99 protein-coding genes and 1 pseudogene (1 of these 100 cut by a window edge) are annotated in these 114,367 nt (G+C 62.1%); 62 read left to right on the top strand and 38 right to left on the bottom strand.

All coding sequences use genetic code 11. The features are described from left to right. The first annotated feature begins 107 nt into the window (after nucleotides 1-107). The 3 genes from ACIP21_RS14380 to ACIP21_RS14370 are packed head-to-tail and all read left to right on the top strand — an operon-like array spanning nucleotide 108 to nucleotide 5,800. Complete coding sequence (locus tag ACIP21_RS14380; RefSeq protein ID WP_400688466.1) at nucleotides 108-1,235, top strand: efflux RND transporter periplasmic adaptor subunit; 1,128 nt, start codon at nucleotides 108-110, stop codon at nucleotides 1,233-1,235. Between the two features lie 39 nt (nucleotides 1,236-1,274). Beyond that, nucleotides 1,275-4,415 carry an efflux RND transporter permease subunit gene (locus ACIP21_RS14375; protein ID WP_400688464.1) on the top strand — a complete coding sequence of 1,047 codons (3,141 nt, stop codon included), beginning with the start codon at nucleotides 1,275-1,277 and terminating at the stop codon, nucleotides 4,413-4,415. Next, nucleotides 4,412-5,800, top strand: coding sequence for an efflux transporter outer membrane subunit (locus ACIP21_RS14370; RefSeq protein ID WP_400688462.1), 1,389 nt, complete (start codon nucleotides 4,412-4,414; stop codon nucleotides 5,798-5,800). The genes ACIP21_RS14375 and ACIP21_RS14370 overlap by 4 nt, the downstream gene beginning before the upstream one ends. A gap of 73 nt (nucleotides 5,801-5,873) precedes the next feature. Here ACIP21_RS14370 and ACIP21_RS14365 read toward each other — a convergent pair whose 3' ends face one another. Continuing rightward, complete coding sequence (locus ACIP21_RS14365; protein ID WP_400688460.1) at nucleotides 5,874-6,578, bottom strand: GntR family transcriptional regulator; 705 nt, start codon at nucleotides 6,576-6,578, stop codon at nucleotides 5,874-5,876. 171 nt (nucleotides 6,579-6,749) lie between these two features. Here ACIP21_RS14365 and ACIP21_RS14360 point away from each other — a divergent pair, with 171 nt between their 5' ends. The 3 genes from ACIP21_RS14360 (at nucleotide 6,750) to ACIP21_RS14350 (ending at nucleotide 10,311) form a co-directional block, all read left to right on the top strand. Then, nucleotides 6,750-7,583, top strand: coding sequence for a fumarylacetoacetate hydrolase family protein (locus ACIP21_RS14360; protein WP_400688458.1), 834 nt, complete (start codon nucleotides 6,750-6,752; stop codon nucleotides 7,581-7,583). A 78-nt stretch (nucleotides 7,584-7,661) separates the two neighbouring features. Continuing rightward, on the top strand, nucleotides 7,662-8,582 hold the full coding sequence (locus ACIP21_RS14355; protein WP_400688456.1) for a VOC family protein: 921 nt from the start codon (nucleotides 7,662-7,664) through the stop codon (nucleotides 8,580-8,582). Between the two features lie 100 nt (nucleotides 8,583-8,682). Then, a complete protein-coding gene (locus tag ACIP21_RS14350; RefSeq protein WP_400688455.1) occupies nucleotides 8,683-10,311 on the top strand; it encodes a bifunctional 3-(3-hydroxy-phenyl)propionate/3-hydroxycinnamic acid hydroxylase in 1,629 nt (542 codons plus the stop codon). 117 nt (nucleotides 10,312-10,428) lie between these two features. On the opposite strand, the gene ACIP21_RS14345 is transcribed toward ACIP21_RS14350, so the two are convergent. Continuing rightward, entirely contained in the window at nucleotides 10,429-11,349 is a 921-nt protein-coding gene (locus ACIP21_RS14345; protein ID WP_400688453.1) for a LysR family transcriptional regulator, read from the bottom strand. 106 nt (nucleotides 11,350-11,455) lie between these two features. Between ACIP21_RS14345 and ACIP21_RS14340 the strand changes: the two genes are divergently transcribed. From ACIP21_RS14340 to ACIP21_RS14310, 7 genes are all read left to right on the top strand, one after another. After that, nucleotides 11,456-12,853 (top strand): MFS transporter, encoded by a 1,398-nt coding sequence (locus ACIP21_RS14340; RefSeq protein WP_400688451.1) that lies wholly within the window; start codon nucleotides 11,456-11,458, stop codon nucleotides 12,851-12,853. Next, nucleotides 12,850-14,124, top strand: a complete 1,275-nt coding sequence (locus tag ACIP21_RS14335) for a glucarate dehydratase family protein (RefSeq protein ID WP_400688450.1) — start codon at nucleotides 12,850-12,852, stop codon at nucleotides 14,122-14,124. The genes ACIP21_RS14340 and ACIP21_RS14335 overlap by 4 nt, the downstream gene beginning before the upstream one ends. Before the next feature lie 89 nt (nucleotides 14,125-14,213). Continuing rightward, nucleotides 14,214-15,566 (top strand): MFS transporter, encoded by a 1,353-nt coding sequence (locus ACIP21_RS14330; protein WP_400688448.1) that lies wholly within the window; start codon nucleotides 14,214-14,216, stop codon nucleotides 15,564-15,566. 27 nt (nucleotides 15,567-15,593) lie between these two features. Further along, nucleotides 15,594-16,553, top strand: a complete 960-nt coding sequence (locus tag ACIP21_RS14325) for a 2-hydroxyacid dehydrogenase (RefSeq protein ID WP_400688446.1) — start codon at nucleotides 15,594-15,596, stop codon at nucleotides 16,551-16,553. Nucleotides 16,554-16,729: 176 nt separating this feature from the next. After that, complete coding sequence (locus ACIP21_RS14320) at nucleotides 16,730-18,001, top strand: TolC family protein (protein WP_400688444.1); 1,272 nt, start codon at nucleotides 16,730-16,732, stop codon at nucleotides 17,999-18,001. 68 nt (nucleotides 18,002-18,069) lie between these two features. Further along, entirely contained in the window at nucleotides 18,070-19,335 is a 1,266-nt protein-coding gene (locus ACIP21_RS14315; RefSeq protein WP_400688442.1) for an efflux RND transporter periplasmic adaptor subunit, read from the top strand. A gap of 24 nt (nucleotides 19,336-19,359) precedes the next feature. Beyond that, nucleotides 19,360-22,521: a CusA/CzcA family heavy metal efflux RND transporter gene (locus ACIP21_RS14310; protein ID WP_400688440.1), complete on the top strand. Its 3,162-nt coding sequence runs from the start codon at nucleotides 19,360-19,362 to the stop codon at nucleotides 22,519-22,521. 114 nt (nucleotides 22,522-22,635) lie between these two features. Here the strand turns inward: ACIP21_RS14310 and ACIP21_RS14305 are convergent. From ACIP21_RS14305 to ACIP21_RS14295, 3 genes and pseudogenes are all read right to left on the bottom strand, one after another. Continuing rightward, nucleotides 22,636-23,097 (bottom strand): annotated as a pseudogene (locus ACIP21_RS14305) (type II toxin-antitoxin system YhaV family toxin). Beyond that, nucleotides 23,097-23,414 (bottom strand): type II toxin-antitoxin system PrlF family antitoxin, encoded by a 318-nt coding sequence (locus ACIP21_RS14300; RefSeq protein ID WP_400688438.1) that lies wholly within the window; start codon nucleotides 23,412-23,414, stop codon nucleotides 23,097-23,099. Before ACIP21_RS14300 ends, ACIP21_RS14305 begins: the two are co-directional and overlap by 1 nt. A gap of 640 nt (nucleotides 23,415-24,054) precedes the next feature. After that, on the bottom strand, nucleotides 24,055-24,975 hold the full coding sequence (locus ACIP21_RS14295) for a hypothetical protein (protein WP_400688436.1): 921 nt from the start codon (nucleotides 24,973-24,975) through the stop codon (nucleotides 24,055-24,057). Nucleotides 24,976-25,013: 38 nt separating this feature from the next. On the opposite strand from ACIP21_RS14295, the gene ACIP21_RS14290 reads away from it, so the two are divergent. From ACIP21_RS14290 to ACIP21_RS14275, 4 genes are all read left to right on the top strand, one after another. After that, a complete protein-coding gene (locus tag ACIP21_RS14290; protein ID WP_400688716.1) occupies nucleotides 25,014-26,009 on the top strand; it encodes a M20 aminoacylase family protein in 996 nt (331 codons plus the stop codon). Between the two features lie 156 nt (nucleotides 26,010-26,165). Next, nucleotides 26,166-27,305, top strand: coding sequence for an MFS transporter (locus ACIP21_RS14285; RefSeq protein ID WP_400688713.1), 1,140 nt, complete (start codon nucleotides 26,166-26,168; stop codon nucleotides 27,303-27,305). 34 nt (nucleotides 27,306-27,339) lie between these two features. Next, a complete protein-coding gene (locus ACIP21_RS14280; RefSeq protein ID WP_400688434.1) occupies nucleotides 27,340-27,993 on the top strand; it encodes an alpha/beta hydrolase in 654 nt (217 codons plus the stop codon). A 117-nt stretch (nucleotides 27,994-28,110) separates the two neighbouring features. After that, a complete protein-coding gene (locus ACIP21_RS14275) occupies nucleotides 28,111-29,478 on the top strand; it encodes an MFS family transporter (protein ID WP_400688433.1) in 1,368 nt (455 codons plus the stop codon). Nucleotides 29,479-29,492: 14 nt separating this feature from the next. Here the strand turns inward: ACIP21_RS14275 and ACIP21_RS14270 are convergent, their stop codons facing one another. From ACIP21_RS14270 to ACIP21_RS14225, 10 genes are all read right to left on the bottom strand, one after another. Next, on the bottom strand, nucleotides 29,493-30,599 hold the full coding sequence (locus ACIP21_RS14270) for an FUSC family protein (RefSeq protein WP_400688431.1): 1,107 nt from the start codon (nucleotides 30,597-30,599) through the stop codon (nucleotides 29,493-29,495). 108 nt (nucleotides 30,600-30,707) lie between these two features. Then, the gene (locus tag ACIP21_RS14265) at nucleotides 30,708-31,361 is read right to left on the bottom strand and encodes a TetR/AcrR family transcriptional regulator (protein ID WP_400688429.1); all 654 of its coding nucleotides are present in this window, start codon (nucleotides 31,359-31,361) and stop codon (nucleotides 30,708-30,710) included. An 84-nt stretch (nucleotides 31,362-31,445) separates the two neighbouring features. After that, nucleotides 31,446-32,270 (bottom strand): HpcH/HpaI aldolase/citrate lyase family protein, encoded by an 825-nt coding sequence (locus ACIP21_RS14260; RefSeq protein ID WP_400688428.1) that lies wholly within the window; start codon nucleotides 32,268-32,270, stop codon nucleotides 31,446-31,448. Next, nucleotides 32,267-33,109, bottom strand: coding sequence for a MaoC family dehydratase N-terminal domain-containing protein (locus ACIP21_RS14255; RefSeq protein WP_400688426.1), 843 nt, complete (start codon nucleotides 33,107-33,109; stop codon nucleotides 32,267-32,269). The genes ACIP21_RS14260 and ACIP21_RS14255 overlap by 4 nt, the downstream gene beginning before the upstream one ends. A gap of 18 nt (nucleotides 33,110-33,127) precedes the next feature. Continuing rightward, on the bottom strand, nucleotides 33,128-34,057 hold the full coding sequence (locus tag ACIP21_RS14250) for an electron transfer flavoprotein subunit alpha/FixB family protein (RefSeq protein ID WP_400688425.1): 930 nt from the start codon (nucleotides 34,055-34,057) through the stop codon (nucleotides 33,128-33,130). After that, the gene (locus ACIP21_RS14245) at nucleotides 34,057-34,806 is read right to left on the bottom strand and encodes an electron transfer flavoprotein subunit beta/FixA family protein (protein ID WP_400688423.1); all 750 of its coding nucleotides are present in this window, start codon (nucleotides 34,804-34,806) and stop codon (nucleotides 34,057-34,059) included. The genes ACIP21_RS14250 and ACIP21_RS14245 overlap by 1 nt, the downstream gene beginning before the upstream one ends. 53 nt (nucleotides 34,807-34,859) lie before the next feature. Then, on the bottom strand, nucleotides 34,860-36,062 hold the full coding sequence (locus tag ACIP21_RS14240; protein WP_400688421.1) for a CaiB/BaiF CoA transferase family protein: 1,203 nt from the start codon (nucleotides 36,060-36,062) through the stop codon (nucleotides 34,860-34,862). A 56-nt stretch (nucleotides 36,063-36,118) separates the two neighbouring features. Further along, a complete protein-coding gene (locus tag ACIP21_RS14235; RefSeq protein ID WP_400688419.1) occupies nucleotides 36,119-37,282 on the bottom strand; it encodes an acyl-CoA dehydrogenase family protein in 1,164 nt (387 codons plus the stop codon). Between the two features lie 71 nt (nucleotides 37,283-37,353). After that, nucleotides 37,354-37,950: a thiamine pyrophosphate-dependent enzyme gene (locus tag ACIP21_RS14230; RefSeq protein WP_400688417.1), complete on the bottom strand. Its 597-nt coding sequence runs from the start codon at nucleotides 37,948-37,950 to the stop codon at nucleotides 37,354-37,356. Next, the gene (locus tag ACIP21_RS14225) at nucleotides 37,938-38,468 is read right to left on the bottom strand and encodes a thiamine pyrophosphate-binding protein (RefSeq protein ID WP_400688415.1); all 531 of its coding nucleotides are present in this window, start codon (nucleotides 38,466-38,468) and stop codon (nucleotides 37,938-37,940) included. The genes ACIP21_RS14230 and ACIP21_RS14225 overlap by 13 nt, the downstream gene beginning before the upstream one ends. Nucleotides 38,469-38,959: 491 nt before the next feature. Here ACIP21_RS14225 and ACIP21_RS14220 point away from each other — a divergent pair, with 491 nt between their 5' ends. The 4 genes from ACIP21_RS14220 to ACIP21_RS14205 all read left to right on the top strand — a co-directional run bounded on the left by ACIP21_RS14220 (nucleotide 38,960) and on the right by ACIP21_RS14205 (nucleotide 43,852). Further along, nucleotides 38,960-40,270 carry a dicarboxylate/amino acid:cation symporter gene (locus ACIP21_RS14220; protein WP_400688413.1) on the top strand — a complete coding sequence of 437 codons (1,311 nt, stop codon included), beginning with the start codon at nucleotides 38,960-38,962 and terminating at the stop codon, nucleotides 40,268-40,270. 173 nt (nucleotides 40,271-40,443) lie between these two features. Continuing rightward, nucleotides 40,444-41,367 carry a LysR family transcriptional regulator gene (locus ACIP21_RS14215; protein ID WP_400688411.1) on the top strand — a complete coding sequence of 308 codons (924 nt, stop codon included), beginning with the start codon at nucleotides 40,444-40,446 and terminating at the stop codon, nucleotides 41,365-41,367. Nucleotides 41,368-41,639: 272 nt separating this feature from the next. After that, nucleotides 41,640-43,010 (top strand): MFS family transporter, encoded by a 1,371-nt coding sequence (locus ACIP21_RS14210; RefSeq protein ID WP_400688409.1) that lies wholly within the window; start codon nucleotides 41,640-41,642, stop codon nucleotides 43,008-43,010. Between the two features lie 161 nt (nucleotides 43,011-43,171). Beyond that, entirely contained in the window at nucleotides 43,172-43,852 is a 681-nt protein-coding gene (locus ACIP21_RS14205) for a nitroreductase (RefSeq protein ID WP_400688407.1), read from the top strand. Between the two features lie 79 nt (nucleotides 43,853-43,931). Here the strand turns inward: ACIP21_RS14205 and ACIP21_RS14200 are convergent, their stop codons facing one another. Together ACIP21_RS14200 and ACIP21_RS14195 are read right to left on the bottom strand one after the other, a co-directional pair. Continuing rightward, nucleotides 43,932-44,741: an alpha/beta fold hydrolase gene (locus ACIP21_RS14200; protein WP_400688405.1), complete on the bottom strand. Its 810-nt coding sequence runs from the start codon at nucleotides 44,739-44,741 to the stop codon at nucleotides 43,932-43,934. 88 nt (nucleotides 44,742-44,829) lie between these two features. Further along, on the bottom strand, nucleotides 44,830-45,729 hold the full coding sequence (locus tag ACIP21_RS14195) for a LysR family transcriptional regulator (protein ID WP_400688404.1): 900 nt from the start codon (nucleotides 45,727-45,729) through the stop codon (nucleotides 44,830-44,832). Nucleotides 45,730-45,836: 107 nt separating this feature from the next. On the opposite strand from ACIP21_RS14195, the gene ACIP21_RS14190 reads away from it, so the two are divergent. The 5 genes from ACIP21_RS14190 (at nucleotide 45,837) to ACIP21_RS14170 (ending at nucleotide 49,988) form a co-directional block, all read left to right on the top strand. Then, complete coding sequence (locus ACIP21_RS14190; protein ID WP_400688402.1) at nucleotides 45,837-46,499, top strand: RraA family protein; 663 nt, start codon at nucleotides 45,837-45,839, stop codon at nucleotides 46,497-46,499. Between the two features lies 1 nt (nucleotide 46,500). Continuing rightward, nucleotides 46,501-47,166, top strand: a complete 666-nt coding sequence (locus ACIP21_RS14185; RefSeq protein WP_400688400.1) for an RraA family protein — start codon at nucleotides 46,501-46,503, stop codon at nucleotides 47,164-47,166. Continuing rightward, nucleotides 47,163-47,792, top strand: a complete 630-nt coding sequence (locus tag ACIP21_RS14180; RefSeq protein ID WP_400688398.1) for an RraA family protein — start codon at nucleotides 47,163-47,165, stop codon at nucleotides 47,790-47,792. Before ACIP21_RS14185 ends, ACIP21_RS14180 begins: the two co-directional genes overlap by 4 nt. Next, on the top strand, nucleotides 47,789-48,997 hold the full coding sequence (locus ACIP21_RS14175; RefSeq protein ID WP_400688396.1) for a pyridoxal phosphate-dependent aminotransferase: 1,209 nt from the start codon (nucleotides 47,789-47,791) through the stop codon (nucleotides 48,995-48,997). Before ACIP21_RS14180 ends, ACIP21_RS14175 begins: the two co-directional genes overlap by 4 nt. A gap of 76 nt (nucleotides 48,998-49,073) precedes the next feature. After that, nucleotides 49,074-49,988: a LysR substrate-binding domain-containing protein gene (locus ACIP21_RS14170; protein ID WP_400688395.1), complete on the top strand. Its 915-nt coding sequence runs from the start codon at nucleotides 49,074-49,076 to the stop codon at nucleotides 49,986-49,988. Between the two features lie 38 nt (nucleotides 49,989-50,026). Here ACIP21_RS14170 and ACIP21_RS14165 read toward each other — a convergent pair whose 3' ends face one another. Genes ACIP21_RS14165 through ACIP21_RS14145 form a run of 5 tightly spaced genes read right to left on the bottom strand, consistent with a single transcriptional unit; the run spans nucleotide 50,027 to nucleotide 54,868 of the window. Further along, on the bottom strand, nucleotides 50,027-51,316 hold the full coding sequence (locus tag ACIP21_RS14165; RefSeq protein WP_400688393.1) for a dicarboxylate/amino acid:cation symporter: 1,290 nt from the start codon (nucleotides 51,314-51,316) through the stop codon (nucleotides 50,027-50,029). Between the two features lie 37 nt (nucleotides 51,317-51,353). Next, nucleotides 51,354-52,295 carry a D-2-hydroxyacid dehydrogenase gene (locus ACIP21_RS14160; protein WP_400688391.1) on the bottom strand — a complete coding sequence of 314 codons (942 nt, stop codon included), beginning with the start codon at nucleotides 52,293-52,295 and terminating at the stop codon, nucleotides 51,354-51,356. Between the two features lie 20 nt (nucleotides 52,296-52,315). After that, complete coding sequence (locus tag ACIP21_RS14155) at nucleotides 52,316-52,699, bottom strand: VOC family protein (protein WP_400688389.1); 384 nt, start codon at nucleotides 52,697-52,699, stop codon at nucleotides 52,316-52,318. After that, nucleotides 52,696-53,661 carry a hydroxymethylglutaryl-CoA lyase gene (locus tag ACIP21_RS14150; RefSeq protein WP_400688387.1) on the bottom strand — a complete coding sequence of 322 codons (966 nt, stop codon included), beginning with the start codon at nucleotides 53,659-53,661 and terminating at the stop codon, nucleotides 52,696-52,698. Before ACIP21_RS14150 ends, ACIP21_RS14155 begins: the two co-directional genes overlap by 4 nt. Nucleotides 53,662-53,677: 16 nt before the next feature. Then, nucleotides 53,678-54,868, bottom strand: a complete 1,191-nt coding sequence (locus ACIP21_RS14145) for a CaiB/BaiF CoA transferase family protein (protein ID WP_400688385.1) — start codon at nucleotides 54,866-54,868, stop codon at nucleotides 53,678-53,680. A 129-nt stretch (nucleotides 54,869-54,997) separates the two neighbouring features. Between ACIP21_RS14145 and ACIP21_RS14140 the strand changes: the two genes are divergently transcribed. Then, the gene (locus ACIP21_RS14140; protein WP_400688711.1) at nucleotides 54,998-55,894 is read left to right on the top strand and encodes a LysR family transcriptional regulator; all 897 of its coding nucleotides are present in this window, start codon (nucleotides 54,998-55,000) and stop codon (nucleotides 55,892-55,894) included. Nucleotides 55,895-55,952: 58 nt separating this feature from the next. Here the strand turns inward: ACIP21_RS14140 and ACIP21_RS14135 are convergent, their stop codons facing one another. Then, on the bottom strand, nucleotides 55,953-57,518 hold the full coding sequence (locus ACIP21_RS14135) for an IclR family transcriptional regulator C-terminal domain-containing protein (RefSeq protein WP_400688383.1): 1,566 nt from the start codon (nucleotides 57,516-57,518) through the stop codon (nucleotides 55,953-55,955). Nucleotides 57,519-57,693: 175 nt separating this feature from the next. On the opposite strand from ACIP21_RS14135, the gene ACIP21_RS14130 reads away from it, so the two are divergent. The 10 genes from ACIP21_RS14130 (at nucleotide 57,694) to ACIP21_RS14085 (ending at nucleotide 67,318) form a co-directional block, all read left to right on the top strand. Further along, nucleotides 57,694-58,503, top strand: coding sequence for a ribonuclease activity regulator RraA (locus ACIP21_RS14130; RefSeq protein WP_103469154.1), 810 nt, complete (start codon nucleotides 57,694-57,696; stop codon nucleotides 58,501-58,503). Between the two features lie 3 nt (nucleotides 58,504-58,506). Beyond that, nucleotides 58,507-58,953, top strand: a complete 447-nt coding sequence (locus ACIP21_RS14125) for a nuclear transport factor 2 family protein (protein WP_400688381.1) — start codon at nucleotides 58,507-58,509, stop codon at nucleotides 58,951-58,953. A gap of 127 nt (nucleotides 58,954-59,080) precedes the next feature. After that, entirely contained in the window at nucleotides 59,081-60,487 is a 1,407-nt protein-coding gene (locus ACIP21_RS14120; protein WP_400688379.1) for an aldehyde dehydrogenase (NADP(+)), read from the top strand. 13 nt (nucleotides 60,488-60,500) lie between these two features. Continuing rightward, a complete protein-coding gene (locus ACIP21_RS14115; protein WP_027608972.1) occupies nucleotides 60,501-60,794 on the top strand; it encodes a Dabb family protein in 294 nt (97 codons plus the stop codon). An 88-nt stretch (nucleotides 60,795-60,882) separates the two neighbouring features. Continuing rightward, the gene (locus tag ACIP21_RS14110; protein ID WP_400688377.1) at nucleotides 60,883-62,172 is read left to right on the top strand and encodes an MFS transporter; all 1,290 of its coding nucleotides are present in this window, start codon (nucleotides 60,883-60,885) and stop codon (nucleotides 62,170-62,172) included. A gap of 34 nt (nucleotides 62,173-62,206) precedes the next feature. Beyond that, nucleotides 62,207-63,016: an NAD-dependent epimerase/dehydratase family protein gene (locus ACIP21_RS14105; RefSeq protein WP_400688376.1), complete on the top strand. Its 810-nt coding sequence runs from the start codon at nucleotides 62,207-62,209 to the stop codon at nucleotides 63,014-63,016. Then, nucleotides 63,013-64,101 (top strand): mandelate racemase/muconate lactonizing enzyme family protein, encoded by a 1,089-nt coding sequence (locus ACIP21_RS14100; protein WP_400688374.1) that lies wholly within the window; start codon nucleotides 63,013-63,015, stop codon nucleotides 64,099-64,101. Before ACIP21_RS14105 ends, ACIP21_RS14100 begins: the two co-directional genes overlap by 4 nt. 82 nt (nucleotides 64,102-64,183) lie before the next feature. Further along, entirely contained in the window at nucleotides 64,184-65,053 is an 870-nt protein-coding gene (locus ACIP21_RS14095; RefSeq protein WP_400688372.1) for an aldose 1-epimerase, read from the top strand. A gap of 39 nt (nucleotides 65,054-65,092) precedes the next feature. Further along, nucleotides 65,093-66,373 carry an OprD family porin gene (locus ACIP21_RS14090; RefSeq protein WP_400688370.1) on the top strand — a complete coding sequence of 427 codons (1,281 nt, stop codon included), beginning with the start codon at nucleotides 65,093-65,095 and terminating at the stop codon, nucleotides 66,371-66,373. Between the two features lie 15 nt (nucleotides 66,374-66,388). Next, nucleotides 66,389-67,318, top strand: coding sequence for an alpha/beta hydrolase (locus tag ACIP21_RS14085; protein ID WP_400688368.1), 930 nt, complete (start codon nucleotides 66,389-66,391; stop codon nucleotides 67,316-67,318). A 12-nt stretch (nucleotides 67,319-67,330) separates the two neighbouring features. Here ACIP21_RS14085 and ACIP21_RS14080 read toward each other — a convergent pair whose 3' ends face one another. Then, complete coding sequence (locus ACIP21_RS14080) at nucleotides 67,331-68,359, bottom strand: LacI family DNA-binding transcriptional regulator (protein ID WP_400688366.1); 1,029 nt, start codon at nucleotides 68,357-68,359, stop codon at nucleotides 67,331-67,333. Between the two features lie 282 nt (nucleotides 68,360-68,641). Here ACIP21_RS14080 and ACIP21_RS14075 point away from each other — a divergent pair, with 282 nt between their 5' ends. From ACIP21_RS14075 to ACIP21_RS14060, 4 genes are all read left to right on the top strand, one after another. Continuing rightward, nucleotides 68,642-70,027: an MFS transporter gene (locus ACIP21_RS14075; RefSeq protein WP_400688364.1), complete on the top strand. Its 1,386-nt coding sequence runs from the start codon at nucleotides 68,642-68,644 to the stop codon at nucleotides 70,025-70,027. A gap of 16 nt (nucleotides 70,028-70,043) precedes the next feature. Further along, nucleotides 70,044-71,231, top strand: a complete 1,188-nt coding sequence (locus tag ACIP21_RS14070) for a mandelate racemase/muconate lactonizing enzyme family protein (protein WP_400688362.1) — start codon at nucleotides 70,044-70,046, stop codon at nucleotides 71,229-71,231. A 65-nt stretch (nucleotides 71,232-71,296) separates the two neighbouring features. Next, nucleotides 71,297-72,829 (top strand): UxaA family hydrolase, encoded by a 1,533-nt coding sequence (locus tag ACIP21_RS14065; protein ID WP_400688360.1) that lies wholly within the window; start codon nucleotides 71,297-71,299, stop codon nucleotides 72,827-72,829. A 153-nt stretch (nucleotides 72,830-72,982) separates the two neighbouring features. Next, complete coding sequence (locus tag ACIP21_RS14060) at nucleotides 72,983-74,227, top strand: OprD family porin (protein ID WP_400688358.1); 1,245 nt, start codon at nucleotides 72,983-72,985, stop codon at nucleotides 74,225-74,227. Between the two features lie 88 nt (nucleotides 74,228-74,315). Here ACIP21_RS14060 and ACIP21_RS14055 read toward each other — a convergent pair whose 3' ends face one another. The 3 genes from ACIP21_RS14055 to ACIP21_RS14045 all read right to left on the bottom strand — a co-directional run bounded on the left by ACIP21_RS14055 (nucleotide 74,316) and on the right by ACIP21_RS14045 (nucleotide 78,200). After that, nucleotides 74,316-75,623, bottom strand: a complete 1,308-nt coding sequence (locus tag ACIP21_RS14055) for a c-type cytochrome (protein ID WP_400688356.1) — start codon at nucleotides 75,621-75,623, stop codon at nucleotides 74,316-74,318. An 11-nt stretch (nucleotides 75,624-75,634) separates the two neighbouring features. Continuing rightward, nucleotides 75,635-77,410, bottom strand: a complete 1,776-nt coding sequence (locus ACIP21_RS14050; RefSeq protein ID WP_400688355.1) for a GMC family oxidoreductase — start codon at nucleotides 77,408-77,410, stop codon at nucleotides 75,635-75,637. An 85-nt stretch (nucleotides 77,411-77,495) separates the two neighbouring features. Continuing rightward, nucleotides 77,496-78,200, bottom strand: a complete 705-nt coding sequence (locus ACIP21_RS14045; RefSeq protein ID WP_400688353.1) for a gluconate 2-dehydrogenase subunit 3 family protein — start codon at nucleotides 78,198-78,200, stop codon at nucleotides 77,496-77,498. A gap of 206 nt (nucleotides 78,201-78,406) precedes the next feature. On the opposite strand from ACIP21_RS14045, the gene ACIP21_RS14040 reads away from it, so the two are divergent. From ACIP21_RS14040 to ACIP21_RS13985, 12 genes are all read left to right on the top strand, one after another. Beyond that, nucleotides 78,407-79,450 carry a LacI family DNA-binding transcriptional regulator gene (locus tag ACIP21_RS14040; protein ID WP_400688351.1) on the top strand — a complete coding sequence of 348 codons (1,044 nt, stop codon included), beginning with the start codon at nucleotides 78,407-78,409 and terminating at the stop codon, nucleotides 79,448-79,450. A 129-nt stretch (nucleotides 79,451-79,579) separates the two neighbouring features. Beyond that, on the top strand, nucleotides 79,580-80,782 hold the full coding sequence (locus ACIP21_RS14035; protein ID WP_400688349.1) for a mandelate racemase/muconate lactonizing enzyme family protein: 1,203 nt from the start codon (nucleotides 79,580-79,582) through the stop codon (nucleotides 80,780-80,782). 61 nt (nucleotides 80,783-80,843) lie between these two features. Then, entirely contained in the window at nucleotides 80,844-82,232 is a 1,389-nt protein-coding gene (locus tag ACIP21_RS14030) for an MFS transporter (RefSeq protein WP_400688347.1), read from the top strand. Nucleotides 82,233-82,258: 26 nt separating this feature from the next. Further along, on the top strand, nucleotides 82,259-83,446 hold the full coding sequence (locus tag ACIP21_RS14025) for an L-dopachrome tautomerase-related protein (protein ID WP_400688345.1): 1,188 nt from the start codon (nucleotides 82,259-82,261) through the stop codon (nucleotides 83,444-83,446). A gap of 130 nt (nucleotides 83,447-83,576) precedes the next feature. Further along, entirely contained in the window at nucleotides 83,577-84,062 is a 486-nt protein-coding gene (locus tag ACIP21_RS14020) for a heme-binding protein (RefSeq protein ID WP_236548359.1), read from the top strand. Nucleotides 84,063-84,126: 64 nt separating this feature from the next. Beyond that, nucleotides 84,127-84,639 carry a heme-binding protein gene (locus ACIP21_RS14015; protein WP_400688343.1) on the top strand — a complete coding sequence of 171 codons (513 nt, stop codon included), beginning with the start codon at nucleotides 84,127-84,129 and terminating at the stop codon, nucleotides 84,637-84,639. 12 nt (nucleotides 84,640-84,651) lie between these two features. After that, on the top strand, nucleotides 84,652-85,554 hold the full coding sequence (locus ACIP21_RS14010) for a DoxX family protein (RefSeq protein ID WP_400688341.1): 903 nt from the start codon (nucleotides 84,652-84,654) through the stop codon (nucleotides 85,552-85,554). A 74-nt stretch (nucleotides 85,555-85,628) separates the two neighbouring features. Next, nucleotides 85,629-86,657, top strand: coding sequence for a LacI family DNA-binding transcriptional regulator (locus tag ACIP21_RS14005; protein ID WP_400688339.1), 1,029 nt, complete (start codon nucleotides 85,629-85,631; stop codon nucleotides 86,655-86,657). Nucleotides 86,658-86,899: 242 nt separating this feature from the next. Continuing rightward, complete coding sequence (locus ACIP21_RS14000; protein WP_400688338.1) at nucleotides 86,900-87,622, top strand: gluconate 2-dehydrogenase subunit 3 family protein; 723 nt, start codon at nucleotides 86,900-86,902, stop codon at nucleotides 87,620-87,622. Between the two features lie 17 nt (nucleotides 87,623-87,639). After that, entirely contained in the window at nucleotides 87,640-89,406 is a 1,767-nt protein-coding gene (locus ACIP21_RS13995; protein WP_400688336.1) for a GMC family oxidoreductase, read from the top strand. Between the two features lie 8 nt (nucleotides 89,407-89,414). Beyond that, nucleotides 89,415-90,734 carry a c-type cytochrome gene (locus ACIP21_RS13990; RefSeq protein ID WP_400688334.1) on the top strand — a complete coding sequence of 440 codons (1,320 nt, stop codon included), beginning with the start codon at nucleotides 89,415-89,417 and terminating at the stop codon, nucleotides 90,732-90,734. A 141-nt stretch (nucleotides 90,735-90,875) separates the two neighbouring features. Then, the gene (locus ACIP21_RS13985) at nucleotides 90,876-92,201 is read left to right on the top strand and encodes a carbohydrate porin (RefSeq protein WP_400688332.1); all 1,326 of its coding nucleotides are present in this window, start codon (nucleotides 90,876-90,878) and stop codon (nucleotides 92,199-92,201) included. Nucleotides 92,202-92,207: 6 nt separating this feature from the next. Here ACIP21_RS13985 and ACIP21_RS13980 read toward each other — a convergent pair whose 3' ends face one another. The 5 genes from ACIP21_RS13980 to ACIP21_RS13960 form a co-directional block, all read right to left on the bottom strand. Continuing rightward, the gene (locus ACIP21_RS13980) at nucleotides 92,208-93,590 is read right to left on the bottom strand and encodes an amidohydrolase family protein (RefSeq protein WP_400688330.1); all 1,383 of its coding nucleotides are present in this window, start codon (nucleotides 93,588-93,590) and stop codon (nucleotides 92,208-92,210) included. 512 nt (nucleotides 93,591-94,102) lie between these two features. Further along, nucleotides 94,103-94,297, bottom strand: coding sequence for a hypothetical protein (locus ACIP21_RS13975; protein WP_400688328.1), 195 nt, complete (start codon nucleotides 94,295-94,297; stop codon nucleotides 94,103-94,105). Nucleotides 94,298-94,753: 456 nt separating this feature from the next. Beyond that, nucleotides 94,754-95,610, bottom strand: a protein-coding gene (locus ACIP21_RS13970; protein WP_400688327.1) for an IS5 family transposase whose coding sequence is annotated in 2 segments (ribosomal slippage) — nucleotides 94,754-95,256 and nucleotides 95,256-95,610 — 858 coding nt in all. Because the reading frame shifts where the segments join, the coding sequence is not laid out codon by codon here. Between the two features lie 130 nt (nucleotides 95,611-95,740). Beyond that, complete coding sequence (locus tag ACIP21_RS13965) at nucleotides 95,741-96,094, bottom strand: RidA family protein (protein WP_400688325.1); 354 nt, start codon at nucleotides 96,092-96,094, stop codon at nucleotides 95,741-95,743. A 305-nt stretch (nucleotides 96,095-96,399) separates the two neighbouring features. Continuing rightward, nucleotides 96,400-97,020, bottom strand: a complete 621-nt coding sequence (locus tag ACIP21_RS13960; RefSeq protein WP_400688323.1) for an EamA family transporter — start codon at nucleotides 97,018-97,020, stop codon at nucleotides 96,400-96,402. A 334-nt stretch (nucleotides 97,021-97,354) separates the two neighbouring features. Here ACIP21_RS13960 and ACIP21_RS13955 point away from each other — a divergent pair, with 334 nt between their 5' ends. Continuing rightward, nucleotides 97,355-97,834: an Lrp/AsnC family transcriptional regulator gene (locus ACIP21_RS13955; protein WP_400688321.1), complete on the top strand. Its 480-nt coding sequence runs from the start codon at nucleotides 97,355-97,357 to the stop codon at nucleotides 97,832-97,834. A gap of 62 nt (nucleotides 97,835-97,896) precedes the next feature. Here ACIP21_RS13955 and ACIP21_RS13950 read toward each other — a convergent pair whose 3' ends face one another. The 5 genes from ACIP21_RS13950 to ehuB form a co-directional block, all read right to left on the bottom strand. Next, entirely contained in the window at nucleotides 97,897-99,204 is a 1,308-nt protein-coding gene (locus ACIP21_RS13950; RefSeq protein ID WP_400688319.1) for a D-amino acid dehydrogenase, read from the bottom strand. 79 nt (nucleotides 99,205-99,283) lie between these two features. Continuing rightward, entirely contained in the window at nucleotides 99,284-100,042 is a 759-nt protein-coding gene (gene ehuA / locus ACIP21_RS13945; RefSeq protein WP_400688708.1) for an ectoine/hydroxyectoine ABC transporter ATP-binding protein EhuA, read from the bottom strand. A 131-nt stretch (nucleotides 100,043-100,173) separates the two neighbouring features. Further along, nucleotides 100,174-100,833 carry an ectoine/hydroxyectoine ABC transporter permease subunit EhuD gene (gene ehuD, locus ACIP21_RS13940; protein WP_400688317.1) on the bottom strand — a complete coding sequence of 220 codons (660 nt, stop codon included), beginning with the start codon at nucleotides 100,831-100,833 and terminating at the stop codon, nucleotides 100,174-100,176. Continuing rightward, complete coding sequence (ehuC, locus tag ACIP21_RS13935; protein WP_400688315.1) at nucleotides 100,830-101,489, bottom strand: ectoine/hydroxyectoine ABC transporter permease subunit EhuC; 660 nt, start codon at nucleotides 101,487-101,489, stop codon at nucleotides 100,830-100,832. The genes ehuD and ehuC overlap by 4 nt, the downstream gene beginning before the upstream one ends. A gap of 62 nt (nucleotides 101,490-101,551) precedes the next feature. Then, nucleotides 101,552-102,409 (bottom strand): ectoine/hydroxyectoine ABC transporter substrate-binding protein EhuB, encoded by an 858-nt coding sequence (gene ehuB / locus ACIP21_RS13930; RefSeq protein ID WP_400688313.1) that lies wholly within the window; start codon nucleotides 102,407-102,409, stop codon nucleotides 101,552-101,554. Nucleotides 102,410-102,636: 227 nt separating this feature from the next. On the opposite strand from ehuB, the gene ACIP21_RS13925 reads away from it, so the two are divergent. The 4 genes from ACIP21_RS13925 to ACIP21_RS13910 all read left to right on the top strand — a co-directional run bounded on the left by ACIP21_RS13925 (nucleotide 102,637) and on the right by ACIP21_RS13910 (nucleotide 108,553). Then, nucleotides 102,637-104,019, top strand: coding sequence for a PLP-dependent aminotransferase family protein (locus ACIP21_RS13925; protein WP_400688311.1), 1,383 nt, complete (start codon nucleotides 102,637-102,639; stop codon nucleotides 104,017-104,019). A gap of 340 nt (nucleotides 104,020-104,359) precedes the next feature. Next, nucleotides 104,360-105,550: an ectoine hydrolase DoeA gene (gene doeA, locus ACIP21_RS13920; protein ID WP_400688310.1), complete on the top strand. Its 1,191-nt coding sequence runs from the start codon at nucleotides 104,360-104,362 to the stop codon at nucleotides 105,548-105,550. Between the two features lie 102 nt (nucleotides 105,551-105,652). Continuing rightward, the gene (argE, locus tag ACIP21_RS13915) at nucleotides 105,653-106,831 is read left to right on the top strand and encodes an acetylornithine deacetylase (RefSeq protein ID WP_400688308.1); all 1,179 of its coding nucleotides are present in this window, start codon (nucleotides 105,653-105,655) and stop codon (nucleotides 106,829-106,831) included. 318 nt (nucleotides 106,832-107,149) lie between these two features. Beyond that, entirely contained in the window at nucleotides 107,150-108,553 is a 1,404-nt protein-coding gene (locus tag ACIP21_RS13910) for an aminotransferase (RefSeq protein ID WP_400688306.1), read from the top strand. Nucleotides 108,554-108,625: 72 nt separating this feature from the next. On the opposite strand, the gene ACIP21_RS13905 is transcribed toward ACIP21_RS13910, so the two are convergent. After that, nucleotides 108,626-109,183 carry an Lrp/AsnC family transcriptional regulator gene (locus ACIP21_RS13905; RefSeq protein ID WP_400688304.1) on the bottom strand — a complete coding sequence of 186 codons (558 nt, stop codon included), beginning with the start codon at nucleotides 109,181-109,183 and terminating at the stop codon, nucleotides 108,626-108,628. Nucleotides 109,184-109,483: 300 nt separating this feature from the next. On the opposite strand from ACIP21_RS13905, the gene argE (ACIP21_RS13900) reads away from it, so the two are divergent. The 4 genes from argE (ACIP21_RS13900) to ACIP21_RS13885 form a co-directional block, all read left to right on the top strand. Then, nucleotides 109,484-110,698 (top strand): acetylornithine deacetylase, encoded by a 1,215-nt coding sequence (gene argE / locus ACIP21_RS13900; protein WP_400688302.1) that lies wholly within the window; start codon nucleotides 109,484-109,486, stop codon nucleotides 110,696-110,698. 113 nt (nucleotides 110,699-110,811) lie between these two features. Next, a complete protein-coding gene (locus ACIP21_RS13895) occupies nucleotides 110,812-112,293 on the top strand; it encodes an amino acid permease (protein ID WP_400688300.1) in 1,482 nt (493 codons plus the stop codon). 37 nt (nucleotides 112,294-112,330) lie between these two features. Beyond that, nucleotides 112,331-113,533 carry an ectoine hydrolase DoeA gene (gene doeA / locus ACIP21_RS13890; protein ID WP_400688298.1) on the top strand — a complete coding sequence of 401 codons (1,203 nt, stop codon included), beginning with the start codon at nucleotides 112,331-112,333 and terminating at the stop codon, nucleotides 113,531-113,533. A gap of 215 nt (nucleotides 113,534-113,748) precedes the next feature. Next, nucleotides 113,749-114,367, top strand: the 5' portion of a protein-coding gene (locus tag ACIP21_RS13885; protein ID WP_400688296.1) for a LysR substrate-binding domain-containing protein. Its footprint extends 299 nt past the window's final position; the window shows 619 of its 918 coding nt (coding positions 1-619); the start codon lies at nucleotides 113,749-113,751; the stop codon falls past the right edge of the window.

The following is a 114,367-nucleotide window of genomic DNA, read 5'->3' as shown; positions in this document are numbered from 1 at the left end:
TGCGTGTATCATAATGCGATACAAAGTACTGCATTGTGGTTAAGTATCGCTTGCCGAGGTTGGCCTCTGGCAAGTGGCCGCCCCGGTGCCATACCCAAGGAGAAATGATGAACGTCAGAATCATGCAGAACCTCGGCGCGTTGCTTTCGATGACACTCGTGCTGTCGGCCTGCGAAAAGGCGCAGCAGACGATGGATACCCCGGCCCCCGAGGTGGGCGTGGTCGAACTCAAGGAACAGGATGTGCTGCTCAGCAGCGACCTGCCTGGGCGAACCTCGGCCTACCGGGTGGCTGAAGTGCGTCCGCAGGTCAGCGGTATCGTGCACAGGCGCCTGTTCACCGAAGGCGCCGTGGTACGCAAAGGGCAGCAGCTGTATCAGATCGAACCGGCGTTGTATCAGGCGGCGTTCGACAAGGCCGAGGCCAGCCGCGATACCGCGCGCAACCTGGCCCAACGCTACCAGCGCCTGCTCGAGACCAAGGCCATCAGCCGCCAGCAGTTCGACGATGCCCAGGCCAACTGGAAACAGGCCGAGGCCGAATTGAAGACCGCGGGCATCAACCTGGAGTACACCCGTGTGCTGTCGCCGATCGACGGCCGCATCAGCCGTTCCAACGTCACCGAAGGCGCCCTGGTCAGCGCCCAGCAGAGTCAGGAACTGGCCACCATCAACCAGCTGGACCCGATCTACGTGGACGTCACCCAGGCCTCCACTGACCTGTTGCGGCTGCGCCGCGAGCTGGACGCCGGGCATCTGGCCTTGGTGGGGCCTGGCGAGGTGAAGGTCGACCTGACGCTGGAGGACGGTACGCCCTACGCCCACCCCGGGGCACTGAAGTTCTCCGAGGTGACGGTTGACCCGAGTACGGGCGCGGTGACGCTACGTGCGCAGTTTCCCAACCCGGACGGCATCCTGATGCCCGGGATGTTCGTCCATGGCGCGCTGGCCGAAGGGGTGCGCCACAAGGCGGTCCTGGTGCCGCAACAAGGCGTGACCCGTGATCTCAAAGGCGAGGCTACCGCCTGGGTCGTAGGCGAGGGCGACAAGGCCGAGCTTCGGCACATTCGCACCACGCGCACGGTCGGCAACCAATGGCTCGTGGAGTCTGGCCTGAGTGCCGGCGAGCGGGTCGTCACCGAAGGCGTCCAGCGTGTGCGCCCAGGCATCGTGCTCGAGCCTGTCGCCGCCAGCAACGTCGCGCCGCTGCAAACAATCGCAAGCTCGCAGCAATAGAACTGCCCCGGCATAGCCGTCACTTTCCGGTACATACAAATGGCATCGTTTTTCATCAACCGGCCGATCTTCGCCTGGGTGATCGCTATCGTGATCATGCTCGCGGGCTGTTTCAGCATCCTCAAGCTGCCGGTCAACCAATATCCCAACATCGCCGCCCCGGCGGTGAGCATCACCGTCACCTATCCAGGCGCTTCGGCGCAGACCGTTCAGGACACGGTGGTACAGGTGATCGAGCAACAGCTGAACAACCTCGACGGCCTGCGCTATATCTCGTCGGAGAGCAACAGCGATGGCAGCATGACCATCATCGTCACCTTCGACCAGGGCACCGACCCGGACATCGCCCAGGTGCAGGTGCAGAACAAGCTGCAGCTGGCGACCCCTTTGCTGCCTGAAGAAGTGCAGCGCCAAGGGCTGCGGGTCGCCAAGTACCAGATCAACTTCATGCTGATCGTCGGGCTGTACTCCGAAGACGGCAAGATGGATGATTTCGACATCGGCAACTACATCGCGTCCAACCTCAAGGACCCGATTACCCGGGTGAAAGGCGTGGGCGATTTCCAGATGCTGGCGGCGCAGTATGCGATGCGTATCTGGATGGACCCGCAGAAACTGCTCGGTTACCAACTGACGCCTCAGGATGTCATCGAGGCGGTGAAGTCGGAGAACGTCCAGGTCTCCTCGGGTGCTCTCGGTGGTTTGCCGACGCATAAAGGTGTGCAGCTCAACGCCACGGTGCTGGGCATGACGCGCATGACCAGTGCCAATCAGTTCCTCGAGATCCTGCTCAAGGTCAATCCGGACGGCTCCCAGGTACGTCTCAAGGATGTCGCCACGGTGGCACTGGGGGCAGAAGACTTTTCCATTTCCGGCACCTACAACGGCAAGCCTGCGGCTGCCATCGCGCTGCGCCTGGCCACCGGTGCCAACCTGCTGGACACGGTGCAACGGGTACGCGACACGGTGGGTGAGCTGGAACCCTTCCTGCCAGCGGGCCTGAAAGTGGTCTATCCCTACGACACCTCGCCAGCAGTCGGTGCGTCGATCCACGAAGTGGTGAAGACCCTGTTCGAAGGCATCGTGCTGGTGTTTCTGGTGATGTACCTGTTCATGCAGAACCTGCGTGCGACGCTGATCCCCACGTTGGCCGTGCCGGTGGTGTTGCTGGGCACTTTCGGGGTACTGGCGGCGTTCGGCTTCACCATCAACATCCTGACGATGTTCGGCATGGTGCTGGCTATCGGCCTGTTGGTGGATGACGCCATCGTGGTGGTGGAGAACGTCGAACGGGTGATGGTGGAAGACAAGCTTTCGCCCAAGCAGGCGACACGCAAATCGATGGGGCAGATCCAGGGCGCGCTGGTAGGTATCGCCATGGTGCTGTCGGCGGTGTTCGTGCCGATGGCGTTCTTTGGTGGCGCCACCGGCATCATCTACCGCCAGTTCTCCATCACCATCGTTTCGGCCATGGCGTTGTCGGTGGTGGTGGCAATGATCTTCACCCCGGCGCTGTGCGCGACACTGCTCAAGCCCGTCGGCCATGACCATCATGAGAAGAAGGGGTTCTTCGGCTGGTTCAACCGAACCTTCGATCGCAGTGCCGATCGCTACAAGGCCGGCGTGCTGGGCATTGCCAAGCGCAAGGCGTTGTTCCTGGGGGTCTACGCCGTGATCGTGGTAGCGCTCGGCTGGTTGTTCCCCAAGATCCCGACGGCATTTTTGCCCGGTGAGGACCAGGGCACGATGTTCGTTCAGGTCCAGATGCCGACCAACACCAGCGCTGCACGCACGCAAGTGGTGCTCAACGAGGTCCGTGACTACCTGCTTCAGGAAGAAGGCGGGCTGATTGACTCCGCGTACACGGTGAACGGCTTCAACTTCGCCGGCCGGGGCCAAAGTTCGGGGATGCTGTTCATCGGGCTCAAGCCGTGGGAGGAGCGCGCGGGCACCGATGATACGACCATTTTCGCGTTGGCCCAGCGCCTGCAGGCGCGAGCCTCGCAGATCAAGGATGGCACCGTGATCGCCATCGTGCCGCCAGCGATCCTGGAACTGGGCAATGCCATGGGCTTCGATTTCTATCTGCAGGACCGTGTGGGTCTGGGGCATGAGAAGTTGATCGCTGCCCGCGACCAGTTCCTGCAGATGGCTGCTGCCGACCCGGTGCTGGCCAACGTTCGCCCCAATGGCATGAACGATGAGCCGCAGTATCAAATCGTCATCGATAAAGAAAAGGCCCGTGCGCTGCAGGTGAGCATCAGCGACATCAACAACACGATGAGCAGCGCATGGGGAGCGTCGTATATCAACGACTTCATCGATCGCGGGCGGGTCAAGAAGGTGTACGTGCAGGGCGAAATCAGTTCGCGGATATCGCCTGAAGATTTCAGCAAGTGGTACGTGCGCAACGCGAAGGGAGAAATGGTCAAGTTCTCCTCCTTTGCCCATGGTTACTGGACCTACGGTTCGCCAAAGCTTGAGCGCTTCAATGGTGTGCCGGCGGTGGAGATTCAGGGTGAGCCTGCGCCGGGCTACAGCTCGGGGGATGCGATGCAGGCAGTTGCGCGCATCATCGCCAAGCTGCCCGAGGGGGTTGGCCTGCAGTACACCGGTATTTCCTATGAGGAACGCCTGTCGGGCTCGCAAGCGCCGGCGCTTTATGCGATCTCGGTGCTGATCGTGTTCCTGTGCCTGGCCGCCCTCTACGAGAGCTGGTCGGTGCCACTGGCCGTCATCCTGGTGGTGCCGCTGGGGGTGATCGGTGCGGTGCTGGCCACCCTTGGGCGTGGCTTGGCCAACGACGTGTTCTTCCAGGTCGGCTTGCTGACCACGGTGGGCCTGTCGGCGAAGAACGCCATCCTGATCGTCGAGTTCGCCAAGGCGCTGCACGAGCAGGGCATGCCACTGATGCAGGCGGCCGCAGAGGCGGCACGCCAGCGGCTGCGCCCGATCATCATGACGTCCCTGGCCTTTGTCCTCGGGGTGCTGCCGCTGGCTATCTCCAGCGGGCCTGGGTCGGGCAGCCAGCACTCCATCGGTACCGGTGTGGTAGGTGGCATGTTCACCGCTACCTTCCTGGCGGTGTTCTTCGTGCCGTTGTTCTTCCTGGTCATCACCCGCCTGTTCAGCCGCAAGGCGCAGCAGGCCAATACCGAGGCTCAAGGAGAGCGCGCATGAAACACGGCAAACTGAAAACCGCCTTGGCACTGGCCGTGAGCCTGGTCAGCGGTTGCTCGCTGATCCCGCAATACCACCGGCCAGTGGCGCCGGTGGCCAATGACTGGGTAGATGCGCAGGCTGGTGCGCATCCGCTTCTGCCGTGGAGGACGTTCTTCGAGGACCCACAGCTCAAGGCTCTGATCGCAGAAGCGCTGGAGCACAACCGAGACCTGCGCGTGTCGTTGCTCAATATCGAGAAGGCCCAGGCGCAGTACCGTATACGGCGTGCCGACTTGTTGCCGTCGATCGATGCCACGGTGTCCGGCAGCAGCCAGCGCACGCCAGCGGATGTGTCCAGCGACGGCCGCACGGGCACCAGCCATCGGTATGACGCAGGTGTCGGCTTCGCTTCCTACGAGCTGGATTTCTTCGGCCGTGTGCGCAGCCTCGATGAGCAGGCGCTGCAGCTTTACTTGCAGACCGTCGAGGCGCAGCGCAGTGCCCAGATTGCACTGGTCGCGGAGGTTGCAAACGCGTACTACCAGCTGCAGGCGGACATGCAATTGCTGGCGTTGGGCAAGCAGACCCTGGAGAGCCAGCAACAAAGCTACCTCACCACACGTAGCAGCTACCAGGAGGACATTGCCACGGAGCTGGACCTGAGCCAGGCGGAAAGCACCGTGCGCTCGGCCCAGGCCAGCCAGGCCAAGTACCAGCGGCTGGTGGAGCAGGATCGCAATGCGCTGGTGATGCTGGTGGGCAAGCCGCAGGCCCCTGAGCGAGTGGCCCAAGTCAGGCCTGAGGTGTTTGAGCTGCCTGAGGCCCTGCCAGCAGGGCTACCCTCGCAGATACTGACCCAGCGCCCGGACATACTCGCTGCCGAACACGCGCTCAAGGCCGCCAATGCAAACATCGGCGCCGCCCGTGCAGCATTCTTCCCAAGCATCAGCCTGACCGCTTCGGCGGGATCGGCCAGCAGGCAGCTGGGCGATCTGTTTTCGGGCGGGCAGGGGGCCTGGAGTTTCGTGCCGTCGATCAATGTGCCGATCTTCAACTGGGGCCGCAATCAGGCCAATCTCGACGTAGCCAAGGTGCAGACCTCGATCGAGGTGGCCAACTACCAGAAGGCCATCCAGGTGGCATTCCAGGAGGTGTCCGATGGCCTGGTCGCGCGCGACGAACTGGGCAAGCAGGCCACGGCCCAGGAGCTGCTGGTGAAGGCCAATAGCCGCAGCTACGCACTGGCCGTGCAGCGATTCCAGACCGGCGTGGACACTTACCTCAACAGCTTGGATGCCCAGCGCAACCTCTTCGCTGCGCAGCAAGAGCTGGTGAGCACCTACTTGGCGCGTAGCCAGAACCTGATCGCGCTATACAAGGCGCTGGGTGGCGGGCGCGAGTGATGGGCACTGGTCTCGGCGCACGGACGCGCAGGGCAAGCGATGAGGCGATGCAAGGCTGAGGCCGAGCGCGTGTTCAGCGCTTGAGTGCCTGATGAGCCAGCACGTTGTGCGTAGTGGTCTGGTAGTGCTTGGCCAGCAAGGCGCAGGCCTTGTCGACATCCCGTGCCAGAGCGACCTCGAGCAAAGCCCGGTGTTCCTGGGGCACATCCCGCTCGGTGTCGCCCTGGTAATGCACGGACAGCATGCGGTAGCGCGCCGTCTGGTCACGTAGCAGGTGCGACAGGCGCAACAGCCAGGGCGAGCGGCAGTTGGCGATCAAGGCCTGGTGAAAGGTTTCGTGGGCGCTCTCCCACTCGGGCTTGATGAGCCGCTCGGGGCCTTCGGTAACCGGCAGGCGATCGAGACGGTGGTGGGCAGCGATCAGCTGGCTTTCCCATTCCAGGTCGCCCTGGCGAATGGACTCGGCCAACGCCTGGCATTCGATGAGCAGGCGCGTGCGGGTGATATCGAGCAACTCATCGGCCGAGATGCGCCCGACACTGAAGCCTTTCTGGTCTTCGGAGGCGACGAAGCCGCTGGTGGCCAGCCGTGACAGGGCCTCGCGCAACGGGATGACCCCGGCGTCGTAATGCTCGGCGAGCTCCTTCAGGCGCAGGCGGCTGCCCGGCGCAAGGCGGCCGTTGATGATGTCTTCACGCACGCGGGCCTCCAGTTGCGAGGCCATGGTGCGTTTTTCCGAGGCTACGGGCTGGGCGGCCCAGCGTTCGGTTTGATTCATGGGCGATACCACGGATGAGGGCTGGTGAGTCCGATCATACACAGATGGCTTGTTTATCGATAATTCCTGAAAAATATATTTTCCAATTGACTGCATATTTTCTTGGGATTAGCTTAGAACCACGTCGCAGTGTCTGGCGGCGTTCACGAATCACAACAAGAGGTGTGTTCCATGCGTTATGTCCGCTTCTCCCATCAGGGCCGCCCGGTGTTGGGCGTCCGCACTGCCGAAGGTGTCCGGATTCTTGGCGAGGAATCGCTGGAATCGTTGCTTGCACGCGGTGTCGACCTCACTGCATACGGTGCCCAGGCGCAGGGTGCGCTGGTCGAGATTGGCGAACAGGACTACCTGCCGCTGATGAGCCGGCCGAGCAAGATCATCTGCGTGGGCTTGAACTACGCCGACCACACCAAGGAATCGCCTTACGCCCAGCCGGATTACCCAACGCTGTTCCCGCGCTTCAACAGCAGCCTCACGGCCCACAACCAACCGCTGATCCGCCCGCGCATTTCCGACACCCTGGACTACGAGGGCGAAATGGCGGTAGTGCTCAAGAGCGGCGGGCGGCACATCAGCAAGGAACAGGCGTTGCAGCACGTTGCCGGTTACGCGCTGTTCAACGAAGGCTCGGTGCGCGAGTACCAGTTCAAGTCACCGCAATGGACCGTGGGCAAGAACTTCGACGACACCGGCGCGTTCGGCCCGGACCTGGTGACGGCGGATGAGCTGCCGGCTGGCGGCAAGGGCCTGCTGCTGCAGACCAAGGTCAATGGCAAGGTAGTGCAGTCGGCCAACACCGATGACATGCTGTTCGACGTGGCCACCATCATCTCCACCTTGAGTGAGGCGGTAACCCTGGAAGCAGGTGACGTGATCGTCAGTGGCACCCCGGCAGGCGTTGGCTTCGGGATGGACCCAAAGGTCTACCTGAAAGCAGGCGACGTGGTTGAAGTGTCCATCGAAGGCATCGGTACCCTGGTCAACCCAGTCGTCGACGAAGCCTGATTGATTCCGGGCATTCCCGGCCTGATCGAAGCCTCCCGCTCCGAGGCTTCGACGAAAGAACAAGAATTGGAGGCGATCATGACTATCACGACCCGTGGTGTGCATTCGATCGATCATTACGCGTTGTCTGTGCCTTCGCTGGCCGACGCGCAGGCATTTTTCGCCAGCTTCGGCCTGAACGTCGACGCAACCCCGGACAGCCTGAACCTCACTGCAGCCGATGGCCATCGCTGGGCCAGGGTTTTGCCAGGGCGCAGCAAGAGCCTGGCTTATCTGAGCTTGAGCTGCTTCGCCGGGGACTACGCCGCCTTGCGCGAGCAGGCCGAGGCCGCTGGCGCCAGGTTCGAGGAAGGCGACGGTGAAGGTTTCTGGTTCCGCGACCCTGACGGCAATCTGCTGCAGGTGAAAGTGGGCGCCAAGCACATGCCCGACAACAAGCATGCGCTCGCCGTGCGACCACCTGCCGTGCGAGGTGCCAGCACGCGCGATGCCGTGGCGCAGGTACGCCCGCGTCGCTTGTCCCATGTGCTGTTGTTCAGCCCTGACGTGGCCCGTGCCGTCGACTTCTATGGCCGCGTACTGGGGCTGCGTCTTTCCGACCATTCCCAGGACATCATTGCATTCACCCACGCCCCTCACGGCTGCGACCATCATCTGCTGGCCTTCTGCAAGAGCAGCGCCAAAGGTTTCCACCACGCCGCCTGGGAAGTCGACAGTGTCGACGAAGTGGGCAACGGTGCCGAGCAGATGGCCAATGCCGGCTACCGCGAAGGCTGGGGTACGGGGCGGCATTGCCTGGGTTCCAACTACTTCCACTACATCCGTGATCCCTGGGGATCGTTCTGCGAATACTCGGCCGACATGGACTTCATCGACGCTGGCAGCCAATGGTCGGCGGGTGACTTCCCGCCAGAGAATTCGCTGTACCTGTGGGGGCCGCACGTCCCCGAGTACTTCGTCCTCAACACCGAGACGGACACCCCAGCCGTCGAGGGCTAACGCCCCAGCGATGCAGGCCGCAGATGGCCCGGTATCTTCCTGGTCCCCAGGGAGACAGGGAGCGGCTTGCCCAAACCCACCCGGTTTCAGGTCAACACAGATGAACGAAAACAAGATTCATGACGTAGCCATCGTCGGTTACGGCCCTGTCGGGCAGACCCTCGCCATTCTCCTGGGGCGCATGGGCTATGACGTTGCCGTGTACGAACGCTGGCAATCCCTTTATCCACTGCCGCGCGCGGTGTTCCACGACCACGAGATCCGTCGTGTCTTTCGCATGATGGGGCTGGAAGAAGAACTGCAGAAGATCTCCCAGCCATCGGCCTGCTACCAGTGGTTCAATGCCGACTGGAAGGTGCTGGTGGAAATCGACTGGTCCGCCGAGTCGATCAGCGACGGTCCCTTCGGCTACCTGTTCAATCAGCCCGGCCTGGAGGCCATTCTCGACCGCACCGCCAAGGCAAGTGGCAACGTCGAGGTGCACCAGGGCTGGGAAGTACTGGCGCTGGATCACGACAGCCACGGCTGCGAGCTGCGCATGCAGCGCACCCTGCGCGATGGCCAGGCGCAAGCCAGCGAGGAGCGTCAGGTCAAGGCGCGCTATGTGATCGGTGCCGATGGCGCCAACAGCCTGATCCGCCGCCAATGCGGCATCGACTGGCAGGATCTGGGCTTTCAGGAAGACTGGCTGGTGGTCGACCTGCAACCCAAGCCAGGCGTGCAACTGGATGTGCCGGACATCGGCCAGTGGTGCAACCCGGCGCGTCCGACTACCATGGTGCCTGGCGGGCCAGGCTATCGCCGCTGGGAGTTCATGCGCCTGCCGCAGGAAACGTTGCAAGACCTGCAGAACGAGGACAAGGTCTGGGAATTGCTCGCGCCCTGGGTCAATCCGGACACCGCCACCCTGGTGCGTCATGCCGTGTACCAGTTCCGCTCGCGCATCGCCCAGACCTGGCGCCATGGCCGAGTGCTGCTGGCCGGTGACGCCGCGCACCTGATGCCGCCTTTCATGGGGCAGGGGATGTGCTCGGGGATTCGCGATGCCTGGAACCTGTCCTGGCGCCTGGACCTGATTCTCAAAGGCCTGTGCGGCGACAGCTTGCTCGACAGCTACACCCTGGAGCGCAAGCCGCAGATCCGTGCCGTGATCGATGCCTCGGTGGAAATGGGCAAGGTGGTCTGCGTGCCCGACCCGCAAAAGGCTGCCGAGCGCGATGCTGCGTTTCTTGCCGGAGAAGTGCCGCCATTGCCGCCGTTCCCCGGCCTGGACGGTGGCGCGGTATTCAAGGACCCGCTCAGCGGTAGCGCAATCGGATCTGCCGGCTGCCTGGGGGTGCATGGTGAAATCGAGCACGATGGCCGCAACCAGCGCTACGACGATGTATTCGGTCGCGGCTTCCACCTGCTGAGCATCGGCGACGATCCATTGCCCGGCTTGAGCCCTTCACACAAAGCCGTGCTCGAACACCTGCAGGTGAAAAACGTGCGCCTGAGCCGTGACGGTGCGCCGGGCACTTGCCGCGACCTTTCCGGCAAGTATCACCGCTTCCTCGATGAGGTCGGGTTGCAGGTGGTACTGGTACGTCCGGACTTCTACCTCTACGGCGGGGTCAGCGACCTGGGCGAACTGCCGCAGCTGTTGGACGCGCTGGGTCGCGACCTTTGCATACAACAGGCCCGAGGCGGGGTGCTACAGCAGAAGCAACCATTCGCTGCACAGGTTTAAGCCGCCGATGCCGCAGGCCCCCCCTGCGGTAGCGTTCAGAAAATAACGACAAGAGTCAGGTCGATGCGAACATCAAGGTAACAACGGCCAGGGCGAACCGCAGGCGCTCGGCGGCATCTACCCGGCGGATTCAATCGTCGCTGGCCAACCTTCCCGCGCGGCGCTACGGATGCCTTCGAGCAACATGGCAAAGGCCGGGTTGTCATTGTCCTGGTGCCATACCAGGTGCAGTTCGCTCAGCATGCCTTCACCCAGGTCGATTTCGCGGAACACCACGTTTCTGAACACCACGCTGGTGGCGCAGCGCGGCACCAGTGCCAGGCCCATCCCGGCATTGACCAGCGCCAGGATGGTCAGCGACGAACCGAGCCATTGCACGAACTGCGGCGCGACCCGCGCCGAGCGCAGCCGGCCGGTGAGCAGTTCGTTGAAAGGCGGGTAGGCCGAGTGGGCATACATCAGAAACGGTTGCGCATCCAGGTCGTGGATCGACACTGAATCGGCATTGGCCAGCCGGTGACTGCGGTGTACCGCCAGCACGAACGGCTCGCGCACCAGGCATTCGTTGGCATATCCCGACTCCAGCAACGGAGCACGCACGATCCCAAGGTCGACGCGGCGGGCGCGCAGGGCCTCGTGCTGCTGGTAAGTGTTCATTTCCGACAGCTCGATCTTCACCTGCGGCTGCTTGAGCCGGGCCTCGGCGATGACTTTTGGCAAAAATTCGTACACCGCGCTGCCGACAAAGCTGACGTTTACCGTGCCGATATCGCCCTCGGCAAAGCGCCTGGCGCTAGCCGCTGCCTGTTGTGCGCGCTCCAGCAGGTTCTGCGCTTCGACGAAGAACGCACGGCCGGCGGCGGTGAGAGCCACCGTGCGCGTCGTGCGCGTGAACAGCTCGACCCCCAGCGCATGTTCAAGCAGTTGAATCTGCCGGCTGAGGGGTGGTTGGGTCATGTTGAGCCGTTGCGCAGCGCGGCGGAAGTTCAGCTCCGTGGCGACGGTAGTGAAACAGCGAAGTTGCGAGAGTTCGAACATTGATCCAATCCGAGTATCAATCAAGTGCCAGGTTAGATTAGACAGTAACAATACCTGGCGTCCATCATCGACTCGTCCCCAAAAAAATAATCACCGGGAGCCACCCTTGAAGACCTTTGCCAATACGCCAGACCCGGCAGTGCTCGCCCGCGCGGCTGCCAAGGTCAAACGCCATGTACTGCCGCTGTTCGTCATCATGTTCATCGTCAACTACATCGATCGGGTCAACATCGGGTTCGTGCGCAGCCACATGGAAACCGACCTCGGTATCGGTGCGGCCGCCTACGGCCTGGGGGCCGGCCTGTTCTTCATCGGCTACGCAATCTTCGAGGTGCCATCGAACATGCTGCTGCAACGCTACGGCGCCCGCGCCTGGCTGACCCGCATCATGTTCACCTGGGGCGCGGCCGCCATGGCCATGGCCTTCGTGCGCGGCGAAACCAGCTTCTATGTGCTGCGCTTCATCCTTGGCGCCGCCGAAGCCGGGTTCTTTCCAGGCATCATCTACTACTTCACCCAATGGTTGCCGGCTGCCGAGCGGGGCAAGGCGATGGCGATCTTCCTCAGCGGCTCGGCCATTGCCTCGGTGATTTCCGGGCCGGTATCGGGCGCCTTGCTGCACATCGACGGCCTGAGCCTGCATGGCTGGCAATGGATGTTCCTGATCGAAGGTTTTGCCTCGATCGTGTTGTGCGGGTTCGTCTGGTTCTGGCTACAGTCGCACCCACGCCAGGCCCGCTGGCTCAGCAAGGAAGAACAAGCGGCGCTGGTCGCAGCCATCGAGCTGGAGCAGCAAGCCCGCGAGGCCAACCAGGTCAGCCGTCCCTCTGTGTTCAGATTGCTGGCCGACCGGCAGATCGCGCTGTTCTGTTTCATCTATTTCGCCATTGCCCTGACCATCTATGGCGCGACCTTCTGGCTGCCAAGCATGATCAAGCAGATGGGCAGCCTCAGCGACTTCGAGGTCGGGCTGTTCAACTCGATTCCGTGGCTGATCTCGATCGTCGCGATGTACGGGTTCGCCGCCATGGCCAGCAAGTGGAAACACCAACAGGCCTGGGTCGCGCTGATGCTGGTGATCGCCGCGTTCGGCATGTTCATGTCGACCACCGGCGGGGCGGTGTTCGCCTTCGTCGCCATCTGCTTCGCCGCGATTGGCTTCAAGGCTGCGTCGGCCTTGTTCTGGCCCATCCCTCAGGGCTACCTCGATGCGCGCATCGCCGCGGCGGTGATTGCCCTGATCAACTCGATCGGCAACCTGGGCGGCTTCGTGGCGCCAACGGCCTTCGGCTTCCTCGAACAGACCACCGGCTCCATCGAGGGCGGGCTTTACGGCCTCGCGGTTACTTCGCTACTGGCCGCAGCAGCGGTGTTTCTCGCCCGCACCGCGCCGCGCAATGGCGCCTCCAGCCAGCTCACGCCTAAGCAGGTCACCCAGATCACCACTCAAACGCCAACCCATCATCACGCCATGCGTTGCGGTCCACAGGGAGCAGCCTCTTGAAAATCGTCCGCGTCACCGTCACCCCGATCGCCTTTCGCGACCCACCGCTGCTCAACGCCAGCGGCATCCATGAACCCTACGCCTTGCGTTCGATCATCGAGATTGAAAGCGACAACGGCTACATCGGCCTGGGCGAAAGCTATGGCGATGCCCCGGCGCTGGCCATCCAGCAGGCGCTGCAGCAGCAACTGATCGGGCTCGACCCATTCAACCTCAACCAGCTGCGGGCCATCGTCAAATCCACCGTGGCCGCCCACCGTCCGGCTTCCGTGGCCGGCGCCGAACTGGCGCCGGGCTCCCATGCCAGCAAGGCGGTGAGCAATGCCTACTCGGCCTTTGAAGTGGCCTTTCTCGACCTGCAGGCGCATTCATTGAACGTGCCGCTGGTGGACCTGCTCGGTGGCGCGGTCCGCGAGCGCATTCCATTCAGTGCCTACCTGTTCTTCAAGTACGCCGAGCACATCGACTCGCCCTACAAACCGGACAGCTGGGGCGAAGCGATCAGTGAAGAGCAGATCGTCGCCCAGGCCCGGCGCATGATCGAGGCCTACGGTTTCCAGAGCATCAAGCTCAAGGCTGGCGCTCTGGCGCCGGAGCACGAGGTGTCGTGCATCAAAGCCTTGAAAAAAGCCTTCCCAGGCCTGCCGCTGCGTATCGACCCCAACGGTAACTGGTCGCTGCAAACCGCCATCCGCATGGCCGAGCTGCTGGGTGATGACCTGCAGTACTACGAGGACCCGACGCCGAACCTGGAAGGCATGGCCGAGCTGCACCGGCGCACCGGCCTGGCGCTGGCGACCAACATGGTGGTCACCGATTTCGACGAGTTCCGCCGCAGCGTTGCCCAGGACAGCGTGCAGATCGTGCTCGCCGACCACCATTACTGGGGCGGTCTGCGCGACACCCAGACCCTGGCGAAGATGTGCGACACCTTTGGCCTGGGCGTGTCGATGCACTCCAACTCGCACCTGGGCATCAGCCTGATGGCCATGGCCCATGTGGCTGCCGCGGTGCCCAACCTCGACTATGCCTGCGACACCCATTACCCGTGGCAGGAGCCGGACGAAGAAGTGATCAAGGGCGGCAAGCTGCCGATCGTCGATGGCTGCGTGCAGATCACCCGCGCGCCGGGCCTGGGCGTGGCACTCGACCACGACCAGTTGGGCAAACTGCATGACCAGTACCTGAGCTGTGGTATCCGCCAGCGTGACGACGTCAAGCAGATGCAGCGTTACCGAGCGGACTGGAAAGCCGTCAAACCGCGCTTCTGAAGCGCGTCTACTCCCGCTGCAATGCCAGCGGGAGTTCATCCTGGCTCGTCAGCTTTTCCGTTCACGCCAAAAACAACAAGGTGATCGTGATGCAGACCGAACAGAGGACTCACGTCCGTTTCCAGGTGCTGGCCATGCTGTTCGTGGTCTCGTCAATCAACTACGCCGACCGTGCCGCACTGTCGATCGCAGGCTCGGCGCTGTCGGCCGACCTCGACCTGCAACCCATTGCCCTGGGCTATGTATTCTCGGCCTTCGGCTGGGCCTACGTGCTGGGGCAGATCCCCGGCGGTTGGCTGCTGGATCGTTATGGTTCGAAAACCATTTATGGCCTGAGCCTGGTGCTGTGGTCGGCGATGACCTTCCTGCAGGCCTTCGTCGAAGGTTTCGAGGCCACGACAGCAGTGATGATGTTGTTCTTCCTGCGGTTGATGCTGGGTCTGGTCGAAGCTCCGGCGTTCCCTGCCAATGGCCGGCTTGCGGCGTCGTGGTTCCCTGCCTCGGAGCGCGGCATGGCCACCTCGATCTTCGCTTCGGCACAGTATTTTGCAGTGGTGTTGTTCTCGCCGATCATGGGCTACATCGTGCATGCCTTCGGCTGGCAGTACGTGTTCCTGTTCATGGGCGGGGTGGGCTTCGTGCTGGCGCTGGGCTGGGTGAAGACCATCCATACACCCAAGGACCACCCGCGCATCAACCAGGCCGAGTTCGATTACATCGAGCAGGGTGGGGGGCTGGTGAACATGGACGAGGAGGGGCGCAACGATCGTGCGCCCAAGCTGAAGTACCTCAAGGACCTGGTGCGCAACCGCATGCTCATGGGTATTTATCTTGGCCAGTACTGCATCGTGTCGATGTCGTACTTCTTCATCACCTGGTTTCCGCTGTACCTGGTCCAGGCGCGCCACCTGGACATCCTCCAGGTCGGTTTCATCTCCGTGCTGCCAGCGGTATGCGGCTTCCTCGGCGGGTTGCTGTCGGGCATCAGCTCGGACCGGCTGCTCAAGCGCGGCATTTCCCTGACGTGGGCGCGCAAGATCCCGGCCATCGTCGGCTTCGTGTTGGCGAGTACCCTGGTGCTTTGCAACTTCGTCGATTCACTGTGGCTGATGGTACCGCTGATGGCCGTGGCCTTCTTCGGCAAGGGATACGCCGCCATCGGCTGGGCATGCATCGCCGATGCCTCGCCCAAGCGCCTGACCGGGCTCAGCGGTGCGGTGTTCAACACCGTTGGCAACGTGGGCAGCATCGTCACGCCGATCGCCATTGGCTATATCGTCGGCATCACTGGCGGTTACGAAGCCGCGCTGGTGTATGTCGCCGCACACTGCATCCTCGGTGTAGTCACCTATGTCTTCATCATTCCCGACATCAAGCGCGTCGAGCTTTCGGACGACGCCGAATTTGCCGCAAGCGCGCAGCTTTCGCCAGTGCGGAACTGACGCTGCTACACACTTCAAGGAGCTTTCATGCCATCTGCAAACACCCAGGACATTTCGGTACTGATCGTCGGCGCGCTGCTGCCCAGCCTGCAGCAGGCCATCGAGGCGTCCTACGACGCCACCCGCTACTGGGAGCTGGATGAGCCGCAAGCCTGGCTCGCGGCCAACGGCAACCGGGTTCGGGCCATCATCACCAGTGGCGGCTGGGGGGCAAGTGCCGACCTGATCGGCCAATTGCCCAACCTCGAGGGCATTTTCAGCTTCGGCGTCGGCTATGACTCCATCGCCGTGGATGTGGCCCGGGCGCGCGGGGTGGTGGTGACCAACACCCCCAATGTGCTCGATGAGTGCGTGGCCGATACCGCCATGGCGCTGATTCTCGATAGCTTGCGCCGCCTCAGCGAGGCAGAGCGCTATGTCCGTGCCGGCAAATGGGCCGCCGCGCGCTTCCCGCTGGCCACCAAGGTCGGGGGCAAGCGCCTGGGTGTGGTCGGGCTAGGCAATATCGGCCGGGCCATCGCCATCCGCGCCCAGGCCTTCGGAATGCAGATCGCTTATCACAATCGCAACCCCAGGGCGGGGATCGACTACCTCTACTTCGCCGACCTCGATGCGCTGATCGAGCACAGCGACGTGCTGGTACTGGCAGTGCCCGGTGGCAAGGCAACCGACAAGCTGATCGATGCCCGGCGCCTGGCGTTACTGGGTGGCAAAGGGTACCTGGTCAACATTGCACGCGGATCGGTGGTGGACCAGCCGGCATTGATTCATGCACTGGAAAACGGTGTGATCGCCGGTGCCGGGCTGGATGTGCTCGATGGCGAGCCGCAGGTCCCTGATCGCCTGCTGGCGCTGGAGAACCTGGTGCTGCTGCCGCATCTGGCGAGCGGCACCGTTGAAACACGCGAAGCCATGGGCGCGTTGGTATGGGACAACTTGCAAGGCTGGTTCACAGGCAACAAACGCGTGCTGACTCCTGTTGAATGATAGGGGGTGAAGTTATTACTGTCTTTTTTAGCTTTTCTTACGAAATTGTAATTTTCCAGCCACCCCTCTGATAGGTAGCGCTTTTTAGAGTGCCATCACCTAATCCAGTGGGGCTTGGCAGCTGTTTCGGCGTTCTCGCCAAGCTTTTACGAAGTTTGTGCACGAGGACCAAGAAAGTGCTCCGGTATAACCGCAATGTCTTATCCAGGACCTACGTTTCACCGTGGAAGATCGCCGCGCTCTGTGCGGTGATTTCCGGGTTGCTGGCACACTCTGCATTCGCCCAGAGCATCAGCTTGGCCCAAGCGCTGTCGACGGCAATGGATGCCAACCCAGACCTCGCGGCGGCACGTCAGGAAATCGGCATCGCGGACGGTGCACGCAAGCAAGCCGGGCTGATTCCCAACCCCGAAATCTCGTATGAAATGGAGGACACACGGCGCAATACCAGCACAACGACCGTTACGCTCAGTCAGACCCTGGAGCTCGGTGGTAAGCGGGGAGCCCGCGTAGATGTCGCCACATACGGCCAGAGTGTTGCACAACTGGAGTTGGACCGACGCCTGAATGGTCTGCGTGCAGACGTCGTGCAGGCGTTTTACGCCGCATTACGAGCCCAGGCCGGACTCGACCTGGCCAAACAATCCCTTGAACTGACCGAGCGCGGCCTTCGCATTGTCGAGGGTCGTGTTCGCGCAGGTAAATCTTCACCCGTGGAGGCTACCCGCGCCCAGGTTCAACTGGCTGAAGCCCGGTTGCAGGTTCGTCGCGCCGAAACGGAAAAAGCGACCGCCTACCAGCAACTCGCCCAGGTCACGGGGAGTTCTGTGACGGTATTCGATCGCCTTGAATCACCAACGCTGTCTCCTGGCTTGCCGCCGCGTACTGAAGCGTTGCTGGCAAAGCTCGATCAGACTCCGGAAATGCGCCAGTCAGTGGTGCAGATTGACAAGAGCGATGCCTCGCTTGGCGCAGAGAAAGCTCAGCGCATTCCAAACCTCACGGTAAGCATGGGTAGCCAGTACGACCGCTCGGTGCGCGAGCGAGTCAATGTCGTTGGTCTGTCCATGCCTTTGCCGCTGTTCGATCGTAACCAAGGCAACATTCTTTCCGCTTCCCGACGTGCCGATCAGGCCCGCGACCTGCGTAACGCTGTCGAGCTGAGACTGCGCGCCGAAACCCAGACCGCGCTGAACCAGTGGGCCACCGCCATGCAAGAAGTCGAGTCCTACGACAAGACCATTCTGCCCTCAGCCCAGCAGGCTGTGGACACCGCAACCCGCGGATTCGAAATGGGGAAATTCGGCTTTATCGAAGTGCTGGACGCCCAGCGCACCTTGATCGCCGCCCGTGGCCAGTACCTCGACTCGCTGGCAGCGGCGACCAATGCGCGTGCGCAAGTGGAAAGGGTTTATGGCGAAGTCGGTTCGACTGCCGGCGCACGTTGAACGGGCCATACATTCTCTTCGGCACTCGGCGTCAAGCACGCCGGTGTCTACGATCAGCAGGAGTAGCAATGGATAACAAACGCAAGATCGCCCTCGCGGTTGCCGCTGTGACAGCCCTTGGATTTGGCAGCCTCGCCTGGAACAACAGTTCCGGACAGCAAGCGGCAACGAACACCGAACACGGTACTGACGATGGTCATGGCCATGAAAAGAAGGCCGGATCAGCCAGTAAAGAGAAGGGCGAAGCGGGCCATGGTGAAGACGGTCATGGCGAAGAGGGCCACAGTGAAGAGGGCGGTGAGGAAGAGGGCAAGCTGACCCTCAGCGCTGAACAGATCAAAGCAGCGGGCGTTTCTCTGGAATCTGCAGCGCCTCGTGACCTGGGAACTGTCGTCAGCTTCCCGGGCGAGATTCGTTTCGACGAAGACCGCACTGCACACGTCGTTCCTCGTGTCCCTGGCGTCGTCGAAACTGTTCAGGCCAACCTTGGCGAGACCGTCAAGAAGGGCCAGGTCCTGGCAGTGATTGCCAGCCAACAGATCTCCGACCTACGTAGCGAGCAACAGGCTGCACAGCGTCGTGTCGAACTGGCGCGAGTGACCTTCGATCGAGAGAAGCAGTTGTGGCAAGACAAGATTTCGGCTGAGCAGGACTACCTCCAAGCGCGCCAGGCGCTGCAGGAAGCAGAGATCTCTTTGGCCAACGCCAAACAGAAGGTCGGAGCGATCGGCGCCTCGGTGAACTCTGTCGGGGGTAACCGTTACGAGCTTCGGGCACCCTTCGATGCCGTGGTGGTGGAGAAGCACCTGACCGTCGGTGAAGTCGTCAGTGAGGCGACTAACGCCTTCATCCTGTCCGACCTCAACCAGGTCTGGGCCACTTTCGCCGTTCCGCCTACTGACTTGGGCAAGGTCACGACCGGTCGTGCCGTGAAGGTTTCTTCGCCTGACATGAACGTCGAGGTCGAAGGCAAGGTCGGTTATGTCGGCAGCCTGTTGGGCGAGCAGAATCGTGCAGCAACCGTCCGTGTCACCCTGACCAATCCCAGCGGGGCTTGGCGCCCTGGCCTTTTCGTCAACATCGCGGTGACTTCCCAGACTGATCGCGTGGCGGTGGCCGTCCCTGAACATGCCGTGCAGACCGTTGAGGACAAACCCTCGGTATTCGTCCGCACCGCTGAAGGCTTCGACACCCGCCCAGTGAAACTCGGCCGTCGTGACAATGGGTACGTGGAAATTACCGACGGCATCGAAGCGGGCGTCCAAGTGGCTGCCAATGGCAGCTTCACACTCAAGTCCGAGCTCGGCAAAGCATCTGCCGAGCACAGCCACTGATGCGAACTGACAGGATGATTTCTCATGTTTGAACGCATCATCAGATTTGCCATCGAGCAGCGCATCGTTGTCATGATCGCTGTCCTGATCATGGCCGGCATCGGCATCTACAGCTACCAAAAGCTGCCCATCGATGCAGTACCCGACATCACCAACGTCCAGGTGCAGATCAACGCTGCCGCGCCTGGGTATTCACCATTGGAAACCGAGCAGCGGATCACATTTCCCGTCGAAACGGCCATGGCCGGTCTCCCAGGCCTGCAGCAGACCCGTTCCCTGTCTCGCTCTGGCCTGTCTCAGGTCACCGTGATCTTCAAGGATGGCACCGACATCTTCTTTGCCCGCCAGCTGATCAACGAGCGGCTACAGGTTGCGAAGGAACAGCTGCCAGAGGGCGTAGAAGCTGTCATGGGGCCGGTATCCACCGGGCTCGGGGAGATTTTCCTGTGGACCGTGGAAGCCGAAGATGGCGCGGTCAAAGAAGACGGCACGCCCTATACGCCCACCGACTTGCGGGTGATCCAGGACTGGATCATCAAGCCTCAGTTGCGCAACGTGCCCGGCGTGGCCGAGATCAACACCATCGGTGGCTTTGCCAAGCAGTTCCTCGTTGCGCCGGATCCGAAGCGCCTGGCTACCTACAAGCTGACCCTGAATGATGTGGTCGCAGCGTTGGAAAGCAACAACGCCAACGTCGGTGCCGGTTACATCGAGCGTAATGGCGAGCAGTTGCTCATCCGTGCGCCTGGCCAAGTCGGCAATATCGAAGACATCGCCAACATCGTGATCACCAGTGTGGACGGTGCACCGATTCGCATCAGCAACGTTGCTGACGTCAGCATCGGTAAAGAGCTGCGTACGGGTGCTGCTACCGAGAATGGCCGCGAGGTCGTGCTCGGTACCGTGTTCATGCTGATCGGTGAAAACAGCCGTAGCGTGTCCCAGGCTGTCTCTGCCAAGCTGGCTGACATCAACCGCACCCTGCCAAAGGGCGTGGTCGCCGTCACCGTTTACGACCGTACCAACCTGGTTGAAAAAGCCATTGCGACGGTGAAGAAGAACCTGGTGGAAGGCGCGATCCTGGTTATCGCCATCCTCTTCCTGTTCCTCGGCAACATCCGTGCTGCGCTGATCACGGCGATGGTCATCCCACTCTCCATGCTGTTCACCTTCACTGGCATGTTCAACAACAAGGTCAGTGCCAACCTGATGAGTCTGGGCGCCCTCGACTTCGGCATCATCGTCGACGGTGCCGTGGTTATCGTGGAGAACGCGATCCGTCGATTGGCCCATGCGCAGCACAAGCATGGCCGCATGCTTACCAAGAGCGAACGCTTCCATGAAGTCTTTGCTGCTGCCCGTGAAGCGCGTCGGCCGCTGATCTTCGGACAACTGATCATCATGGTGGTGTACCTGCCGATCTTCGCCCTAACCGGCGTCGAGGGCAAAATGTTCCACCCCATGGCCTTCACCGTCGTGATGGCGCTACTGGGCGCAATGATCCTCTCCGTCACCTTCGTGCCTGCGGCAATTGCCATGTTCGTCACGGGCAAGGTCAAGGAGGAGGAGGGCGTGGTCATGCGCACCGCGCGGCTGCGTTACGAGCCGATTTTGCAATGGGTGCTTGGACACCGCAATATCGCTTTCTCGGCCGTAGTCGCCCTGGTCGTGCTCAGCGGTGTACTTGCCAGCCGTATGGGCAGTGAGTTCATCCCGAGCTTGAGCGAAGGTGACTTCGCTCTTCAAGCACTTCGTGTACCGGGTACCAGCCTGAGTCAGTCGGTGGACATGCAGCAGCGCTTGGAAAAGGCCGTGGTCGAACAGGTACCGGAAGTCGAGCGGATGTTCGCCCGTACCGGTACTGCTGAAATCGCCTCTGACCCAATGCCGCCGAATATCTCCGACGCCTACGTCATGCTCAAGCCAAAGGACCAATGGGCCGATCCCGGCAAGTCGCGAGACGCGCTCATCGCCGATGTACAGAAGGCAGCTGCGAGTGTGCCGGGCAGCAACTATGAGATGTCCCAGCCGATCCAGCTGCGTTTCAACGAACTGATCTCCGGGGTGCGCAGCGACGTTGCCGTCAAGGTCTACGGTGATGACATGGACGTGCTCAACAACACGGCCAACAGAATCGCTGCAGCGCTCAAAGCGGTGCCAGGCTCCTCAGAGGTCAAGGTTGAGCAGACCACCGGCCTGCCGGTGCTGACCATCAATATTGATCGGGAGAAAGCAGCACGCTACGGCCTGAACATTGCGGATGTGCAGAATTCGATCGCGATTGCTGTAGGGGGGCGCACGGCCGGAACCTTGTACGAAGGTGATCGTCGATTCGACATGGTGGTTCGCCTGCCTGAGGCCGTACGTACAGACGTAGCGGGTATGTCTGGCCTGTTGATCCCTGTTCCTGCCAATGCGGCTCAGGGCTCCAATCAAATTGGCTTCATTGCGCTGTCGCAGGTCGCCAACCTGGACTTGCAGTTGGGCCCGAACCAGATCAGCCGCGAGAATGGCAAACGTCTGATCATCGTTAGCGCCAACGTTCGAGGGCGCGACCTTGGGTCATTCGTTGATGAGGCTGCAACCACACTGGCAACGGAGGTCGAAATCCCTGCCGGTTACTGGACCAGCTGGGGCGGTCAGTTCGAGCAGCTGCAATCGGCAGCCAAGCGCCTGCAGATCGTTGTACCGGTCGCCTTGCTGCTGGTCATGACCTTGCTGTTCCTGATGTTCAACAACCTGAAGGACGGCATGCTGGTCTTCACCGGTATTCCATTCGCACTGACCGGTGGCGTCGTGGCGTTGTGGCTGCGGGATATCCCGCTGTCGATCTCGGCAGGGGTCGGCTTCATTGCACTGTCCGGTGTCGCGGTATTGAACGGCCTGGTGATGATTGCCTTCATCCGCGGGTTGCGGGAGGAGGGGCGAACGCTCAGGCAGGCCGTTGACGAAGGCGCTCTGACCCGACTGCGACCTGTGCTGATGACAGCGCTGGTGGCTTCCCTGGGCTTCATCCCGATGGCATTGGCCACCGGTACCGGCGCCGAGGTCCAACGGCCGCTGGCAACGGTGGTGATTGGCGGGATTCTGTCCTCCACCGCGCTGACCTTGCTGGTACTGCCTGCTCTGTATCACTGGGCACACCGAAAAGATGAAGATGGCGATGAGGTCGAAGTGGTCAGCTGATAGCCACTGAAAGACAAGCCCACAACCCCTGTTGTGGGCTTTTTTGATTTATATGAAGAGTGGACGCACTGAGGGGCGGTGTTGAACGTGTTATCACTCGCCAAAGCGTGCCGCTTACGCTTTGGGCTTGTTCCAGTCGCTACGCGTCGCAGCAGTCAGCGCATCCCAGTCATCAGGAGGATTGCCGCGGCCCAGCATTTACTCGAATACGGCGTAGGGGTCGGATTTGCTGCCTGCGGACCGTAGGGTATTTTCGTCGTTGACCCATGCATAGACGATGACTTTGGACCTTGAGTCGTAGCGAAAGAACAGCCGAAAGCGCCTACCGATTTTTGCCCGCCGCCAATGTCGGTAGGCGGTGCCCAGCGTGTTGCCTTGGCGAAATTCATCACGGCCCGGGTCGGCTGGTACAGCCTCCATGATCAGATGGCTCAATGCCCGAAACAGCTTCACGTTGGCGTTGCTTTCAAAACCTTGTGGGTCGTTCTGCTCGGCCCGGGCGGCGGCTTCTTGCAATTTGCGTAGCTGTAAAGTCACACCTTCATGGAACAACAGTGTCCAGCCATGTCGCACCATCAGATCGCGACCTCACCATCGATATCTTCGTCCAGGTTTACGGAGTGCTTTGCGTTGGCGAGCATAGTTTGCGCCAAGTCTTCCGGCAGGGTGGTGAGGTTGCGTCCGCTTCGGATATCAGCCTCCAGCAAACCCAGGAATGCACCGATGGCAGGGTCTTCGTGGGTGGTTTCTACGCGGCTTACCACGATTTCACCCCCGCGTACGTCGAATGCGATCTTGTCACCGGTATCAATGCCCAGTAGCTGGCGAACGGATTTGGGCAGGGTGACCTGCCCCTTCGAGGTCAGTGTGGCGATTTCGTGGATGGCAGGCATGAGCGTTCTCCCGGATGTACCGATTGAAGGGCAAGGAATTATCCTTACGTGGTCAATCTTTGTTTTTTCTGATCAAGCATAGGCGGGGCGGACGCTCAATAGCGCCGCAGGATGAGTTACACCACTTCCTGGGACACGATCGAACTGCCCTACCTGTTGGAGCAAGACTGCCCCAACATGGATAGGTAGATACCCAGCACAGACGGCCGTAGCCTTGAGGCTGCTTGGGTCAGCGTTTTTTCGGCAGATGGGGAGTTCTTCATCAGCGCCTACAGTCAGGGCTACCGTTTATGGTCATCTTGAAGACTTCACCCCCAGCGGCGGCTCTTGCGAAAACGACGTTGCGTTGTTTTCCCACCCTGGGAACTAGAGACTCTCAGGATCCCCAAAAAACATTTGGACAGGGCTCTAGGGCGGCATTTCAGGGTCGAAAAATCATAAATGTACCCCCAAAAATACCCCCGATACCTCCAGCAGGCTGCGCGATCGAGAATGGCGATTCGTGACATCTCTGGCAGTGGTACACATCGGCCTTCAGTGTACCTCTGCGGCAGAATGGTCGAAAGGAGCATTGCGCATGCATTGGGCCGGTTGTGGTGAACGGCGTCCATCGACATCAGCCTAAATCGATGGAATTGCCTCACCGCGCGCTGCCGTACGGTTTTGATGAGCGAGCGACAGCCTCTTCAGCAACGGCAACAACACCAGCGCCAGCAGCATTCCGGCGATAGCTGCCCAGCCAAGCCCGCTGAACAGGCGCATATACAGCGGCAACGATAGGCTCGCCTCCATGCCTGCGGGTGGCAACTGGGCGAGGTTGGCCACCGCACTGCCCAGGTACTGGGCTACGCCAGGCGCCCATCATGAAGCCACTCACCCGTATTGGCACATAGCGTGAAATCATCGCCAGGCCCAGGCCACTGATTAGCAAGTCGCCAAGTGCGTACAGCGCATAGCTCCAGACCACGAACCATGACGACACTCTGCCGTCCACCGCGAACTGGCCGCTTACCGCGAGCAGAAAGAAGCTGGCTGCTACCGCAGCGAAGCCAAGGGTGAACTTCACCGCGACCGGGGCATCGTTGCCACGGTTGCCCAGCCTGTTGTAGAGCAAGACCAGGAACGGCCCCAGCATGATGATCCAGATAGCGCTGAGCGCCTGGAACTGCGCCGCACTCCAGGTGAACAGGGTGTGCCCGAAGAAAGTGAAGCGCGGATCGACATTGCGCAGCGCGAACAGCGTGATGGAGGTGTATTGCTGCTGGTAGAAGATGAAGAACAGGAAGACCTGCAGGGTCAGTAACAGCGCAGCGATCAGGCCGGCACGTTCCGCTGGCGCCGCTCTGACGGTCATGTAAAGGAAGATTGACAGAATGGTGAGCCCGGCGGCCCAGATGGTGAAGGTTGCCAGCAAGGTGTGTTCCAGCACCAAGGCGGTGAAGGCGCTCAGCGCGACGGCTCCGGCCACGATGCCAGCGACGCGCTTCCAGCATACCGGTTCGCTATCGGGCGGCGTGCCGATGTGGGCCAGGGTGCGGTACATCAGCGTGCTTGACGGCATGGGGTTACGAGGTCCATCGAGGCCTCGGCGGCACCGGCGTGGTCGGCGTGTTGCGAGCCGGTAGCGGCACTCGCAGCGTTGGCATGCGTGCGGACATGGATGCCTTGCCGCTCACTGAGAATACCGGCCTGCCTTATGCCAGCGTGAATACCGGGAAGATGCATGCCTGCGGGCATGATGGGCATACCGCCATGCTGCTGTGTGCGGCCCGCAACCTGGCACAGAGCCGCGCGTTCAGCGGCACCTTGAACCTGATTTTCCAGCCGGCCGAGGAAGGCTTCGGTGGCGCCAAGGCGATGATGGATGACGGCCTGTTCGACAGATTCCCTTGCGACGCCGTGTTCGCCCTGCACAACATGCCGGGCATCGCCGCTGGGGACATGGCTTTTTGCGTGGGACCGATGACGGCATCCTCCGACAACGTGACCATCACCTTGCGCGGCGTAGGCGGGCATGGCGCATTTCCCCACCGCGCGCACGACCCGATGCCAGCGGCCGGTGCCATCATGGTTGCGCTGCAGACAATCGTCGGGCGTGACGTCGACCCGCTCGATGCCGCCGTGATCTCGGTGGGCAGCGTGCATGCGGGCGAGGCCTTCAACATCATCCCCGAGGCTGTTGAAATGAGGTTGTCGGTGCGCACGCTGGATGCCACGGTGCGGCAACGGGTCGAGCAACGTATCCGGACGCTGGTGGTCGGCCAGGCGGAAAGCTTCGGGCTGCACGCCGAAATCCGTTATGAGCGCGGTTACCCGGTATTGGTCAACGACCGGCAGATGACTGAGTTCGCCACGGGTATCGCACGCGATATGTTGGGTAAAGCTCGCGTGGATGCGCAATCCAGGCCCGTAATGGGCAGTGAGGACTTTGCCTACATGCTCGAACAGGTCCCTGGCTGCTATGCCTATATCGGCAATGGCATCGGCAGCCAGGGAGGGTGCATGGTGCATAACCCGGAGTATGACTTCAACGACGACATCCTCGCGGTCGGCGCCAGCTTCTGGGTGCGGCTGACGCAAGCCTGGCTGGTCTGATCCGTACGCATAGGCGTGTCATATCTGATATGCCTCGATTGAATAGCAGCAAGACGGAGCCGCCTTTTAATATGGCGAAGGTTTTCTCCATCTGAAGGTTGTAGTGTGAACAGTGCTGTGCGTCTTCCCGGGGTTCTGGGCATTTTCTGCCTGGGTATGCTGCAGATCCTGGTCTGGGGCGGTTCGTTTTTTCTGCTGGCGGTGATGGCCGAGCCGATCACGCAGGAGATGGGCTGGGACAGGCATTGGGTGTATGGCGCGCTGTCGCTTGGCTTGATGGTCTCGGCGCTACTGGCACCGCTTTCCAGCCGGCTGGTGGCGCGCCATGGCGGGCGCATGCAGCTGGCTGGCAGCGGCCTGGTAGTGGGTATCGGCATGTTGATCGTTGCAAACTGCCAGAGCCTGCCGGTGTTCATGCTTGCCTGGCTCGTCATCGGTACGGGCATGGCGATGGGGCTGTACGAGGCTTTGTTCGCCACCCTGGGGGCGCTCTATGCCGAGCGGGCAGGCAGGGCAATTACCGGCATCACGTTGATCTCCGGCTTCGCTACCACGGTGACCTGGCCGCTGCTGGCCCTGGCCATCGAACAGCTCGGCTGGCGTGCGGCGTGCGTGGGCTACGGCATCTTGCTGATTATCGCGGTGGCGCCGTTGTACCTGTGGGTGCTGCCAGCGGGGCAACACAAACAAACGTCAAAAGACGTACCCACCTCGACCACGGCAATCGTGGATCGGCGCTTGTACCTGCTGCTGACCAGCATCTTTGCCCTCGGTGCGATCATCATGACCGCCATCTCCGTGCAGCTTGTGGCAGTGCTGCAAGGGTTGGGTCATTCGTTGGCTGCTGCAATCGGGCTCAGCGCCTTGCTGGGGCCGAGCCAGGTCGCCTCGCGCGTTCTGCAGATCCTCGCCAGCAAACGCCACCCGATATGGACTGCGCTGGTGTCTTCGCTGCTGGTCGCGGTGGGCGTGGCATTGGTGGCACTGGCGCCCGGAGCGACCGCACTGGGCCTGCTGCTGTATGGCAGTGGCAACGGTCTGCGGGCCATCGTCAGGGGCTTGTTGCCGCTCGCATTGATGCCGCCGGCGCAGTATGTTGCGCTGATGGGCAAGATGTCGCGCCCCTCACTGATCGGCCAGGCACTGACGCCATTGGTTGGTGGGTATCTGTTGCAGCACTTTGGTGCCATGGGCGTGCTCGCCGCGCTTTGCGCACTGGCGCTGGCCAACGTCGTGCTGGTAGTGCTCGTGCTTCGTTCGCTGTCACGTAACGCGGATGCGCAGCACGGGGTGTGACGACCACGATTTTTTGTTTTCAGGATGCAATGACATGTCGAGCACAGAGCGGGAAGAAGTACTGATCGATGGGCCGGTCGGGCGCATCCAGTTGTTGGTGGATCATCCCGAGGGCCAGTCCAAAGGCATCGTGCTGGTCAGCCACCCACAGCCGCTGCTGGGTGGAAACCCGCGTCATGTGGTGCCGTTGACCCTGGCCCGGCAACTCTGTGCTAGCGGCTGGCGGGTAGTTCGGCCGAGCTTTCGGGGTGTCGGGCTGACCGAAGGCGAGCACGACGTCGGCTTCGGTGAGACTGAAGACAGTCTTGCCGTCATTGAGTATCTCGGCAAGCAGTATCCGCAGTTGCCCATTTCCATCGTCGGTTTCTCTTTCGGCGCGTACGTATTCGCCCGGGTTGCCTGCGCGCTCTCCGGGCGATTGCAAGCCGTTGCCTTGCTCGGCCTGCCGGTCGGCGATGTGCCAGGTGGGCGGCATTACCCGGCGTTGCCTGTGCCGACCGATTGCCTGCTGGCCCATGGCGAACGCGATGAAATGGCGCCGCTGGAAAACCTGCTGCAATGGGCGGCGCCCGAGCATCGCAGTGTCACGGTCTATGCAGGCGTCAATCACTTCTTCAAGGGCTGCCTGAATAGCGTGGCCGACCTGGTGATCGCTCACCTTGAGCAGAAACGGCTCTCCAACCTGTGATACAGCGGGCCATGCCCGCCAGGCATAGCTGATAGGCCGCGGTCAGGTCTTCTCCCCAAACAGCGCTGTGCAAAGCTGTACCCGAGTCAGTAAAACAAGAACAACAAGGGTACCTCCATGAACGCAGAGCAAAGCACGGCGCGCCCGTTGACGCGCAAAGAACGCACCACCGCAATCGTCGGCGTCTGTTCCGGCAACCTGGTGGAGTGGTATGACTTCTTCATCTACGCCTACACCTCGATCTACTTCGCATCCCTGTTCTTCCCCGCCGGTGACCAGACCAGCCAGCTGCTCGCCACGGCCGGGATCTTTGCCGTGGGCTTCTTCATGCGGCCACTGGGTGGCTGGATCTTCGGCTACATCGCTGACACCCGCGGTCGCAAGATTTCGATGATCATCTCGGTGTTCATGATGTGCGGCGGCTCATTGATGATCGCCGTCATGCCCACCTATGCGTCGATCGGTGTGGCTGCGCCAGTCCTGCTGGTCATCGCGCGGCTGATGCAGGGCTTGTCGGTCGGGGCCGAATACGGCACTGGCGCCACATACATCAGCGAGGTGTCCAGTGCCGGGCGACGCTCGTTCTTCGGCTCCTTCCAGTACATGACCATCATTGCCGGCCAATTGCTCGCGCTGTTGACGGTGGCAATACTGCAGATGCTGCTGAGCGAGCAGGACCTGAAAGCATGGGGCTGGCGTGTGCCATTCCTGATCGGTGCGCTGGCTTCCATCGTCGTGGTGTATCTGCGCCGGACCATGCGTGAGACCGCGACCGAACAGGACATGAAACGCAAGGAGTCCGGCTCGATCAAGGCCCTGATGCAGCACAAGCGAGCCGTGTTGCTGACCTTCACCATCACTATTGGCTGCTCCCTGTACTTCTATACGTTCACGGCGTACATGCAGAAGTTCCTGGTGGTCAGCGTCGGCCTCGCCGCGCCGACCGTGAGTATCATCATGGCGGCGGCGCTGGTGATCTTCATGTTTTGCCAGCCGGTATTCGGGCTCCTCGCCGACAGGATCGGGGTGCGCCGCAACATGATCATCTTCGGTGTGCTTTCAACTTTCCTGGTGATCCCGCTACTCACCGCGATCAAGCAGGTGCACGATCCACTGAGTGCCTTCGCGCTCGTGCTCTGTGGCTTGCTCATTGCCGCTTTCTACACCCCGGTTACTGGTGTACTGAAAGCTGATCTGTATCCGTCAACGGTACGTGCTCTGGGGGTAGGTCTGCCTTATGCGCTGGGTAATGCGATGTTTGGTGGCACGGCCGAGTATGTTGCGCTGAGCTTCCGCTCGATGGGCAGGGAAGATGTGTTTTACCTTTACGTGGCGATGATCGGTGCGATCACACTGATATCGGCCTGGCTGATGCCGGACATGGGTAAGCATGGCTATCTGGACGGCGACGGCAAGGTCGAGGAAAACATCGGCATCCGCAAGTTCATGGCACGCAAGCGGCTACCGGGTCAGGTTGGCAATTGACCTTGTGACGTTGGTCATGGATGGCGCTGCACCAGCATGTTGCTAAGACGCACCGTCGCAATCAGCACGAAGCCCAGGACGATGCCCTCAAGTCGCACCAGGCCGGGCGCGGCGCTGACCTGCAGGTATGAGTCGGGCACCATGACCACCAGATACACCAGGGCGAATTGCGTGCCCATGTAGGCGAACGGTTGGCCGCTGTTCTCGAGATGGCGGCCAATCCACACACCCAGGCACATCACCAGGGTCATGGCGACCCAACTCGAACCCAGCAGCCAGAGCGCGAGGCCTGCGAGCAACGCACCAGCACCACATCCGAGCAGGCGATGCAGGTTGCGACGCTGCACGCTACGACCACCCTCGGCCAATGCCGCGGCAGGTACCATCATCACTGCCATGATGGTGATCGCCGCCTGGCTGAGGCCGTCCTCGGCGATCCAACCTGAGAACAGCGGCACCAGGGCAAGGGCGACAGCGGCCTGCACGGCATGGGTGAGCTGCACGCGGTCCACGCGTTCATGGGGAGCTACCCCGGCCGTGTAGGGCGAAAGATGGCGCTGGAGCCCTTGATGCTGCACGGCGCTGGAGAAAATGCGGATGAACCAGCAGGCCACGGTACCGCAGGCCACTTCTTCCACCCGAGTACGAGCGAAATGAAATATCTGCTCAGTGCTTGTGGCCTGCATGGCCGCGATGGCGACCATGGCAAAGGTGAGGCCGGTGAATAGCCAGGCGTACCCGTGTGCATGGCGAATCGCGAGCAGCAGGGTGGTACCGCCCACTAGGCCGACGACCAGGCCGAGTACCTGTGGGGCGATGGCTAGCTGTGACGTCAGTGAAGCAGCGGCCACCGCCCCCGCGGCAGTGCCGATGATCCTCAGGCCGCCGCGATAGACACATTCATGCAGGCTTGCACGCATTACCATATAGCCACTGAAAGCTGCCCAGCCGACGTTTTCTACCCGCAGGTAATGGGCGATGGCTATGGCTTGCAACACCGACAGCAAGGTCTCGATCTCGTCGGTGAGTCTGGGCCTGAGGCGGGCCGGCGCAAGGAACTCGTTACGCAGCGCTTGCAGGAAGGTTACCAAAGGGGCCCAGAACGAAGACAGCCGGCTCATCGTACGAGGGTACCTTTGACGAAGTTGAGATGGGGCGACTGGGCGTGACTCCAGAACCTTGGCGCGCCACGCGACTATCACGCAGGTGCAGGCGAGTTATCCAGGACGCTACCTTGGGGTAACCATAGACCTGCAGGCGCGATCTTCAAGGCACATCGCGCTCAGCGCATCGGCTGGGTTGCGCTGTACAGAACCCTGAGGCTGGCCGAGCAAGAGGCGACTCATGCAGATCACCCAGCGTTCGATCGCTGGTTCATCCATGGGCGCATCCCTGCGGCGCAGATTGTCGGCCGAGTCGAGCAGGGCCAGTATCGCTTCGCAGGCCCCAGAAACGTCATCGGCGCAGTGCTGCTCGATCGCGATGTATTGCCGCAGCGGCTCACGCAACCGTTGTTGTGCGGCCTGCACCCAGCCACGTTGTTGCGCGCTGACATGCCGCGACTCATGGCGCAGGAGAAGTTCTTCGCCGGCGTGGGTGCGCTGACGGTCCAGCATGAACCGCAGGTAGCCTTGCAGATTGCGTGGGAAGGTGCAGCTGCGCCACGCTTCCAGGCGCTGGGCGAGGACGTACAGCAGCACGTCCAGAAGCAGGTCCTGCTTGCTGGCGACATGATGGTAGAGGCTGCCAGGCTGCAGACCGGCGCGTGCCGCCAGTTGGCGCATGCTCATGGCGGCATAGCCGATTTCGGCCATCAGTTCGCTTGCCACCTGGAGCAAGCCGTCGCGGCAAGAGTGTGCGTGCTGGGGCATGGCGATGGGCATCTCGGGGTTGTCGAGGAGCCCCTGGTGTCGGGTGCCCGGTCCGTCAGAACGTGGGCAGCCCGGCACCAGGGGCGGTAACGCGGATCAAGCCTGCGGATCGACGAGCTGCAGCAGTGCACGGGCGCGCAGGATCACTGGCGCGTCGACCATTTGCCCGTCGAGGGTGAAGACGCCTGCACCGCTGTCAGCGCCTGCGATCACGCGGCGGGACCAGTCCAGTTCAGCTGCCGATGGTTGCAATGCACGGTGAATAACCGCGACCTGGCTGGGGTGGATGCACAGGGCGCCGCCAAAGCCCATGTCCCGGGCGAACTGCACGTGCTCATGGAGCCCGTCAGCGTCCTGGATGTTCGGGTAAACGCCATCGAGCGGTGCCGCCAGACCCGCTGCCCTGCTGTGTAGGACCACCGCGTAGCGGGCGTGGGACAGCACCTGCGCAGCCGCTTCGCTGTCGGTACGCAGATTCAGGTCAAGGCTCAGGTCCAGACTACCGAACGACAGGCGCTCGACGCCACTTGCCGCTGCCAGTTGGGGCAGGGCGACAAGGCCCCTTGCACTCTCGATGATCGGCAGTACCGGTTTGCCGGTGGCATGCGCGCGCTCGATCTGCTGCACGGTTTCGGCCTTGGGCAAGAGGATGCCGATCACCCCGGCATGGCGGTGGCAGAGTGCAAGGTCGGCATCGAACGCCCAGTGCCCGGGAGCATTGGTCCGCACGAGGACCTTGGCATGCGGATGATCGCTGAGGAACTGGTGCAAGTTTTCTCGCGCCTGCTCCTTGGCGGCTTCTTCGACGGCGTCTTCAAGGTCGACGATCACGCGGTCGGCACCACTGGCCAGCGCTTTGCCTATCCGCTCAGGCCGAGTGGCGGGGACGAACAGTGCCGTTCTGACAACTACCGGGCTCATTGCGTGTGCTCCAGGGTGAATTCGATTTCGCCGGTCTGGGCCGTGCCTTGCGCTGCCGTCGCCCAGACTTGGGCCTTGCCCGCTTCGAGCAGACGCCCGCCGACGTCGAAGGGCGCTGGCGAGATCAACGGGCGCAGGCCACGGAATGCAAAGCGCTGCACCTGCGCGTTCGGGTTGGCGCGCTGGAAGGCGCGCAGGTTCAGGGTCGCGATCAACGGGCCATGTACCACCAGCCCCGGGTAACCTTCGGTTTCGGTGACATAGGGCCAGTCGTAATGAATGCGGTGGCCATTGAAGGTGACAGCCGAGTAGCGGAACAGCAGGGTCGCGTCCGGTGTGACCGGTTCCCGCCATTGCGCCTCGGGCGCGGCATCCGTACCGCCGAGCTTGGGCGGGCTGGGCTCACGGTAGACGATGTCGTGCTCCTCGATCAGTGCCACGTGGCCGTCCTGCAGGTACTCGTGTTGCACCGTCACGAACAGCAGCGCACCGGTACGGCCCTGTTTCTCTTCGGCCTTGATGACCGTCGAGCGACGCGTGACATCGGCTTCGACGCGTAGCGGGCTGATGAACTGCAGGCGGCTGCCGGCCCACATGCGGTTACGGTTTTCAGCCGGAGGAAGGAAGCCGCCACGTGCCGGATGGCCGTCGCTACCCAGGCCTGCTGCGTCTACTGTCGGCTGGAAGAACGCCCAGTGCCAGAGCAGCGGCAAGGCTTCGCCGGGGGCCGGGCAGGGCTCGCTCAAGGTCGCAGCGATGCGCTTCACCAGATTATGGGTAAGACGTTCCTCGAAGTTTTCACTGCGGCCGATCCAGGCGCTGAAGTCTTGTGTGGTCATGTCGATGTCCTCTTGTGGTCAGAGCTGGTCGCTGAGTTCAGGCACGGCTTCGAACAGATCAGCCACCAGACCATAATCGGCCACCTGGAAGATCGGGGCCTCTTCGTCCTTGTTGATCGCAACGATCACTTTGGAATCCTTCATGCCGGCCAGATGCTGGATCGCGCCGGAGATACCGACGGCGATGTACAGTTGTGGCGCAACGATCTTGCCGGTCTGGCCGACCTGCATGTCGTTCGGCACGAAGCCAGCGTCAACCGCGGCGCGCGATGCACCGACGGCAGCGCCGAGCTTGTCGGCCAGGCTGTACAGGTGCTTGAAGTTGTCACCGTTGCCCATGCCACGCCCGCCCGACACGACGATCTTGGCAGCGGTCAGCTCTGGGCGGTCGGACTTGGCCAACTCTTCGCCGACGAAGGCCGAGATACCAACGTTGTGCGCGGCACCGATGGCTTCCACGGCAGCCGAGCCACCTTCGGCGGCCACGGCGTCGAAGCCGGTGGTACGCACGGTGATGACCTTGACCGCAGCGCTCGATTGCACGGTGGCAATGGCGTTACCGGCGTAGATCGGGCGCTTGAAAGTGTCGGCCGATTCAACCGAGATGATCTCGGAGATCTGGTCCACATCCAGCAGCGCAGCAACCCGCGGCAGGATGTTCTTGCCGTTGCTGGTCGCCGGCGCCAGTACATGGCTGAAATCCCGGCCCAGATTGGCAAGCAGGGGAGCGACATTTTCCGGCAACTGGTGTGCATAGGCTGCATCATCGGCCAGCAGTACCTTGCTGACACCGGCAATTTGCGCAGCAGCAGAGGCTACATCCGCCACGTTGAAGCCGGCGACCAGCACGACGATTTCGCCGCTGATCTGTTTGGCCGCTGCCAGAGTGTTGAGGGTGGCGGCAGCCAGTGTGTGATTGTCGTGTTCTGCAACTACCAGAATGGCCATCAGATTACCTTCGCCTCGTTTTTCAGTTTCTCGACCAGTTCGGCGACCGATTTGACCTTGATGCCAGCGCTGCGGGCAGCCGGGGCTTCAACCTTGACGGTCTTGTTGGTGGAGGCGAGGGAAACGCCCAGCGCGTCTGGCGTGACGGTTTCCAGCGGCTTCTTCTTGGCCTTCATGATGTTCGGCAGCGACGCATAGCGTGGCTCGTTCAGGCGCAGGTCGGTGGTGACGATTGCCGGCAGGTTCAGCGCAACGGTCTGCAGGCCTCCGTCGATCTCACGGGTGACGTTCAGCTTGTCGCCAGCCACTTCAACCTTGGAGGCGAAGGTGCCCTGGGCAAAGCCGGTCAGCGCGGCCAGCATCTGGCCGGTCTGGTTGTTGTCACTGTCGATGGCCTGCTTGCCGAGGATGACCAGCTGTGGCTGCTCCTTGTCGAGAACGGCCTTCAGCGCCTTGGCCACGGCCAGGGAATGCAGTTCGTCAGCGGCTTCGACCAGGATGGCGCGGTCGGCACCCAGGGCCAGGGCGGTACGCAACTGCTCCTGGGCAGTGGCCGGGCCGACGGAAACCACGACGATCTCGGTGGCGACGCCTTTTTCCTTCAGGCGCACGGCTTCTTCCACGGCGATTTCACAGAAGGGGTTCATGGCCATTTTCACATTGGCCAGGTCGACACTGGAGTTGTCCGCCTTGACGCGGACTTTCACGTTGTAGTCGACCACACGTTTGATAGCGACCAGCACTTTCATAAGCAGTAATACTCGCTCTGGATCAGGGAACAGCAGGCGATGAGAAAGAGGGGTCAGATGACCCCTGAAGTGCGCAGCTGTTGAATACGTTCGGTTGGCAAACCCAGCTCAGCCAGGATGGCCTCACTGTGCTCGCCAAGGGCAGGGACAGGGTCCATGCGCGGTGTATAGGCGTTGCTGGTGGCCGGTGGCAGCAAGCTGGGTACGCTGCCGGTAGCCGTGTCGATCTGCCGCCAACGTTCACGCGCCTTCAACTGTGGGTGCTGCCAGACACCCTGCATGTCGTTGACCTTGGCGTTGGCGATGCTGGCGCCTTCCAGGCGCTGGATCACCGTGTCGAAGTCGAGCGCGGCGAAGGCTTGGACGATCAGGGCGCGCAGGGCATCGCGATTGGCCACCCGCTTGTAGTTGGCGGCAAACCGCTCGTCCTCGGCCAGCGCCGGGTCCAGCAGCACTTCCTGGCAGAACAGCTGCCACTCCCGTTCGTTCTGCAAGCCGAGCATCACCGTGCTGCCATCGCCAATCGGGAAAGGCCCGTAGGGATAGATCGTGGCATGGGCGGCACCGGCGCGCGGGGGCGGCGGGGCGCCCTCGTAGGCGTAGTACATCGGGTAGTTCATCCACTCGACCAGGCTTTCCAGCATCGAAATCTCGACCTGGCTGCCGACACCGGTCTTCTCCCGCAGCAATACGGCCGAAAGGATGCCGGTGTAGGCATACATGCCGGCGGCGATGTCGGCGATGGAATTGCCCGCCTTGGCCATCTGGTCATCACCCGGGCCACCGGTTACCGAGAGGAAACCGCCTTCGCTCTGGATCAACAGGTCGTAGGCTTTCTTCTGCTCGTAAGGCCCGCCAGCGCCATAGCCGGAGATGTCACAGACGATCAACCTGGGGAAGCGCTCTTGCAGCGCCTCGAAACTCAGGCCAAGGCGGGCGGCGGCGCCGGGTGCCAGGTTCTGCACCAGCACATCGGCCTGCTCCAGCAACTGATCGAGGATGTCACCGGCGATACCCTGCTTGAGGTCCAGGGTGAGGCTTTCCTTCGAACGGTTGGTCCAGACGAAGTGCGAAGCCAGGCCATTGACGCGTTGGTCGTAACCCCGGGCGAAGTCGCCGCTGCCGGGGCGTTCGACTTTAATGACCCGGGCACCCAGATCGGCCAGCTGACGCGTACAGAAGGGCGCCGCGATGGCGTGTTCGAGGCTGATGACGGTAATGCCATCGAGGGGGCGCTGGGCCTTGGACTGGCTCATGAGTATCGTCTCTCTTGTCATGGCAGCCCCCTTGCCTGGGCAAGGGGGGCGCTGAATCAGAACGAGCGTGGCAGTTCCAGAAGGTGTTCGGCCACGTAAGACAGGATCAGGTTGGTGGAGATCGGCGCCACCTGGTACAGGCGGGTTTCGCGGAACTTGCGCTCCACGTCGTATTCGTTGGCAAAGCCGAAGCCACCGTGGGTCTGCAGGCAGGCGTTGGCGGCTTCCCAACTGGCTTTGGCGGCCAGGTACTTGGCCATGTTTGCGGCAGCGCCGGCGTTCTGCCCGCTGTCGTACTGGCGGCAAGCTTCCCAGCGCATCAGGTCGGCCGCTTCGATCTCGATGTGTGCTTCGGCGATTGGGAACTGCACGCCCTGGTTCTGGCCGATCGGCCGGCCGAACACCACGCGGTCACGGGCGTACTGGGCAGACTTTTCGGTGAACCAGCGGCCATCACCGATGCACTCGGCGGCAATCAGCGTGCGCTCGGCGTTCAGGCCGTCGAGGATGTAGCGGAAGCCCTTGCCTTCTTCGCCAATCAGGCTGTCGGCCGGGATTTCCAGGTTGTCGAAGAACAGTTCGTTGGTTTCGTGGTTGACCAGGTTGGCGATCGGTTGCACGGTCAGGCCGTTGCCGATGGCTTCGCGCAGGTCGACCAGGAAGATCGACATGCCGTCGACCTTTTTCTTCACCTCGGCCAGTGGCGTGGTGCGCGCCAGCAGGATCATCAGGTCGGAGTGCTGGATACGGGAGATCCAGACCTTCTGCCCGTTGATGATGTACTTGTCACCTTTGCGCACGGCAGTGGTCTTGATCTTGGTGGTGTCGGTGCCGGTGGTTGGCTCCGTGACCCCCATCGACTGCAGGCGCAGCTCGCCACTGGCCAGCTTGGGCAGGTAATAGCGTTTCTGTTCTTCGCTGCCGTTACGCAGCAGGGTGAACATGTTGTACATCTGCCCGTGGATGGTCCCGGAGTTGCCGCCGCAACGGTTCACTTCTTCCAGGATGACCGAGGCCTCTGCCAGGCCCAGCCCGGAGCCGCCGAATTCCTCGGGGATCATCGCCGACAGCCAGCCGGCGTCGGTCATGGCTTTGACGAAGGCCTCGGGAAAGCCTTTTTCTTCATCGATCTTGCGCCAGTACTCGGCAGGGAAGTCGCCGCACAGGGCGCGCACGCCTTCGCGGATGGCGTTGAGTTCTTCGTGGTTGTATTCGGTCATGGTCGCTCTCCAGGGTGGGCAGGGCCGGTGGCATCATCGTGGTTCCGCCACCAGCCCCACCCGTAAACAGGTCAAATGGGCTGGAAGCCCAGCGCGGCGCGGAAACGGTTCTTGATGTAATAACCGTCGCGCGGCGGCAGCACCCGCGGTGGGTTTTCGGCCTTGATCTTCACGGTGGCGAGCTTGACCCCGTCGCGGTTGGCGAAGCGCTCCCGCAGACCGTGCACGCCGTCCATCTCGCGGATCTCATCAGTCCAGGCAAAACCGCAGGTAGCGGCGACCTGGTCGAGCTTGATGCCGAATCCGGCGTGGCTGACTTGCATGCCGGTCTCGCCGAAGTGGCCATTGTCGAGCACCACGATGGTCAGGTTCTGCGGCTGCTGCAGGGACACGGTCGCCAGCGCGCCAAAGCCCATCAGCAATTCGCCGTCACCGGTGATCACCACCACGCTCTTGTCCGGCTGGGCATTGGCCAGGCCCAGGCCGACGGTGATGGCGCTGCCCATGGCGGCCCACAGGTAGTAGTTGTTGTCGTGATCGCCGGCGGCCATCACGTCGTAGGAGGCGGAGCCCAGGCCGGTGACGACCAGCAGGTCGCTACGGTCGGCGAGCAGCGTGCGCACCACTTCGCGGCGGCACAGCACGTGGTTGGCGCTTACTTGACCCATTGCTTTTCTCCGATCAGGCGCTGACCGAGCAGCAGGGCGGTGGCGGCATCGCCGTTGAAGGCCATGGTGGCGGCGCCATGCAGCAGCGGGGCGACGTCTTCTGGCTTGTCGGCGCGCCAGGTCATGACTTTCATGAGGTTCAGCGAGGCTTCGGTGGCCTGGCCCATGGGGTTCTGCCAGGCGTTGAACTCAGCCCAGTCACCGCGCATGGTCACCACCATCAGCAGAGGGAAACCCGCGCAATTCTGCAGGGCGAGGGTATTGATGCAGTTACCGACGCCGCTGGACTGCATCAGCAAGGCGCCACGCTCGCCGCCAAGCCAGGCACCCGCGAGGTAGCCGATGCCTTCTTCTTCAGTGGTCAGGACCACGGCCTTGATATCGGGGTCTTCATAGGACATGCGGATGGCGGCCGAGTGGCCGGCGTCCGGTACGAACACGACATGCTTGACGTCGTGGGCCTTGAGGACGCGGAACACGTCTTCTTGCCAGTGCTGTTCAGCTTCTTGCGATGACATGGGTATCTCCCGGCAGGGCTGCTCTTGTTTTTCCACATCATGGCGAGAGAAGGCCGGGACGACGACTACCGTTTTTTTCTTTGAGATATGCCGCAAAAGCATAGCTTCAGGCGCGAGGCCACGTGTTCGCGGGGTGTGCGACCGTCAGACGCATCACTTGGGGTATGGCTGCGCAGCGGCATGCAGGGTTATAGAAAATCGGCATAGCTGTTAGGCCCGGGTAGCGGTTAGTGAAGTGGCGGGCCAGACGTTAGTTTGAATGCGCGGCTGGGCAGTACCGGCACAGCCGTTCAAAACAACAATAAGACTGAGGGTCGCATCATGTTCATTCGCAAACTGGGCAATCTCGTTTGGCGCTCGATCGAGCGAGAGCAGTCATCTGCAGCCGCTCTGTCCCCTCACAGCCGATTCCGGCTGCTTGCACTGTCCTATCTCGTTCCGTGACGGCCTTGGTGCTGACGGTTTTCCTTACTTGATAAAACAGGTGCTACATGAAATTCAGACTTCCGCTGGCGGGCTGGATACTGCTGGCCATGGCGCTGGGTGTGCTGCTGGGCTATGTCATTTTTCTCACCAGCCCGGACAAAGCCCAGGCGGTGGCGACTGCGGGCTACATTTCCGTCATTTCTGATGTATTTCTGCGTCTGATCAAAATGCTCATAGGGCCGCTGGTGTTTTCCACGCTGGTGGTCGGCATTGCCCACATGGGCGATGCCGGCGCGGTTGGGCGTGTGTTCGGCAAGGCCATGCTGTGGTTCATCAGTGCCTCGCTGCTGTCGCTGGCGGTGGGGTTGATAATGGCCAACCTCCTGCAGCCGGGGCTTCACTTGGCGTTGCCATTGCCTGACATTCACCAGAGCGCTTCGCTTGAGACCTCAGCATTCACGCTCAAGGCCTTTGTCACCCATTTGGTGCCGAGGTCCTTTGCCGAGGCGTTGGCCAACAACGAGATCCTGCAGATCGTGGTGTTCTCGCTGTTCTTCGGCGTATCGCTGGCTGCGCTGGGTGAAAAAGCCAAAGGCCTGGTACGCCTGACGGATGAGCTGGCACAGGCCATGCTGAAGATCACAGGCTACGTGATGAAACTGGCGCCTCTGGCCGTCATGGCCGCCATGGCGTCAACCGTGGCGGTCAATGGCCTGTCGATCCTTGCGACCTTCGCCGTGTTCATGCGCGACTTCTATATGGGCCTGGTGCTGCTGTGGGGCCTGCTTGTGCTGGCGGGCATGCTGTTCCTCGGGCGCCGCGTGTTTGAGCTATTGGCACTGATCAAGGAGGCATTCCTGCTGGCCTTCGCCACCGCAAGTTCCGAGTCCGCCTACCCGAAACTGCTTGCGGCGCTCGATCGCTTCGGTGTGAGCCGGAAGATCTCGAGTTTCATCATGCCCATGGGCTATTCGTTCAACCTGGACGGCTCGATGATGTACTGCACCTTTGCCGTACTGTTCATCGCGCAGGCCTACGGCATCGAAATGACGCTCGGAACACAGATTCTCATGCTGCTGACGCTGATGCTCACCTCCAAAGGACTCGCGGGTGTACCACGTGCGTCATTGGTGGTGATCGCCGCCACGCTGGTGCAGTTCGATATCCCGGAGGCTGGGTTGTTGCTGATCCTGGGTATCGATACCTTCCTCGATATGGGGCGCTCGGCGACAAATGCGGTGGGCAACTCCATTGCCACCGCCGTCGTGGCCAAATGGGAAGGGGAGTTGCGGGTGCCCGGGCTGCAAGAGCCTGGCCTTGGCAAACCGGATGTAGCGGCTGCACCCAGCAGAGCGGACAAGGCTGTTATGAATTGAGTGCAGGCATTGGTCATGCCAGATCAGCGGTGTGGCCAATGCCTCCACCTGCGAATGCTGCAGGTGACTATCTGATATATCCAAATTGTATAGCTGCTGCCCTGGCCGCTGATTAGACTGTCCCGAAAGCGCCGGTTACACGGCGCTGCCTTCCTGTTCGCAATGGTTGACCGATGGACGTAGTGCAACTCAAGACCCTCATCCATGTGGCCGAGCTTGGCAGCTTGAGCAAGGCGTCAGATCGCCTGCACGTGGCGCAACCTGCCTTGAGCCGGCAGATCCGGCAGTTGGAGAAGGAACTGGGCGTCTACCTCTTCGAACGGCACGGCCGCGGCATGGAAATCACCCCTGCCGGGCTCGAGGTGTTGGAGCGTGCCACGCGCATCATGGATGAGCTCGAAGCCATCCGCAGCTCAGTCGCCGGCGGGCGCGCTGCGTTTCGTGGCATGGTCGCCATCGGCACCACGCCGACCATCGCCGAGATCGTCACGGTGCCTTTGGTCAAGCGCATTCGCGACACCCACCCGGACCTGTCCATCCGCTTTTCTTCGGCGTTCAGTGGCTACCTGCTGGACTGGCTGCAGCGTGGCGAGCTGGAACTCGCCATCTCTTATGACCCGCAACCCTTGCATACGCTGCGTATCGAGCCGGTGATGATGGAAAACCTGGTGCTGGTCGGCCCACCCGATGCAGGTCTGGACCGCGATACCGCTGTGCATTTCGCCGAACTGGCTGACGAGCAGATGGTGCTGCCAAGCCCGCGCCACGGCTTGCGCAAGATCATGGACCAGTGCGCGCTGGAGCGCGGGTTCAAGATCACCACCAGCGTCGAGGCCGACTCCTTCGGTGCCATGATCGACCTCGTGCGTAACGGGTTCGGTTTCACGGCTTTGCCCTTGGCGTCGATCTACGCGCAGTTGAAGGACGGCACCTTGTGCGCCGCGCCACTGATCGACCCGACTCCCATGCGCAAGCTGGTGCTGGTGTCCCCGGCAGACCGGCACGTCAGCCCGGCCACGCGTTACGTTGGCCAGACGTTCGTCGAGATTGCCTCGGAGTTGGTGGAGCAGGGGATCTGGGCCGGGCATATGCTCTGAGCCGTCACGCCTGAGCTATTCAATCGCAGCATAACTGCTAGAGCGCTTGCGGTCTGGCCGCTGTCAGGGCGAGGGCGTAGCTTTGCCCGGGAATAAGAGTCAGTGCCCTTTGACTGACTTGTAAAATAATAGATCCCCAAAGGTACCCCAAGATGTGTGTTCCATCGCCTCGTGTTCTGCCGTCCTCCTCATTCATACCTGCAACGACTCCCAGCCAGTAATCCGACGCCGCTGTTCCTTTCTTGCGTTCGCCCTGAATCTGGAGTCACCCCATGCACGCCAACAACAATAATGCTGCTTCGCCCGACATCCGTAACCTGACCAACCGCCAACGCATCCGCGCCATTCTCGGCGCCTGCTCCGGCAATCTGGTGGAGTGGTACGACTTCTTCATCTACGCCTATACCTCGATCTACTTCGCTGCGCTGTTCTTCCCGCAAGGCGACCAGACCACGCAACTGCTCGCCACGGCAGGCATCTTCGCCGTCGGCTTTTTCATGCGCCCGCTGGGCGGATGGATCTTTGGCTACCTGGCCGACACCCGCGGCCGGCGATTCTCCATGATCATCTCGGTGTTCCTGATGTGCGGCGGCTCGCTGATGATCGCCGTATTGCCGACCTATGAAAGCGTCGGCATGGCCGCCCCGGTGCTCCTGCTTATCGCCCGCTTGATGCAGGGGCTTTCGGTCGGCGCCGAATACGGCACTGGCGCAACCTACATCAGCGAAGTGTCGAGCACTGGCAAGCGCTGCTTCTTCGGCTCGTTCCAGTACTTCACCATCATTGCCGGCCAGTTGCTGGCATTACTGACCGTGGTGGTGCTGCAGAATGTGCTGGCGCTGGACGAGCTGAAGGCCTGGGGCTGGCGAATCCCGTTCCTGATCGGCGCGGTGAGTGCGCTGGTAGTGGTGTACCTGCGCCGCTCGATGCTGGAAACCGCCCATGCCGAGGACAGCCAGCACAAAGAGGCCGGGTCGATCAAAGCCTTGATGCGTCACAAGAAGGCGGTGTTGCTGACCATGGCGATCACGGCAGGCTGCTCGCTGCACTTCTATACGTTCTCGACCTACATGCAGAAGTACCTGGTGGTCTCCGCAGGCTTCGACCCCGCCACCGTCAGTTTCATCATGACCGCAGCGCTGATCGTGTTCATGTGCCTGCAGCCGGTCTACGGGATGCTGGCTGACCGGATCGGCTCGCGCAACAGCATGATCGCATTCGGTGTGCTTTCCAGTGTGTTCATCGTGCCATTGCTGAGCGGGCTGAAGAACGTCAGTAACCCCTACGAGGCCTTTGCGCTGGTCATGGGCGGGTTGCTGATCGCCGCGTTCTACACGCCAGTGACCGGCGTGCTGAAAGCCGACCTGTACCCGGCCACGGTGCGTGCGCTCGGTGTTGGCTTGCCTTATGCGATTGGCAATGCCTTGTGCGGCGGCACGGCCGAGTACGTCGCGTTGATGTTGCGAGGCGCCGGTGTCGAGTCGATTTTCTATTACTACGTTGCCGCCATGAGCGCGATCACCTTGCTGGCTGCGGTGCTCATGCCCGATCTGCGCAAGCACGGCTATCTTGACGGTTCCGGTGCGGTCGAAGAAAACACCGGCTGGCGCTCGAGCCCGGACTATACGACCGCCCGTCACTGACGTCCGCAGGCTTCGGGCAACGGCACGATGGGTTGCCTGAAGCCTTCAATACTGCGTATTCATTAACAACTATCAGTACAGAAAGATGTCGCCCGTGGGCCATTTATCCCGGTCCGGTGCGGAAATAGGCTAACCACCCTTTTCTCAACCGGAGTCATCTGATGAACGCAATGAACCAGAAATTCAGCCATGTCGTGCGGCACCGCCGTTCGATGCGAGAATTTCTGCCCCAGGCGGTACCCGCAGAGTTGCTGCAGAACGTTCTGGAAGAAGCCCAGCAATCTCCCTCAAACTGCAATACCCAGCCTTGGCAGGTTCATATTGTGTCCGGCGCCAAACGTGACGAGCTGGCTGTGGCGCTGATGGCGGCAGATGACGCCGGCCAATTCACGCCCGATTACTATTTTGACATGACGGAGTATCCACAGCTGTATGCCGAGCGAGCTCAGTCGAGTGCCAAAGCTCGCTACGACGCGATCAAGGTTACCCGCGAAGACAGGGAAGGCCGGGCCAAGGCCATGCGTCTGAACCTGGATTTTTTCGGAGCCCCACATGTGGCATTGCTATTTATGCCTGCGCTCGGTGACAGCGTTCGAGTGGCCAGCGACATGGGCATGTACGGCCAGACCTTCTTGCTCTCGTTGACTGCCCACGGCCTGGCAGGCATCCCCCAGACCCTGCTGGGAATGTATGCCGAAACCGTTCGTGAGGTGTTGGGCATCGATCCAGGAATGAAAATGCTGTTTGGTATCTCATTCGGCTACGCTGACCGAACCGCAACTGCCAATGACATGGTGGTGGGCCGTGTTCCGGTCTCGCAGAGCGTCAGCTTCCACGGTTGACCTGGTAAAGCCGACAGCGCTTGACCCACGCTTCGGGCGCTGTTGGCCGGCCAGTAATGACAATTGCCGCAACTTTAGATCAGGCGCGGTCTTGCAATGCCTTGATGTGCTGCCACATCAGCGCCGGATTGGAATACATCGGGAAGTGGCCACAATCGGGGATGCAAGCCAGTTGCACCCCTTGGGCCGCGATGTCGTCCAGATAGGAAAGGTGGGAATTGGTGACGCCGTACATGTACTGGCGCGGGAAAGGCAGCGCCAGGAATTTTTCCATCAGGCCGCCGTTATCCGACAGTTCGACCATGGACTCGAAGATGCCGCGGACCGCCCCGGTGCGCACCTTGTGCGCCAGGCTAGCGGCATAAAGCGCGCTGGCAGGGTCGGCAGCAAGTCGGGTGCGTTCGATGAAGTCGCGGAAGAAGCGTGCATCATCCTCGCGTTTGTGATCGTGGATCTGTCGGCTGAGGAAGCAATCCTCGGGCGCGATGTTGCCCTCGATGTCGACGAAACTCAGCACGCGCTCTGGCGCCGCGTCAGCGAGCATCAGCCCGGTCAGGCCTCCCATGGAGTGACCGACCAGATGGAATTTGTCGATGCCAAAGTGGGCAAGTACGGCCTGGGCAGTCTTCACCAGCAAGGGGATGTTGATGCGGGAGAGATCGCAGCATTCGGTTTCTCCGCAGCCGGGCGCATCGTAGGCAATGAAGGGGTGACCTTCGAATGCGGGCTGCAGCGTGATGTCGGCATAGTCTTCTTTGGTCGAACCGAACCCATGCAGGAAGAGGATGGGTGTTTTGGGACCGGATCGATGGATCACTGCCAGATCCAGCAACGTGCCGTCGATGTTCAACGACAATGTCTCGTGAGTGAAGCGAGCAGGGTTTGCCACGGTGGAACTCCTTTTACAGAGGCCTCAATGTCGGTCCGGCCCCGCCTTTTGTAAAATACGAAGCCGCGAACCCAGTCATATGCCCAGCCTATGATGGAAAAATCTGTTTGGCTTGGTCGATCATCGCATCCACCAGCGGGTTACGGTTGACCCCATGCCATGCCATAGCGGTGGTGACAACCTTCACTTCCGGCTGCAAAGGCCGCACCAGCACATTTTCCGGCGCCAGTTTGTCCATGGACGTCGGCACCAGGGCGATGCCCTGGCCACAACTGACGAACGCCACCTGCGACGAGACCGAGCGGACCTGATGCACGATACGCGGTGCGAAGCCGCTGGCTTTGCATAGCCCCACCAGATAATCGAAATACACAGGGCTTACATCTCTTGAGGCCATCACCAACGTTTCATCGGCAAGCGTCTTCAGGTCGATGGCTTCACTGGCGGCAAGAGGGTGGTCCATGGGCATCGCGACGGCCAGGCGGTCCTCTGACAGAGGCATCGACTGCAGGTGCCGGCCAATGTTGCCTTCAAGGCGCGCAAACGCGATGTCGATATCGCCGGCCTCGAGCGCCGGAATCGCCTCCGCGCTGTCGATCTCCCGAACCGAAACCGTGATCAACGGGTGGTCCTGCTTGAAGCGCTCGATCAGTTGGGGCAGCACATCGATCATGGCCGATGTGATCGCCCCGATGGTCAGCACACCGGCGTGACCGGTCACGGCTTCGTGGACCGCCAACTCCAGGCGCTCCAATTGATCCGCAAACTTTCGCACTGCCGGGAGGATTGCAGCGCCGGCGGCAGTGAGCTGAGCGCCACGGCGCGAGCGGGTGAACAGTTGCACGCGGAGGGACTGTTCGAGCGCCTGGATTTGCTCGGTCAACGGTGGCTGCGACATGCCCAGTCGCTTGGCTGCGCGGCTGAAGTTCTGGTCCTCGGCAACTGCCAGGAACAGCCAGAGGTGGCGTATCAAGCGAAAGTTGATCACAGCACGCTTCCATAGGTTTGGGGTATGACAAGCTTAGCTTCTTCGTAATATACGTATCAAATCTCGGCGCAGATACTCAAGCCTCACCTACAAGAGGCCTGCAACCGATGAGCTTGAAAGCCCCGCTTGATCGCCTGGCTGCGCTCGATACCAACACGGTGTCGGACGCGCTGGACTTCCTCCAGCTGCCGGGTGCCACCAACGGCCTGATGCCGCTCTGGAACTGCCCGAAGATTGTTGGCCGCGCCAGTACTGTGCAGCTGGGGCCAAAGCAGGACGTGGCGCCCACCGTGCACCTGATTACCCCGGTCGTGGAGCAGATCACCACCGATGACCGCGTGCTGGTGATCGCCGGTGGTGTCGACGGTATCTCCAGCTGGGGCGACATCCTCGCCAACGCAGCCCAGCGCAAAGGCATTCGTGGCTCGATCATCGATGGCTTCAGTCGCGACATCCGCGGCAGCGCCGATATTGGCTACCCGGTTTTCGGCCGCGGCGTGACCATGATCAGCGCACGCAACCGGCTCATCCAGATCGACGCGGCCGTGAAAGTTCGCATGGCCGGCGTTGAGGTCGAGGAGGGCGACTACGTGATCGCCGATGAATGCGGCACGGTTTTTGTCCCAGCCCACGCTATCGAAAAGGTGCTCGACCTGGCCGAGCGTATCGATCGCCGCCAGGCCGGCATGGTCGACGCCGTCCGTGCGGGCCGCTCGGTCGAGGACGTGATGCACGACAGCCAATTCGAAGCCATCAAGGTGGAGCACTGATATGAGCCTTTCCGATAAAGATCTCGTCGCCTTGTTCGAAGGCCTGGATACCCCAGGTGTGTCCGATGCGATGGACAAGCTGGGCCTTCCAGGCCAGGCCTTCGGTATCGCGCCACTGGCCAACTACAGCCAGGTCGTGGTCGGCCCGGCCTTCACCGTTCAGTACGTCAGTGCGAGCACGCCGCCCGGCACTGTGGGCGACTTCATTGATGAAGTAGCACCCGGTGACGTCGTGGTCATTGCCAACGGCGGCCGTACCGATTGCACGGTGTGGGGCGACATCATGACCCAGTACGCCCTGGCTCGCGGTATCGCCGGCACGGTCATTGATGGCGTCTGCCGCGATGTGAACAAGGCGCTGGGCGAAGGCTACCCGCTGTTCAGCAAGGGCCGCTTCATGCGTACCGGCAAGGACCGCGTGGAAGTCGTGGCCGTCAACCAGCCGGTATCGGTTGGTCAAGCCCGGGTGTGTGCCCGCGACATCGTCGTGGCTGACGCCAATGGCGTCGTCATCGTCCCGCGTGATCGTGCCCGGGAAGTCGCTGAAACAGCACGGCGTATCGAACACGTCGAAGCGCAGATCCGCGAACAGATCGCCACTGGCATGAGCCTCAAACAAGCCCGTGCCGCCCTCGGTTACCACGCCCTGCAGAGCAAACAACCATGAGCCTTCCACACGACTATCAGAACATCGCAAAAGTCCTCGGCACTTCCACCCTGTACGAGGCCTCTGGGCTGCCGTGCGCGGTCGATCGCGAAATTCGCGCGGTCTGGAAAGGCGCGTTCATCGCCGCCCCGGCATTCCCGCTGCAATGCTCGCCAGGTGACAACCTGGGCCTGCACCTGGCTGTGGCGAAAGCGCCGCGCGGTAGCGTCCTGGTCTGTGATACGGCCGACTTCGTCGCCGGCTACTGGGGTGAAGTGCTCACTGTTGCGGCTGAAACCGCAGGCATTGTCGGCCTGGTGACCAACGGCGGCGTGCGCGATATCGCCGCGCTTGAAGCCCACGGCTTCCCGGTGTTTGCGCGGGGCATCTCGGTCAAAGGTACCGTCAAGGCGACCACCCCTTCGGTAGGCAAGTCTTTCGACTTCAGCGGTGCGCAAGTCAGCGTCGGCGATCTGGTAGTTGCGGACGAGGACGGCGTCATCATCATCCCGGCCGATGCCGTTGAAAGCACGCTACGCGAAGGCCAGAAGCGCGCTGACAAAGAGGCCGTGTTCATGGCCAAGCTGCGCGAAGGTCAAACCACCATGGACCTGATGGGCCTTTCCCACCCGGAGGAGCACGCGTGAGCCTGGAAACGCTGAACCGTCGCCTGGAGGCTGCCAAGCCTTCGGCAACCTACAAGATCATCGACCGCGTCGCGGCGCGCCGCGCAGAAGGGGCGAAGATCATTTCGCTCTGTGCAGGCGAGCCTGACTTCGATACGCCGGAGCACATCCGTGCTGCCGCCATCAGTGCGATCAACAATGGCCACACGCGATACACCCAGGTGGCTGGCCTTCGGGCTTTGCGTGAAGCCATTGCCCGCAAGTACCAGCGTGAAAATGGCCTGGATGTCAGCTGGCAGGACACGCTGGTGTGCAGCGGTGGCAAGCAGGTGATCTTCAATGCCTTGGCCGCAACCTTGAACGACGGCGACGAAGTGGTCATTCCTGCGCCGTACTGGGTCAGCTATCCAGAAATGGTCGAGCTGTGCGGTGGCGAGTCGCGGATTGTTGCCTGTGGCGCCGCGTCGAGCTTCAAGCTGACCCCGCAAGCGTTGGCCGAAGCCATCGGGCCGAAAACCCGCTGGCTGATTTTGAACTCGCCGTCCAACCCCACGGGCGCCGTGTACGACCGCGACGAGTTGCTGGCGCTGGCCGAGGTGTTGCTGGCTCACCCGCAGGTACTGATTCTGGCGGACGACATCTATGAGCACCTGATTTTCGACGGCCGTGAGTTCCTCACGCTTGCCCAGGTCGAGCCACGACTGGCGGCACGGACACTGACCATGAACGGCGTGTCGAAAGCCTATGCCATGACCGGCTGGCGCATCGGGTTCGCCACGGGCCCTCGCTGGCTGCTCGAGGCCATGGAAAAGCTGCAAGGTCAGCAGACCTCGGGCGCCTGTTCCATCTCGCAGCACGCTGCAATCGCTGCCCTGGACGGTCCGAAGGACTTCATCGCGCACAGCCGCGAAGTCTTCCAGCGGCGCCGCGATTTCATGGTCGAACTGCTCAACCAGGCGCCGGGTATCAACTGCGAAGTCCCGGGCGGTGCCTTCTACGCTTTTGCTGACTGCTCTGGGTTGATCGGCAAGCGCTCGCCGGGCGGCAGTGATCTCGTTGACGATGAGGCGGTGGCGATGGCATTGCTTGAAGAAGCCAACGTGGCGGTTGTGCAAGGTAGTGCGTTTGGCCTGCCAGGCTACCTGCGAATCGCCTATGCGCTCGATGATGAGTCGCTTCGCGCTGCCTGTCAGGCGATTCACCTCTTCTGCAAAAGTGCTCAGTAACCTTGCCTGATTCTGCCTCAGGTATCCCACGCTGTTGTGGGGTACTTGGGGTTGTCTCCACTCTACGATTGCCCTGATGCTTGATCGCCTGCGTTCCATGGAAGTGTTCATAGCTGCGGCTACGGCCGGCTCATTTGCAGCTGCTGCGGTGCAGTTGGGTATGTCCGCGCAGATGGTGGCCCGGCATGTTCAGGCGCTGGAGGATCGGCTGCAGGTACGGCTCATCAACCGGACCACGCGCAAGCAGAGCCTGACCGAAACTGGCCACCTGTATCTTATGCGGTGCAAGGCAGCGCTGGCTGCCGTGGATGCTGCCGACCTGCTAGCCATGGAAGCACACGATCAACCCCATGGGCGGTTGCGCGTCAGTGCGCCGCATCAGTTCGGCTCGCACAGCCTGATCAGGTTCGTCGCCGGGTTCATGCAGCGATACCCGAACATCGAGATCGACCTCAACCTCTCCGACCGATCTGTAAATATCATCGAAGAGGGCTACGAGGTGGTCGTGCGCATCGGGGATCCTGGTATTGGTGACAGCAGCAGTCTGGTCGCAAGGCCGCTTGGCCGTTATCAGATGTACGTCTGTGCGTCCCCAGAGTACCTGGAGCGTCACGGTGCACTTGCTCACCCAAGTGATCTGCAGCATCACCAGTGCCTGGGTTATGTGTTCTGGGATCGGGCAGTAGATGAACAATGGCTGTTCACTAAAGGCAGCGAACAACTCAGCGTTCGCGTGGCGGGGCGGCTTCAGGTAAATGACGCAGTCGCACAGCTCAACGCGGCACGTGCCGGCGTGGGTATCTTGTTGGGCGCCGAGGACCTGGTCCGCAGCAGCCTGAATTCGGGAGAACTGGTTCAGATCCTCCCTGACTACAGCGCCCCCTCCAAGCCAATGCATCTGATCTACCCGGCGGACAGGCAGCGCAGCGTCAAGTTGCGGCGGTTCATTGATGAGGCGATGATCGAATTTACTGCGCCAGGGCCCAGCTGAGGGGCCCTGGCAGTAAGCACCTGAGCTTGCATTTGCGTTCAGCCAAGCTCGCGTTTGAGCACGTCAGCGTCTAATGCACCATCCCACCGCGCGATAAATAGTGTGGCAACACCGTTGCCAATCACGTTGATCAAGGCGCCGCCCTCAGAGATGAAACGGTAGACGCCCAGCACCAGGACCAGGCCGGCGGCGGGGATGACGTCCAGCGAGCCGAGTGTCGCCGCCAAGGTAATGAATGCCCCTCCGGTGACACTGGCCGCGCCCTTGGAGGTCAGCAACAGGATCAACAGCAAGGTCACCTGGTGGTACAGCGAGACGTCGATGTCCAGCGCCTGGGCGATGAAGATCGCCAGCACGGTCATGTTGATGCAGCTGCCGTCGAGGTTGAAGCAGTAGCCCGAAGGCACCACCAGGCCTACGGTGGACTTCTCGCAGCCGAGCTTCTCCAGCTTGCCCATCAGCCTCGGCAGGGCCGATTCCGACGAGGAGGTGCCGAGTACCAGCACCAGTTCTTCGCGGGTGTACTTGAGGAACTTCCACAGGCTGAACCCGGCCAGGCGGGCGACCAGGTTCAACACCACGAAGACGAACGCCAGCCCGGTCAGGTAGTAGCACAGCAGCAGGTGGCCATAGGCACCGAGTGACTGCACGCCGTATTTGCCGACAGTGAAGGCCATGCCGCCGAAGGCGCCCAGTGGCGCCACGTACATGACGATCTTGAGCATGCGGAAGAACGCCTTGGCGACCAGATCGATGGTGTCCAGCAGGGGTTTGCCGACATCGCCCAGCAACTGCAGGCCGAAGGCGAACAGCACGGAGATGAACAGCACCTGGAGGATGTCACCCTCGCTGAACGCGCCGAATACCGTGGTCGGTACGATATGGGTCAGGAAGCCGACCACGCTCTGGTCGTGGGCCGCCTTGCTGTAGCCGGCAATCGCGCTGGCGTCGAGGGTGGCCGGGTCGATGTGCATGCCCGCACCCGGCTTGAGCAGGTTGACCCCGACCAGGCCGATGACCAGGGCGATGGTGGTCAGCACCTCGAAATACACCAGCGCCTTGAAGCCGATGCGGCCAATGCGTTTGAGGCTCTGCATGCCGGCGATGCCGCTGACTACCGTGCAGAAGATGATCGGGGCGATGAGCATCTTGATCAGCTTGATGAAGGTGTCGCCCAGTGGCTTCATCTGCTCGCCCAGGCCGGGGCTGAAGTGGCCGAGCAGGATGCCCAGGGCGATGGCGGCCAGCACTTGCACGTACAGGTGCTGGTAGAACGGTTTGCGGCGGATCGCCGGCAGGTCGTGCGTAGAGCTGATTGTTGTTGTCATGGTGCTCTGCCTTTGTTGATTTCTGAGCCTGCGGTGGTCAAGAAACCAGGTTGATCGGCTGCCCCTTGGCGAATGCCTCGATATTGGCCAGCAGCACTTGCTTCAGGCGCGCCACGCTGCTCTGGCTGGCCCAGGCCACATGCGGGGTGATCAGCAGATTGGGCAGCCCGGCCTGCAGCAGCGGGTGGTCGGCACGCGGTGGTTCGCCGTCCAGCACATCGAGTGCGGCACCGCCCAGGTGGCCATCGAGCAAGGCGGCGAGCAGGGCGTGTTCATCCACCAGTGGCCCGCGGGCGGTGTTGATCAGCAGTGCACCGGGCTTCATCCGCGCCAGTTGCGCTGCGCCGATCAGGTGGCGGGTGCGCGGGGTCAGCGGGCAGTGCAGGGTGATGGCGTCGGCCTGCTCCAGCAGGCTGTCGAAGGCGACGTAGCCCTCGCGCACGCAGCTGGCGCCCTGGTGTTCGGCGAACAGCACCTTCATCTCCAAGGCCTTGGCCAGGCGCGCGACCCGGCTGCCGATATCGCCGCGGCCAACGATGCCCAGGGTCATGCCCTGGATGTCGTCGATCGGTGCCTGGTGCACGCAGAAGTGGCTGGAGGTTGGCCAGGCGCTGACGGCTGCCTGGCGATAGGCGAACAGATGCCGGCGCAAGGCGAACAGCGAGGCGATCACCGACTCGGCCACGCTGACGGCCGAATAGGCCGGCACGTTGCACACGCTGATGCCAAGGTCGCGGCAGGCGGCGAGGTCGATGCAGTCGTAACCGGTGGCGGCCACGCAGATCAGTTTCAACGTCGTGAGTTGCTCAAGCTGCGCGCGCTCCAGGCGGACCTTGTTGGTGATCGCCACCTCGGCGTTGGCCAGGGCGCCGAGCACTTCTTGCGGTGTGGTGCTGGGGCGGATTTCGAAGCGAGTGGCCTGGGCGGGACGATTCAAGGGCGCAGGCAGGCTCGCACCGTCGAGAAAAACGATGTTCATGGGTCACCTCGGTTGAGTGGTCAGGCAGGCAGTTGTTCGGCGATCTCGATCAGGTTCAGGTCCGGGTCGCGCAGGTACACCGAGCGGATCGGGCCGGTGGCACCGGTGCGTTGCACCGGCCCTTCGACGATGGGCCAGTGCACCTTGTGCAGGTGGGCGATCACGGCCTCGAGGGGGATGCTGGCGATGAAGCACAGGTCCAGCGCGCCGGGCACCGGCAAGTGGGCCTTGGGCTCGAACTCATGGCCGCGCACATGCACGTTGATCTTCTGGTTGCCGAAACGGAACGCCAGGCGGCCGGCGCCGAAGGTTTCCGGCTGCATGCCCAGCACGCGGGTGTAGAAGTCGCGGCAGGCGTCGACATCGAGGGTGGTGAGTACCAGGTGGTCCAGGTGGTCGATCATTGGGCGGCCTCCGCGTGGTTCGATACCACTTGCTTGCTGAGCGTATGCACGTGTTCGGGGATGGGGTGCAGGTCCAGGCGCTTGCCGGCCTTGAGGATCTGGCTGGGCGTGCCGTGGCCGATCAGCCCGGGCAGGCGCGCCGAGGCTGCCAACACCTGGTCCAGGTCTACACCGGTGTCGTAGCCCATCAGGTCCAGCATGTGCAACAGGTCTTCGGTGCAGACGTTGCCACTGGCACCGGGTGCATACGGGCAACCACCCAGGCCGCCGAGCGAGGCGTCGAAGCGCTCGACCCCGGCCTGCAGCGCGGCCACGGTGTTGGCCAGGGCCATGCCGCGGGTGTTGTGGAGGTGCAGGGTGACCTGCAGTTCGGGGAAGCGTTCGAGCACCCTGGCGCTCAGCTGTTGAACCTGGCTGGGGAAGGCCATGCCGGTGGTGTCGCACAGGGTGACGCCGCGAACACCCAGGTGGGCGAAGCGGTCGACCCAGCCGAGCACTTCGTCATCGTCGACGTCGCCTTGCATCGGGCAGCCGAACACGGTCGACAGCGAGACATTGATAGCCACGTCGCTGTGGCCGATCACACTGACCACCTCGTGCAACTGGGCGAAGGATTGCTCGCGGGTCATGCGGAGGTTGGAGCGGTTGTGTGGCTCGCTCACCGACATCACCAGGTTGGCTTCGTCGATGCCGCAGCCCAGGGCGCGTTCGGCGCCACGCACGTTGGGCACCAGCACGGTGTATTCGACGCCGGGCTGGCGGGTGATGCCGCGCATCACCGCCTCGGCATCACGCAGCGCCGGGATGGCCTTGGGCGAGGTGAAGGAGGTGACCTCGACTTTGGCAAAGCCGCACAGGCTCAGGGCATCGACCATGGCGATCTTGTCGGCGGTGTCGATGAAGGTGGCTTCGTTCTGGAAGCCGTCGCGGGTGGCGACTTCCTGCAGATACAGGCGTTTCATGGTGAGTGCCTCCTGTTCAGATGATGCCGCGGCTGCGCCACAGCGTGCGGGTGTCGGCGTCGAACCCGAGGGCCTCGAGCACGCGGTCGGTGTGCTCGCCGAGCTTCGGTGCCGGGCTGCGCACCTGGCCGGGGGTGGCCTGCAGCTTCGGTACGATGCCGGGCAGGGTCACCGGGGTACCGTCGTCCAGTTGGGCGCTGAGCAGCATGTCGCGGGCCTGGTAATGCGGGTCGCTGGCGATGTCCTGGGCGTCGTAGATCTTGCCGGCGGGGATGCGCGCATCGTTCAGCGCCGCCAGCACGTCGTCGAGCGGGCGCTCGGCAGTCCAGGCCGAGATCGCCGCGTCGATGCGCGCCACGTGGCGTACGCGGCCGTCGTTGTGGGCCAGGGCTGGGTCATTGGCCAGGTCGAGGCGGTCGATCTTCTCCATCAGGCGCCGGTAGATGCTGTCGCCATTGCCGGCAATCAGCGCGTACTTGCCGCACTGGCAGCGGTAGGCGTTGGTCGGCGCGATGCCCGGCAGGCTGCTGCCGGCCGGCTGGCGCACGGTCTGGAACACCGAAAACTCGGGCAGCAGGCTTTCCATCATGTTGAACACTGACTCGTACAGCGCCACGTCCACCTGCTGGCCTTCGCCGTTGTTCTGCTCGCGGTGACGCAGGGCCAGGAGCACGCCGATCACGCCGTGCAAGGCCGACAGCGAGTCACCGATGGACACGCCGACCCGCACCGGCGTGCGCCCGGGCTCCCCGGACAGGTGCCGCAGGCCGCCCATGGCTTCGCCGATCACACCGAAACCGGGGCGGTCGCGGTAGGGGCCGGTCTGGCCGTAGCCCGATACCCGCAGCATGATCAGCCGTGGGTTGAGTGCATGCAGGGCGTCCCAGCCAAGGCCCCAGTTTTCCAGGGTGCCAGGGCGGAAGTTCTCGATCAGGATGTCGGCGTCGGTCAACAGCCGTCTGGCCACCTCGCGCGCCTCGGGCTGGCGCAGGTCGAGGGTCACCGACTGTTTGTTGCGCGATTGCGCGGCCCACCACACCGAGGTGCCCTCGTGCAGCAGGCGCCATTTACGCAGCGGGTCGCCGGTGGTGGGGGGTTCGATCTTGATCACCTCGGCGCCGAATTCGGCAAGCATCTTGGCGGCGAACGGCCCGGCGATCAGCTGGCCCATCTCGACGACCTTGATGCCTTGCAAGGGCAGGGTCATGGCGTTATCCGCTCTTGTGGTTTGTCGTGTTGCGATAGTCACCGTTAGCCGGCGCTATGAAAATTGGCAATTTCTCCATTACCCTTTCGAAAACTGAAAGGCGGGGGCTTTAATTTGAACCTTCTTCATATGGATCTACTGTCGTTGCGCCTGCTGCTGTTCGTGGCGGAAACACGCAATCTCACCCAGGCGGCGCGAATGGCCAACATGTCGCTGTCCACGGCCAGCAAGCGCCTTGCCGAGCTGGAACGGCTGACTGAATGCGTGTTGCTCGACCGCCGTCCCCGCGGTGTTGAACTGACGCCCGCAGGCCGTGGCATGACCGAGCATGCCCGCCACATCGTCGACGGCATCAACCGCATGGCGTGCGATGCCAGTGACTACGCCATGGGCGCTCGCGGGCACGTGCGCCTTACGGCCAATACCTCGGCAGTCATTCAGTTCCTGCCACAGGATCTGTCGGTCTACCTGGCCTCCAACCCGTTTGTCAGAATCGGCATGGAGGAGGCACTGAGCGACGACATCGTGCAGGCGCTCATCCATGGGCGGGCGGATATCGGCATCTTTGCCGACAATGTGGCGTCAGAAGGGATCTGCAAACACCCTTATCGCACGGATCAGCTGGCGCTGCTGGTGCCAGCAGGGCACCCACTGGCCGGGAACCCGCGCCTTACTCTGGAGCGGGCGCTGGATTATGAGTTCGTCGCGTTGAACCAAGGCAGCTCACTGCTGCGCAGAATCAGTGACGAAGCAGTAGCGCATGGCAAAATACTGAAAGTGCGTATCCAGGTCAGCAGTTTTGACGGTATCTGCCGCATGATTGAAGCTGGGCTCGGCATCGGCATCCTGCCGCTAGGATCGGTGCGCAAGGCACTGTTGGGGCATCAGTTGCACGCGATCATGCTGGAGGGCGACTGGGCACAGCGGACGCTTTATGTCGGGGTTGCCGAGCATGTCGAGCTGGCGCCCGAGGCAAGGAATCTTTTCGAGCACCTGACACGGCTCGGTACTGCGGTCGAAGGATGACCCTGATGGGGGCCGGCCAGGCCGGCTTCTCCAGCACCGTGTCAGACAACGACTGGCTTCAGATCTGCATTTGCATCAGGCACCCCGAGTTAGGCGCACTGGCTAACGTTTCCAGCTGAAGGGCATGGCGGGCACTGGTAATGAACAGGGTGGTGCCATCCTCCCCACCAAAGCACAGATCGGTCGGGCTCGGCACCGGCAATCCGATCATTCGGTCCAGGTTGCCGTCGGCATCGAAACGCGCGAGGCTCCAGCCTTCCAGTTGTGTGGTCCACACCCCCCCTTTGCCATCCAGCGCGAGCCCACCCAGGCTGCCGCCGCCGCGTGGCAGCGAAGCCAGCCGGCGCACGCTGCTGCTTCCCGGTTGCAGTCGCAGGATGTCCCCGGCCTCCGGTGCCAAGGCATACACCGCGCTGCCCTTGGCGTCCCAGCGAAACGCACTGACCGTCTCCGGCAACGACCAGCCATGGCGCAGCTCGCCCTCGGCACTGAGCTCACCGATCAGGCAGCCGTTGCCACTCTTGGCGCAGGCCCACAACGCGCCGGACGGGTGAGTGGCCAAGGCCAGCAGGCGGCTGCCCAGCAGGTCCTGGCGGGGATGCTCGTTGCCTTGCCAGTCGATCAGCGACCAGCCGCCGGCCTGGGCCACCAGCAGGCCGTCGGGGTGCAGTTCCATGGCGCGCACCGGCAGGTCGAGGCGGGTCAGCAGGCGGCTGCTGTGGCCGTCCCAGCAATGAATGGCCGGGGCCAGGGTGTCGGCCCAGTACAGCATGCGCTGGTCCGCGTGCCAGCGAGGGAACGCGCCGTGAAATGCCCAAGGGCCTGGCACCACACCAAGCTCGCCGGTGGCGCGTGGGGCGTTGTCCGGGCGCAGTTGCTCGCCGACCCGGCGCGCCGCGTCGGCCAGTTCCGGGCCGAGCAGGGTCAGCCGCTCCAGCGTCAGGCGGTAAGCCGGCCCGGCCACGCTCAGCGCACCGCGTACCAGGCCCTGCTTGTCGACGATCGGCGCGGCGACGCAGCGGATGCCCAGACGGATTTCCTCGTCGTCCAGGGCGTAGCCGCGCGCCTGGGTGATCTGCAGTTCAGCCAACAGGCGGCGACGATCGGTAATGGTCAGCGGTGTCAGTGGCGTCAGCACCAGGCCCTTGAGGATTTCGTCGCGGGCCGAAGGGGAGAGCGCGGAGAGGATCGCCTTGCCCTGGCCGGTGCAGTACACCGGTTTGCCCTGGCCGAGGCTGGCAGCCGAGCGCTGGGTGTGGGCGCCTTCGCAGCGTTCAAGCGACAGCACCTGGTTGCCATCGAGCACCGCCAGGTAGGAGGTTTCGCCGGTCAGGTCGCGCAGGGCACGCAGCTCGGTGCTGGCGGCAGCCACCAGGTCCGGTTCCAGGTAGGCGTTGCGGACCATCTCCAGGTAATTGAAACCCAGGCGGTAGACCTTGCGTGTCGGGTCGCGGCGAATCATGCCGCGCTCCACCAGGGTGGCGATGATGCGGTACAGGGTGGTGCGCGGCAGCGGCACCTGCTCGGCCAGCTCGGCCTGGCTGATGCCGGTGGCGGTTGCGCCAATGGCCTGGAGCACGTCCAGGGCCTTTTCGAGCGCGGCGGTGCCTTCACCTGTTTTCATTGTTTGATTCCCATCTGTTGGAACTCGGCTGCCTGAGTGCTCATTCTGCCCCTTTTTCTCCCGGTTATCCGCCATAGAATCGGCCTCAGCAGGGCTTTCAGTGAATGCATGTTCCATATGCTGGGAATTTTCCCTGGCCGCCCATCGGATGAACCCGCGAGGAGAACCTACAACAATGTCCGTCATCCACAACTACGCCGATGCCCATGAGAGCGTCTCCGGCAAACAGGTCGTCGTCAGCGACGAAGTACTGGCCAAGCTCGCCACCTGCAGCAGCGGCTCGCTGACCACCCAGCTGTTCAAGCGCGGGTTCCGTCAGCCAGCCCTGGTCGGCCTGCGCGCCATGTGCCCCGATGCCAAGCCATTCGCCGGGCGTGCCTTCACCATGCGCTTCATCCCCGCCCGTGAAGACATCGACACCTACTCGACCATGACCACCAAACCCAACGACGACAACCTGCAATGGGTGGGCGTGGAGCAGATCCAGCCGGGCGACGTGCTGGTGATCGACAGCCGCAACGACCCGGCTGCCGCGTCAGCCGGCAACATCCTCGTGACCCGCCTGCTGGCCCGTGGCGCCAAAGCTATCGTCACCGACGGCGCACTGCGCGACGGCAGCGAGATTGCCGCCATGCGCCTGCCGGCCTATGCCCGTGAGATCACCGCCACTACGCGTATTTCCTATCACCACGTGGCCGACCTGCAGGTACCGATCGGGTGCGCCGGCGTTGCCGTATACCCGGGCGACATCATCGTCGGCGACGCCGACGGCCTGACCGTAGTGCCGGCGCATCTGGCTGAAGAGCTGGCCGAGGTGTGCAGCGTGCAGGACGACATCGAAGGCTACCTGGCCATGCGCATTGCCGCAGGCGAAGCGCTGTGGGGCGTGTACCCGCCGAGCCCTGCGTCGGTGTCCGACTACCACGCCTGGGTCGCCGCCGGGCGCCCGGCCATCCCGTCGATCATCGACCGCGAGGAGGGCTAAGCCATGATCGAGCACAAGCATGCACAACTGATCCGCCGCTATTTCGACGCCTGCAATGAAGGCGACTACGACAAGCTGGTGTCGTGCTTCACCCCGGACGCGGTGCACTACTTCCCCTCGGGGTTGCCGGAAATCCCGTGGCGCACGGCCGACACGATCGCTCGCAAGTGGGTGTGGTGCGTGGAGAACCTTGGCTCGCAGTGGACCATCGAGAAGATCCTGGTCAGCCACGACAGCAACGAGGCGGTAATCGAGTGGACCCACTGGAAGAGCAAGCTGGGTACGGCATTGCGCGGTGATGAGTGGTACGTGTTCGACGAGCAGAGCGGGTTGATCAAGGAAATCCGCGCCTATTACGCGTCGCCGGCCGAGAAGGACGTGTTGATCAACGAACTGGTCGATTTCGACTATGTCGGCCGGGGGTATCACCTGGAGCCGAAGGCGCGTTAAGGCCACTGGCCTCTTCGCGGGTAAACCCGCTCCCACAGGTACTGCACGGCTGCTGAACCCTGTGCTGTCCCTGTGGGAGCGGGCTTGCCCGCGAATGGCCGCACCGCAATTGTTGAAGGAGTTCCTTATGACCACCCCGCAGAACCCGAATTTCGCTGCCATCGACGCAGTCGTCGCCCAAGCGGCCGCCACTGCTGACTTCTGGGCCGATTCCAGCGCCACCCAGCGTGCCACCCTGCTGCGTGGCCTGGCCGATGCCTTGGAACAGCAGCAAGCCGAACTGGTCGCCATCGCCGACCGCGAAAGCGGCCTCGGTGAAGCCCGCCTGAACGGCGAAGTGGCCCGCACTGCCTTCCAGCTGCGCGGCTTCGCCAGCGAAGTGGAAGCTGGTGTGCCATACCGTCAGGTCGATGACCAAGCCATCGCTGGTGCGCCACCTGCCGGCCGTCCACGCCTGACCCGCGTGCAGCGCCCACTGGGTCCGGTGGCGATGTTCTCGGCCAGCAACTTCCCGTTCGCCTTCTCGGTACTGGGCGGCGATACCGCCTCGGCCCTGGCCGCCGGTTGCCCGGTGGTGATCAAGCCGCACTCCGGTCACCCGCAACTTTCCCGCGCAGTGTTCGCCCTGACCGCAGGCGTTGTTCACGCCCAGGGCCTGCCGGCAGGCCTGCTGACCCTGGCCGAAGCGCCCAATCGTGCCGCCGGCACCTACCTGGTCCAGCACCCGTCAATCGCTGCCGTGGCCTTCACCGGCTCCTACCAGGGTGGTAAAGCCCTGTGGCAGGCCGCCAATGACCGTGAACGTCCGGTGCCGTTCTTCGGCGAGCTGGGTTCGATCAACCCGCTGGTGGCCTTGCCGTCGGTGCTGGAAAAAGGCAGCGAGGCCCTGGCCAAGACCCTGGCGGGCTCGATCACTCTGGGCTGCGGCCAGTTCTGCACCAGCCCCGGCGTGATCGTGCTGCTCGATTCACCCCACAGTCAGCGTTTCGTCGCCCAGCTGGCCGAGGCCATTGCGCCTATCACCACGCACCGTATGCTGACCCCGGGCATGCAGCAGGGCTTCGAGGCGGCAGCTGCCACGGTCGCTGCCAACGCCGCAGCAGTGTTCGCCCCGCAGGCCGATGGCGCTGGCCCGGCGCCACGGCTGTTCGCCACCGACGCGGCATCGTTCATTGCCAACGCTCACTTGCGTGAAGAAATGTTCGGCCCGGCGGCGCTGATCGTCACCGCGCGTTCCGTGGCCCAGGCGGCCGACGTGCTCGACGCCATCGGCGGCACCCTGACCACTACCCTGTGGGGCCTGGAGGCCGACAACGCCGACAACCGCCAGCTGCTGCGCGCCGCCCAGCGAGTATCCGGGCGCGTGCTGTTCAGCGGCGTGCCGACCGGCGTCGCCGTGTGTCACGCCCAGCAGCACGGCGGACCATGGCCGTCATCCACCGCGCCACAGTCCACCTCGGTCGGCTTTGCCGCCATCGAGCGCTTCCTGCGCCCGGTTGCGCTGCAGGACGCACCGGCCTGGGCATTGGGTTGAGGAGGGCAGGGCGATGATGCGACATATCGTGCTGTTCCGCCGCCTGCCGGGCGTCGAAGCGCAGCCTGAACTGGAGTCGGTGCTGGTGGCGCGAATGCGCGACCTCACTGAAGAAATCGACTTCATCCGCGACTGGCGCGTCGCGGCCAATGAACTGGATCGGCCGATCTGCTGGGACTACATCCTCGAGTCCAGCTTCGACGACGCCGACGCGGTACAGCGTTACCTGCCACACCCGGCGCACCAGGCCCTGGTCGCCGACCTCAAGCAGTACTTCGAGTGGGTGGCGGTGGATTACAGCGTCTGATTGACCCCTGAGGCACCTGGCCCTCTGCGGGGGCCAGGCGTTAATAACAAAAAAGATCCGGCATCACAGGTGCCGGGCGGAGTCGTACATGAACAAGAAAAACAACTACCGCTGGACGATCCTGACCATGTTGTTCCTGGCCATGATCATCAACTATGTCGATCGCGCTGCCCTGTCGATCGCCATGCCGTTCATTACCCAGGAGTACCACCTCACACCCGCCGAGAAGGGCATGATCTTCAGCAGCTTCTTCTTCGGCTATGCGCTGTTCTGCTTCGTCGGTGGTTACCTGGCCGACCGCTTCGGGCCCAAACGTGTGCTGACCTGGTCGATGAGCTTCTGGTCGCTGCTGTGCGGTTCTACCGCGCTGGCCTTCAACTTCTGGTCACTGCTGATCGTGCGCGCGCTATTCGGCGTCGGCGAAGGCCCGGTTTCGACCACCGCCAACAAGACCGTCAACAGCTGGTTCCCGATCAAGGAGCGCGCCCGCGCCATCGGCATCAACCAGGCCGGCGGCCCGCTGGGCGGCGCCCTGGCGGGTCCGATCGTGGGTTTTCTCGCCCTGTGGCTGGGCTGGCGCGTGGCCTTCGTGGTGATCGCTGTCATCGGCGTGCTGTGGGCCATCGCCTGGTACCGCCTGGCGGCCTCGACGCCCAAGGAGCACCCGCAGGTGTCGGCCGAAGAGCTGGCGCTGATCAACGAGGGCCGTGAAGCCCCGGTCACTGCCGTCGCTGACGCTCCGCGCACCCCGGTGCTGCAGATCATCCTGCAGCGTTCGGTCCTGGTCACTGGCGTTTCGCTGTTCTGTTACAACTACATCCTGTACTTCTTCATGACCTGGTTCCCCAGCTACCTGATCGAGGCCAAGGGCATCGACCTCAAGGCCATGAGCATCGTCACCGCACTGCCGTGGCTGGTGGGCACCGTTGGCTTCGTCTGTGGCGGGCTGCTGATCGACTGGGTGTACAAGCGCACCGGCAAGCAGCTGTTCTCGCGCAAGGTCGTGCTAGTCAGTTGCCTGCTGGTGGCTGCGGTGTGCATCGGCCTGACCGGGCAAGTGGAAAGCGTTACCAGCACCGTGGTGGTGATGACCGTGGCCATCGGCTTCCTGATGCTGACCGCGCCCGCCTACTGGTCGCTGATCCAGGACGCCGTGCCGGACCATCAGGTGGGTACCGCCGGTGGCTTCATGCATGGCCTGGCCAACCTGTCTGGCATCGTTGCGCCGACCGTGACCGGCTTCATCATCCAGTCCACCGGCACCTACGGCAGCGGCTTCGGCCTGGCCGCCGGGCTCGGCATCGTCGGTGCGCTGATCGTGGCCTTGTTCGTCGGCCAGAAGCCGGCCCGGCAAGCCAACGTCATCGCCACCGCCTGAACTGACTGCTACCCACGTTTTACGGGAATACACCATGCCTACGCTTCTAGTCACCGGCGCCGCCGGTATCGTCGGAACCGCCCTGCGCCCATACTTGCGCGAGCGCTTCAATCTGCGCCTGCTGGACCGCCGGCCGGTCAGCGAGCTGACCGCCAATGAAACCGCCCTGGTTGGCGACCTGACTGACCCGGCCTTCGTCCGCCAGGCCTGCGAGGGTGTCGATGCCGTGCTGCACCTGGCCTGTGCCCACGGTACCGATATCCAGTTCCAGGCCACGGTGGAGCCCAACTACCACGCCACCCTGTACCTGCTCGAGGCCGCCCAGCGCGCCGGGGCACGGCGCTTCGTGTTCGCCAGCAGCCACCATGTGCTGGGCCAGTACCCCACGCAGGTTGCCGAACAGTTCGACGACCACCCGGTGGCGCCGGACAGCTACTACGCGCTGAGCAAGGTGTTCGGCGAAGCGGCCTGCGCCACCTTCTCCCAGCGCAGCGAGCTGGCCACGTTCATCGTGCGCATCGGCAATGCCGACGCCAAGGTCGCTGATGCCCGTCGCCTGCGCCTGTGGACCAGTGCCCGCGACCTGGCTCAGCTGGTACTGATCGGCCTGGAGCACCCCGAGGTGCGTCACGAGATCGTCTACGGCGTGTCGGAATGCCCCCAGGCGCTGTTCCACAACAACCGTGCCCGCGCCCTCGGTTACCGGCCGCAGGACGATGCGGCCGAGCACCTGGCCGACAACTTCCTCGCCTATGACGCCATGGCCTCGGTCGGTTCCGGTCGTGACCATGTGGGTGGCGCCTATGCCGGCGTGGCCCTGGCCAGTGTTCTGGAGCCAGCATGAAGATCGTCCGTATCGATACCCAGATCGTCGAAATCCCCTTCCATGACGGCGGTCGTGGGGTGGGTGGAACACCTTCGGCCTGGCGCACGCTGGAGAACGTGCTGGTGCGCGTTGAGGACGAACTGGGTAACGTTGGCTGGGGCGAAGCGTTCGGCTACTTCGTCGCCGACGCCACCAAGGCGCTGATCGACCGGCTGGTGGCGCCTCAAGTGCTGGGCCGCGAGGTAACCGACATTCCTGCGTTGAATCTGGAGCTGCAGCAGCGCCTGCACCTGTTCGGCCGCTACGGCGTGACGATGTTCGCCATTTCCGGTCTCGATATCGCCCTGTGGGACCTGGCCGCCCGCCGGCAGCGCCTGCCGTTGCACCGCCTGCTCGGCCAGGCCCATCGCGAACAGGTACCGGCCTACGCCAGCCTGGTGCGTTACGGCGATGACCAGGTGGCCCCGGCCACCTGCGAAAAAGCGCTGGAACAGGGGTTCAGCGACATCAAGCTGCACGAGGCCACCCTGCATGAAATCGGCGCTTGCCGACGTGCCATTGGCGATGACGTGCCGCTGTCCACTGACGTCAACTGTTCCTGGACGGTGCAGGGCACCCGCGACTGGCTGCCGGCGCTGGCAGAGCTGAAGTTGGCCTGGCTGGAAGAGCCGATCTTTCCGCCCGAGGACTTCGCCGCCCTGGGCAGTCTGCGCGGGCAGGGCGTGGATATTTCTGCCGGGGAGAACTGGTGCACTGCCGTGCAGTTCGAGCAGGCTCTGGTGACTGCTGCGGTGGACTCCATCCAGCCCAGCGTGACCAAGGTCGGCGGTATTTCCGAATGCCTGCGCATCGACCGCCTGGCCGAGCAGCATGAGGCGGTGATTCTGCCGCACTGCCCATACTTCGGCCCGGGCCTGATCGCCACCCTGCACCTGGCCGCGGTACAGCGGCGGGTGCCGCAGGTGGAATACCTGTTCGTCGAGCCGGCTGGCTGGTTGTACCCGGTGGAGCAACTGCGCCAGGGCAACCAGCTGCAGATCCCTCAGGGCCCAGGTTTAGGCTTGGACATCGACCTGCAAGTGGCCGAGCGCTTCCGCCGCTAGCCCGACCCTTTACCGCTTCACCGCCGTGCCTCGGCACGGCGGCAGGGGCCGTGCATGCCTGAAAAATGGCATTGGAGTTTCTATGCACACCGTGGTTCTGAGCAATGCCACCTGGTCGCTGGGCGCGCTGCCGGCCTGGGGCGGGCGTATCGCCCACCTCAATGCCGAGGGACTGGATATCCTGCTGCCGATCAACGCCAGCCACTTCGACCCACTGGACTGGCCACGGGCCGGCGCCTACCCGCTGATGCCGTACTCCAACCGCATCCGGAACGCGCGGTTGCAGTTCGCCGGCACCGAACACGCGCTGCCTGCGCATCCGGCTGCTCGGCCCCATACCTTGCATGGGGTGACCCACACCCAGCCTTGGCAAGTGGTGACTTCAGGCAGCGATCACTTGAGCATCGCCTGCGACTATCAAGGCGAGCACTGGCCCTGGGCGTTTCGCGCCGAACAGCACTTCGCACTCGACGGCGCATGCGTGCGCATCACCTTGGTGCTGATAAACCTGGGGCAGACGCCCATGCCTGGCGGCCTCGGGCTGCACCCGTATTTCCAGCGCCACCCTGGTATGCGCGTGCATTACCGCACCGGGCGCGAATGGCAGATCGATGGGGAGTACCTGGCTACCGGCGCATATCAGGAGGGTGCCAACGACTGGTCGATCGAAGCCGATGCCGGCGCGGCACTGGCGCATTACCAGTCGCGCTGGGATGGCCAGCTGCAACTCGAATACACCAATGGCCATTTGCACTTGCAGGCCTCACAGGTGCTGAACCACTTCGTCGCCTTCGCCCCGGTCGGCAGCGCGTACCTGTGCCTGGAGCCGGTATCGCACCTGGCTGACGCGTTCAACCAGCCCCGCGATAGCTGGGCCGAAACCGGCACCCATGAACTCGCCCCGGGCCAGCGCCTTGAGGCCACCCTCGAATTCATCTGGCAACACCGCTGACGCAACACCTCACATACCTATAAGAAGAGCACAACAACAATGAAACACTCCTCGACTGGAGCGGGCTTCGCTCGCGTTGCAAAACCCTTGTCCCTGCTGCTCGGGCTCGGCCCGCTGTATGCCCAGGGTGCATTCCTCGAAGACAGCAAGGCCAACCTGACCTTTCGCAACTTCTACTACAACCACGACCTGCGCGATTCGACCAAGCCTGCCCAGTCGAAGCTGGAGGAGTGGGCGCAGGGTTTCATCCTCAAGGGTGAGTCGGGTTATACCGATACGACGGTCGGGGTGGGCGTGGATGTGTACGCAGGCCTTGGCCTGAAGCTCGACTCGTCGCCCTCGCGCAGCGGCACCGGGCTGTTGCCGGGGGCCTATGACCGTGCCGGCGGGCCGCGCAATGCCGACCCGCGTTCGGTGGACGATTTCTCCGAGGCCACGGCGGCGGTCAAGTTCAAGTATTCGAAGAGCGAGCTCAAGGTGGGCGGGCTGTTCCCGAAGATTCCGCTGGTCAGTTCCGGTGACGCCCGGTTGCTGCCGCAGTTCTTCGAGGGTGCGATGCTGGATATTCGCGAGCTGAACAACCTTGACATCGGCCTGGGCCAGATGCGCCGGGTCAACCAGCGCGAATTTGCCGGCGCCCGGGATATCCAGGTGGGCAACTACTACAGCGTGTTCAGCGACCGCTTCGATTACCTCGGTGGCACCTGGCGCGCCACGTCGCAGACCTCGCTTGGGGTGTGGACTGGCCGGCTGGCAGATGTGTACCAGCAAACCTTGTACACCGGCACCCACACCGTAAAGGCCGGTGACTGGAACCTCTCCGGCACGCTCAACTACCTCGACACCGGCGAATCTGGCAGCGAAAAGGCCGGCCAGCTCGATAGTCGCATGACCTCGGCGATGCTCAGCGCCAACCTGCGCGCCCAGACCTTCCGCCTTGGCTACCAGTACAACGCCGGTGACAGCGCCTTGCCGTTCATCCACGACACCGACCTGCCCGGGGTGGCCAACGCCGTGCAGGTGCTGCGCTTCGACCGCGCCCAGGAGCGCTCCTGGCAGGCCCGCTACGACCTTGACTTCGCGCCCCTTGGTGTACCGGGGCTGACGGCGTTCGCCCGATACGTGAAGGGCGACAACTTCAAGGTGGCCGGCGAGGACGGCAGCGAATGGGAGCGCAACCTGGACATCACCTACGTGATCCAGAGCGGGCCGTTGAAGAACCTGGCGCTGCGCTGGCGCAACGTCGAACTGCAAGGCGATGCCACCGGCCGGCGTGATGAAAACCGGGTGATCATCGCCTACACCTTGCCCTTGCTCTGACCTGGAGGATTGCCCGTGGTATCCCGTCCGCTCGACCCTGCCATGCAGGCCTACATCGACAATAGCCGGCGCTTCGCCCCGCGTGACGACAGCCTAGCAGCCCGGCGCGAAGCCTTTCTCGCTGCCTGCCGTGCCTGCACGCCACCGCGGCCGCTGGGCTGGCAGGTGGCCGATATCGACCTGAATGGCCTGCGCCTGCGCTGTTATACACCCCTGGGCGAAGTGCCGCCCGGGGGGTGGCCGACGCTGCTGTACCTGCACGGCGGCGGCTGGGATCTGGGCAACCTCGACACCCATGACTGGTTTGCCCATGCCCTGATGCAGCGGGTGCCGCTGGCGATCGTTGCCGTGCAGTACCGGCTGGCGCCGGAGCATGCCTATCCGGCGCCGCTGGAGGACTGCCTGAAGGCATGGCTCGGTTTACGGGCGGGGGTCGTCGACTCCCGACTCAGCACGGCGTGCCTGATGGTGGCGGGGGACAGCGCGGGTGGCACGCTGGCTGCGGGCCTGTGCATGGCATTGCGCCGTGACGGGTTGGACCAGCCGCGGGGGCAGTTGCTGGTTTATCCGGTGCTGACGGCTCGGCAGGTCTTGCCATCGATGCATGAACACGCCGAGGCACCGATGATGACGGTGGCGGGGTTGATGAAGTCATTGGCTGGCTTCGTGCCCGCAGCGCCGCAGCGTAATGACCCCTGCGCCATGCCGCTGGAAGCTGAAGACTTTGCCGGGCTGGCACCGGCGCTGGTGCTGGTTGCACGAGTCGACCCGCTGTGCGATCACGGGCTGGCCTATGTCGATGAATTGGTGGCGGCGGGAGAGGTGGCCCGAGCCTGGGTGGGCGAGGGCATGGTGCATTCGAGCCTGCGCGCATTCGGGGTGGCCGAGGTCGAGCAGGCCTGGGATCACATGGCGGCGCAGCTGCAGCGCTGGGCTGGCGATTGACGCGTGCAGCCCTCAGGTGCTTTCGCGAACCACCAGGTTGAAGCCCACATCCTCCACCTGTTGCCCACGCCCCAGGCTGCCTTCGATTCGCTGCAGCAGCAACTCCGCCGTACGTAGGCCAATGCGCCCGCCGTCAACATTCACCGTGCTCAGGCGCGGGTGGGTATGCGCGGCGAATTCCAGGTTGCCGAAGCCCATCACCGCCAGGTCCTGAGGCACCCGCAGGCCGTTGGCCTGGGCCTCGGCCATGACCCCCTGGGCGAGCAGGTCGATGCTGCAGATCACCGCATCCATCGGCACCCTGGACGCCATCAGTCGAGCCATGGCCTCACGGCCGTGACCCATGTTCACCGGCACTGCTTCGAGCTCGCAGGCGACCACTTCAACGCCAGCGGCGCGCAGGGTATCGACACACGCCTGGCGCCGTTGGGTCGCGCGGGCGTCGTCGCTCCAGACAAGGCCCACGCGGCGGTGGCCGCGTTCGACGATGTGCTCGGCCATGGCCTGGCCAACGGCCTCGTGGGAAAAACCGACCACAGTGTCGATCGGGTCCTGCGTCAGCTCCCAGGTCTCCACTACCGGAATGCCACGGGCAATCAGTTTTTCCCGCGCTTCAGGGCTTTGCAGCTGGCGGGTCAGCACGATGCCGTCGGGGCGGCGGGCGAGGATCGCATCGATCAGTTCCGCTTCACTGCTGTTTGCCAGGTCTGACTGGCTCAGCAGCAACTGGTAGCGCGCCGTGGCCAGGCGCTGGCCGAGCTGAGTGATGGTGTCGACGAAGGCGCGGTTGGCCACATTCGGCACCACCACGATGACCAGCCGACTGCGCTGCGAAACCAGGGCGCCAGCAAGCATGTTCGGCACATACCCGGTCTTGCGGATGGCATTGCGCACCTTTTTCTGGGTTTTCTCCGACACCAGTTCCGGGCGGTTGATCACCCGGGAAACGGTGATGGGCGAGACCTTGGCCATCTTCGCCACGTCGTCGAGCGTGGCGGGGCCCAGTTTCAGTCCAGTGGTGATTGCGGGCGTTTCCAGCATGCGAAGCCTCAAGGCAGGCGGGTTGGGCGGGTGGGTCGATTCTACCGGAACGGCGCACGCTTTCCTGTTCTTTTGCAGCATTCCCAGTGCGTGGGAATTTCACCGCAAAGCCAATTTGCAACCCCCGAAGAATAAGGCCTAGGATTAATGACAGCGCTGTCATTTGATAACGCTGTCATTGGTCGGAAACAGCTCTGCCAAGGGCTGCAAACTGCCAAGATTCGAAGCAGGTGCCGGTGCAAGGCCCTGCACGACGCCAATAAAAACAATGAGGCAACCGCGATGCACAATCATGATACCTACGCCGCCGGGCCTGCCCCCGGCGCCGTGGCCGCATCCACCACGGCTACCCGCTATCGCTATCTGATCCTGGCCCTGATCACCATGGTCCTGGCCTTGAGCAGCGGTGACCGCGCAGCCCTGTCGGTGGCGGGCTCCGACATGAGCAAGGAGCTCGGCATCAGCTCGGTGGAAATGGGCTACCTGTTCTCGATCTTCAGCTGGGCCTACGTGATCTTCCTGATCCCCTCCGGCTGGCTGGCTGACCGCTTCGGCTCGAAGAAAACCATGGCCCTGGCCATCTCCGTGTGGTCGGTCTTCACGGTGTGCATGGGGCTGGTGCACTTCGTCGGCATGATCGTGCCGCTGCTGCTGGCTCTGCGCTTTTTGCTGGGCGTGGCCGAGGCGCCGGTGGGGCCGGCCTCGACGCGGGTGATCGCGTCCTGGTTCCCGTCGGCGGAGCGGGGCATGGCCGGGGCCATCTTCAACAGTGCGCAGTACATCTCGCTGGCGTTCTTCACCCCGTTCATGGGCTGGCTGTGCTACGCCTTCGGCTGGGAATACGTGTTCATCGTCATGGGCATCGTCGGCTTCGGTATCGCCGCGATCTGGTGGAAAAACTACTACCTGCCGGTCAGCCACCCGAAGATGAATGGCGAGGAGCTCGACTACCTGCGCAAGGGTGAAGCGCTGGTCGACCTCGAAGCCCAGGCCGCGCTGCCCAAGGAAAAGCGCCGCAACTCGCTGGCCGAAGTCGGCCTGCTGTTCAGGAGTCGCATGCTGCTGGGCATGTTCATCAGCCAATACTGCGTCAGCGCGGTCACCTGGTTCTACGTCACCTGGTTCCCCATCTACCTGGTCAAGGAGCGCGGCTTCGACATCCTCCAGGCCGGCCTGGTGGCATCCATCCCGGCGTTGTGCGGGCTGATCGGTGCGGTGTCGTCGGGCTTCTTCTCCGATTACCTGTTGCGCCGTACGAAGTCCCTGAGCATTGCCCGTAAAACGCCAATCATCACCGGGGTGCTGCTGAGCTCGACCATGATGCTGTGCAACTACGTCGATGCGCAGTGGTTGGTGATCGCGGTGATGAGCCTGGCCTTCTTCGGCAAAGGCTTCGGCAACCTCGGCTTCAGCGTGGTGGCCGACACCGCCCCGCGGGAAATGATCGGCATGACCGGTGGCGTGTTCAACGCCCTGGGCAATACCGCCGGCATCGTCACCCCCGTGGTGATCGGCTACTTGCTGCATTCCAGCGGCTCGTTCAACAGCGCACTCATCTATGTCGGCGCCCACGGCCTGCTGGCGGCGTTCGCCTACCTGGTGATCGTTGGCCGCATCCAGCGCCTGCAACTTTCCGACCTGACCGGCAAACCTGCCGACGCCCAGTGATTCCGAGGACCACGCCATGATCGAAAGCAACGTCTACATCGACCCGAAGATCGCTGCCCTGCAACCCGGGCCAGCGACCACCGACAGCATCGCCTGGATCAAGCTGTCGTACACCGTGCTGCCCCTGGGCGCGCCGATCAGCGATGCCAAGGTACTGACCGGGCGGCAGAAGCCGCTGACCGAAATCGCCTTCATCTTCGCCGAGATCCGTACCCGCGAAGGCCATGAAGGCATCGGCTTCGGCTATTCCAAGCGTGCTGGCGGCCCGGGCATGTACGCCCACGCCCAGGAAATCGCCCCGACCCTGCTGGGCGAGGACCCCAACGACATCGCCAAGCTCTACAACAAGCTGCTTTGGGCCGGCGCCTCGATGGGCCGCAGTGGCCTGACCACCCAGGCCATCGCGCCATTCGACATTGCCCTGTGGGACTTGAAAGCCAAGCGCGCCAGCCTGCCATTGGCCAAGCTGCTGGGCGCTCACCGCGATTCGGTGCAGTGCTACAACACCTCCGGCGGCTACCTGTCGACGCCGCTGGAAAAGGTCCTGGAAAACGTACAGACCTCCCGTGGCAACGGCATCGGCGGCATCAAGATCAAGGTCGGCCAACCGGACACCAGCATCGATTTCAAGCGTGTGCAGGCGGTGCGTGAGCAACTGGGCGAAGGCTTCCCGCTGATGGTCGACGCCAACCAGCAATGGGACCGCGTCACCGCTCAACGCTTCTGCCGCAAGCTCGAACAGTTCGACCTGACCTGGATCGAGGAGCCGCTGGACAGCGCCGACGTCGAGGGCCACGCCGCCCTGGCCGCGTCGCTGGACACCGCCATCGCCACCGGCGAAATGCTCACCAGCTTCAACGAGCACGCCCAGCTGATCACTGCCAACGCCTGCGATTTCATCCAGCCCGATGCGCCGCGGGTCGGCGGTATCACGCCGTTCCTGCAGATCATGAACCTGGCCAGTTTCAAGGGCCTGAAGCTGGCGCCGCATTTCGCCATGGAGATCCACCTGCACCTGGCAGCAGCGTACCCGGAAGAGCCATGGCTGGAGCACTTCGAATGGCTCGAACCAATGTTCAACGAGCGGCTGGAACTGCGCGAAGGCCGCATGTGGGTGCCCAACCGCCCGGGCCTGGGCTTCTCCCTCAGCGAACAGGCCCAGGCCTGGACCCAGCACCGCATCGAGTTCGGCAAACGCCCTTGAGCAAGCCATGGCGGTGGCGCTTGTGTCGCCACCGCCATGGGTGACAGCATCCATAGGAAAACACCATGAGTCACCGTGAAGTCAGCCCCGTCATTCGCCTCGATGCCGCCGACAATGTCGTGGTCGCGCGCATCGAAATCCCTGCCGGCACCGCCATCCCCGGTGAAGGTGTCATCACCCAGCAAGCTGTGCCGCTGGGGCACAAGGTCGCTGCCCGGCTGATCGCCAAGGGCGAGCCGGTGCTCAAGTACAACACGGTAATCGGTTATGCCGCCGAGGACCTGCGGCCTGGTACCTGGATGCACAGCCACAACATCGCCTTCGGCGAAACCGACCGCGACTACCGCTACGGCCTGGACTACATCCCCACCGACCTGCTGCCGGCCGAACAGCGCGCGACCTTCCAAGGCATCGTCCGCGAAGACGGCCGCGTGGCCACGCGCAATTACCTGGGCGTGTTCGTTGTTGGCAACTGCGGCGCCACGGTGGCGCGCAAGATCGCCAACCACTTCGACGAGCGCCGCCTGGCCGTCTTTCCCAGCATCGATGGCGTGGTGCCCTATGTGCACGAAATCGGCTGCGGCATGGAAATGACCGGCGAGCCGATGGACCTGCTGCGCCGCACCATCGGTGGCTACATCAAGCACCCCAACACCGTGGGCGCGGTGGTCATCGCCCTGGGCTGTGAGCGCAACAACATCCATGGCTTCTTCGAGCAGGAAGGGCTGGTGGAAGGCGACATGCTGAAGAAGCTGGTGATCCAGGACGTCGGCGGGGTGAAGAGCGCCACCGACCAGGGCATCGCGCTGATCGAAGGTATGCTCCCCAAGGCCGACCAGGCGCGACGCGAGCCGGTGTCCGCCGAGCACCTGATGATTGGCATGCAGTGCGGTGGCTCGGATGGTTTCTCCGGCCTTTCGGCCAACCCGGCGCTGGGCGCAGCGGTGGACATCCTGGTGCGCCATGGCGGCACCGCGATCCTTTCGGAAACCTCGGAAATCTTCGGCGTCGAGCATACACTGACCGCCCGCGCTGCCACCCCAGCGGTGGGCCGTAAGCTGATCGAGCGCATCGAGTGGTGGCTGGAGTACAACCGCGGCCGCGATACCCAGATCAATGGCCGGGTCAGCCCCGGCAACAACGCCGGTGGCCTGGCCAACGTGCTGGAAAAATCGCTGGGCGGCGCGAAGAAGGGCGGTAACGCGCCGTTGATGGATGTTTATGAGTATGCCCACCCGGTGAAGACCCACGGGCTGGTGTTCATGGACACTCCCGGCTACGACCCGGTTTCGGCCACCGGCCAGATCGCCGGCGGCGCCAACCTGATCGCCTTCACCACCGGCCGTGGCTCGTGCTTCGGCTCGGTGCCGGCGCCGACCTTCAAGCTGGCCAGCAACTCGCCCATGTACCAGCGCATGAGTGACGACATGGACATCAACTGCGGGCAGATCATCGACGGCGACAAGACCATAGCCCAGATGGGCCAGGAAATCTTCGAGCGCCTGCTCGCCCATGCCTCGGGGGAGGCGACCAAGAGCGAGCTCAACGGCCTGGGCGAGGATGAATTCTGCCCGTGGCAGATAGGCGTGCTCGCCTGACCCGGCCTCTTAGCGGCTAAAGCCGCTCCCGCAAGGTTCACCTTGATCTCAGGGGCTGTGCAGTCCCTGTGGGAGCGGCTTTAGCCGCGAAAGGGCCCTCTCGGAAAATCACAACAACAATGGCCGGTGCGAAACCCGGCCAAGGGACCTGTCATGCATAAAAACAACAAGACGCTGCCCGCTGCCATCCTGCTGTCCGCTACGCTCCCGGCCCACGCCGAAGGTTTCCTTGAAGATAGCCAGGCCTCGCTGAAAGCCCAGAACTTCTACCTCAACCGCGACTTCCGCGAAGACGCCGGCATCTCCAAGCGCGAAGAATGGGCCCAGGGCTTCATCCTCGATTTCCGCTCCGGCTACACCGCCGGCACTCTCGGCTTTGGCGTCGACGCCCTCGGCATGCTCGGCCTGAAGCTCGACTCAGGCCCAGGCCGCAGCGGTACCGGGCTGCTCCCGGTGGGCGACGACGGTCGCGCCCCGGACCAGTACAGCAAGTTCGGCATCACCGCCAAGGCGCGGCTGTCGAAGACCGAGCTGAAGATCGGCACCCAGTTGCTCAAGTACCCGACCATCGCCTCCAGCACTGGCCGCATCCTGCCGCAGACCTTCCAGGGCGGTGTGCTCACCTCCAAAGAGCTGGATAACCTGACTCTCACCTACGCCCAGATCGATCGCACCACCAAGCGTGATTATTCCCATACAGAGGCCATGAGCCTGGTCAACAAGAACCGGCGTTTCAGCGGCGCGCCCGAGGCTGACGACTTCCGCATGGGCGGCGTGGACTACGTGGTCAACGCCAACCTGAGCCTCAGCTACCAATACGGCGAGCTCGACGAGATCTACGGCCAGCACTATTTCGGCCTGCTCGGCAGCACCGCGCTGGGCCCCGGCAAGCTGGCTCTGGATGCGCGCTACTTCATCAGCGACGACAAGGGCGAGGCCCTGGCCGGCCCGGTCGACAACCGCACGCTCAACGTGCTGCTCAGCTACAGCCAGGCCGGGCATACCCTAGGCGTCGCCTATCAGGGGCTGTCTGGCTCCACGGCCATGCCTTACCTGATCGGCACCGACGCCTATCTGACCAACTACATGATGGCCGCCGACTTCATGGAAACCGGCGAGCGCACCTGGCAGCTGCGCTATGCCTACGACTTCGTCGCCCTGGGCATTCCGGGACTTACGTTTTCGACCCGTTACAACCATGCCGATCATGCAAACCCGGCCACCTTCGCCGGGGAAGGGCGTGAGTGGGAGCGCGATACCGACCTGGGATACACCATCCAGTCCGGACCACTGAAGAACGTCAACGTGCTGTGGCGCAACGCTGCGCTGCGCTCCAATTACCAACGCAATATCGATGAGAACCGGCTGATCGTGAGTTACACCTTGCCGCTGTTCTGATCGCTCAGGTCATGTACGAGGAGTGGCCGCCGGGTATTGGTGGTGTGGCCGGTAAAGACTTTTACCGGCCTTTTTTTCAATGGCGGGCTCAGAAATGGTTTTTCATTGGCGGCTGCAGGCCAAGGTGCTCCCGTGTGCGAGCTACCGCCTGTGCCTCGACTTCGGGGGCGGCGTTGCCCCAGCTATTGCGTACATAGGTCAGTACGGCGGCGATGTCGCTGTCGCTGAGTTTCCAATCGAATGAAGGCATGCCAGCCCCGGTTACGTTGCCTTCGGTGATCACCGCCTGGCCGCCCTTGAGCACCGTGCCCACCAGGTTCGCACCACTGGGCGTGCGGATTCCGGGGTTGTCGGCAAAACCGGTGACCATGCCGGGCAGGCCTTCGCCCTTGACGTTGTGGCAGGCCATGCAATTGAGCTCATACACCTGCGCACCGCGTTGCATGATCGGTTCGCTGGCGGCAATGGCGGGCGGCGGGATGGTCTTCGATCCGTCCACTGATTTGAGGTATTCGGCGATCGCGCCCAGATCCTGATCGCTCAGGTGCTGGGTGGAGAACTCGACCGCTTCGCCCATCGGCCCCGAGGCAATTGCCTGGTGGTTGGCTCCGGTCTTGAGGTAGACCGCTATCTGCTCCGCGCTCCAGCTTCCCAGCCCACGATAACGGTCGGCGGTGATTTCCGGCGCGTAGCTGCCGAGCAGCTCGGCGCCCTGCAGGTAGCGGCCGGTGTCGCCACCGAGCAGGTTCTTCGGCGTATGGCAGGCCGCGCAGTGGCCGGCGCCGTCCACCAGGTAGCGCCCGCGGTTCCATTGCGCGGACTGTTCGGGATGCGGTACGAACGGGGTGTTGTCGAAGAACAGCAGATTCCAGCCCAGCAGGGTCTGGCGAATGTTGAACGGGAACCCCAGGGTGTTGGGCGTGGGCGCCTGCTGCACCGGTTGCACTGTGCGCATGTACGCCCACAGGTCGTGCAGGTCGGTGTCACTGATCTTGACGTAGGCGTTGTAGGGCATGGCCGGGTACAGCCGTTGCCCGTCCTTGCGCTGGCCATGGCGTACCGCACGGAAGAAGTCGCGCTCGGTCCAGCGGCCGATGCCGGTCTGCGGGTCGGGGGTGATATTGGTCGAGTAGATCACGCCAAAGGGCGTCTGCAACCCGTAGCCGCCCGCAAACGGAGCGCCGCCCGGCTTGGTATGGCATGCCGCGCAGTCGGCCTGGGCCGAGACGTAGGCGCCGCGGGCGATGGCAGCAGGATCGGCGGCAAGGGCGTCGGCGGCTGTCAGTTGGTCATCGGCGACGTTGTCAGCGACACTGTCGCTGTTGTGCAGCACGGCGGCGGTGAGGCTGGCCAGCGCCAGTGCGATACAGCTGGCCAGCAAGGTCTTGGTCTTCATGGCAGCTCCTTTCACGCCTGCACCAGCGGGCCGGGGTTCTTGATGTACTGCTCGATGATCGCCTTGGCCGTCCACAAGGCCAGGGCGCCGATGGTCACGGTGGGGTTGTAGCCGGCGTTGTTGGGGAACGACGAGGCGCCGAGCACGAACACGTTGTGCGCTGCCCAGCACTGTTGGTAGCGGTTCAGGGCGCTGGTGCGCGGGTCGGTCCCCATCACCACACCGCCATTGGTGTGCGAGGAATCGTTGGTGCGGAACGGTGTGTAGTGGTCGGCGGCGAAGTTGTAGGACTCGATCTGCTGGCCACCGACGGCCTGGGCGATCCGTTCGCACTGCTTGCGGATGAATTCGCCCGAGCGCTTGTCGTTGAGGTTGTAGTCGAAGGTCATGCGCATCAGTGGCCGACCGTAGTTGTCCTTGTAGGTCGGGTCGAGGTCGAAGTACATGTCCTCGTGGGCATAGCTGGTACCCTGGCCCTGGATCATTGCCCAGTTCTGGTAGCTGTGCCGGAATGCCTGCTTCCAGCCTTTGCCCCAGGTCGGCGCGCCTTTGGGCAGCACGCCGGCCATGCCGATCGGCAGGCCGCTGTTGGACAGCGACTGTATGCCCGCGCCGCCAATGAAGCCCAGGCCGCTGTGGTCGAAGTTGTCGGCGTTGAAGTCGTCGATCTGGATGGCCAGGCAGCCGGTGTTGATGAACGGGTTGAGGTGTTCCTGCTCGAACCACAGGTAGGCGTAGGAGAGTGTCTGGAAACTGTAGTTGCGCCCGATCACGCCACGGCGGGTGCGCGGGTCATAGGGCTCGCCGATGCCCGAAAGCAGCATCAGGCGCACGTTGTCGAGCTGGTAGGCGGCGACGATGACGATGTCGGCGGGTTGTTCACCCTGCATGCCGTGCTTGTCGATGTAGCTGACCCCGGTGGCAGTCTTGCCGTCGGCGGACTTGTTGATGTGCAGCACTTCGGTTTCGGTCAGCAGTTCGAAGCTCGGGTGGCGCATCAGCGCCGGCACCACGCAGGCGTTGGGGCTGCTCTTGGACCAGTTGCCGCAGCCGAACATCTGGCAGTAACCGCAATAGGTGCAGGGCCCCATGCGCACGCCAAGCGGGTTGACGTAGGCCTGGGAAATCGTGCCGGCGGGGACCGGGAAGGGGTGGTAGCCCAGCTCGGTGGTCTTGCGGGTGAAGATGTCGTTCCAGTGGCTGGGCACCAGCGGCGGGGTCGGGAATTCACGGCTGCGCGAACCTTCGAAGGGGTTGCCGCCGGGTACTACCTGGCCTTCGATCACCCCCGCTTTGCCGCTGGTGCCGGCGATGCGCTCGAAGCGGTCGTAGAAGGGTTCGAGTTCGGCGTAGGTCACGCCCCAGTCCTGCACCTGCAGGCCTGGCACCAGTTGCTGCTTGCCGTAACGCTCCACGGTTCTGCTGTAAGGCTCGAAGTCGAACGGGTTGAAACGCCAGGACGCGGCGGCCCAGTGGGTACCGGCGCCGCCAACGTTGTTGCCGAGGGTCAGGTTGCTCCACTCGCGCACCGGCAGGGCCTGCTGGCCGGCGTGGTTGCGCACGGTGTAGGTCTCGAGGCGCGGCGGCTGGAGGATTTCCTTGCGGGTCGCCCAGCGCAGTTCGTCGGTGTCCACCGAGGGCGGGAAGTCGCTGGCGGTGTCGCGCCAGGCGCCACGCTCGATGGCCACCACCTTGAGCCCGGCCCGGGCCAGTTCCTCGGCGATGATCGAGCCTGACCAGCCCAGGCCGATCACCACCACATCCGCTTTGGCTCTTGTCGTTTTCATCTGTATTCCTTGGGGCGCGCGCAGGCGGGGGCCGGCAGGGCCACGGGGCTGCCTCGCGCAAATGGGGGGAGGGTGGCGGGTGGGCTCAGCCCGCCCGGTCGAGCAGGCTCACCGGCTCCAGGTCGAGCGGCAGGCCTTTCCTGTGCAGGTACGGGCGGTAGTCGTAGCGGGCGCCGGGGAAACCGATCAGCCGCCAGCCCACCATGTCGCGGTTGCCGCCATACATGGGGTCGGCCAGGTAGCCTTCGCGCACGTTCTGCAGCAGCAGGGCGAAGAAGTCGGCATCCAGGGGCGCGGTACCGGCTTCCATCGCTCGCAGCAGGGCATCCTGCTGTTCACCGGTCAGGCCGCTGAACGGCCGGGCGTGCTGCTGCTGGCAGTACTGACCGAGCCGCGCCAGGCCTTCGCGGTAGCGCTGCGCAGGCGTCAGCCTGAACTGCGGCCCTTGTTCGGGCGTGCCCTGAACGTATGGGCCGAGGCGGTAGGTGCTGGCGGCCTGGCCGTAGGGGCCGGCCAGTTGCCGGTCGATAAACACCACGCAGCCGGCCTGGCTGGCGCTCATGCCCAGTTCGTCCTCGGGGATCAGGCGGTCGAAGATGGCCGCCACTTCACGGGCTTCATCTGCGGTGAGGTAGGCGAGGGCGCCGGGTTTTGGCGGTTGGGGCAGGGCGTCGGCACGGGTGCCGATGGCCAACGGGCGGTCGCTGGCGAGCACACCGGCACTGGCGCTGCCGATGGCGCCAAGGGCGCTGAGTTGAACGAGTGAGATCAGGGCTTCACGTCGATTCATGTCCATCATCCTCAGGACGTGCGTCGGCCAAGAGACACTGGCGACGCGTGCGTTATTGTTATGGGGCCGGCCTTGTGGCTGGCGGGGCGAGTCTAGGGGCGCAGCGGCGGCCCGCGCCATGACTGTTTTGACGGGTTTCCTTCAAGATTGTCGCAGGCTACTCTTGCCCGACTTCAGCAACGGTGCATCCACGGGGTAGGGCGGGTATGGCTTCAGACGGCAAAGGGCAGGTGCGTGCGGCAGTCACCTTGAGCGATGTGGCGCGCTTGGCCGGCGTCGCGCCGATGACGGTGTCGCGCTACTTGAACCAGCCGGACACCGTGCGCGAACCAACCCGGCTCAAGGTGCGCCGGGCCATCGAGCAGACTGGCTACGTGCACAACCGCCTGGCCGGCGCGCTGAAGTCCAGCCGCACCCGGCTGGTGGCGGTGGTGGTGCCGATGGTCACCAACCCGATCTTCTCCGACACCTTCCAGGCCATCAACGAGCGCCTGATCAAGGCCGGCTACCAGGTGCTGCTGGGCGTGTCGGGCTACCAGACCGAGCAGGAGCAGGAGCTGCTGGAGGTGATCCTCAGCCGCCGCCCGGACGGCATCATCCTCACCGGCACCCTGCACACCAGCCTCAGCCGCAACCGCCTGCGCGCGGCTGGCGTGCCGGTGGTGGAAACCTGGGACCTGTCTGCCGAGCCGATCGACATGCTGGTCGGATTTTCCCACGAGCAGGCCGGGCGCGCGGTGGCGCGGCAACTCGTAGGGCTGGGTTACCGACGCTTCGCCCTGCTGGCCGTTGACGACCCGCGTGGCCTGCGCCGTGCCGACAGCTTCGTCCAGGCCCTGGCCGAACAGGGCATCACCGACGTGCAGCGCCAGACCTGGCAGGGCCTGCCGTCCCTGGCCCAAGGCCGTGAAGGCCTGAGCGTGCTGCTGGAGCAGCCCGCCCTCGACCGCGAAGGCCCTTGCGCCGTGGTGTGCACCTCCGACACCATTGCCCAGGGCGTGCTGACCGAAGCGGCCGCCCGCGGCATCGCGGTACCCGGGCAACTGGCGGTGATGGGCTTTGGTGACATGGCCTTCGCTGCGCACACCTTCCCGGCCTTGTCGACGGTGCGCATCGACGGCACCCTGATGGGCGACACCGCCGCCAGGCTGCTGCTGGAGCGCCTGGGCGGCGATGCGCAATCGCCCGCGACCGTAGATATCGGCTTCAGCCTGGTGCAGCGCGAGAGCACTCGAGCGCTGGAAAGTTAGCGTTAACATTCTCACGCTCAGGAAAACTTTTTTCTAAACCCTCTTGCCCTGATTTTTTCGATGCGCTAGCTTTTTTGGTAGAAATGGTAACGATACCATTTGCTGGAATGGACTCAGGACAAGAACAAAATGTCGAAGATCACCTGTGTTAGAACCCTGCGCCTGCCTGAACGCCCAAAGCTGTTGTGGCTTGAGGTTGAAACGGATGAAGGCCTGATTGGCCTGGGCGAAACCTTTCGCGGTGCTGCCACCGTCGAGGCGGCCATCCACGAACTCATCGCCCCAGGATTGATTGGCCGTGACTCGCGGCAGATCGAAGCAATCTCCCTGGAACTCACCACGCCCTACGTCGGTTACCACAGCGCCAGCGCCGAAATCCGCGCTGCCAGCGCTGTGGACATCGCCCTGTGGGACCTCATGGGCCAGCGCCACGGTATCCCCATCCATGAAGCGCTCGGCGGTGCCTGCCGCGAGCGCATCCGGGTGTACAACACCTGCGCCGGTTACGAATTCAACACCCAGCAGGGTGCCCGCCGCGAGATCAGCGCAAGCGACCGCGCCCAGGGCCCTTATGACGACCAGCTGGCCTTCAGCCGCGACGCCGGCGCCCTGGCCATCAGCCTGGTGGAGGAGGGCTACACGGCCATGAAGATCTGGCCGTTCGACCAGTTCGCCCGCCAGCCCGGCGCCAACACCATCAGCCTGGACGAAGTGCAGAAGGGCTGCGAAGCGTTCCGCCAGATTCGCGCGGCGGTGGGCAACCGCATCGAGATCATGTGCGAGCTGCACAGCCTGTGGGACACCACGGCAGCCCTGCGCATCTGCCAGGCACTGGAAGCCTTTGACGTGTACTGGGTGGAAGACCCGCTGTGCAAGATGGACGATGCCCAGGCCCTGGCCGACCTGCGCAAGCGCACGCGGGTGCCTATCTGCGCCAGCGAAACCCTGGGCGGCAGCACGGCCTATCGCGACCTGCTCAAAGCCGACAGCCTCGATTACCTGATGCTCGACCTGGTGTGGTGCGGCGGCTTCACCGAAGCGCGCAAGATCGCTGCGCTGGCGCAGGCCTACAACAAGCCGTTGGCGCCCCATGACTGCACGGGGCCGGTGGCGTTGTTCGCCGGTTTGCACCTTGGGCTGCATGCGCCCACGGCTGTGCTTCAGGAAGTGGTGCGGGCATCGCTGTCGAGCTGGTACGGCGAACTGGTTACCCAGCTTCCGCAGATCGATGCCGGCTTCGCCCTGGCACCGCAACGGCCTGGCCTGGGCACGGCACTGCGGCCTGAATTCCGCCAACGTGCCGATGCGATCGTGCGTGAAACCCACTGCTGACTGATTGCTGCGCGGCAGCCTCACAGGTTGCACGCGCTTGCAATCCGGTATCGAGAATACAATGAAAAAAATACATTCTCTGCGCCGCTTCATCGCCGAACATCGGCGCCATGAAGTCATTGCCCTGCTGTTCGTGATGATGATCATCAACCAGGGCGACCGCGCCACGCTGTCCATCGCCGGCGCCAGCCTGGCCGATGAAATGGGTTTGGGGCATGCCCAGATGGGCTGGCTGTTCTCGGCCTTCGCCTGGGCTTACATGCTCCTGCAACTGCCGGGTGGCCTGGCCATCGACCGCTTCGGCAGCATTCGCGTGCTGGGCCTGGCGATCGTCGCCTGGTCACTGTTCACCGGGTTGATCGGCACTGTCGCGATGATGCCGGTGGGTCTGGCCTTTGTCGCCGTATTCGCCTTGCGCTTTCTGGTCGGCGCTGCCGAGGCGCCGTGCTTTCCGGCCAACAGCAAGATCGTCTCGATGTGGTTCCCCACGGCTGAGCGCGGGACTGCCACGGCGATCTTCAATTCGTCCCAGTACTTCGCTGCGGTGGTGTTCACACCATTGCTGGCGTGGATTTCGACCCGCTGGGGCTGGCCATGGGTGTTCTATGTGATGGGCGCGGCGGGCGTCGCCATGGGCCTGGTGTTCATTCGCCGGATCAAGGCACCGGTCGAGCACCCGACGTTGACGCCAGTGGAGCTGGAAACCATGCGCATGGGCGGTGCCAGCCTGCGTGAGCATGCCGCCAGAAGAACGCAGGGGCAGGGCTGGCGCGACACCTGGGCGCGCGCCCGTGGCCTGCTGCGCCAGCGCATGTTCCTCGGCATCTACCTGGCGCAGTTCTGCATCAGCACGCTGACGTTCTTCTTCCTCACCTGGTTCCCGGTGTACCTGGTGCAGCAGCGCGGCCTGTCGCTGCTGGATGCCGGGCTGTTGGCGGCGGTGCCGGCGATCTGCGGATTTGTGGGCGGGATTACCGGGGGCATGGCTTCGGACTGGATGTTGCGCAAGGGGATGTCGCTGACGTTGGCGCGCAAGCTGCCGATCTTCATCGGCATGGCGCTGTCGATGAGCATGATCCTGTGCAACTACGTGGAAACCAACCTGCTGATCGTGCTGTTTATGGCCCTGGCGTTTTTTGGCAAAGGCGTGGGCGCGCTGGGTTGGGCAATCATCGCCGATGTCTCGCCCAAGGACAGCATCGGCATGAATGGCGCGATCTTCAACACCTTTGGCAGCCTGGCCGGCATCGTCACCCCGGTGGTGATCGGCTACATGGTGCAGTCGATGCACTCGTTCAACGGTGCTTTGGTGTATGTCGCGCTGAATGCCGTGGGGGCGTTCGTCAGCTACCTGCTCATCGTCGGCCCGCTGCAACGCCCCGACGACAGCTCGAACCCGCAAGACCGCGACCGGCCAGCGCCATCGCTCAAGCCTGCTACTGCGCGCTGACTTTATTACTGACAAGGACAATAACAATGAATACCTCAGGACGTACCTCCCGCGCATTGCGCATTGCCGGTTTTGCCCTCGGCCTGGCCTGCACCCCACTCATTCACGCGCAGGACCTGCCGCCCAGTGGCCAGCCGCTGACCGAAGTCGCCCGCCTGGACTGGCTGTGCAACGCCGTGGCACTGACTTCCGGCGGCCGACTGTTCGTTGGACTACCGCGCTGGCCGGGCTTCGAGAAGACTCCGTCGATCGCCGAGGTGCTGCCCGACGGCAGCCTCAAGCCGTTCCCGGGCGGCCAGTGGAATGCCTGGGCACCGGGCAAGCCGAGCGCCGCAGCGCTGGTGAAGATCAACACCATCCATATCTTCGACGACGACACCCTGTGGGCCATCGACCAGGGCGAGGATGCCGGGCCCAAGGGCATCAATCTGGGGCAGAAGATCCTGCAGTTCGACACCCGCGACGGCAAGCTGCTGCGCAGCATCAGCCTGCCCGCCAACGTGTTGCCGGCCGGGGCCAACCTCAACGACCTGCGCCTGGACAGCGAGCATGCCTATGTGACCGACTCGGGCCTGGGCGCGATCATCGTCATCAACCTGAAAACCGGCGAAGCCGTACGGCGCCTGGCCGGGCATCCATCGACGCAGATGGCGCCCGAGCGGCGGCCGATCGGTGAAAATGGCCAGCCGCTATTGCTGGCTGACGGCAGCGATCACCAGGTGCATTCCGACCCGATCGAGATCAGCCCCGACGGCCAATGGCTGTACTACCAGCCTCTGAGCGGGCCGTTGTGGCGGGTACCGACTGCAGCATTGCGCGACACGCGGATCAGCGAGGCGGAGCTGGGCAAGCAGGTCGAGTTCGTGCATGACACCAGCCCGCTGACCGGCACCGCGATGGACAGCGCCGGCAACGTCTACCTCGGTGAGTACGACCGGCCGCGGGTCTCGGTGTACGCGCCGGACGGCACGCTGCGCGTGGTCGCCGAGGACCCGCGGCTGTGGAACCCGGATGCGATGATCATTTCCGACCAGCGTGAGCTGTACATCCCGGTGCCGCAGAGTGCGCGCATGGCCTCCAATCGCGGTCCTGGCGGCCAGGACGCGATCGTGCGGCCATTCATGATCTACAAGGTGCAGTTGCCGGCAGCCCTGGGCGGGCGCGAGAAAGTCCCGGCCGTGGTCGGCAAGCCGCTGGCCACCGTCGCCCGCTGACCCACTTACCCCTTCGAACCCTTTGATGCACTTGCGAGCCCTGAGCGGCTCGCGAGCAGGGCGCCCCTGCGCCCGCATTCAGCCAGCCCTGCGCAATCACGCTCAGGGCACCACCCCAGGAGATGTACCGATGAAAACAACAATGACCATCGCCGCCTTGTCCCTTGCCTTCGCCATGGCGACCTCCGCCCAGGCGGCTAGCCCGGCAGCCACGGTGGTGGCCCAGGAAAACCTGTCGACCGCTGCTGCCCAGCAGCTGGCGCAGCAAGCCACCGAACTGGCCGCCAGCCGCGCCATGAAGATCTGCATCGCGGTCACCGATGCCGACGGCCACCTGCTGGCCTTCACCCGCATGCAGGGTGCCTATGCCGGTTGTGTCGAGGCCTCGATCGCCAAGGCCACTTCGGCCGCGCGCTTTGCCATCAACACCATCACCTTCTACGACCTGGCGCGCAAGGAGAACCTGGCCATCGGCACCATCCCCGGCATCCTGCCGGCGGTGGGCGGGGTGGTGGTCAAGCACGGCGGCAATGTCGTCGGCAGCGTTGGCGTCAGCGGCGCCACCGACCTGACCGAGCAGAAACTCGCCGAAGACGTGGCAGCGACCTTCCACTGATGGCCTTGGCCCTCTGCGCTTGTGCGTGGAGGGCCAACCTGGATCGATTGAAAAGGAATTGCAGATGAATGTTCATTTCCGGCGCCTGCTCTTGGCTGGCCTCACCCTGCTTGCCGTGCCATGGGCCCAGGCCAGTGAAGGAACTGCCTTGCGTGGCACCACCCAGCTGTCCCTGGGCGGCGCGGCAGCGCTGCTCGATACCGCCGTGGCCAAGGCCCGCGCCGAAGGCACTCACCCGTGCATCGCGGTGACCGACGCCAATGGTTACCTGCTGACCTTCAAACGCATGGACGGCGCCGCTCCGGGTTGCATCGAGGCGGCGATCAAGAAGGCCAACTCGGCGGCGATCAACGACGTCGACACCGTGGTGTTCTACGACCTGGCGCGGCAGAAGAACCTGCAACTGGGCAGCATCCCCGGGATCCTCCCCGCCGTCGCGGGAGTGGTGATCCGCCAGCAGGGCCAGGCTGTCGGTGCCTTGGGCGTGGCTGGCGGTGCCAGCGATGACCAGGAGCAGCGCATGGCCACCGAGCTTGCGCGTGCCTTCGAGAAATCCCTGCCTGTCAGCCACCCTTGAGCGAGGTTCGTGATGAACAGCCCTGTACGTTCCCTTGATGTGGTCGAGGGCGCTTATGCCAACGACTACGGTTTGCTCAAACCGTCGCGCATGCCCAACACGCTCAGCGTGGCAGGGCTGGCGGCGACCCTGGTGGCCGCTCTCTATTGCGGCTGGGGCAACCACTCGTTGCCGGATTTCGCGGCCTGGTCGAGTACGCTGTGGATGTGCGTCGCCCTGTTCAGTGCGGCGTTGATCACCCCCAGAACATTCGCCCCGGGCTTTCTGATGTCGTTGCTGCCGTTCCTGATCGCCTGGCGCGTGGCGGCAATGAACGATGCGCATGTCATGGTCTGGGTCGCAAGCATCGCCGCCGTGCCATTGCTGCTGCAGTTCGCCGACTGCGTGCTCAGCGACCTGCGCCGTGATCGCAACAAGCCAGGGGCCTGGCTGGGGTTGCTGTTGTGGCAGGCGACGATCGTGCGCATGTACTTCGGCCTGAACGAGCTATGCCACAGTTCCGAGAAGATCTTCGCCGGGCTGGGCTGGTTCCATCGGTTGGAGACGGGCTTCCAGGGTTTTGGCCTGGGCGAGGTCGCGGCGTACTTCGTGGTGCTGGGTGGGCTGATCGAGTTTGCCAGTGCCGTCAGCGTCGGGCTGGGATTGTTCGCACGGCTGGGGGCATTGGTGAGCCTGGTGTACTTCCTCGTGGCCACGGTCGGTTTCGGCGGGGAGTGGAGCCGAGGGTATGCCTGGGCCTCGGCGGGTGGGGGCGGCTGGGAGTACGTGATGCTGCTCATGGTGGTGTTTGCCGGCGTCATGGTGACCGGGGCCGGCAAGTTCTCGCTCGATGGCTGGCTGTTGCGTCGAGGCAGGATGCCGCGCCAATTGAGGTGGTTGGCGTTCAATGAAACGGGTGCTCGCCACACTGGGTAGGAGAAGTACGCGGAGTAGGCGAAAGCTGCGCTGGCATGGCAGACTCCGCGTCTTTGGTTACTGGATGTTTCTAGGTGGACAAGATTGACCGTCGCCAAGGCATGGCTGATGTCGCCCAACTGGCCGGCGTCAGCCTGAGTACTGTCGATCGTGTGCTGAACGAGCGCGGCAGCGTTTCCGACAGCAAGCGTCGCAAAGTGCTGCAGGCAGCCCAGGCGCTGGGGCTTAAACGCTTGCTGCCATCTGCGCTGCATGGCTTGCTGCGCTTCGATCTGCTGCTGGTGGACAGTGCCACCGACCATTACCGACGCTTGGCAGCCGCCTTCGTCAAGCAGGCGCAGATGCACCGCTCGCGGCTGGTGTTGCAGCGCCACATCTGGCAGGAGCGTGACCCGCAGCAATTGCTGGATCTCATCAACCAGCCCAGGGTGCCGCGCCAGGGGTTGATCGTGGTTGCCCAAGACACCCCGCAGGTGCGTGAAGCCCTCAGTGCGCAGGTCGCTGCTGGCGTGCCGGTGATACTGGTGACCAGCAGCCTGCCTGGGCTGGAGGGGGCTATCTACGCCGGCATCGACAACCATGTCGCCGGCCGCGCCGCCGGGCGATTGATGAGCCAATGGGTTGCGCCGGCCCAGGGCCGTGTGCTGCTGGTAACCAACTCATTGCTCTATCGCGCCCATCAGCAGCGTGTGCAGGGCTTTCTCGAGGTCATGGCCGAGCGGGCGCCGCAGGTCGAGGTGCTCGGCCCGGTGGAGTGCTTCGACGATAACCAGCTCAATGACGCAAAGATCAGCGAGTACCTGGCTCAGGACGCTGGGGTGGTCGGGCTGTACACCACTGGCAGCGGCTCGACGGGTGTGCACCAGGCGCTGTCCAGGCATGCCGGGCGCCTGGTCTGGATCAGCCATGAGGCGACTGCACAGCATGCCGACATGCTCCGCGAAGGGCTGTTGTCGCTGGTGCTCGATCAGGACCCTGAAGGACAGGCCGAAGCTGCTATCCAGCAACTGCTGTACGCCAACGGCGACCTGGACGCACCGCCGCAGGTGTGGCCGCAGCTGCGCATGGTGATCGACGAAACCCTCCCGCCTGCCACGTGTTGAAGCGATTTTGACGTAAACACGTCAACGCTTCGATGGCGCGGCGTTATGTCGCGCCATAGACTGGCGCCTGCCGTGATTGGCAGGTTGCCAGGTTCACTCCCCAGTACACCGCGTTTTTCGTTCATCCGCCCAATCCCCATCGCCCCCGACGAGCCCGTCCGTGCTCGCCGTGTGCCTTTGCGCGCCCGAAATTCCGCGACCTGCCGCACGGCTCCCCCGTGATTGTCGATAAGGAGAACTCCATGAAACGTAGGGACGCCTTGCGTTCAATGGGTGCGTTGTTCGCCGCCGCTGGCCTGGCCAAGGTCGGCGCAGTGGAACTCAAGTCGGTGCCGCCGGAAACCGGCCTGAACCGTGAAATGCTGCCATCGCCGGTGATGAGTGGCGGCCAGGGCAATGTGTTCAAGGGCCAGGCCCGCGCCACCCTGACTACCGTGTTCGACCGACTGATTCCCCATGATGAGCTGGGTGCCTCGGCCAGTGAGGCCGGCTGCGTCGACTACCTCGATGCGCAGATGAACGGTCCCTATGGCGAGTCCAAGGACCTGTACCTGGAACGCCCGCTGCAGGCCGACGAGTCCGCGCTGATGGGCCTGACCATCAGCCTGCGCACCCGCCGTGACTACACCCTGGCTGGCCTTGCGTTCATCGACCAGCACGCCCGCCAGCTGCACGGCCGTGCCTTCGCCGAACTCGACGGCGAGCAGATGGACGCGATCCTGCGCCAGCTGGACGAAGGCCGCCTGGACTGGGAAGGCGCCGGCAGCGGCAGCCGCCTGTTCGAATTCCTGCTGCTCAGTGTGCGCGAAGGCTACTTCGCCGACCCGCTCTATGGCGGCAACCGCGGCATGGTCGGCTGGAAGCTGGTGGGCTTCCCCGGCGCTCGCTACGACTACCGCCAGTACATCGACCGTCGCGGGCAGGACCTGGGCCTGGCGCCCATCAGCCTGATCCCAGTGAGCTGAGGCCAGAGGAAACCAACATGGCAACTACACGTAAAAAAGCTGACGTAGTCATCGTCGGCCTGGGTTGGGCTGGCTCGCTGATGGCCGAAGAACTGACCCGCGCCGGGCTGGCAGTGGTAGCGATCGACCGCGGCCCGTGGCTCGACACTTCTACCGACACACCGCCGGCCGTCGACCCCGACGAGCTGCGCTGGACCATCCGCCGCGAGCTGCTGCTGCAGCCGGGCGACTACACTCTGACGTTCCGCAACCACTCCGGCCAGACCGCGGTGCCGACCCGCGAACTGAAAGCCTTCCAGATGGGCAAATCGGTGGGCGGCGCGGGCTTTCACTGGGCCGGCATGGCTTGGCGTTTCTCCGAGTGGGACTTCCGCGTGCGTTCGGCCACCCTGGAGCGCTACGGCGCCAGCAAGCTCAAGGGCCTGGAGCAGGTTCAGGATTGGGGCATCACCTACGCCGATCTGGAGCCGTTCTACGACCGCTTCGAACGCATCGCCGGCATCTCCGGCATTGCCGGCAACCTCAACGGTGAGATCCGCCCCGGCGGCAACCCGTTCGAAGGGCCGCGCAGCCGCGAATTCCCGACGCCTGCGCTGAAAGACTCGCGGCTGATGCAGATGTACCGCGACAGCACCGCGCAGATGGGCCTGCACCCGTTCTACATCCCGGTAGCCCACGTTGGCGCGGCCTACGTCAACCCACTGGGCGTGAGCATGGCGCCGTGCACCTACTGCGGCTACTGCATGTTCCATGGCTGCGGCAACTACTCCAAGTCTTCGCCCCAGGCCTGCGTGATCCCAGCGTTGATGCGGCGCAAGAACTTCACCCTGATCACCCAGGGTTACGTGACGAAAATCCACAAGGCCGAAGACGGCAAGACCGCCACCGGCGTCAGCTACTTCGACGAGCAGGGTCGCGAGGTCATTCAGCCTGCCGATATCGTCGCGCTGTGCTCGTTCACCTACGACAACGCCCGCCTGATGTTGCTCAGCGACATAGGCAAGCAGTATGACCCGGTCAGCCAGACCGGCACCATCGGCCGCGCCTATAACTACCAGACTTGCGCAGGCGCCCACGTGTGGTTCGAGGACGAGACCCTCAACCCATTCATTGGTGCAGGCGGCCTGGGCATCCAGGTGGACGACTACAACGGCGACAACTTCGACCACAGCCAGCTCGACTTCATCGGCGGTGCCGGCTTGCTCACCGTGTCTCGCGAGGGCATGCCGATCGGCCGGGCAGGGCTGCTGCCGCCGGGCAGCCCGCGTTGGGGCAAGGGTTTCAAGCAGACCTACAAGGACAACTACCAGAACTACGGGATCATCTTCGGCCAGGGCACTTCGATGCCAGCCCGCGATGCCTACCTGTCGCTGGACCCGAACTATAAGGACCGTTGGGGCACGCCGCTGCTGCGCATGACCTTCGACTGGAACCAGAACGACCGCAACATGGCCCGTTTCATCGAGCAGCGTGCCGTCGACATCGGCAAGAAAATGGGTGCCAAGCACGTGCACACCTTCAACTCGGCCGCCAAGGCGTGGAGCCCGTACGACGAGAACTCCAACCACACCCAGGGCGGCATGGTCATGGGCGACGACCCGCGAACCAGTGCGGTCAACACCTACCTGCAGAGCTGGGACGCGCACAACGTGTTCGTGGTCGGCGCCTCGGCGTTCCCCACCAACGCCGGCTACAACCCCACCAGCACCGTGGGCGCCCTGGCCATCCGTACGGCGCGGGCGATCCATGAGAAGTACCAGCACAACCCAGGATCCCTGGTGTGAGGCCTGCCATGATCAACAAGAAAACCGCCCTGATCGGCGGCGGCGTGGTGGCCCTGGCCGGCGCCGTGATGCTCGGCCTGGTGATCCAGGCCAACTCCACCGCGCGCTCGCAGGTGGCCGATGACAGCCTGCGCCTGAGCGACTTCAAGTCCACCGACGCGGCACTGATCAAGCAGGGCGAGTACGTGATGCGCGGCGCCGACTGCGCGGCCTGTCACACGGCCAAAAGCGGCGACTTTGCCGGTGGCTACGTGATCGGCACGCCGTTTGGTGACATCCAGTCGTCGAACATCACCCCCGACCGTGAAACCGGCATCGGCAATTACACCCAGCGCGACTTCTTCAATGCCGTGCGCCAGGGCCAGGGCCGTCATGGCCTGTTGTTCCCGGCCATGCCGTACACCGACTACACGCGCATGAGCGACGATGACCTGCGCGCATTGTGGGCGTTCTTCAGCACACTCGAGCCGAAGGCGCACAAAGTCGATGAACTGGCCGGCATGAACTTCCCGTTCAACCAGCGCCTGCTGATGGCGGGCTGGAACTGGATGTTCTTCGACAACACGTCGTATGCCCCGGACCCGGCGCAAAGCCCCGAGTGGAACCGTGGCCGCTACCTGGTCGATGGCGCCGGCCACTGCGCCGCCTGCCACAGCCCGCGCAACGTTCTGGGCGGGCCCATCGCTGCCCAGGCGCTGCAAGGTGGCCTGGTCGGCACCTGGTTCGCGCCGAACATCACCAACGACCCGCACCGGGGCCTGGGCGACAGCAGCGTCGAGCAGATCGTCGACTACCTGAAGACCGGCAGCGATGGCGTTGCCGTGGCCAGCGGGCCGATGGCCGAAGCGATCGAGAACTCCACTCAGCACCTGACCGACCAGGACCTGCGCGCCATTGCGGTGTACCTCAAATCGTTGCCCGGCAACCCGCAGCCAGCACCGGCCGCGCTGGCCGTTAACGATGCGCGCATGCAGCGTGGTGGCCAGGGTTACGAGGTGCATTGTTCGGCCTGTCACGGCACGGCGGGCGAGGGTGTAAGCCATATGATCACCGGCTTTGCCGGCAACAAGGCGATCCTTGCGGACAACACCGACACGTTGACCAGCGTGGTGCTGGGCGGAGCGCGGGCGGTGCATACCCATACCTACGTCACCGGTGCGGGGATGCCGGCGTTCGACTGGAAGCTCAGCGACGCCGAGATTGCCGACATCCTCACCTTTGCACGCAACAGCTGGGGCAACAGTGCGCCGGCGGTGACGGCGGAGGAAGTGGCAAAGATGCGCGAGCAACTCGACCTGCCGGCACAGATGCGCGCCAGCGTTCAGTAATCAACCTGTCCCGGCCCCTTCGCGGGCAAGCCCGCTCCCACAGGTACTGCACCGGCCTCGAGACTGTGGAGGTCCCTGTGGGAGCGGGCTTGCCCGCGAAAGGGCCGGAACAGGCAGCACACCAATAATAAAGAGAACATCATGTTTGCATTCAAATACCGCGCCCTGCTGGTCGCCATGGCCTGCGCTCAAACGGCCCACGCAGCCGACCCTTTTGCCAGCAATTCCCCTTGGGCCCTCGGCGACTGGAACGGCGCTCGCAGCACCCTGGCCGAACAAGGCATCGACTTCGATTTCGCCTACGTCGGCGAGATCGGCGCCAACCTCGGCGGCGGCTACAACAACGACCGCAGCGCCAGCTACAGCGATCAGTACTCGCTCGGCGCCCGCTTCGACCTGCAGAAGCTGCTCGGCTGGCACGACGCCCGCTTCCAGCTGACCGTGGCTGACCGCAACGGCGACAACATCTCCAACGACCGCGTCGGTGACCCGCGTGTCGGCACCCTGAGCTCGTCCCAGGAAGTCTGGGGGCGTGGCTCGCACTGGCGCATGACCCAGCTGTACTACCAGCAAGCGTTCTTCGACCGGCGCCTGGATATCAAGGCGGGGCGCTTCGGCGAAGGCGAGGACTTCAACAGCTTTGACTGCAACTTCCAGAACCTGACCTTCTGCGGCTCGCAGGTCGGCAACTGGGGTGGCATCTGGTACAACTGGCCGATCACCCAATGGGCGCTGCGGGTCAAGTATCAGCTCACCCCCGAGCTGTTCGCGCAAATCGGTGCATACGAACAGAACCCGTCCAACACCCAGAACGACAACGGCTTCAAGCTCAGTGGCAGCGGCACCGAAGGCGCGGTCCTGCCTGTCGAACTGGTCTGGCAGCCGCGTATCGACGGCCTGCCGGGTGAGTACCGCGCCGGCTATTACTACAGCACCTCCGATTCCAAGGACGTGCTCAAGGACAGCAACGGTCAGCCGGCTGTGATCAGTGGCGCGGCTTACCGCAGTGCCTCGAGCAAGCACGGGCTGTGGCTGGGTGCAATGCAGCAGGTCACTCGCCAGGCAAGCGACGCGTCACGCGGATTGAGCCTGTTCGCCATGGCCACGGTGCATGACAAGAAGACCAGCAAGGTCGACCACTATGTGTCGGTCGGCGCGGTGTACAAGGGGCTGTTCGCGGCGCGGCCGCAGGATGACATCGGCCTGGCGGTTTCCGAGGTGCATGTGAACCCGGCGTACCGCAAGAATGCCGCACTGACCAATTTGGTCAATGCTATCGAGGACTACGATGACCCGGCTTACCTGCCGGTACAGCAAACCGAGTACAACGCCGAGCTCAACTACGGTATTCACCTGGCCGACTGGCTGACGGTGCGGCCGAACCTGCAGTTCGTCCGGCACCCAGGCGGGGTGAGGCAGGTAGATGATGCCTGGGTCGGTGGGTTGAAGGTACAGGCGACATTCTGATCGTCATCACCTGTGCAACAACTGCTGGGCCCCGGCCGTGGCCTGGGCGCGCAGGCTGGCCAGATCCACGCCAATCAACTGGCCTGCGCGCTTGACGATGCGCCCGTTCGCGATGACGGTGTCGACATCGGCAGGGCTTGCCGATTGGACGATGCATGCCAACGGGTCGTTCACCGGAAACATCCCCAGCCTGCGGCTGTCGACAAGCGCGAGGTCGGCGCGCTTGCCAACGGTGATCGAACCCGTTTGTCTGCCGATGCCCATGGCATCCGCTGCCCCTTGGGTGGCCCAGTGCAATGCGTCGCGAGCCGTCATCAACTGCTCTTCTCCCGAGGTAGCGATGGCCAGGTTAAGGCAGGTCTGCATGAGCATGAACGGGTTGGCATTGCCCCCCAGCACCAGGGTGTCGATGCCCAGTGTCACGGGCAGTTTGGCCCGTTGCAGCGCCGCCACCGGCGGCAAGCCGTAACCCACGCGCATTTCCGTCAGCGGCGTGATGCACACCGTGGCGCCGGACCGGGCGATGCTGGCCATGTCTTGCTGGTCGGCATGGGTGGCATGCACCAGCTGCACCGTAGGGCTCAGCAAGCCGCGACTCTCCAATTGCTGGATGGCCTTTTTCTCCTGCATCTGACGGGTTACTGCGATGTGCGTAGAGATTGGTAGCGACTGCGCCCTGGCGAAGGCGAACTCCTGCTCCCAGATAGCCGCCTCGGTGCGCTCGGGGCCGCGAATGGCCAGGCCGAGGTCGATGCGCGCGTAGTCGGTACCCTGCAACTGCGTTTGCACCCGCTGGATATCCTTGAAGTCCATGGGCGCGGTGGCCGCCAGATCCTGGGCATACCCATACCAGAGCCGTGCGCGCAGGCCGCTGGCGACCAGTGCGCGCAGTTCGGCCTGGGCGTATTTCGGGCTGCGCAGGTTGTGCGACCAACTGTTGACCGTGGTTATGCCGGCATGTACCGCCTCGGCCAGCCCCAGGCGCACGCTGAGCTCGTTCAACGCAGGTGTGAAGCGTTTGCTTGTGGCCTGCTGCGAGGTGAAGAAGGGGGGACCGCCCGGCACCGGTGCACTGTTGCGAAGCAGGCTGTTCCACAAGTGCCAATGGCTGTCTATCAGGCCGGGGATCAGGATCATCCCGCTGGCGTCGAGCACCTGTGCGCCGTCGATTGGCAACTGTTGGCCGATCGCTCGGATGGCGCCCTGTTCAATCAACACATCGGCCCGAGCCATATCCCCTAGTGCAGGGTCCATCGTGACCACGGTGGCGTCACGTATCAGCAGGGGTGTCGCCAGTCCGGCTGGCTTTGCAGAGGCAAAGTCAGGAAGTGCCAGGCTGGCGCTTGCACAGGCGCCTAGCTGCAGTAGCGTTCGGCGGTCGATGACCATCGCGTATCCTCCAGGGCAGTAGCAGTTTCCTTTCAGTAAGCAAGAAAAGTACTACAGCGAGGTCAGCAGGGGCCTTAGAGTTGTTTCTTTATGTGAGATGGAACTCCACAGTTCGTGGGAAGGCAAAAATGATCAAATCAACAACCTGAACGACGAGGCCTAGAGACTGTCAGGGTCGCCGAAGAACATTCGGCTATGGCTCTAGAACACTGGTTGCAACTGAAAAATACAGAAATATACCCGCAAAAATACCCTCGATACCCTCATATGGATACGCGATCTAGAACGGAGATTTCTGGCGGCAGCTGAGATGGAACTCAGTGTACCTCCGTGGTGAGGGAGGGGAACCGAGATGTATCGAGTTCATATGGGATCGCTGGCGAGGGCCAACTGAGCGCAGGCAACCATCTCGGGCAAAGTTTTCACTGCGGGGGGGGGGGGGGCAGAAGCAGCCAGCAGCTACGCGATGATTTATCGGGTTCGAATCCCTACGCTTCCGCCACTAATTTTCATTAAAGCCCTGATATTTCTGGGCTTTTTTGTGTCTGCTCGATTTCAGCCCATACCCTGGGCCATTGCGGAAAGTGCTTTCGCAGGCTGCCTGGCTGGGAAAGTTCTACCTGAAAAATTTCGTCTGCATGGTCGGAGAGGTTACACCACAAAATCGCGGCGTCGATGGGGTGATAGGAGCTTCTGATCGAGATCATGGCACACAGCCTCCTGCTGCGTTCGTCCTAGAATCGCCGGCCATGGAGACAAACTGCCAGCGAGCCAATTTACAAGATGATTTTGGATCCCAAAGGGGGAGACAGCTGGTTTGTGGAATTGTCCATCGAGGCAAGTCGCAGTGCGACAGGTTTCGGCATCCGGTGCGGCGAAAGGCCACCAGTGATGTGCTGAACGCGGCCTTGAGGGGTTGAATCGGCCGTGTCTCAGTAGTGAATCCGGTCAACCTATTTAGCCATTTAACTCACGCCGTCATGAACGAAACCTCATGACGGGGTGGGTGGAAGGTGGGCCCTGCCCACCTCCATTTCTCAATAAGTGAGGAATGACCTAAGGATCTTGATCGATATTGTTTTTACACAGAACGACGGTTTACTGTCAGGAGGAATTTAGTGATTCTCCTACTCATTCAACGCATTTTGCTGATCAAGACTGTCTTAGGCTCTGTCTGAAAAAAGCCGTCGCATACACCGCATGACACAAGCCAACGAGACCATTGCAGCATAACTTTTTGCTAGCTTGTCGAAGCGCGTGACGATTCGGCGGTTCTCTTTCAGCCAACCAAACATGCGTTCGATGATGTTGCGCTGTCGGTATTTGGGCCGGTCGAACAGTCTGGGTAAACCAGGCTTGGGCTTGCGCTTCATCGAGCGCAGCGGGATGACGGGTTGCATCCGATATTGGTCGCAGTAGCGGCGTAGCGCTTCGGCGTCGTAGCCCTTGTCGGCAAGCAGCCATTTACAGCGCTTGCGCGGGCGACCACGTTGGCTCGATGGAATGCTGACCTCGTCCAACAGTGGTTGTGCGTAGCTGATGTCACTGGCTTGACCGCCAGAGAGAAGGAATCGCAACGGTATCCCGTTGGCGTCGCAGAGCATGTGGATTTTGGTTGTCAGGCCGCCACGGCTGCGGCCTAGAGCGTGATCGGCAGGCTCGTCAGACCCCCTTTTTTCCCGGCGCCAGATGAGGCTCGGGTTGCGCGTACTGCGGTCGAATCAATCATCCAGGTGTGGGGATCGATCAAGCCTTTGTCATTGAGTCTGAGGTGCAATCGTCTGAGCATCTGATCGAATGTTCCGCGGTTTCGCCAGACTCGGAAGCGGTGATAGACAGTCGCCCAAGATCCGAAACGCTCGGGCATATCTCGCCAGGCTGCTCCTGAGCAGAGCACCCAGAGCACACCATCGAGCATCAGGCGATCACTGCTACGCGGCCGGCCCCTGACGTGGACTGCCGTAAAGAGATCGGCGACCACTGCCCACGCTTCATCCGAGAGTTCGTACCGCTTTGCCATCACAGAATTCCTTTCCGTAGATGGTCGGCGACTGTACAGAACCCAAGCTGCTCCAGGGCCACATTTGAGTTTCTTGGGATTTCAGACAGAGCCTAGAGTCCGGTGGCCTTTTCAAGCATTCTGGCTGGTGTCAGCTTTGCACAGCCACTACCGCCATTTCCACCAGCAGGGTGGATTTGAACATCGCGGCTTCGACACATGCGCGAGCAGGGGAGTGGCCTTCTGCGACCCAGCTCTCCCATATTTCGTTCATGGCGGCAAAGTCGTTCTGGATGTCTTTCAGGTAAATGGTGACAGAGAGGATTTGCGATTTGTCGCTGCCAGCCTGCGCCAACAGGGCGTCAATATTGGCCAGGGTCTCGCGTGTCTGCGTGCGGATATCGCCGTCGTGGTTGTTCGCCAATTGGCCGGCCAAATGAACGATACCGTTATGGATCACGATGTTGCTCAGGCGTTTGTTGCTATGCAGTCTTTCGATTGCCATGTGTGCGGATTACCTTGTGGTTGTTTTAGGTTCGGTTCGAGGTCGCGTAGGATCGCTCACTGAGGGCAGTAACCTTACCCAATCCGCAGCAGTGAATTTGGCTGAATGGTTGCGTATTTTTAGTTCAAACTCGGCCAGTAGCGTAGTGGCGCGAGAAGAGTGCTCTCGTTGGGGGTTAGCCGCCCACCGGTGCGCTGAAATGCATCAAGGCTGCATTATGGAAATAGGCCCTGGCGTTGTATAGCTGGGGCATTTTTTTGGATGCGGTCCAACGCCGCGGTCACGAGTAATACTGCCAGTTCGCATCAGCGATGTTTGCTAGAAACCAGCGCCGCCCCCGCACAAGCGATTGCGATAGTCATGATGCCCAGGCATTGGCTGGTGCTCAGGGTTTCTCCCAGCACGCACCATCCTGCTAACGCAGCGACGGCGGGTGACGCACTGAGCAGGACGCCGAATACCTGGGCTGGGAGGTGACGCATCGCAAACATGTCCAGCAGAAACGGAACAGTACTGGAGAGCAGGGCAACCGCTAGTCCTGTCACCAAGACGGAGGGCTCCAGCAGCCCCCCACCTGCGTGGCTGACACCGAGCGGAACCGCGAACGCTGAAGCTATCAACATTCCGCTGGCCACCGCCTGCTTGCCATGCACGGCGACCCGTTTGCCTAGCACGACGTAGGAACCCCATGCTACTGCAGCTGCCAGTGCGTAAGCCACGCCACGGATGTCCAGGCCCGCGCTGCCCGAAGCCCATGGCAAGAGGACCAGGCCACAGGCCGACATCGCGACCCACAGCAAATCCAGCCGGCGACGCGATGCGAGGAGGGCTACGCCAAGAGGGCCGACAACTTCGATCGAGACTGCGATACCGACCGGTATGTAGAGGAAGGCGCGGTAGATTAGCAGGTTCATCAGGCCCAGCATGATCCCATATCCCATCAGATGGACCACATTGACGCTGCGCCAAATTGTCCACGGCCGTGTCAATAACAGTAAGATGAGCGCCGAGATGCCTAACCGCAGTGCGGCCACACCCTCTGGCCCGACTGCGGGAAACAAGGACTTACCGATGGCAGCACCCGACTGCACAGAGATTAGGCCAAGCACGGCAGCGATGATTGGGGCGTGGGGGGCGGGTGAAGTTGAGCGCACGATGATCTCCGATTGGGTGGCTGGAGAATTTTAAGTGCTCGTGTGTGCGGGAGATGCTTGAAATAACGGCCTTGTCCGAACGATTTGCTTTTTTTGAGCCTGTGGAATGAAAGAATTTATCAAGCGACCACTCGACGCCTTCGACCAGGCGATCCTGCGCATGTTGCAAGCTGACAACAAGCAGTCGCAGCGTGTGATTGCAGAGGCTATCGGGTTGTCCACGCCTGCCGTGCAGCGGCGAATTACGCAAATGGAAATGACCGGCGTCATTCGTGCCAATACCGCGGTTATCGACGCGGTAAGCGTCGGCCAGGGGGTTTCAGCGATTGTCGAGTCGAGGTTGAGGGACGACAGTTCACTGGTCATGGACCGTGCGAAGCGCTATTTCGCGGGGGTGGATGAGGTGCAGCAGTGCTACTTCGTCAGTGGCGGCGTGTCGTTCATCATTGTCATGCTTGCCCGTGATGTTGCCCACTTTGAAAAACTGGTGCGACAGCACTTTGCTGACAACCAGGATATTCAGACATACCGAACTTTGATCGTCTTGGACGCCGTGAAGGTGGGGCTCGCGGTACCTATCGGGTGATTGCTTCGATGAGCGTCGAAAAGCGGGCTCACTCCACTGATGCAGGTTGAGCCCGCTTCGCGTTAGGATGATGAACTGATCTTGGTGGGTTGTTTGGCGTGCGCATCCGCAACGTTGGCGCTATAGCGTGAAAGATCGAAGCCGTTTGTGCGTATCGCTGACGCTTTGTTTCCCAGCAGGTCCGCCAGCAGTCGGCCCGAACCGCAAGACATGGTCCACCCCAAGGTGCCGTGCCCGATGTTGAGGAACAGGTTTTTGTACCGTGTGGCGCCAATGATGGGTGTGCCATCCGGTGTGGCAGGTCTGAGGCCAGTCCAGAATGTGGCGTGTTCCAGATCTCCGCCTCCGGCAAACAGATCGTTGGTAACCATTTCCAGGGTTTCTCGGCGCAACGGGTTCAGCGATAGGTCATGACCCATCAATTCAGCCATGCCACCGACACGAATGCGCTTGTCGAAGCGGGTAATGGCCACTTTGTATGTTTCGTCGAGAATGGTCGAGGTGGGCGCGCGCTCCGGCTCGATGATCGGGATGGTGAGCGAGTAACCTTTAAGCGGGTAGATGGGCGCCTGAATTCCTAGTGGCTTCAATATCTGCGGGCTATAGCTGCCCAGGGCGACGACGTACCTGTCAGCCGTCTCCAGCTTGCCATTGATGCGTACACCGGCAATGCTGTCACCTGCGAATTCGATACCCTCGATCAGCTGGTTGAAGCGAAATTCGACGCCGAGGTTTTCCGCGAGCTCGGCAAGTTTGGTGGTGAACATCTGGCAGTCGCCAGTCTGGTCGTTGGGCAGGCGCAGGGCGCCGCTAAGTTTATCTTTGACATGCTCCAGTGCTGGCTCGGCGCGACCAATGCTGTTGCGATCGAGCATTTCGTAGGGCACTCCGGAGCGCTCCAGTACGGCGATATCCTTTGCCGCGTTATCGAACTGCGCTTGTGTACGGAACAGTTGCATGGTGCCCAGTTGGCGAGATTCGTAATCGATCCCGGTGTCGATGCGCAGTTCATCCAGGCAGTCGCGGCTGTATTCAGAGAGGCGAACCATGCGTTCCTTGTTGACCGCGTACCGTGCGGCGGTGCAGTTCTTCACCATCTGCGCCATCCACAGGTACTGGTCAACATTGGTCGTGGGCTTGATAGCCAGAGGCGCGTGCCGCTCGAACAGCCACTTCATCGCCTTCAGTGGTACGCCTGGCGCCGCCCAGGGGGAAGCGTAGCCGGGGGATATCTGCCCGGCATTGGCATAGCTTGTCTCCAGTGCCGGCCCTGGTTGCCGATCGATCACCGTGACTTCAAACCCTTCACGGGCCAGATAGTAAGCACTGACAGTGCCGATGACGCCGCTTCCCAGAATAAGTACTCGCATTGCATTTCTCCTGCAGCTTTAAAGCTTTACCCCTGGAACGCGCTGGCGTGGCCTTCGCGCCCAGAGTTCATCCGATGAATCAGTTGGCTTCGCGCACGGCACTCAGGAATGCGCGGGTGCGCTCCTGCTGAGGATGGGTGAACAGCTCTTCCGGCGTACCCTGTTCGTGAATCCTGCCTTGGTGGAAGAAGCAGACACGATCGGCGAACTCGCGTGCGAAGCCCATCTGGTGAGTCACCATCAGCATGGTCAGATTGTGTTCTTCCCCCAGTTCGCGAATGACGTTGAGTACTTCGCCGCACAACTCGGGGTCGAGGGCAGAAGTCACTTCGTCGAACAGCATGACCTTAGGCCGCATGGCCAATGCGCGGGCCATTGCAACCCGCTGCTGTTGGCCACCGCTGAGCTGGGAAGGGTAGTTATCCATCTTGTTACCCAGACCGACTTTTTCCAGCAGGGTGGCGGCGCGCTCCCGTGCTTCGGCTTTGGGGATGGCCAGTACCTGCACCTGCGCTTCGATTACGTTCTGGAGCGCAGACATGTGCGGAAACAGGTTGAAGCTCTGGAACACCATGCCGATCTTGCCGCGCACTTTGCGAATGTGGGCGCTGCTGGGAGCAATACGATCGCCCCGCTTGTTGAGCATGTAGTTGAGCGGGTCTCCTTCGATGATGATCTCGCCCTCGTCAATGGTTTCAAGGGTCATCAACGCACGCAGCAAGGTCGACTTGCCTGAGCCGCTCGGCCCGATGATCGCTACTTTCTCGGCCGGCTTGACCGCCAGGTTGAGGTCATTCAGAACGGTAATATTGCCGTAGCGTTTGGTCACGTTGCGCATCTCGACGATGGCTGTGGCTGGCGTGATGATCGGCACACCACGCAGTTGCTCGCTCTGTGTCATGGCGCCGTTGCTCTTGAGGGCTGCTGAAAAATCCGACTGCTGGGAAGTCGAGCGGGAAAGATTCATTGTCATTTTTGGCTCTCCAGACGGGATTCAACGTTACGAACGCCCACCGCGAGTACGATGGAAATGATCAGGAAAAATGCGCCGACCATGGTAATGGGTTCAAGGAAACGGAAGCTTTCGGAGCCCAGGTTCTTGGCTTTGAGCATAATTTCCACAACAGTGATTGCAGAGAGCACCGGCGTTTCCTTCAGCATTGCGATGAGGTAATTGCCCATCGGTGGAAGGATCGGTTTGAGGGCCTGCGGAATGATGATGCGGCGGTACGCAGCCGATGCCTTCATGTTCAGGGCGGTGACCGCTTCCCACTGCCCTCTGGGTACGCTTTCCAGGCCTCCCCGGTAAACCTCCGCCAGGTAGCAGGCGTAGTGGAGGCCCAGACCGATCAGGCCTGCCTGCATTGCAGAAAGGTTGATCGAGAACGTCGGAAACACGTAGAAAATGAAGTAGATCTGGATGAGCAGCGGCGTGCTGCGCATGAACTCGATGAACAAACTGGCCGACCACGACAGCGTCTTGATGTGGCTGCGCCTTGCCAATGCGAGAAACAAACCCACCACGACCGCGATGCAAAACGCGAATACCGTGATTTGCAATGTTTTCACCGAGGCCAACAACAGTTCCGGAAGAATCTCCCAAGCGTAATCCCAATCGAAGATGTTCATCGCAGGCTTCCTCCCATACGACCAAGTTGTACGCGCTTCTCCACTCTGCGCATGGTCAGGCTGATGACCTGGGCCATGATGAAGTAGAGCAGCAGCGTCAACGCGTAAACTTTCACCGTCTCGAATGTGTACTGGTCGAGTTGTTTGGCGCGGAAGGACAAGTCGGCCAAGGTGATCAATGAAAGCAACGAGGTATTTTTAAGTAATTCAATCAGCAAGTTCGTGCCCGGTGGGATTGCCGCGACCATGGCTTGGGGCAAGATGATTCTGCGAAATTGCGAGAAGCGCCCGAAGTTTAACGCCGTGCAGGCTTCATATTGCCCTTTGGGAATTGCCTTGAATGCCCCTCGCATGATCTCTGCGCCATAGGCGCCTATATGTAAGCCCATACCAAGTACGGCGACTTGATACGGAGTCAGTTCGATATTGAATGGCGGCAGGGGTAGTACGAAAAACAGCCAGAATAATTGCACCAGCAGCGATGACCCTCTGAACACTTCCACGTAGCAGATGCTGAACCAACGAATCGGCTGCCATGTGGCGCGGCGCCCGAGTTCTGCAAGGATTGCGGCCGGAACGGCCAGTAAGGTGCTCAATACCGTGATCTGGATGGTGATCCAGGCTCCCTGCATGAGCAGTGGCATAAGTTCGCCCATAATGCTTCTCCAGGACTGCGGAAAGCCACCACACAAAGGAGTGGCCTCCCGGGTTCAAGACGTCAGGTTCTGCTGCACACTTCGGCGGCGGTCTTGTCTGGAATATTGGTTTCATCGAAGCCGAATTGGCTCACGGTTTTGCGATGCTCGTCACTGCCTAGCCACTTTTTCAGTTCGGCGTTGACAGCGTCACGCAAGGCCGTGTCATCGGGTCGGAAGGCAAGGGCGCCATAGTTGATATGGTCTGGGCTGTCTTGGAAATCTTGGACTGCTTCGACTTTATCCCCGCCTTTGGCTGCAATCCCCTTGACCGTCAGCCGGGTGCTGACGGCTGCGTCGGCGCGGCCAGCCAGAATTGCCTGCAACTGAGCTGTGGCATCTGGCACCTGGAGGATCTGATCGTCATTGATGCCGGCATCACGGGCGTACTTGGTGTAGACCGATCCTGCGAGCATGGCCAGTTTGGCGTCTGGGTTTTTCGCCACGTCTGCATAGCTGCGTAGATTTTTCGGATTGCCCGGTGCGACAAGGAACGTGTCGGTGATCTTGGACAGCGGATCGCTGAAAATTACCTGCTTGCAGCGTGCGGGAGTGATGTACATCCCTGCTGCAATGACGTCGAAACGCTTGGCAGTGAGCCCTGGAATGAGCGCCCCCCATTCCGTCAGTACGCCCGTGGCCTCTTTGACGCCAAGTCGTTTGAAGATCGCCTTGGCGATTTCTGGCGATTCTCCGGTCACCACACCATCCGGTGTGGCAAAGGCGAAGGGGGCTTCGCTGGCGTAGCCCACCCTGACTGAGCCTTTCTCGGTCAGCGATTCGAGTGTTGTTGCATGGGACGTCAAGGGTGTCGCAGCAACCAGGAACGCGGTGAGGACTGCTGCAGTGATACCGTTTTTTCTTGTATTTGTACTACTCATCGCATAACTCCTTTTGTGATCCGTATACGGCATAGGAGGCAGTATTTGAGTGTCGGTAGTTGTCGACCTGCGCTGGGTCGACGATCTGAAAAGCCGTACCAGAGGCATCGGCGGCGTTGTCCGGACGCAATTTGAGAATACCCAAACGGTTAGAAATCAGTAATGCTCTAGGGCATTAGCCGTTTGTCGACGGCAACTAACCATAAAAAGAACGGTGAGGTGAGTTCATGCTGGAAGAGTGGCGGGCAGCGTTGCAGCATGCAGAAGAGGGTGAGTCGAAGTACAAGACCTTGGTGAGAACCATCGCCGAGGATATCGAGCAAGGTCGGTTGGCGGAGCTGCAACGGTTGCCGTCTCAGCGCCAGGTAGCACACGCCTTGGGCATCAGCGGCCAGACCGTTACCAACGCTTATCAGGAACTGGAGCGCCTGGGGTTGCTGCGCTGCGAAGTCGGGCGCGGCAGCCATGTCTCCAAGCGCGTGACGAAACACATCACCACCTACATTCTCGATGAAGACCAGCCCGCGATTGCCGACCTTTCGACGGCAACGCTGATGCGCACAACCGAGCATGAGCGTTGTTGGCGGGCGTTGTGCGAGCGAATGAGTCAGGAGCAGGAGCAGCCCTGGTTACGCGCCTCCCGCCCCATCGCCGGAGCTCAGGCGCATCGAGAAATTGCCAGTGCCTGGATAGGCAGCCATGGTCTGAAAGTAGAACCGGGCCGAGTGATGATCACCAATGGCGCGACGCATGCGTTGCACATCGCACTGACCTCAATTACGGGTCATGGTGACCTGGTCGCCTGCGAGAACCTGACCGATCATGGGATCATCGGCAGTGCGCAGGTTGTGGGGTTCAGCCTGAAAGGGCTCGACACTGACGCATACGGCATCAAGCCCGAGGACTTCGATGATTTGTGCTGCAATGACCGCGTCACGGCGCTGGTTTGCACGCCCAACCTCAACAACCCGACCAGCAGCATCATGCCTGACGCGCGGCGCCGCGAGATTGCCGAGATCGCTGGAAATCATGGTGTTTTTATCATCGAGGACGATGTCTACGGCCCATTGCTGGGTGCCGGCAGCTACGTACCCATCAGTCAATATTTGCCGGACCTTTCGTTCTATTGCACCAGCCTGACCAAATCCGTGATGACCTCGCTTCGCGTTGGATTCCTGGTTCCCCCCAAGCGAGCTGCAGCCAGGGCTGAAACGGTATTGCGGCTAACCAGCTGGATGACCAACCCGATCATGTCGGAAGTGGCAGCCCGCTGGTTACGTGACGGTACGGCCGAGGTGCTGACCAAGGTGCAGCGTGAATTGATCGAGGCGCGTCAGGCGCTAGTCAGTGCCCACCTCAAGGAGTACATCCTGGCTCAGCACCCTCGTGCATTGATCACATGGCTTCGAGTGCCCCCGTACTGGGGGATGCAGGCCTTGGTGAGCCGATTACGCGAACTCGGTATTGCAGTCACTTCCTCCGAGCCGTTTACCGTACCGGGCGGTAAGCCGCCGCAGGCGATCCGAATTTCCATTGGTGCCGAGTACGACGACGAGCAGATGAAGCGGACACTCGAGCTGATCTCGGGCACGTTTGCTTCGGTTGTCTGAGCCTTGTGACAAAGCAAATTCAGCATCGATTATTCGGCGCCTGACCTAATCAGGTGCAGCATTCCTGGTGTTGCATCTTTATTGTGCGCACCCAATAAACTGCGCTTGTAAAAAATGTTCTAGGGCAATGAGGGTCAATTAAACGCTCGGTAAGCTGAGCTCGTAACCAGAAATCAAATTCGTGCTGTTGAAGTGCAACATTGCTACCGCAGGGTGGGAGGGCGTGAGTTTAAGCGACCTGATGCATTCTGTTGTAAATCAGCAGTCGGCGTTTGAGTGTTGTGCCTGTTTTTATGTTTCTTGAGGTAACGTGATTTCCATATAATAAAGGAGATGCGCTATGCCAGATTCAGTGATCAATTTGCCGTTTTCATTAAAGGAATATGATGAGCGCCTGACCAAAGTCAGGACTTCCATGCAGCAAAAAGGCATCGAGTTGCTGATCGTCACTGATCCTTCCAACATGGCCTGGTTGACCGGGTATGATGGTTGGTCGTTCTATACCCATCAATGCGTGCTGGTAGCACTTGATGGCGAGCCGGTCTGGTATGGCCGGGTTCAGGACTCCAATGGCGCCAAGCGCACGGTGTACTTGCAACTCGACAACATCATTCCTTATCCGGATATCTACGTTCAGACCCCTGAGCGCCATCCGATGGACTACCTGTGCAAGGAAGTCATCATCCCGCGCGGCTGGTCAAACCTGCGCATCGGCGTGGAAATGGATAACTATTATTTCAGCGCCGCCGCTTACCAGTCGTTGATCAAGCACTTGCCCAATGCCACCTTCAGTGATGCCGAAGGACTGGTTAACTGGCAGCGCGCAGTCAAGTCGCCGCAGGAAATCGTGTACATGCGCCGCGCCGCGCGCATTGTCGAGAACATGCACAACCGTATCCTGGAGGTCGTCGAACCGGGTATACGCAAGAACGATCTGGTGGCCGAGATTTACCACACAGCCATCGCTGGTACGCCAGAGCACGGCGGCGACTATCCCGCCATCGTGCCCATGCTGCCGACCGGTCCTGATGCCAGTGCTGCTCACCTTACCTGGGACGACACGCGCTTCGAGCGAGGGGCGGGCACCTTCTTCGAGATCGCTGGGTGCCACCGTCGGTATCACTGCCCGATGTCACGCACGATCTATCTGGGCAAGCCGCCGAAGCACTTCCTCGAAGCCGAGCAGGCCGTCGTTGAAGGTATCCATGCCGGCCTCGAAGCTGCTCGCCCAGGCAACACCACCGGGGATATCGCCCGGGCATTCTTCAAGGTGCTGGAAAAATTCGGCATCCACAAGGACTCACGTTGCGGCTACCCGATCGGTATCAGTTATCCGCCGGATTGGGGCGAGCGCACCATGAGCTTGCGTCCGACTGATACCAGTGTGCTCCAGCCCGGCATGACGTTCCATTTCATGCCTGGATTGTGGATGGACGACTGGGGCCTGGAGATCACCGAAAGCATCCTGATCACCGACACCGGGGTTGAAACCCTGGCCAACGTACCGCGCAAACTCTTCGTCAAAGACTGATGACCGCAGCGTCATGGCCTTCGTACTTTCAGTGCGGAGGCTTTGGCGATGCTTCCTAACCGTGGTTCCCGATGGGAACAGTATTCTCTGCAGGTTATACCCATGAATCAGATGGCTTCCCACCCGATCTCCCTCGACTGGATCGAGCGCCTGGTTTCGATCGACACCGTCAGCCGTAACTCCAACCTGGGGTTGATCGAGCTGGTGCGCGACGAATTGGCCAAGCTCGGGGTGCAGTCCGTGCTCACTCACCATTCGACTGGCAAATGGGCCAACCTGTTTGCCACCATCCCCAGCGTAACCGGCCAGACCACCGGCGGAGTCGTGCTGTCCGGCCATACCGATGTGGTGCCGGTAGACGGCCAGGACTGGGCGACCGACCCCTTCAAGCCAGTAATCATCGACGGCAAGATGTATGGCCGCGGCACCTGCGACATGAAAGGCTTCATCGGCGCATCGCTGGCCCTTGTGCCGCAGATGCAGGCTGCGCAGTTGCAAAAGCCGATTCACCTCGCGCTTTCTTTTGACGAGGAGGTGACCTGCCTGGGGGCGCCGATCATGATCGAGGAGCTGATGCGCCGCGGTGTGAATCCCGATGGCTGTATCGTCGGCGAGCCGACTGGCATGCGCCCGATCGTTGCCCACAAAGGCATCAATGCCTATGAATGCTGTGTTCACGGCCATGCGGCGCATTCATCGTTGACGCCTCACGGATTGAATGCCATCGAGTATGCCGCACGGCTGATCTGTTACATCCGTGACATGGCCGATGAGTTTAAGCAGAAGGGGCCGTTCGATCAGCTCTATGACGTGCCATTCACCACGGCTCAGGCCAGCACCATCGTAGGTGGCAACGCGATGAATACCGTGCCGGCGCTGTGCAAGTTCCAGTTCGAATTCCGCAACCTGCCAACCATGAACCCGAAGCCTATCTTCGAGCGCATTCAACGTTATGCCAACGAAGTGCTGTTGCCGCAGATGCAGAAAGAGCATGCCAGTGGCGCCATCGACTTCACCCTTATCTCCGATGCGCCGGGTCTAGACGCGTCGGAGCAGGCTGCGATCACTCAGCTAGTGCGAGCACTGACCGGTGATGACGAAAAGCGCAAGGTGGCTTACGGCACCGAGGCCGGACAGTTCCAGGAGGCGGGTATTCCGAGTGTCATTTGTGGGCCGGGTGACATCATGCAGGCGCACAAGGCCAACGAGTTCGTGACGCTGGAACAGATTGGCCAGTGTGAGGCATTCATCCAGAAGGTCATTCGCAGTCTTGAGCAATAGGCCACCCACCAAGGTCAGCCCTCAGGGCGTCAGGCTTGGCCTTTCCCCTGACAGTGGTATCAGCGAGTGCGTTGGTTGACTCTGGTTGTATGAAAGGTGTTTTTTGCAATATTTGTATCAAATGCAAAGCACGAAGCAAAAACAGTTGACGTATGTGCTTGTTCGTGTGATTTTACATTTCATATGATCGCTGGTGTCGATGGCGTGACCGAGAGGCTGGGTGTGGAATGCCCAGCCTGCAGGCAGGTCGGCTAAGGGTCATCTAGCCCTGGTGGACGGGTTCAGCCCTGAAACCATTGACCAAGACAGGAAAGTGCTATGAACGATAAAAACTACCAAGAAATCATGGAGCAGGATCGCGCGTCGGTACTGCACCCTTTCACTCAGCTCAAAGACTTGGCCACCGGTAAGATCGACCCCACCGTGATCGTCGATGCCAAAGGCATCCGCGTGACCGACTCCACCGGCCGTGAGTACATCGACAGCTTTGCCGGCCTGTACTGCATGAACCTGGGTTATGGCCGTACCGAAATCGCCGATGCGATTTCCGAGCAGGCACACAAGCTGGGCTTCTTCCACACTTACGCAGGCCACACCACCGATCAGCTGGCTCGCCTGTCGTCGCGTCTGGTCAAGATGGCACCTGGCAAGATGAGCAAGGTGTTCTATGGCCAGTCCGGTTCGGACGCCAACGAAACCCAAGCCAAGCTGGTGTGGTACTACAACAACTTGCGCGGCAAGCCGAACAAAAAGAAGATCATTGCCCGTGAGCGCGCCTACCACGGCAGCTCGATCATCTCCGGCTCGATGACCGGCATGAGCTTCTACCACAACAACATGGACCTGCCGCTGCCGATCATCCTGCGCACTGGCGTTCCTCACTACTACTGGGGTTCCAACCCAGGCGAAACCGAAGAGCAGTTCTCTGCTCGCCGCGCCGCTGAACTCGAAGAGCTGATTCTGAAAGAAGGTGCGGACACCATCGGCGCCCTGATTGGTGAGCCGGTGCTGGGTTCGGGTGGTATCGTGCCGCCGCCAAAGGGTTACTGGACCGAGATCAAGCGGGTACTGGACAAGTACGACATCCTGCTGATCGCTGACGAAGTGGTTTGCGGCTTCGGTCGTACCGGCAAGATGTTCGGCTGCGACCACTTCGGTCTCGAGCCAGACCTGATCACCTGCGCCAAAGGCCTGACCTCTGCCTACTTCCCGCTGTCGGCCGTGATTGTCAGCGAGAAGGTGTACAAGGTCTTCGAAGACGGCGCAGACAAAGTGGGCCCGTTCTCGCACGGCTACACCTACTCGGGCCACCCGATCGGCCTGGCCACTGCCAACGCAGTTCTGGACATCATCGAGCGGGAAAACATCCCGGAGCATGCTGAGAAGGTTGGCGCCTACTTCCTGCAGAGCCTGAAGGAAACCTTCGGCAATTGCCCGATCGTGGGCGAGGTCCGCGGTATTGGCCTGCTGGCTGCACTGGAGTTCGTAGCCGACCCTGAGAAGAAGGTCCGCTTCGATGCATCGCTGAAAGTGGGTGCCCGCATTTCCCAGGCTGCCCGTGATCGCAACCTGATCGCCCGTGCAATGCCGCATGGCGATATCCTGGGCTTCTCGCCACCGCTGACCATCACCATCGACGAGGTCAACGAAATCGTCGAGCTGACCCGTCAGGCAGTCGAGCAGGTTGTCGGTGAGCTGCGTGCTGAAGGCGTGATCGCTTAAGCGGGTAGTCCGAACAAGAAGGCGCCAGGTGTGAAGCCTGGCGCCTTTTTTGCTTTCAGGTCCATGCGTTATTCATGCCTCCCGCTGTTCCTTGAGGAATTCCTCGATTTCCAGCAGCAACCCTTCGGAGAAATTCTTCGCTGGCATTTCAGCGATCGACACTTGAGTGGCAGTCCCCTGCAGGCCAGTGATCTGCCAAACCCTGTCCATGAGGATGGCGCGCAGGTGATTGTGGTCTCGGGCCCGGAGGCGCACCAGCAGGTCGAGGTCGCCGGTGACTAGTAGCACGTCCTGCACCTCGGGGATTTTCCACATCTGGCTCATCACATCACCGATGTCATAACCGGGGGTGGCTACCACCGACAGGAAAACAGTCAGCGGGTAACCCATCGCGGCCCAATCCACCTCGGCAGTGTAACCGCGGATGACGCCTGCCTTTTCCAGGCGGCTCATGCGCTCGCTGACAGTGGGGGCGGAGATGCCCAGGTTTCCGGCGATCTGACGCTGAGAGAGCCGGGCGTCGGTCACCAGCACCTTGAGCAGGGCCAGGTCGACCTCATCGAATCCAAAGGTAGGCGTTTCGGGAGCAGTCACCTGGCGGATGGTGGAGTGGGTGGAGGATTTTTGCACGTAGTGCTCCTGAGAGGGGGTCGGGTTTACAAATGTAAGCCTATCACACCGAATGGCAGTAAGAATTTCAAATGCAAAAGATCAATGGTTTTAATATCTTTCATGTGAAAGAGATGTAGTTAATTGTCTTGCCGTACGAAAGGCGTTGTGTAATATTCTCTTTGCGAATGAATTTGATCGCTCGTGACCGGGACGAGCGTCAAGGCTACGCAAGACTCCGCTGCAGGACCTCAGGGCCGAGAGCCTCGATTCGTTCCGGCGGACGCGCAAAGACAAGAGGCTGACTTGAGGAGCCCCTGAATGAATACGTTTGAAGCACTCGGTACCGCCGCTGGCACAGCTGGGCAGATGCCTGCTTCTCTGGAATGGGTGAAGCGGCTGGTGGCGATGAACACCGTAAGCCGTCTTTCCAATCTGGAGCTGATCGAAGACGTGCGTGGATATCTGACCGGGCTGGGTGTCGAATGCACCCTCACGCACCACAAGAGCGGGCAGTGGGCGAACCTTTTCGCAACCATTCCGGCGAGCTCCGGCGTCACCCACGGTGGCATCGTGCTGTCGGGCCATACCGACGTAGTGCCAGTGGATGGCCAGGACTGGCATAGCGATCCGTTCAAGCCTGAGGTGCGGGACGGCAAGCTGTATGGTCGTGGCACCTGTGACATGAAGGGGTTCATTGGTGCCGGCTTGCACATGGTGCCGGAAATGCTGGGAATGCGCTTGGCCCGGCCGATTCACTTTGCCTTGTCGTTCGATGAGGAAGTGACTTGCCTGGGTGCGCCGCTGATGATCGAAGAGCTGATGAAGCGTGGCATCAACCCAGACGGTTGCATCGTCGGTGAGCCAACCAACATGCGCCCGATCATCGCGCACAAAGGCATCAATGCTTATCGCTGCTGCTTCAAAGGCCACGCTGCCCATTCGTCGCTGACGCCGCACGGGCTGAATGCCATCGAATATGCCGCGCGGCTGATCTGCTTCATTCGCGACACCGCGGAAGGATTCCGTCGCAGTGGCCCGTTCGACGAGCAGTACGATGTTCCGTTCACCACCGCGCAGACCAGCACCATCAGCGGCGGCAACGCGATGAATACCGTGCCGGCCGAATGCAATTTCGAGTTCGAGTTCCGCAACCTGCCGACCCTTGATCCAAAAGTGATCTTCAAGCAGATCGAAGCCTACGCCTTCGATGTACTGCTGCCGAAGATGAAGGCAGAACACCCCGATGCGGCCATTGCCTTCGACATGATCTCTGATGCACCGGGCCTCAACGCCAGCGAGCAGGCGGAAATCACCAAACTGGTGCGTGCGCTCACGGGTGACCAGGACAAGCGCAAGGTTGCGTATGGCACCGAGGCTGGCCAATTCCAGGATGCCGGGATCCCCAGCATCATCTGCGGCCCAGGTGACATTCTGCAGGCACACAAGGCTAACGAATACCTTTCGCTGGACCAGCTGGCTCAGTGTGAAAGCTTCCTGCGCAAAGTGGTGCGCAGCGTTTCGCTCGATCAATAAGTTCAGGTCAAGCCACTGCTGCAGTGGCTTGTTCGAACCTGACATCTCCCGATTTGTAATGCTCGACCTTAGTTCTGCCTTAAATAAAGTTAATAAAATCAAAGGTGAAAGGTATGCAAAAGCAACCCGTGCACGCATCGTCGGATGCGTCGGCCAGCACCCCTGACGGTGAAGGCACATTGGTTCGCGGCTTGGCGAACCGCCATATCCAGTTGATCGCCATCGGCGGCGCCATCGGTACTGGCCTGTTCATGGGCGCCGGCAAGATGATCCATGTCTCCGGATCGTCCATTGTCCTCACATACGCCATCATTGGCTTCTTCCTGTTCTTCGTCATGCGCGCGCTCGGTGAGTTGCTGCTGTCGAACTTGAAGTTCAAGACATTCGCGGACTTCGCCACCCATTACCTTGGGCCGTGGGCTGGCTTCTTCGTTGGCTGGTCGTACTGGATGACGCTGGTGATCGTGGGTGTGGCCGACTTCATCGTGATCGGTGGTTACTTCAAATTCTGGTTCCCGGACTTGTCGCCCTGGATACCCGGGATGGGCACGCTGGCTTTCCTGTTCCTGCTGAACATCATGGCGGTCAAGGCTTTCGGGGAAATGGAGTTCTGGTTCGCCCTGATCAAGATTATCGCCATCGTGTCGCTGATTGTGGCGGCCTTCGTGATGGTCGCCAGCGGGTTCGTCTCGCCCACGGGAGTAACGGCTTCGTTCAAGCATGTGATCGAGCCTGGAACGATGTTCCCTAATGGCATCATGGGTTTCTTCGCCGGTTTCCAGATCGCCATTTTCTCTTTCGCAGGCATCGAGTTGCTGGGTACCACGGCCGCTGAAGCCAAGGACCCCTACAAAACCCTGCCCAAGGCCATCAACGCTGTACCGATCCGGGTGCTGCTGTTCTACGTACTGTCTCTGTCCTGCATCATCGCCGTTTCTTCCTGGGCCATGGTTGCCCCGGACAAGAGCCCGTTCGTTCAGTTGTACCAGATCGCCGGTCTGCCAATCGCGGCAGGTGTGATCAACTTCGTGGTGATCAGCTCGGCCATGTCGGCGGGCAACTGCGACGTGTTCTCTTCCAGCCGCATGCTGTTCGGTTTGTCGTGTGAAGTTGATGCGCCTTCGGTGTTCAAGCGCCTGTCGAAGTCTGCGGTGCCTATGCCTGCGCTGATCTTCTCGTGCTTCTGCATGTTCATGGGCACTGCGCTGCTGGTATTGATTCCAGACCTGATGACAGTGTTCACCACGGTGTCGACCATCGCGGCGATCCTGTTCATTTTCACCTGGTGCATCATCCTGGGTTCGTACCTGGCCTACCGTGCCAAACGACCTGATCTGCATGAAACCTCGACGTTCAAGATGCCTGCCGGGATCTTCATGTCCTGGGCATGCCTTGTGTTCTTCGTCTTCGTTCTCGGCCTGCTCGCGCTGGAGCCTGATACGCGCCAGGCACTGGTTTTCATGCCGCTGTGGTTTGTCTATCTGTTCGTGATGTATCGCATTCAGCGCGTCAAAAAGCGCGCGATCAAGCGCGGTCTTTCAGCCGCATCTGTGCAAACAAGTGGCGCCCGCCCAGAAGCAGCGGCAGGTGTCTGAGTGGCCCAACACTCAACGTTTTACGGTAGGAGTCGGTATGAGTGAGAGTGGAAGTGGTTTCCCGTCTCTGAGGCAGTATTTCACTGTCGACGAGTACGCGGCGAGGTTGGTCCGGGTCCGGCAGATGATGCAGCAGCGCGGTGTCGAGTTGCTGATTGTTGCCGACCCTTCGAATATCGCCTGGTTGACGGGGTATGACGGTTATTCGTTCTACAACCACCAGTACGCTGTGGTCGCGATGGAAGGTGAGCCTGTCTGGTACGGCCGAGGCCTGGATCTGAACGGAGCTCGGGCAACGACTTACCTGGCCAATGACAACCTGGTGGGGTACCCGGAGGAATACGTTCAGCGCGACTTGCACCCGATGGAGCATTTTGCCCGGGAAGTGATCCAGGCACGCGGTTGGGAGCGCCGGGTTGTCGGACTTGAAATGGACAGCTTCTATTTCTCGGCCGCCAGCTTCATGACCCTGCGTATGTTGTTGCCCAATACCAGCTGGGTGGACGTCAACAACCTGGTCAACCTGGCCCGTGCGGTCAAGTCCGAGGCCGAGCTTGAGTACATGCGTATAGGTGGCCGTATTCTCGAGAAGATGTACGAGCGTGTGGTCGAAGTGGCCGAGCCGGGTGTACGCAAGGCTGATGTGGTAGCCGAGATCTATTCCACGGCCATCCGTGGTGTCGACGGGTTTGCCGGTGACTATCCGTCGATCGTGCCGATCGTACCGTCTGGCATTGAGGCCGCTACGCCTCACCTGACGTGGGATGATTCGGTTCTGGTCGCAGGTGAAGGCACGTTCTTCGAGATTGCTGGCGTATACCGTCGTTATCACTGCCCGGTTTCACGTACGGTGTTTCTGGGCAAACCGCCGAAGAAGTTCCTCGATGCGGAAAAAGCAGTGGTCGAGGGGATCGAGGCAGGGCTTGAGGTCGCGCGGCCAGGTAACACTTGCGAAGACATTGCCCGCGCTTTCTTCGATGTCATGGCCAAGCACGGTATCAAGAAGGCAGGGCGTGTCGGCTACCCGGTCGGTCTCAGCTATCCACCTGACTGGGGCGAAAGAACCACCAGCTTGCGCATTGGGGACCAGACGGTCCTGCAACCTGGCATGACGTTCCATTTCATGCCGGGCCTGTGGTTCGACGATTGGGGTATCGAGATCACCGAAACCATTGCGATCACTTCCACTGGGGTGAGTTGCCTGAGCAACGTCCCTAGGAAGATGTTCGTCAAGGAGTAAGTGCGTCCAGGCGCAGGGTAAGTCGGACTGTTCTGACGACTACCGTACTTGCCCGACGCGTGGATGAAAGGGGAGCCAGAGAGTTACAGCCCCCCCCCGCTTGGCGCTGGCTTCCCGAACTTACGCAACCTCCGCATCCGCGGAGGTTTGTTTTTTTCCGACACACATTCTTGATTGAAGAACCAGGCAGGGATATTTTTCTTTTTATGAGAAATATGGACCTTGAAGATTTGCACATCTTCCGCGCTGTGGTTCAGCACGGGGGAATCGCCCATGCCGCCCGGCAGCTGAATCGCGTGCCGTCCAATGTGACGACGCGAATAAAACAGTTGGAAGAGCGCTTGAGCGTGGCGCTGTTCCGGCGACAGGGGCGGCATCTGGTGCTTACTGACAATGGGCATACATTGCTCAGGCATGCACAACGGTTGCTACAGATGGCCGATTTGGCCGAGCAAGAGCTGCAAACTGGTATCGCAGCGGGTGTGCTGCGTCTGGGCTCCCTGGAGAGCACCGCGGGTGCCCGGCTGCCACCCTATCTATCGGCTTATCATCAGCACTTCCCGGAAGTCAGCATCGAATTGCAGACCGGCATCACTGATGTGTTGCTGCAAAAGCTTGCGCAATATGAACTGGACGCAGCATTCGTCGCCGAGCCGTTCGAGCTTGGGCGGTTTTCCAGTGTGCCCGTCTTCGATGATGTCTTGACCCTGATCACTGCCAAGGGGGAGGCCACAATCAGTCAGGCAGCCGATTTGCAAGGGAGGACGGTGGTGGTATTCCCGCATGGTTGCTCTTATCGGCGGCGCCTGGTGGAGTGGCTGGCCGAAGAAGGCG

The organism is Pseudomonas sp. NPDC089401 (assembly GCF_044749485.1).
In the GTDB taxonomy this organism is placed as follows: Bacteria; Pseudomonadota; Gammaproteobacteria; order Pseudomonadales; family Pseudomonadaceae; genus Aquipseudomonas.
This window is presented reverse-complemented; position numbering and strand designations above follow the sequence as displayed.

Excerpts from the sequence above, each read along its gene's own strand:
- ACIP21_RS14250 (WP_400688425.1), bottom strand. The coding sequence starts at position 34,057 with ATGGCCATTCTGGTAGTTGCAGAACACGACAATCACACACTGGCTGCC.
- ACIP21_RS13995 (WP_400688336.1), top strand. The coding sequence starts at position 87,640 with ATGGCAACTACACGTAAAAAAGCTGACGTAGTCATCGTCGGCCTGGGT.
- ACIP21_RS14000 (WP_400688338.1), top strand. The coding sequence starts at position 86,900 with ATGAAACGTAGGGACGCCTTGCGTTCAATGGGTGCGTTGTTCGCCGCC.
- ehuA (WP_400688708.1), bottom strand. The coding sequence starts at position 100,042 with ATGCGCAACGTGACCAAACGCTACGGCAATATTACCGTTCTGAATGAC.
- argE (WP_400688302.1), top strand. The coding sequence starts at position 109,484 with ATGAATACGTTTGAAGCACTCGGTACCGCCGCTGGCACAGCTGGGCAG.
- ehuD (WP_400688317.1), bottom strand. The coding sequence starts at position 100,833 with ATGAACATCTTCGATTGGGATTACGCTTGGGAGATTCTTCCGGAACTG.
- ACIP21_RS14015 (WP_400688343.1), top strand. The coding sequence starts at position 84,127 with ATGAATGTTCATTTCCGGCGCCTGCTCTTGGCTGGCCTCACCCTGCTT.
- ACIP21_RS13965 (WP_400688325.1), bottom strand. The coding sequence starts at position 96,094 with ATGGCAATCGAAAGACTGCATAGCAACAAACGCCTGAGCAACATCGTG.
- ACIP21_RS14115 (WP_027608972.1), top strand. The coding sequence starts at position 60,501 with ATGATGCGACATATCGTGCTGTTCCGCCGCCTGCCGGGCGTCGAAGCG.
- ACIP21_RS14070 (WP_400688362.1), top strand. The coding sequence starts at position 70,044 with ATGATCGAAAGCAACGTCTACATCGACCCGAAGATCGCTGCCCTGCAA.
- ACIP21_RS14365 (WP_400688460.1), bottom strand. The coding sequence starts at position 6,578 with ATGAATCAAACCGAACGCTGGGCCGCCCAGCCCGTAGCCTCGGAAAAA.
- ACIP21_RS13925 (WP_400688311.1), top strand. The coding sequence starts at position 102,637 with ATGCTGGAAGAGTGGCGGGCAGCGTTGCAGCATGCAGAAGAGGGTGAG.
- ACIP21_RS13950 (WP_400688319.1), bottom strand. The coding sequence starts at position 99,204 with ATGCGAGTACTTATTCTGGGAAGCGGCGTCATCGGCACTGTCAGTGCT.
- ACIP21_RS14220 (WP_400688413.1), top strand. The coding sequence starts at position 38,960 with ATGAAATTCAGACTTCCGCTGGCGGGCTGGATACTGCTGGCCATGGCG.
- ACIP21_RS14120 (WP_400688379.1), top strand. The coding sequence starts at position 59,081 with ATGACCACCCCGCAGAACCCGAATTTCGCTGCCATCGACGCAGTCGTC.
- ACIP21_RS14060 (WP_400688358.1), top strand. The coding sequence starts at position 72,983 with ATGCATAAAAACAACAAGACGCTGCCCGCTGCCATCCTGCTGTCCGCT.
- ACIP21_RS14315 (WP_400688442.1), top strand. The coding sequence starts at position 18,070 with ATGGATAACAAACGCAAGATCGCCCTCGCGGTTGCCGCTGTGACAGCC.
- ACIP21_RS14190 (WP_400688402.1), top strand. The coding sequence starts at position 45,837 with ATGAGCTTGAAAGCCCCGCTTGATCGCCTGGCTGCGCTCGATACCAAC.
- ACIP21_RS14045 (WP_400688353.1), bottom strand. The coding sequence starts at position 78,200 with ATGAATCGACGTGAAGCCCTGATCTCACTCGTTCAACTCAGCGCCCTT.
- ACIP21_RS14275 (WP_400688433.1), top strand. The coding sequence starts at position 28,111 with ATGAACGCAGAGCAAAGCACGGCGCGCCCGTTGACGCGCAAAGAACGC.
- ACIP21_RS14130 (WP_103469154.1), top strand. The coding sequence starts at position 57,694 with ATGTCCGTCATCCACAACTACGCCGATGCCCATGAGAGCGTCTCCGGC.
- ehuC (WP_400688315.1), bottom strand. The coding sequence starts at position 101,489 with ATGGGCGAACTTATGCCACTGCTCATGCAGGGAGCCTGGATCACCATC.
- ACIP21_RS14080 (WP_400688366.1), bottom strand. The coding sequence starts at position 68,359 with ATGCTGGAAACGCCCGCAATCACCACTGGACTGAAACTGGGCCCCGCC.
- ACIP21_RS14100 (WP_400688374.1), top strand. The coding sequence starts at position 63,013 with ATGAAGATCGTCCGTATCGATACCCAGATCGTCGAAATCCCCTTCCAT.
- ACIP21_RS14325 (WP_400688446.1), top strand. The coding sequence starts at position 15,594 with ATGCCATCTGCAAACACCCAGGACATTTCGGTACTGATCGTCGGCGCG.
- ACIP21_RS13895 (WP_400688300.1), top strand. The coding sequence starts at position 110,812 with ATGCAAAAGCAACCCGTGCACGCATCGTCGGATGCGTCGGCCAGCACC.
- ACIP21_RS14215 (WP_400688411.1), top strand. The coding sequence starts at position 40,444 with ATGGACGTAGTGCAACTCAAGACCCTCATCCATGTGGCCGAGCTTGGC.
- ACIP21_RS14240 (WP_400688421.1), bottom strand. The coding sequence starts at position 36,062 with ATGAGCCAGTCCAAGGCCCAGCGCCCCCTCGATGGCATTACCGTCATC.
- ACIP21_RS14050 (WP_400688355.1), bottom strand. The coding sequence starts at position 77,410 with ATGAAAACGACAAGAGCCAAAGCGGATGTGGTGGTGATCGGCCTGGGC.
- ACIP21_RS14030 (WP_400688347.1), top strand. The coding sequence starts at position 80,844 with ATGAAAAAAATACATTCTCTGCGCCGCTTCATCGCCGAACATCGGCGC.
- ACIP21_RS14040 (WP_400688351.1), top strand. The coding sequence starts at position 78,407 with ATGGCTTCAGACGGCAAAGGGCAGGTGCGTGCGGCAGTCACCTTGAGC.
- ACIP21_RS13990 (WP_400688334.1), top strand. The coding sequence starts at position 89,415 with ATGATCAACAAGAAAACCGCCCTGATCGGCGGCGGCGTGGTGGCCCTG.
- ACIP21_RS14205 (WP_400688407.1), top strand. The coding sequence starts at position 43,172 with ATGAACGCAATGAACCAGAAATTCAGCCATGTCGTGCGGCACCGCCGT.
- ACIP21_RS14160 (WP_400688391.1), bottom strand. The coding sequence starts at position 52,295 with ATGAACATCGTTTTTCTCGACGGTGCGAGCCTGCCTGCGCCCTTGAAT.
- ACIP21_RS14145 (WP_400688385.1), bottom strand. The coding sequence starts at position 54,868 with ATGACCCTGCCCTTGCAAGGCATCAAGGTCGTCGAGATGGGCCAGCTG.
- ACIP21_RS14345 (WP_400688453.1), bottom strand. The coding sequence starts at position 11,349 with ATGTTCGAACTCTCGCAACTTCGCTGTTTCACTACCGTCGCCACGGAG.
- ACIP21_RS14140 (WP_400688711.1), top strand. The coding sequence starts at position 54,998 with ATGGATCTACTGTCGTTGCGCCTGCTGCTGTTCGTGGCGGAAACACGC.
- ACIP21_RS14330 (WP_400688448.1), top strand. The coding sequence starts at position 14,214 with ATGCAGACCGAACAGAGGACTCACGTCCGTTTCCAGGTGCTGGCCATG.
- ACIP21_RS14375 (WP_400688464.1), top strand. The coding sequence starts at position 1,275 with ATGGCATCGTTTTTCATCAACCGGCCGATCTTCGCCTGGGTGATCGCT.
- ACIP21_RS14150 (WP_400688387.1), bottom strand. The coding sequence starts at position 53,661 with ATGAAACGCCTGTATCTGCAGGAAGTCGCCACCCGCGACGGCTTCCAG.
- ACIP21_RS13960 (WP_400688323.1), bottom strand. The coding sequence starts at position 97,020 with ATGCTGGGCCTGATGAACCTGCTAATCTACCGCGCCTTCCTCTACATA.
- ACIP21_RS14055 (WP_400688356.1), bottom strand. The coding sequence starts at position 75,623 with ATGAAGACCAAGACCTTGCTGGCCAGCTGTATCGCACTGGCGCTGGCC.
- ACIP21_RS14255 (WP_400688426.1), bottom strand. The coding sequence starts at position 33,109 with ATGACCACACAAGACTTCAGCGCCTGGATCGGCCGCAGTGAAAACTTC.
- ACIP21_RS14185 (WP_400688400.1), top strand. The coding sequence starts at position 46,501 with ATGAGCCTTTCCGATAAAGATCTCGTCGCCTTGTTCGAAGGCCTGGAT.
- ACIP21_RS14260 (WP_400688428.1), bottom strand. The coding sequence starts at position 32,270 with ATGAGCCCGGTAGTTGTCAGAACGGCACTGTTCGTCCCCGCCACTCGG.
- ACIP21_RS14090 (WP_400688370.1), top strand. The coding sequence starts at position 65,093 with ATGAAACACTCCTCGACTGGAGCGGGCTTCGCTCGCGTTGCAAAACCC.
- ACIP21_RS14350 (WP_400688455.1), top strand. The coding sequence starts at position 8,683 with ATGAACGAAAACAAGATTCATGACGTAGCCATCGTCGGTTACGGCCCT.
- ACIP21_RS14265 (WP_400688429.1), bottom strand. The coding sequence starts at position 31,361 with ATGCCCATCGCCATGCCCCAGCACGCACACTCTTGCCGCGACGGCTTG.
- ACIP21_RS14035 (WP_400688349.1), top strand. The coding sequence starts at position 79,580 with ATGTCGAAGATCACCTGTGTTAGAACCCTGCGCCTGCCTGAACGCCCA.
- ACIP21_RS14170 (WP_400688395.1), top strand. The coding sequence starts at position 49,074 with ATGCTTGATCGCCTGCGTTCCATGGAAGTGTTCATAGCTGCGGCTACG.
- ACIP21_RS14210 (WP_400688409.1), top strand. The coding sequence starts at position 41,640 with ATGCACGCCAACAACAATAATGCTGCTTCGCCCGACATCCGTAACCTG.
- ACIP21_RS14230 (WP_400688417.1), bottom strand. The coding sequence starts at position 37,950 with ATGGGTCAAGTAAGCGCCAACCACGTGCTGTGCCGCCGCGAAGTGGTG.
- ACIP21_RS13975 (WP_400688328.1), bottom strand. The coding sequence starts at position 94,297 with ATGATCTCGATCAGAAGCTCCTATCACCCCATCGACGCCGCGATTTTG.
- ACIP21_RS14135 (WP_400688383.1), bottom strand. The coding sequence starts at position 57,518 with ATGAAAACAGGTGAAGGCACCGCCGCGCTCGAAAAGGCCCTGGACGTG.
- ACIP21_RS13955 (WP_400688321.1), top strand. The coding sequence starts at position 97,355 with ATGAAAGAATTTATCAAGCGACCACTCGACGCCTTCGACCAGGCGATC.
- doeA (WP_400688298.1), top strand. The coding sequence starts at position 112,331 with ATGAGTGAGAGTGGAAGTGGTTTCCCGTCTCTGAGGCAGTATTTCACT.
- ACIP21_RS14380 (WP_400688466.1), top strand. The coding sequence starts at position 108 with ATGAACGTCAGAATCATGCAGAACCTCGGCGCGTTGCTTTCGATGACA.
- ehuB (WP_400688313.1), bottom strand. The coding sequence starts at position 102,409 with ATGAGTAGTACAAATACAAGAAAAAACGGTATCACTGCAGCAGTCCTC.
- ACIP21_RS13910 (WP_400688306.1), top strand. The coding sequence starts at position 107,150 with ATGAACGATAAAAACTACCAAGAAATCATGGAGCAGGATCGCGCGTCG.
- ACIP21_RS14360 (WP_400688458.1), top strand. The coding sequence starts at position 6,750 with ATGCGTTATGTCCGCTTCTCCCATCAGGGCCGCCCGGTGTTGGGCGTC.
- ACIP21_RS14125 (WP_400688381.1), top strand. The coding sequence starts at position 58,507 with ATGATCGAGCACAAGCATGCACAACTGATCCGCCGCTATTTCGACGCC.
- argE (WP_400688308.1), top strand. The coding sequence starts at position 105,653 with ATGAATCAGATGGCTTCCCACCCGATCTCCCTCGACTGGATCGAGCGC.
- ACIP21_RS14235 (WP_400688419.1), bottom strand. The coding sequence starts at position 37,282 with ATGACCGAATACAACCACGAAGAACTCAACGCCATCCGCGAAGGCGTG.
- ACIP21_RS14280 (WP_400688434.1), top strand. The coding sequence starts at position 27,340 with ATGTCGAGCACAGAGCGGGAAGAAGTACTGATCGATGGGCCGGTCGGG.
- ACIP21_RS14180 (WP_400688398.1), top strand. The coding sequence starts at position 47,163 with ATGAGCCTTCCACACGACTATCAGAACATCGCAAAAGTCCTCGGCACT.
- ACIP21_RS14295 (WP_400688436.1), bottom strand. The coding sequence starts at position 24,975 with ATGCCGTCAAGCACGCTGATGTACCGCACCCTGGCCCACATCGGCACG.
- ACIP21_RS14270 (WP_400688431.1), bottom strand. The coding sequence starts at position 30,599 with ATGAGCCGGCTGTCTTCGTTCTGGGCCCCTTTGGTAACCTTCCTGCAA.
- ACIP21_RS14105 (WP_400688376.1), top strand. The coding sequence starts at position 62,207 with ATGCCTACGCTTCTAGTCACCGGCGCCGCCGGTATCGTCGGAACCGCC.
- ACIP21_RS14370 (WP_400688462.1), top strand. The coding sequence starts at position 4,412 with ATGAAACACGGCAAACTGAAAACCGCCTTGGCACTGGCCGTGAGCCTG.
- ACIP21_RS14300 (WP_400688438.1), bottom strand. The coding sequence starts at position 23,414 with ATGCCTGCCATCCACGAAATCGCCACACTGACCTCGAAGGGGCAGGTC.
- ACIP21_RS14155 (WP_400688389.1), bottom strand. The coding sequence starts at position 52,699 with ATGATCGACCACCTGGACCACCTGGTACTCACCACCCTCGATGTCGAC.
- ACIP21_RS14245 (WP_400688423.1), bottom strand. The coding sequence starts at position 34,806 with ATGAAAGTGCTGGTCGCTATCAAACGTGTGGTCGACTACAACGTGAAA.
- ACIP21_RS14075 (WP_400688364.1), top strand. The coding sequence starts at position 68,642 with ATGCACAATCATGATACCTACGCCGCCGGGCCTGCCCCCGGCGCCGTG.
- ACIP21_RS14095 (WP_400688372.1), top strand. The coding sequence starts at position 64,184 with ATGCACACCGTGGTTCTGAGCAATGCCACCTGGTCGCTGGGCGCGCTG.
- ACIP21_RS14285 (WP_400688713.1), top strand. The coding sequence starts at position 26,166 with ATGCTGCAGATCCTGGTCTGGGGCGGTTCGTTTTTTCTGCTGGCGGTG.
- ACIP21_RS14025 (WP_400688345.1), top strand. The coding sequence starts at position 82,259 with ATGAATACCTCAGGACGTACCTCCCGCGCATTGCGCATTGCCGGTTTT.
- ACIP21_RS13985 (WP_400688332.1), top strand. The coding sequence starts at position 90,876 with ATGTTTGCATTCAAATACCGCGCCCTGCTGGTCGCCATGGCCTGCGCT.
- ACIP21_RS14020 (WP_236548359.1), top strand. The coding sequence starts at position 83,577 with ATGAAAACAACAATGACCATCGCCGCCTTGTCCCTTGCCTTCGCCATG.
- doeA (WP_400688310.1), top strand. The coding sequence starts at position 104,360 with ATGCCAGATTCAGTGATCAATTTGCCGTTTTCATTAAAGGAATATGAT.
- ACIP21_RS14225 (WP_400688415.1), bottom strand. The coding sequence starts at position 38,468 with ATGTCATCGCAAGAAGCTGAACAGCACTGGCAAGAAGACGTGTTCCGC.
- ACIP21_RS14065 (WP_400688360.1), top strand. The coding sequence starts at position 71,297 with ATGAGTCACCGTGAAGTCAGCCCCGTCATTCGCCTCGATGCCGCCGAC.
- ACIP21_RS14165 (WP_400688393.1), bottom strand. The coding sequence starts at position 51,316 with ATGACAACAACAATCAGCTCTACGCACGACCTGCCGGCGATCCGCCGC.
- ACIP21_RS14355 (WP_400688456.1), top strand. The coding sequence starts at position 7,662 with ATGACTATCACGACCCGTGGTGTGCATTCGATCGATCATTACGCGTTG.
- ACIP21_RS14310 (WP_400688440.1), top strand. The coding sequence starts at position 19,360 with ATGTTTGAACGCATCATCAGATTTGCCATCGAGCAGCGCATCGTTGTC.
- ACIP21_RS14010 (WP_400688341.1), top strand. The coding sequence starts at position 84,652 with ATGAACAGCCCTGTACGTTCCCTTGATGTGGTCGAGGGCGCTTATGCC.
- ACIP21_RS14110 (WP_400688377.1), top strand. The coding sequence starts at position 60,883 with ATGAACAAGAAAAACAACTACCGCTGGACGATCCTGACCATGTTGTTC.
- ACIP21_RS13980 (WP_400688330.1), bottom strand. The coding sequence starts at position 93,590 with ATGGTCATCGACCGCCGAACGCTACTGCAGCTAGGCGCCTGTGCAAGC.